110 protein-coding genes, 3 tRNA genes, 1 pseudogene and 1 riboswitch (1 of these 115 cut by a window edge) are annotated in these 111454 nt (G+C 66.9%); of the genes and pseudogenes, 70 read left to right on the plus strand and 44 right to left on the minus strand.

Annotated elements, in window-relative coordinates; genetic code table 11:
- Positions 1-81 precede the first annotated feature (81 nt).
- The gene (locus J2T23_RS11800; protein WP_307360166.1) at positions 82-1050 is read right to left on the minus strand and encodes a hypothetical protein; all 969 of its coding nucleotides are present in this window, start codon (positions 1048-1050) and stop codon (positions 82-84) included.
- Positions 1051-1234: 184 nt separating this feature from the next.
- Between J2T23_RS11800 and ccmD the strand changes: the two genes are divergently transcribed.
- Complete coding sequence (gene ccmD, locus J2T23_RS11805; RefSeq protein ID WP_307360168.1) at positions 1235-2089, plus strand: heme exporter protein CcmD; 855 nt, start codon at positions 1235-1237, stop codon at positions 2087-2089.
- Between the two features lie 107 nt (positions 2090-2196).
- Here the strand turns inward: ccmD and J2T23_RS11810 are convergent, their stop codons facing one another.
- A complete protein-coding gene (locus tag J2T23_RS11810; protein WP_307360171.1) occupies positions 2197-3237 on the minus strand; it encodes an NAD-dependent epimerase/dehydratase family protein in 1041 nt (346 codons plus the stop codon).
- Between the two features lie 147 nt (positions 3238-3384).
- Here J2T23_RS11810 and J2T23_RS11815 point away from each other — a divergent pair, with 147 nt between their 5' ends.
- The 10 genes from J2T23_RS11815 to rfaE2 all read left to right on the plus strand — a co-directional run bounded on the left by J2T23_RS11815 (position 3385) and on the right by rfaE2 (position 14390).
- Entirely contained in the window at positions 3385-4341 is a 957-nt protein-coding gene (locus J2T23_RS11815) for a sigma-70 family RNA polymerase sigma factor (RefSeq protein WP_307360173.1), read from the plus strand.
- Positions 4342-4564: 223 nt separating this feature from the next.
- On the plus strand, positions 4565-5101 hold the full coding sequence (locus J2T23_RS11820; protein WP_141158383.1) for a D-glycero-alpha-D-manno-heptose-1,7-bisphosphate 7-phosphatase: 537 nt from the start codon (positions 4565-4567) through the stop codon (positions 5099-5101).
- Entirely contained in the window at positions 5101-6189 is a 1089-nt protein-coding gene (locus tag J2T23_RS11825; RefSeq protein WP_141183152.1) for a glycosyltransferase family 9 protein, read from the plus strand. The genes J2T23_RS11820 and J2T23_RS11825 overlap by 1 nt, the downstream gene beginning before the upstream one ends.
- Positions 6186-7220 (plus strand): glycosyltransferase, encoded by a 1035-nt coding sequence (locus J2T23_RS11830; protein WP_141158381.1) that lies wholly within the window; start codon positions 6186-6188, stop codon positions 7218-7220. Before J2T23_RS11825 ends, J2T23_RS11830 begins: the two co-directional genes overlap by 4 nt.
- Positions 7217-8482, plus strand: coding sequence for a glycosyltransferase (locus J2T23_RS11835; RefSeq protein WP_307360176.1), 1266 nt, complete (start codon positions 7217-7219; stop codon positions 8480-8482). The genes J2T23_RS11830 and J2T23_RS11835 overlap by 4 nt, the downstream gene beginning before the upstream one ends.
- The gene (locus tag J2T23_RS11840; RefSeq protein ID WP_307360178.1) at positions 8479-9189 is read left to right on the plus strand and encodes a D-sedoheptulose-7-phosphate isomerase; all 711 of its coding nucleotides are present in this window, start codon (positions 8479-8481) and stop codon (positions 9187-9189) included. Before J2T23_RS11835 ends, J2T23_RS11840 begins: the two co-directional genes overlap by 4 nt.
- Complete coding sequence (locus tag J2T23_RS11845) at positions 9186-10577, plus strand: PfkB family carbohydrate kinase (protein WP_307360180.1); 1392 nt, start codon at positions 9186-9188, stop codon at positions 10575-10577. The genes J2T23_RS11840 and J2T23_RS11845 overlap by 4 nt, the downstream gene beginning before the upstream one ends.
- A gap of 44 nt (positions 10578-10621) precedes the next feature.
- Positions 10622-11338, plus strand: coding sequence for an SDR family oxidoreductase (locus J2T23_RS11850; RefSeq protein WP_141183156.1), 717 nt, complete (start codon positions 10622-10624; stop codon positions 11336-11338).
- An 86-nt stretch (positions 11339-11424) separates the two neighbouring features.
- Positions 11425-12864, plus strand: a complete 1440-nt coding sequence (locus J2T23_RS11855; RefSeq protein ID WP_141158376.1) for an aldehyde dehydrogenase family protein — start codon at positions 11425-11427, stop codon at positions 12862-12864.
- Entirely contained in the window at positions 12861-14390 is a 1530-nt protein-coding gene (gene rfaE2, locus J2T23_RS11860) for a D-glycero-beta-D-manno-heptose 1-phosphate adenylyltransferase (RefSeq protein WP_307360184.1), read from the plus strand. The genes J2T23_RS11855 and rfaE2 overlap by 4 nt, the downstream gene beginning before the upstream one ends.
- A 109-nt stretch (positions 14391-14499) precedes the next feature.
- Here rfaE2 and J2T23_RS11865 read toward each other — a convergent pair whose 3' ends face one another.
- The gene (locus tag J2T23_RS11865; protein WP_141158374.1) at positions 14500-14913 is read right to left on the minus strand and encodes a VOC family protein; all 414 of its coding nucleotides are present in this window, start codon (positions 14911-14913) and stop codon (positions 14500-14502) included.
- Positions 14914-15065: 152 nt separating this feature from the next.
- On the opposite strand from J2T23_RS11865, the gene J2T23_RS11870 reads away from it, so the two are divergent.
- Positions 15066-15965 (plus strand): spermidine synthase, encoded by a 900-nt coding sequence (locus tag J2T23_RS11870; protein WP_307360186.1) that lies wholly within the window; start codon positions 15066-15068, stop codon positions 15963-15965.
- Between the two features lie 54 nt (positions 15966-16019).
- Here the strand turns inward: J2T23_RS11870 and J2T23_RS11875 are convergent, their stop codons facing one another.
- Positions 16020-16913 carry a LysR family transcriptional regulator gene (locus tag J2T23_RS11875; protein ID WP_307360188.1) on the minus strand — a complete coding sequence of 298 codons (894 nt, stop codon included), beginning with the start codon at positions 16911-16913 and terminating at the stop codon, positions 16020-16022.
- A gap of 127 nt (positions 16914-17040) precedes the next feature.
- Here J2T23_RS11875 and J2T23_RS11880 point away from each other — a divergent pair, with 127 nt between their 5' ends.
- Positions 17041-18420, plus strand: a complete 1380-nt coding sequence (locus J2T23_RS11880; RefSeq protein WP_141183160.1) for an MFS transporter — start codon at positions 17041-17043, stop codon at positions 18418-18420.
- Between the two features lie 75 nt (positions 18421-18495).
- Positions 18496-19245, plus strand: a complete 750-nt coding sequence (locus tag J2T23_RS11885) for a 3-hydroxybutyrate dehydrogenase (RefSeq protein ID WP_307360191.1) — start codon at positions 18496-18498, stop codon at positions 19243-19245.
- A gap of 4 nt (positions 19246-19249) precedes the next feature.
- Here J2T23_RS11885 and J2T23_RS11890 read toward each other — a convergent pair whose 3' ends face one another.
- Entirely contained in the window at positions 19250-19513 is a 264-nt protein-coding gene (locus tag J2T23_RS11890; protein WP_307360194.1) for a hypothetical protein, read from the minus strand.
- 167 nt (positions 19514-19680) lie between these two features.
- Entirely contained in the window at positions 19681-20055 is a 375-nt protein-coding gene (locus J2T23_RS11895; protein WP_307360196.1) for a winged helix-turn-helix transcriptional regulator, read from the minus strand.
- A 119-nt stretch (positions 20056-20174) separates the two neighbouring features.
- Here J2T23_RS11895 and J2T23_RS11900 point away from each other — a divergent pair, with 119 nt between their 5' ends.
- A complete protein-coding gene (locus tag J2T23_RS11900; RefSeq protein ID WP_307360198.1) occupies positions 20175-21038 on the plus strand; it encodes an SDR family oxidoreductase in 864 nt (287 codons plus the stop codon).
- 110 nt (positions 21039-21148) lie between these two features.
- On the opposite strand, the gene J2T23_RS11905 is transcribed toward J2T23_RS11900, so the two are convergent.
- From J2T23_RS11905 to J2T23_RS11915, 3 genes are all read right to left on the minus strand, one after another.
- Positions 21149-22225 carry an ABC transporter substrate-binding protein gene (locus tag J2T23_RS11905; RefSeq protein WP_307360201.1) on the minus strand — a complete coding sequence of 359 codons (1077 nt, stop codon included), beginning with the start codon at positions 22223-22225 and terminating at the stop codon, positions 21149-21151.
- Between the two features lie 73 nt (positions 22226-22298).
- Entirely contained in the window at positions 22299-23165 is an 867-nt protein-coding gene (locus J2T23_RS11910) for an ABC transporter permease (RefSeq protein WP_307360204.1), read from the minus strand.
- Positions 23162-24001 (minus strand): ABC transporter ATP-binding protein, encoded by an 840-nt coding sequence (locus tag J2T23_RS11915; RefSeq protein WP_307360206.1) that lies wholly within the window; start codon positions 23999-24001, stop codon positions 23162-23164. Before J2T23_RS11915 ends, J2T23_RS11910 begins: the two co-directional genes overlap by 4 nt.
- A 229-nt stretch (positions 24002-24230) precedes the next feature.
- Between J2T23_RS11915 and J2T23_RS11920 the strand changes: the two genes are divergently transcribed.
- From J2T23_RS11920 to J2T23_RS11930, 3 genes are all read left to right on the plus strand, one after another.
- Positions 24231-25004: an IclR family transcriptional regulator gene (locus J2T23_RS11920; protein WP_307360209.1), complete on the plus strand. Its 774-nt coding sequence runs from the start codon at positions 24231-24233 to the stop codon at positions 25002-25004.
- Positions 25005-25145: 141 nt separating this feature from the next.
- A complete protein-coding gene (locus J2T23_RS11925; RefSeq protein ID WP_307360211.1) occupies positions 25146-26474 on the plus strand; it encodes a CaiB/BaiF CoA transferase family protein in 1329 nt (442 codons plus the stop codon).
- Complete coding sequence (locus J2T23_RS11930; RefSeq protein WP_307360213.1) at positions 26474-27403, plus strand: hydroxymethylglutaryl-CoA lyase; 930 nt, start codon at positions 26474-26476, stop codon at positions 27401-27403. Before J2T23_RS11925 ends, J2T23_RS11930 begins: the two co-directional genes overlap by 1 nt.
- Positions 27404-27461: 58 nt before the next feature.
- On the opposite strand, the gene J2T23_RS11935 is transcribed toward J2T23_RS11930, so the two are convergent.
- Positions 27462-28967: an amino acid permease gene (locus J2T23_RS11935; RefSeq protein ID WP_307360218.1), complete on the minus strand. Its 1506-nt coding sequence runs from the start codon at positions 28965-28967 to the stop codon at positions 27462-27464.
- Positions 28968-29406: 439 nt separating this feature from the next.
- Here J2T23_RS11935 and J2T23_RS11940 point away from each other — a divergent pair, with 439 nt between their 5' ends.
- The 5 genes from J2T23_RS11940 (at position 29407) to J2T23_RS11960 (ending at position 35761) form a co-directional block, all read left to right on the plus strand.
- The gene (locus J2T23_RS11940) at positions 29407-30897 is read left to right on the plus strand and encodes an HNH endonuclease signature motif containing protein (RefSeq protein WP_307360220.1); all 1491 of its coding nucleotides are present in this window, start codon (positions 29407-29409) and stop codon (positions 30895-30897) included.
- A gap of 184 nt (positions 30898-31081) precedes the next feature.
- Entirely contained in the window at positions 31082-31909 is an 828-nt protein-coding gene (locus tag J2T23_RS11945) for an IclR family transcriptional regulator (protein WP_307360221.1), read from the plus strand.
- A gap of 151 nt (positions 31910-32060) precedes the next feature.
- A complete protein-coding gene (gene hutU / locus J2T23_RS11950) occupies positions 32061-33758 on the plus strand; it encodes a urocanate hydratase (RefSeq protein WP_307360223.1) in 1698 nt (565 codons plus the stop codon).
- Between the two features lie 2 nt (positions 33759-33760).
- The gene (gene hutH / locus J2T23_RS11955) at positions 33761-35353 is read left to right on the plus strand and encodes a histidine ammonia-lyase (RefSeq protein WP_307360225.1); all 1593 of its coding nucleotides are present in this window, start codon (positions 33761-33763) and stop codon (positions 35351-35353) included.
- 162 nt (positions 35354-35515) lie between these two features.
- The gene (locus tag J2T23_RS11960; RefSeq protein WP_141158359.1) at positions 35516-35761 is read left to right on the plus strand and encodes a hypothetical protein; all 246 of its coding nucleotides are present in this window, start codon (positions 35516-35518) and stop codon (positions 35759-35761) included.
- Positions 35762-35840: 79 nt separating this feature from the next.
- Here the strand turns inward: J2T23_RS11960 and J2T23_RS11965 are convergent, their stop codons facing one another.
- Complete coding sequence (locus J2T23_RS11965) at positions 35841-36098, minus strand: hypothetical protein (RefSeq protein ID WP_307360228.1); 258 nt, start codon at positions 36096-36098, stop codon at positions 35841-35843.
- A 204-nt stretch (positions 36099-36302) separates the two neighbouring features.
- Here J2T23_RS11965 and J2T23_RS11970 point away from each other — a divergent pair, with 204 nt between their 5' ends.
- Positions 36303-37184 (plus strand): fumarylacetoacetate hydrolase family protein, encoded by an 882-nt coding sequence (locus J2T23_RS11970; protein WP_307360231.1) that lies wholly within the window; start codon positions 36303-36305, stop codon positions 37182-37184.
- On the opposite strand, the gene J2T23_RS11975 is transcribed toward J2T23_RS11970, so the two are convergent.
- The 4 genes from J2T23_RS11975 to J2T23_RS11990 are packed head-to-tail and all read right to left on the minus strand — an operon-like array spanning position 37181 to position 40674.
- Positions 37181-37573 carry a universal stress protein gene (locus tag J2T23_RS11975; protein WP_141183171.1) on the minus strand — a complete coding sequence of 131 codons (393 nt, stop codon included), beginning with the start codon at positions 37571-37573 and terminating at the stop codon, positions 37181-37183. The two genes, J2T23_RS11970 and J2T23_RS11975, sit on opposite strands and share 4 nt — an antisense overlap.
- A 51-nt stretch (positions 37574-37624) precedes the next feature.
- Positions 37625-39163: a tripartite tricarboxylate transporter permease gene (locus J2T23_RS11980; protein WP_141158355.1), complete on the minus strand. Its 1539-nt coding sequence runs from the start codon at positions 39161-39163 to the stop codon at positions 37625-37627.
- Positions 39164-39667, minus strand: a complete 504-nt coding sequence (locus tag J2T23_RS11985) for a tripartite tricarboxylate transporter TctB family protein (RefSeq protein WP_307360236.1) — start codon at positions 39665-39667, stop codon at positions 39164-39166.
- Entirely contained in the window at positions 39664-40674 is a 1011-nt protein-coding gene (locus J2T23_RS11990) for a Bug family tripartite tricarboxylate transporter substrate binding protein (protein WP_285247248.1), read from the minus strand. The genes J2T23_RS11985 and J2T23_RS11990 overlap by 4 nt, the downstream gene beginning before the upstream one ends.
- Before the next feature lie 308 nt (positions 40675-40982).
- Here J2T23_RS11990 and J2T23_RS11995 point away from each other — a divergent pair, with 308 nt between their 5' ends.
- Together J2T23_RS11995 and J2T23_RS12000 are read left to right on the plus strand one after the other, a co-directional pair.
- Positions 40983-42563: a sensor histidine kinase gene (locus J2T23_RS11995; protein ID WP_141183525.1), complete on the plus strand. Its 1581-nt coding sequence runs from the start codon at positions 40983-40985 to the stop codon at positions 42561-42563.
- A complete protein-coding gene (locus J2T23_RS12000) occupies positions 42560-43225 on the plus strand; it encodes a response regulator (RefSeq protein ID WP_141158352.1) in 666 nt (221 codons plus the stop codon). The genes J2T23_RS11995 and J2T23_RS12000 overlap by 4 nt, the downstream gene beginning before the upstream one ends.
- 36 nt (positions 43226-43261) lie before the next feature.
- On the opposite strand, the gene hutG is transcribed toward J2T23_RS12000, so the two are convergent.
- Positions 43262-44254, minus strand: a complete 993-nt coding sequence (gene hutG / locus J2T23_RS12005) for a formimidoylglutamase (RefSeq protein WP_307360239.1) — start codon at positions 44252-44254, stop codon at positions 43262-43264.
- Between the two features lie 199 nt (positions 44255-44453).
- On the opposite strand from hutG, the gene J2T23_RS12010 reads away from it, so the two are divergent.
- Positions 44454-45758: a cation:proton antiporter gene (locus tag J2T23_RS12010; protein WP_307360241.1), complete on the plus strand. Its 1305-nt coding sequence runs from the start codon at positions 44454-44456 to the stop codon at positions 45756-45758.
- 79 nt (positions 45759-45837) lie between these two features.
- On the opposite strand, the gene J2T23_RS12015 is transcribed toward J2T23_RS12010, so the two are convergent.
- Complete coding sequence (locus J2T23_RS12015; protein WP_307360244.1) at positions 45838-47280, minus strand: NCS2 family permease; 1443 nt, start codon at positions 47278-47280, stop codon at positions 45838-45840.
- A gap of 111 nt (positions 47281-47391) precedes the next feature.
- Here J2T23_RS12015 and J2T23_RS12020 point away from each other — a divergent pair, with 111 nt between their 5' ends.
- Positions 47392-48003: a copper resistance CopC family protein gene (locus J2T23_RS12020; RefSeq protein ID WP_141183176.1), complete on the plus strand. Its 612-nt coding sequence runs from the start codon at positions 47392-47394 to the stop codon at positions 48001-48003.
- Positions 48004-48067: 64 nt separating this feature from the next.
- Here the strand turns inward: J2T23_RS12020 and J2T23_RS12025 are convergent, their stop codons facing one another.
- The gene (locus J2T23_RS12025) at positions 48068-48727 is read right to left on the minus strand and encodes an FAD-dependent monooxygenase (RefSeq protein WP_307360247.1); all 660 of its coding nucleotides are present in this window, start codon (positions 48725-48727) and stop codon (positions 48068-48070) included.
- 418 nt (positions 48728-49145) lie between these two features.
- On the opposite strand from J2T23_RS12025, the gene J2T23_RS12030 reads away from it, so the two are divergent.
- Genes J2T23_RS12030 through J2T23_RS12050 form a run of 5 tightly spaced genes read left to right on the plus strand, consistent with a single transcriptional unit; the run spans position 49146 to position 56262 of the window.
- Entirely contained in the window at positions 49146-50186 is a 1041-nt protein-coding gene (locus J2T23_RS12030; protein WP_141158346.1) for a universal stress protein, read from the plus strand.
- Between the two features lie 39 nt (positions 50187-50225).
- A complete protein-coding gene (locus tag J2T23_RS12035; RefSeq protein ID WP_307360250.1) occupies positions 50226-53084 on the plus strand; it encodes a PEP/pyruvate-binding domain-containing protein in 2859 nt (952 codons plus the stop codon).
- A 57-nt stretch (positions 53085-53141) separates the two neighbouring features.
- Positions 53142-54320, plus strand: coding sequence for a LolA-like protein (locus tag J2T23_RS12040; RefSeq protein WP_307360252.1), 1179 nt, complete (start codon positions 53142-53144; stop codon positions 54318-54320).
- A gap of 45 nt (positions 54321-54365) precedes the next feature.
- On the plus strand, positions 54366-55388 hold the full coding sequence (locus J2T23_RS12045) for an ABC transporter ATP-binding protein (RefSeq protein ID WP_307360255.1): 1023 nt from the start codon (positions 54366-54368) through the stop codon (positions 55386-55388).
- Entirely contained in the window at positions 55378-56262 is an 885-nt protein-coding gene (locus J2T23_RS12050) for an ABC transporter permease (RefSeq protein ID WP_307360257.1), read from the plus strand. The genes J2T23_RS12045 and J2T23_RS12050 overlap by 11 nt, the downstream gene beginning before the upstream one ends.
- A 45-nt stretch (positions 56263-56307) precedes the next feature.
- Here J2T23_RS12050 and J2T23_RS12055 read toward each other — a convergent pair whose 3' ends face one another.
- The 5 genes from J2T23_RS12055 to J2T23_RS12075 all read right to left on the minus strand — a co-directional run bounded on the left by J2T23_RS12055 (position 56308) and on the right by J2T23_RS12075 (position 61480).
- The gene (locus J2T23_RS12055; RefSeq protein WP_307360259.1) at positions 56308-57798 is read right to left on the minus strand and encodes a C40 family peptidase; all 1491 of its coding nucleotides are present in this window, start codon (positions 57796-57798) and stop codon (positions 56308-56310) included.
- Positions 57799-57982: 184 nt separating this feature from the next.
- Positions 57983-58903 (minus strand): cation diffusion facilitator family transporter, encoded by a 921-nt coding sequence (locus J2T23_RS12060; protein WP_141158342.1) that lies wholly within the window; start codon positions 58901-58903, stop codon positions 57983-57985.
- A gap of 10 nt (positions 58904-58913) precedes the next feature.
- Positions 58914-59342: a metallopeptidase family protein gene (locus J2T23_RS12065; RefSeq protein WP_141158341.1), complete on the minus strand. Its 429-nt coding sequence runs from the start codon at positions 59340-59342 to the stop codon at positions 58914-58916.
- Positions 59343-59351: 9 nt separating this feature from the next.
- Positions 59352-60332 carry a DMT family transporter gene (locus J2T23_RS12070; RefSeq protein WP_307360262.1) on the minus strand — a complete coding sequence of 327 codons (981 nt, stop codon included), beginning with the start codon at positions 60330-60332 and terminating at the stop codon, positions 59352-59354.
- A gap of 131 nt (positions 60333-60463) precedes the next feature.
- Positions 60464-61480, minus strand: coding sequence for a PHP domain-containing protein (locus tag J2T23_RS12075; protein WP_307360264.1), 1017 nt, complete (start codon positions 61478-61480; stop codon positions 60464-60466).
- Between the two features lie 164 nt (positions 61481-61644).
- Between J2T23_RS12075 and J2T23_RS12080 the strand changes: the two genes are divergently transcribed.
- From J2T23_RS12080 to J2T23_RS12120, 9 genes are all read left to right on the plus strand, one after another.
- A tRNA-Glu gene (locus J2T23_RS12080) sits at positions 61645-61717 on the plus strand.
- A 90-nt stretch (positions 61718-61807) separates the two neighbouring features.
- Positions 61808-61881, plus strand: a tRNA-Asp gene (locus J2T23_RS12085).
- A 48-nt stretch (positions 61882-61929) separates the two neighbouring features.
- Positions 61930-62005, plus strand: a tRNA-Phe gene (locus J2T23_RS12090).
- Between the two features lie 585 nt (positions 62006-62590).
- A complete protein-coding gene (locus J2T23_RS12095) occupies positions 62591-64183 on the plus strand; it encodes a glycoside hydrolase family 68 protein (protein WP_307360266.1) in 1593 nt (530 codons plus the stop codon).
- 191 nt (positions 64184-64374) lie between these two features.
- Entirely contained in the window at positions 64375-64824 is a 450-nt protein-coding gene (locus J2T23_RS12100) for an Asp23/Gls24 family envelope stress response protein (protein WP_141158338.1), read from the plus strand.
- The gene (locus J2T23_RS12105; RefSeq protein WP_307360268.1) at positions 64821-65012 is read left to right on the plus strand and encodes a hypothetical protein; all 192 of its coding nucleotides are present in this window, start codon (positions 64821-64823) and stop codon (positions 65010-65012) included. Before J2T23_RS12100 ends, J2T23_RS12105 begins: the two co-directional genes overlap by 4 nt.
- Positions 65009-65389, plus strand: coding sequence for a hypothetical protein (locus J2T23_RS12110; protein ID WP_141158336.1), 381 nt, complete (start codon positions 65009-65011; stop codon positions 65387-65389). Before J2T23_RS12105 ends, J2T23_RS12110 begins: the two co-directional genes overlap by 4 nt.
- Entirely contained in the window at positions 65386-66024 is a 639-nt protein-coding gene (locus J2T23_RS12115; protein ID WP_307360271.1) for a hypothetical protein, read from the plus strand. Before J2T23_RS12110 ends, J2T23_RS12115 begins: the two co-directional genes overlap by 4 nt.
- Positions 66021-66632 (plus strand): hypothetical protein, encoded by a 612-nt coding sequence (locus tag J2T23_RS12120; protein WP_307360273.1) that lies wholly within the window; start codon positions 66021-66023, stop codon positions 66630-66632. Before J2T23_RS12115 ends, J2T23_RS12120 begins: the two co-directional genes overlap by 4 nt.
- A 33-nt stretch (positions 66633-66665) precedes the next feature.
- Here J2T23_RS12120 and J2T23_RS12125 read toward each other — a convergent pair whose 3' ends face one another.
- Positions 66666-68474, minus strand: coding sequence for a glycoside hydrolase family 13 protein (locus J2T23_RS12125; protein WP_307494194.1), 1809 nt, complete (start codon positions 68472-68474; stop codon positions 66666-66668).
- Positions 68475-68614: 140 nt separating this feature from the next.
- Between J2T23_RS12125 and J2T23_RS12130 the strand changes: the two genes are divergently transcribed.
- The 5 genes from J2T23_RS12130 to J2T23_RS12150 all read left to right on the plus strand — a co-directional run bounded on the left by J2T23_RS12130 (position 68615) and on the right by J2T23_RS12150 (position 73295).
- On the plus strand, positions 68615-69904 hold the full coding sequence (locus J2T23_RS12130; protein ID WP_307360278.1) for an ABC transporter substrate-binding protein: 1290 nt from the start codon (positions 68615-68617) through the stop codon (positions 69902-69904).
- 7 nt (positions 69905-69911) lie between these two features.
- Positions 69912-70949, plus strand: a complete 1038-nt coding sequence (locus tag J2T23_RS12135; RefSeq protein ID WP_307360280.1) for a carbohydrate ABC transporter permease — start codon at positions 69912-69914, stop codon at positions 70947-70949.
- Positions 70946-71845, plus strand: a complete 900-nt coding sequence (locus J2T23_RS12140) for a carbohydrate ABC transporter permease (protein WP_109045843.1) — start codon at positions 70946-70948, stop codon at positions 71843-71845. The genes J2T23_RS12135 and J2T23_RS12140 overlap by 4 nt, the downstream gene beginning before the upstream one ends.
- On the plus strand, positions 71845-72090 hold the full coding sequence (locus J2T23_RS12145) for a hypothetical protein (protein WP_210411307.1): 246 nt from the start codon (positions 71845-71847) through the stop codon (positions 72088-72090). The genes J2T23_RS12140 and J2T23_RS12145 overlap by 1 nt, the downstream gene beginning before the upstream one ends.
- A gap of 152 nt (positions 72091-72242) precedes the next feature.
- Positions 72243-73295, plus strand: a complete 1053-nt coding sequence (locus J2T23_RS12150; RefSeq protein WP_141158330.1) for a LacI family DNA-binding transcriptional regulator — start codon at positions 72243-72245, stop codon at positions 73293-73295.
- 7 nt (positions 73296-73302) lie between these two features.
- On the opposite strand, the gene J2T23_RS12155 is transcribed toward J2T23_RS12150, so the two are convergent.
- Together J2T23_RS12155 and J2T23_RS12160 are read right to left on the minus strand one after the other, a co-directional pair.
- The gene (locus J2T23_RS12155) at positions 73303-74187 is read right to left on the minus strand and encodes a DUF8083 family protein (protein ID WP_307360284.1); all 885 of its coding nucleotides are present in this window, start codon (positions 74185-74187) and stop codon (positions 73303-73305) included.
- Between the two features lie 34 nt (positions 74188-74221).
- Positions 74222-75028, minus strand: a complete 807-nt coding sequence (locus tag J2T23_RS12160) for an exodeoxyribonuclease III (RefSeq protein WP_307360286.1) — start codon at positions 75026-75028, stop codon at positions 74222-74224.
- Positions 75029-75187: 159 nt separating this feature from the next.
- On the opposite strand from J2T23_RS12160, the gene J2T23_RS12165 reads away from it, so the two are divergent.
- Genes J2T23_RS12165 through J2T23_RS12175 form a run of 3 tightly spaced genes read left to right on the plus strand, consistent with a single transcriptional unit; the run spans position 75188 to position 78100 of the window.
- Positions 75188-76312 (plus strand): enoyl-CoA hydratase/isomerase family protein, encoded by a 1125-nt coding sequence (locus J2T23_RS12165; RefSeq protein ID WP_307360288.1) that lies wholly within the window; start codon positions 75188-75190, stop codon positions 76310-76312.
- Entirely contained in the window at positions 76305-77327 is a 1023-nt protein-coding gene (gene mmsB / locus J2T23_RS12170; protein ID WP_307360289.1) for a 3-hydroxyisobutyrate dehydrogenase, read from the plus strand. Before J2T23_RS12165 ends, mmsB begins: the two co-directional genes overlap by 8 nt.
- A complete protein-coding gene (locus J2T23_RS12175) occupies positions 77324-78100 on the plus strand; it encodes an enoyl-CoA hydratase (RefSeq protein WP_141158325.1) in 777 nt (258 codons plus the stop codon). Before mmsB ends, J2T23_RS12175 begins: the two co-directional genes overlap by 4 nt.
- A gap of 36 nt (positions 78101-78136) precedes the next feature.
- Here the strand turns inward: J2T23_RS12175 and J2T23_RS12180 are convergent, their stop codons facing one another.
- From J2T23_RS12180 to J2T23_RS12210, 7 genes are all read right to left on the minus strand, one after another.
- Positions 78137-78922: a MerR family transcriptional regulator gene (locus J2T23_RS12180; RefSeq protein WP_141158324.1), complete on the minus strand. Its 786-nt coding sequence runs from the start codon at positions 78920-78922 to the stop codon at positions 78137-78139.
- 64 nt (positions 78923-78986) lie between these two features.
- Positions 78987-79322 carry a hypothetical protein gene (locus J2T23_RS12185; protein WP_307360293.1) on the minus strand — a complete coding sequence of 112 codons (336 nt, stop codon included), beginning with the start codon at positions 79320-79322 and terminating at the stop codon, positions 78987-78989.
- 120 nt (positions 79323-79442) lie between these two features.
- Entirely contained in the window at positions 79443-79646 is a 204-nt protein-coding gene (locus J2T23_RS12190; RefSeq protein ID WP_009357211.1) for a cold-shock protein, read from the minus strand.
- A 146-nt stretch (positions 79647-79792) separates the two neighbouring features.
- Positions 79793-80977: an acetyl-CoA acetyltransferase gene (locus J2T23_RS12195; protein WP_307360294.1), complete on the minus strand. Its 1185-nt coding sequence runs from the start codon at positions 80975-80977 to the stop codon at positions 79793-79795.
- Entirely contained in the window at positions 80974-81645 is a 672-nt protein-coding gene (locus J2T23_RS12200; RefSeq protein WP_307360297.1) for a CoA transferase subunit B, read from the minus strand. Before J2T23_RS12200 ends, J2T23_RS12195 begins: the two co-directional genes overlap by 4 nt.
- Positions 81646-81682: 37 nt before the next feature.
- Complete coding sequence (locus J2T23_RS12205; protein ID WP_307360299.1) at positions 81683-83122, minus strand: short-chain fatty acid transporter; 1440 nt, start codon at positions 83120-83122, stop codon at positions 81683-81685.
- 68 nt (positions 83123-83190) lie between these two features.
- Positions 83191-83907, minus strand: a complete 717-nt coding sequence (locus tag J2T23_RS12210; RefSeq protein WP_307360302.1) for a CoA transferase subunit A — start codon at positions 83905-83907, stop codon at positions 83191-83193.
- A gap of 160 nt (positions 83908-84067) precedes the next feature.
- Here J2T23_RS12210 and J2T23_RS12215 point away from each other — a divergent pair, with 160 nt between their 5' ends.
- Positions 84068-84865, plus strand: coding sequence for an IclR family transcriptional regulator (locus J2T23_RS12215; RefSeq protein ID WP_307360305.1), 798 nt, complete (start codon positions 84068-84070; stop codon positions 84863-84865).
- 103 nt (positions 84866-84968) lie between these two features.
- Here J2T23_RS12215 and nadE read toward each other — a convergent pair whose 3' ends face one another.
- Positions 84969-85823: an NAD(+) synthase gene (gene nadE, locus J2T23_RS12220; RefSeq protein ID WP_141183197.1), complete on the minus strand. Its 855-nt coding sequence runs from the start codon at positions 85821-85823 to the stop codon at positions 84969-84971.
- A gap of 75 nt (positions 85824-85898) precedes the next feature.
- Between nadE and J2T23_RS12225 the strand changes: the two are divergent.
- A pseudogene (locus J2T23_RS12225) lies at positions 85899-87158 on the plus strand (FAD-dependent oxidoreductase); the annotation flags it as partial.
- Positions 87159-87206: 48 nt separating this feature from the next.
- Positions 87207-87791, plus strand: coding sequence for an orotate phosphoribosyltransferase (gene pyrE, locus J2T23_RS12230; RefSeq protein WP_168223241.1), 585 nt, complete (start codon positions 87207-87209; stop codon positions 87789-87791).
- Here the strand turns inward: pyrE and J2T23_RS12235 are convergent.
- Positions 87788-88417, minus strand: coding sequence for a flavin reductase family protein (locus J2T23_RS12235; protein WP_307360308.1), 630 nt, complete (start codon positions 88415-88417; stop codon positions 87788-87790). The two genes, pyrE and J2T23_RS12235, sit on opposite strands and share 4 nt — an antisense overlap.
- A gap of 94 nt (positions 88418-88511) precedes the next feature.
- On the opposite strand from J2T23_RS12235, the gene J2T23_RS12240 reads away from it, so the two are divergent.
- The 4 genes from J2T23_RS12240 (at position 88512) to J2T23_RS12255 (ending at position 91817) form a co-directional block, all read left to right on the plus strand.
- The gene (locus J2T23_RS12240) at positions 88512-89195 is read left to right on the plus strand and encodes an ArsR/SmtB family transcription factor (RefSeq protein WP_307360311.1); all 684 of its coding nucleotides are present in this window, start codon (positions 88512-88514) and stop codon (positions 89193-89195) included.
- A gap of 61 nt (positions 89196-89256) precedes the next feature.
- A complete protein-coding gene (locus J2T23_RS12245; RefSeq protein WP_246839786.1) occupies positions 89257-90003 on the plus strand; it encodes a GAF and ANTAR domain-containing protein in 747 nt (248 codons plus the stop codon).
- Positions 90004-90086: 83 nt separating this feature from the next.
- The gene (locus J2T23_RS12250) at positions 90087-90707 is read left to right on the plus strand and encodes a hypothetical protein (protein WP_141158313.1); all 621 of its coding nucleotides are present in this window, start codon (positions 90087-90089) and stop codon (positions 90705-90707) included.
- Between the two features lie 69 nt (positions 90708-90776).
- Complete coding sequence (locus tag J2T23_RS12255) at positions 90777-91817, plus strand: alpha/beta fold hydrolase (protein WP_141158312.1); 1041 nt, start codon at positions 90777-90779, stop codon at positions 91815-91817.
- 2 nt (positions 91818-91819) lie between these two features.
- Here the strand turns inward: J2T23_RS12255 and J2T23_RS12260 are convergent, their stop codons facing one another.
- Positions 91820-92650 carry an HAD-IIA family hydrolase gene (locus tag J2T23_RS12260; protein WP_141183202.1) on the minus strand — a complete coding sequence of 277 codons (831 nt, stop codon included), beginning with the start codon at positions 92648-92650 and terminating at the stop codon, positions 91820-91822.
- Between the two features lie 70 nt (positions 92651-92720).
- Here J2T23_RS12260 and J2T23_RS12265 point away from each other — a divergent pair, with 70 nt between their 5' ends.
- The 3 genes from J2T23_RS12265 to J2T23_RS12275 all read left to right on the plus strand — a co-directional run bounded on the left by J2T23_RS12265 (position 92721) and on the right by J2T23_RS12275 (position 94942).
- On the plus strand, positions 92721-93377 hold the full coding sequence (locus J2T23_RS12265; protein ID WP_246857343.1) for a TrmH family RNA methyltransferase: 657 nt from the start codon (positions 92721-92723) through the stop codon (positions 93375-93377).
- A 122-nt stretch (positions 93378-93499) separates the two neighbouring features.
- Complete coding sequence (fbaA, locus tag J2T23_RS12270; RefSeq protein ID WP_141158310.1) at positions 93500-94519, plus strand: class II fructose-bisphosphate aldolase; 1020 nt, start codon at positions 93500-93502, stop codon at positions 94517-94519.
- Complete coding sequence (locus J2T23_RS12275; protein WP_141158309.1) at positions 94520-94942, plus strand: DUF3151 domain-containing protein; 423 nt, start codon at positions 94520-94522, stop codon at positions 94940-94942. It abuts the gene before it with no gap.
- Positions 94943-95016: 74 nt separating this feature from the next.
- On the opposite strand, the gene J2T23_RS12280 is transcribed toward J2T23_RS12275, so the two are convergent.
- Positions 95017-95646 carry a uracil-DNA glycosylase family protein gene (locus tag J2T23_RS12280; RefSeq protein ID WP_307360318.1) on the minus strand — a complete coding sequence of 210 codons (630 nt, stop codon included), beginning with the start codon at positions 95644-95646 and terminating at the stop codon, positions 95017-95019.
- Positions 95647-95846: 200 nt separating this feature from the next.
- Positions 95847-97055, minus strand: a complete 1209-nt coding sequence (locus J2T23_RS12285) for a cobalamin-independent methionine synthase II family protein (RefSeq protein ID WP_141158307.1) — start codon at positions 97053-97055, stop codon at positions 95847-95849.
- A gap of 13 nt (positions 97056-97068) precedes the next feature.
- Positions 97069-97174: riboswitch (SAM riboswitch) on the minus strand.
- 228 nt (positions 97175-97402) lie between these two features.
- Between J2T23_RS12285 and J2T23_RS12290 the strand changes: the two genes are divergently transcribed.
- The 5 genes from J2T23_RS12290 to J2T23_RS12310 all read left to right on the plus strand — a co-directional run bounded on the left by J2T23_RS12290 (position 97403) and on the right by J2T23_RS12310 (position 102343).
- Positions 97403-98467: a M14 family zinc carboxypeptidase gene (locus tag J2T23_RS12290; protein ID WP_307360321.1), complete on the plus strand. Its 1065-nt coding sequence runs from the start codon at positions 97403-97405 to the stop codon at positions 98465-98467.
- A 235-nt stretch (positions 98468-98702) separates the two neighbouring features.
- Complete coding sequence (locus J2T23_RS12295; RefSeq protein WP_141158305.1) at positions 98703-99992, plus strand: adenylosuccinate synthase; 1290 nt, start codon at positions 98703-98705, stop codon at positions 99990-99992.
- 220 nt (positions 99993-100212) lie between these two features.
- The gene (locus J2T23_RS12300; protein WP_307360323.1) at positions 100213-100584 is read left to right on the plus strand and encodes a YegP family protein; all 372 of its coding nucleotides are present in this window, start codon (positions 100213-100215) and stop codon (positions 100582-100584) included.
- A 275-nt stretch (positions 100585-100859) separates the two neighbouring features.
- A complete protein-coding gene (locus tag J2T23_RS12305) occupies positions 100860-101411 on the plus strand; it encodes an RNA polymerase sigma factor (protein WP_141183207.1) in 552 nt (183 codons plus the stop codon).
- Entirely contained in the window at positions 101408-102343 is a 936-nt protein-coding gene (locus J2T23_RS12310) for a hypothetical protein (RefSeq protein WP_307360326.1), read from the plus strand. Before J2T23_RS12305 ends, J2T23_RS12310 begins: the two co-directional genes overlap by 4 nt.
- 60 nt (positions 102344-102403) lie before the next feature.
- On the opposite strand, the gene J2T23_RS12315 is transcribed toward J2T23_RS12310, so the two are convergent.
- Genes J2T23_RS12315 through acs form a run of 4 tightly spaced genes read right to left on the minus strand, consistent with a single transcriptional unit; the run spans position 102404 to position 107395 of the window.
- On the minus strand, positions 102404-102898 hold the full coding sequence (locus J2T23_RS12315; RefSeq protein ID WP_307360328.1) for a CoA-binding protein: 495 nt from the start codon (positions 102896-102898) through the stop codon (positions 102404-102406).
- On the minus strand, positions 102895-104247 hold the full coding sequence (locus tag J2T23_RS12320; RefSeq protein WP_141158300.1) for an O-acetylhomoserine aminocarboxypropyltransferase/cysteine synthase family protein: 1353 nt from the start codon (positions 104245-104247) through the stop codon (positions 102895-102897). Before J2T23_RS12320 ends, J2T23_RS12315 begins: the two co-directional genes overlap by 4 nt.
- On the minus strand, positions 104247-105446 hold the full coding sequence (sfnG, locus tag J2T23_RS12325; RefSeq protein ID WP_307360332.1) for a dimethylsulfone monooxygenase SfnG: 1200 nt from the start codon (positions 105444-105446) through the stop codon (positions 104247-104249). Before sfnG ends, J2T23_RS12320 begins: the two co-directional genes overlap by 1 nt.
- On the minus strand, positions 105443-107395 hold the full coding sequence (acs, locus tag J2T23_RS12330; protein WP_307360334.1) for an acetate--CoA ligase: 1953 nt from the start codon (positions 107393-107395) through the stop codon (positions 105443-105445). The genes sfnG and acs overlap by 4 nt, the downstream gene beginning before the upstream one ends.
- Positions 107396-107712: 317 nt before the next feature.
- On the opposite strand from acs, the gene J2T23_RS12335 reads away from it, so the two are divergent.
- A complete protein-coding gene (locus tag J2T23_RS12335) occupies positions 107713-108138 on the plus strand; it encodes a CoA-binding protein (protein ID WP_141158297.1) in 426 nt (141 codons plus the stop codon).
- Here J2T23_RS12335 and J2T23_RS12340 read toward each other — a convergent pair.
- On the minus strand, positions 108135-109175 hold the full coding sequence (locus J2T23_RS12340) for an isopenicillin N synthase family dioxygenase (protein ID WP_307360337.1): 1041 nt from the start codon (positions 109173-109175) through the stop codon (positions 108135-108137). The genes J2T23_RS12335 and J2T23_RS12340 overlap by 4 nt on opposite strands.
- A 45-nt stretch (positions 109176-109220) precedes the next feature.
- Between J2T23_RS12340 and J2T23_RS12345 the strand changes: the two genes are divergently transcribed.
- Genes J2T23_RS12345 through J2T23_RS12360 form a run of 4 tightly spaced genes read left to right on the plus strand, consistent with a single transcriptional unit; the run spans position 109221 to position 110794 of the window.
- Complete coding sequence (locus J2T23_RS12345) at positions 109221-109634, plus strand: MmcQ/YjbR family DNA-binding protein (protein ID WP_307360340.1); 414 nt, start codon at positions 109221-109223, stop codon at positions 109632-109634.
- A complete protein-coding gene (locus tag J2T23_RS12350) occupies positions 109627-110175 on the plus strand; it encodes a DUF1990 domain-containing protein (RefSeq protein WP_307360343.1) in 549 nt (182 codons plus the stop codon). The genes J2T23_RS12345 and J2T23_RS12350 overlap by 8 nt, the downstream gene beginning before the upstream one ends.
- Positions 110172-110492: a putative quinol monooxygenase gene (locus J2T23_RS12355; RefSeq protein WP_141158236.1), complete on the plus strand. Its 321-nt coding sequence runs from the start codon at positions 110172-110174 to the stop codon at positions 110490-110492. Before J2T23_RS12350 ends, J2T23_RS12355 begins: the two co-directional genes overlap by 4 nt.
- Before the next feature lie 8 nt (positions 110493-110500).
- Positions 110501-110794, plus strand: a complete 294-nt coding sequence (locus tag J2T23_RS12360) for a DUF503 domain-containing protein (protein WP_307360347.1) — start codon at positions 110501-110503, stop codon at positions 110792-110794.
- 74 nt (positions 110795-110868) lie between these two features.
- On the opposite strand, the gene purL is transcribed toward J2T23_RS12360, so the two are convergent.
- Positions 110869-111454, minus strand: partial view of a phosphoribosylformylglycinamidine synthase subunit PurL gene (gene purL, locus J2T23_RS12365; RefSeq protein ID WP_307360350.1) — the 3' portion only. Its footprint extends 1724 nt past the window's final position; only the last 586 of its 2310 coding nucleotides appear in the window; the start codon falls outside the window, past its right edge; its stop codon occupies positions 110869-110871.

Consider the following 111454-nt stretch of genomic DNA (forward strand, 5'->3'; position numbering starts at 1 on the left):
CCCCGAGGAGTTCACCGATCGAGGCGTTATCCGCTTTCACATGCGCCGCGCTGGGCGGCGGCTCCGGTATCTGGCTGCTCATCACAGACCACCCGCCTGGCCGCCCCGGGTGCGGTCCTGGGTGAGGGGATCGTTGGCCATGGGATCGTCGGCGAGGGCGCGGCCACGGAGCGGATCGTCCGAGAGTTGGTTACCGGACCAAGGCTCTTCCACGAGTTGCGGACTGTCCAGCCCGCTGGCCGCCCCCGCTGACTCAGGGTAGCTGCTGCCGGGAGCGCCGCCGTCGTATCCTGCCGTGGTGGTGGCCGGGCCGGGAAGCTGGACCGGCGGAGGAGGAACTGTCCCGCCGGCTACCGGGTACGACTGGTTGTACTGGTCGCCGTAGGTGCTGCCCGCGTATTGGCCGCCAACACCGGTGCCGGCAGCAGTGGACGCCGATGCTTCGGGCGGGCCTGCGGTGAGGCCGCGGGTGAGGCGGCCGGCCAGGACGCCGGCGCCGGCGGCGAGGAGCAGGAAGGTCCCGGGCTTGTTCCGGGCGAAGCGCTGGACTTCGTTCAGGAGGTCACCCGGTTCCCGGTTTTCCAGCCAGGTGGCCATCGAGGAGGTGCGCTCCGCTGCCTGGCGGACCAGGTCACTGGCCATGCCCTGCTGGTCCGGGGCGCTTGCCATGCTGTGCAACTGGGTGGAGATGTTGCGGATGCCCTCGGCAGCCTTCTGCTGCTGCGTGCCTGCCTGGCTGGTCAGGCCTGACTTCGCCTGTCCCAGCAGGTCCTGCGCATTGGCCTTCGCCTCATGCGCAACGTTCGCAGCCTCGTCCTTCGCCGTCTGGGCCACATTCTGCGCGGACCCTGCTGCGGTACGGGCTACGTCGGCCGCTTCGTCCTTGGCTGCGTCCTTGCGGGAGGAGCCGTAGGTGTCACCGGCCTGGCTGTCGCCCTCAAGGGGAGCGGCGGTGGAGGGGAAGGTGGCGGGCGGCCGCTCGCCGGGAATTCCTGTATTGGCCGGCGGAGCCGTATAGGCGGGGTCCTGGGGCCATTGGTTCTCTGTCATCTTCGCTCTCTTTCCAAGAAGGCCGGTTGTTGATCAAGAACCAGCAATACTGGCCGTAAAATGATAAGCATGATTACTAATGAAAGGTAAGTACCCTTGCTAAACGAGTTATAGCCGTTCCAAAAATGTCAGCCGGAAGGCGAGGGCCTGCCCGGTCACAACGAAGTGGAAAGTGGTGGGAAACGTGGACACAGCTCCATGGGTATGGGTTGTAGTTGCCGTTGTTGTGGTGGCGCTGATCGTGCTGCTGCTCCTGGCCGGGGGCAGGCGCCGGAAGGCAATGCAGGAAAAGCGGGACCAGGAACACCGGGAGAAGGCGGCCGAGATCCGGCGCGAAGCCGAGAACATGGAAATCGACGCCCGCGAGCGTGAAGCGAAGGCCATCCGGGCCCGTGCGGATGCGGAGCAGGCCAAGGTAGATGCAGCGCGGCTGCAAAAAGAGGCTGAACAGCGCAGCCAGGAAGCCCAGTCCCTGCGGGGCGACGTTGCCAGCCGCGCCCGGAAGGCAGACGAGCTTGATCCCGACGTCGGCCCGGACGGCAGCCGGCAGGACCGCCGCGTGGTGCAGGACGCCCGGGAGGAGCGAGGCGGAGCGGATGCCGGGCACGATCGTCACGATGTCCACGACGCCGGGCAGGATCGACCCCAGGAGTATGGCGCCGGTTCGGACCGTCCGCAAACGCACGACGCCGGGATGGATCGTCGCGTAATACACGACGCCCGGCAGGACCGCACCGAAGCCTATGGCGCCAGGCATGATGCAAACGAAGAGCTGGGCCACACCGGACGCAGTGCCGCCCAATCAGGTTCCGCCGCAGATGTTGGGGCTGGTTCGCGGGGGGAGCCGGGCTATGTTGACGATGGGCGCGACGACGCTGGACGCGGCCTTGGCGGGGACCGCGAATTTCCCGCTGCCGGTGCAGGCGGCAGGACGCCGGAGGCCGAGCCGGGACGGAGGCGCCATGCAGAGACCAGGGATGCCGCCTCGGGCGATGACGTGCGAAACGACCGGGGCGGCGACCAGGGCGCCGGCATCTGATCGACGCTTCAATCAATGGCGCCGGCACAGATGCTCCCGGCATCCCCTGGTCCGGGTGCCAGGGCTGACGCATAGGCGCAGGAGCAGCCGGCCGGCCGCTCCTGCGCCTAGCGGGCGCGGGGCTTGAGGACGGGGGAAGGACTGACTCCTTCCCCCGTTCCCATGCCCACAAGCAGCTCCGTGACGGCATCGATCGATGCCACTTTCGGCTCCCAGGCCAGGATGCGTTCCGCGCGGCTGGTGTCCATGATCGGGGCGCCGGCAGCCATCTCCACCCATCCGGCGTCTGTGGGCTGCAGCCGGGCCCGCCACGTCAGGTCCACCAGTGCGTGGAGCAGCCGCATGGGGATGGGCAGGATCCTCTTCGCGCCGAAGATGCGGCCCAGTTCCTGGGGCGTGAGGACCGGCTCGGCGGCAATATTGAAGGCTCCGCTGGCGCGCTGGTCGACTGCCCGCCAATAGGCCTCTGCAACGTCGTCCGCATGGACTGCCTGGAAAACCAGGTTGTCAGGGACCGGCAGGATGGGCAGCCATGGCCTGGGTGGTACCAGCCGGGACAAGACGCGGCCAAGGAAGTACCTGCCAATTTCAGCCCCGGCCTGTCCTTGGAAGATCAGCGCAGGCCGCAGCCGCGCGACGGCGATGTCCGGGTGTGCGGCCATGAATCCGTCCAGGAGCTTCTCCTGCTCTGCCTTGTGCCGGCTGTAATGCGAGCCTGCCATGCCATCTGCCGGCCATGACTCGTCCCGCCGCTGGTCCTTGCCGGACGCCTTGTACGCGCCCACCGAGGAAGCGCAGACAACCTGCTTGACTCCCGCGCGTGCAGCCGCCTCCAGGACATTTCCGGTCCCCGTGACGTTGGTCCGGTGCAGAAGGTCCAGATCGCGGTTCGGCTGGATCTGCCATGCCAAATGGACCACTGCATCAACCCCGGCCAGCGCTTTTTCCAGCAGGGGCATGTCCCGCTCCAGGCCCACATCCAGGGTGTGCCACTGCACGCCGCTGTAGGGTTCCCCGGACGTATCGGGAAGCCTGCGGCTGATTCCCACCAGCTGCAGGCTGCCGGGCTTCCTGGCCAGCTGGCGCTGCAGGTTGCGCAGCAGTGCTGTCCCCGCGTTTCCGCTGGCTCCCGTAATGGCGATGCGCATACCTAAGACTCCTTGGCGGCTCGATCCAGTTCCCCCTACTTTCAGAGCTTATAGCGGAGGAGCATTGTTTTATAAGCAAGCTTATGATTTCCTACTTCTAAGTCTTGCCGCAGGCTTTCGGAACCAGACCGAGGGAAACCAACACTCATGCCCGAATCCTTTGCCGCATTTGCCGTCGACGCTGCGCCCGTCCACCGCCGGCAGCCGGTACCAGCACAAAACCACACTCCGCCCGCCACCTCCGGGCGGCTTCGCGAGACGTTCGAAAACGATTTGGTCCTCAAATACCTGGACCTTGCAGAAGCCCTGGCTGCGCGCTTCGAAGCCCGCGGCAGGGAGCGGGCAGACCTGAACCAGGTTGCCTATCTGGGCCTGGTCAAGGCAGCCCGTGGCTTCGACCAGGCCAAGGGGGAAAGTTTCCCCGCCTACGCTGCGCCCACCATCACCGGCGAACTCAAGCGGTACCTCCGCGACCGGACCTGGGTGGTCCGCCCGCCGCGCCACATCCAGGACCTGAGGACCCGGCTGTTCCGGGCAGAGCCGGAGTTGACCCAGTCGCTGGGAAGGAATCCCAGCGTGATGGAGCTGGCCAGCGAACTGGGGAGCGATCCGGCCGAGGTGCAGGAGGCCATGTCGGCGTCCAGCAGCATGCACCCCGATTCCCTGGACGCGGTCAACCCCAACTCGGATGCACCATCCATCGGCGAGGTGCTGGCGTGCCCCGAGACACCGCTGGAGCGCCTTGAAGAACTGTCCTGCCTGCGCGACGCCATGCAGGACCTGAACGACTCGGACCGCGAGCTCCTGTACCGCCGCTACTTCTGCGAGGAAACCCAGGTGCAGCTGGGGAAGCGGTTGGGCATGTCCCAGATGCAGGTTTCCCGCCGCCTGGCCAAGGTGCTGGTGGAACTGCATCGCAGGCTGGAGGAAGGCGCCCGTGCCGGAGTGGTGGACGGGGCCCTCGGCGATGAAACGCCGGGCGGCGCAGGCCGGCGGGGCCACCCTGCCAACACGGTTGCGCCCTTCCACCGGCCGCTGAGGGCTGGACACTCCACCGCAGCGAAGCGGGCGGACCAGCGCCACGGCGGCACGGGGACCAGGTAGCGGCCGCACTGCACGCTCCGGCGGCACGGCTGCGGGTACCGGTTCGCAGCAGAAGTGGCTGTTGCTGCGCAGAGCTGCATCGCCGGCATGGCGTAGCAGTCCCAACGCCTGCGCGGCGCACTCCTTATCTTGCCTGTTCAAGGTGGGTACCGGTACGCCGCGGATGCGGCCAAAAGGCACGGGGCCTTGTTTAGGAGCAACAGCAGAAGGGAACTGGTTGGCTATGGGAAGCTCTGAAATGTCCACGCTCCGGGCTGTCCTGTTCGACAGGGACGGAACCCTGGTTGTCGATGTGCCCTACAACGGGGATCCCGGCAAGGTACGGCCGATGGCCGGCGCGAAAGAGGTGCTGGATGGCCTGCGCGCGGCAGGAATTGCCACTGGGGTTGTCAGTAACCAGTCGGGCATCGCCCGCGGCCTGATCACGGCCGACGACGTGGCAAAAGTCAATGCCCGGGTGGAAGAACTCCTGGGGCCGTTCGATGTGTGGGAGGTCTGCCCCCACGAGGAACAGGACAGCTGTTCCTGCCGCAAGCCGGCTCCCGGCATGGTGCACAGCGCCTGCCGCAAACTTGGGATCCACGAATCGGAAGCCGCCCTTATCGGAGACATTGGCGCCGACGTGGGGGCCGCCGAAGCTGCCGGCGCCACCGGGGTCCTGGTCCCCACGCCCGTGACCCGCGCCGAGGAGGTGGCCGCGGCGCGGCTGGTCGCCTCCGACCTGTCCTCAGCCGTGGGCCTGCTGCAGGAGCTGCCCTGATGGGGCGCGTCCTGGTGGCCCGGCTGGACAGCATGGGCGATGTCCTCCTCTCCGGCCCGGCCGTCCGCGCGGTGGCCAACGGCCGCGCCCAGCACGGCGGCAGCACCAACCACGTGGTGATGCTGTGCGGCCGGCAGGGTGAAGCCGCCGCTGCCATGCTCCCGGGCGTCGATGACGTCTACAGCTGGGACAGCCCGTGGATCATGAACCCGGCGCCGCGGATGACGGGCCCGCATGCGGACCGCCTGATCGAATACGTGCGCAATTCCCGCATCACCGAAGCCGTCATCCTCACTTCCTTCCACCAATCGCCCCTGCCGCTGGCTCTCCTGCTGCGCCTGGCAGGCGTGGAGCGCATCACCGGTGCCTCCACGGATTACGCTGGCTCGCTGCTCGATGTCCGCCTGAAACCGGGGGAGGACTTCCCCGAGGACCAGCCCGAAGCGGAACGGGCGCTGGGCATCGCGGAAGCCGCCGGCTTCCGGCTCCCGGCGGGCGACGACGGAAAGCTGCGCATCAACTCCGTGGCCGAAGTGGCTGCCCTCGTAGGTACCGGACCCTACGTCGTGGTCCACCCCGGCGCGGCCGTCCCGGCAAGGGCGTGGCCTCCGCTGCACCATGCTGCCGCCGTCGAACTCCTCCAGGGGGCCGGGTACCGCGTGGTGGTGACCGGCGGTCCCGGCGAGACGTCGCTCACGGCCACGGTGGCAGGCCCCTCCGCCCTGGACCTGGGCGGCCGCACCGACCTTGCCACTATGGCGGGCGTCATGGCCGGGGCCGATGCGGTCATCAGCGGCAACACCGGCCCGGCCCACCTGGCGGCCGCGGTGGGCACGCCTGTCGCTTGCCTGTTTTCCCCCGTGGTCCCTGCGATCCGCTGGGCACCCTACGGCGTGCCGCTGGAACTCCTCGGAGACCAAAATGCGCCGTGCCGCATGACCCGGGCCCGGATTTGCCCGGTACCGGGCCACCCGTGCCTCGATTCGGTGTCGCCGGAGGAAGTGGTGGCAGCGGTGGAGCGCCTGGTAAGTGGAGTGAGCTCCTTCAGCACGCACGTCAGCACCCGTAGAAAGGCCCGCAACAGATGAGGATCCTGCTCTGGCATGTCCACGGTTCCTGGACGGATGCCTTTGTCCGCGGTCGCCACGAGTACCTGCTTCCCGTCCTGCCCGGAGGCGGCGCGTGGGGACTGGGCCGCGCCGGCAGGGACTGGCCGGAATCAGTGCGGGAGGTGGACCTGGCCACGCTCGACGCTGACGCCGTGGACGCCGTCGTCCTCCAACGCCCGGAAGAGATCGATGAAGTGGTACGAAACCTGGGACGGAAGCCCGGCGTCGACCTGCCGGCCGTGTTCGTGGAGCACAACACCCCCAAGGGAAATTTCCCGAACACCAGCCACCCCCTCGCTGGCCAGGACCGCATCCCGGTGGTCCACGTAACCCATTTCAACCGCCTGGCCTGGGACAACGGCTCCGCTCCCATCACCGTGATCGAGCACGGAATCCCGGACCCCGGACAGCTATACACCGGTGAGCTGCCGGAACTGGGGGTAGTGGTCAACGAACCTGTGCGGCGGGGCCGGGTCACAGGAACGGACTTGCTGCCGGCCTTCGCTTCGGTGGCTCCGCTGCAAGTGTTCGGCATGAAGACGGAAGGCCTGGCGGCAGCCACCGGAATCGAGGCTTCACGCGTGACGGCCCGGGGCGACCTGAAGACACGGGACCTGCACCGGGAACTTGCCCGCTGCCGCGTCTACGTCCATCCCATGCGCTGGACCTCGCTGGGGCTGTCCCTCCTGGAAGCCATGCACCTGGGCATGCCGGTGGTGGTGCTTGCCACCACTGAGGCCCCACGTGCCGTGCCGCAGGAAGCCGGCGTGGTCTCTGCCGACGTCGACGAGCTGCTCCGCTGTGCGGCGCGGCTGGTGGCCAATCCGGATGAAGCCCGACGGCGGGGACTCGCCGCCCGGGAGGCGGCGCTGGAGCGTTACGGCCTGGGCAAGTTCCAGGACCGCTGGGATGGGCTCCTGGCGGACCTGCGGAACCGGCCCCGGCACCCCGTTAACGAGCGGCCGGACGAGCGGATCCTCGTTCCGGCACGGGAGAGGAAGACACCATGAAGATCGCCATGATTTCCGAGCACGCCAGTCCGCTGGCGGCACTGGGCGGCGTGGACGCAGGCGGGCAGAACGTCCATGTTGCCGCGCTGTCCGAGGCCCTTGCCAAGCGCGGCCACCACGTCACCGTCTACACCCGCAGGGACGCAACGGAGCTTCCCGCACGGGTCCGGGTGGGGCGCCGGTTCGACGTGGTCCACGTGGACGCCGGGCCCGCCCGCCACGTGCCCAAGGACCAGCTGCTGCCCTACATGGGCGACCTCGCGGACGGCGTGGCCAGGGACTGGGGGCAGCGGCCGCCGGACGTGGTGCACGGCCACTTCTGGATGTCCGGCCTGGCAGCCTTGGAGGCGGCCAGGCGGCCCGACGCCGGGTACCGCGTGCCCATGCTGCAGACGTTCCATGCGCTGGGTACCGTCAAGCGGAGGCACCAGGGCGCGGAGGACACCAGCCCGGAGGCACGCCGCTGGCTGGAACCCGGCGTGGGACGCGCTGCCGACCGGATCATCGCCACCTGCTCAGACGAGGTCTTCGAGCTCAAGGCCATGGGCATCGCCACCGGCAAGATCTCCATTGCGCCCTGTGGGGTGGACCTGGGCTTCTTCTCGGCAAATGGGCCGGTGGCCGAAAGAAAGCGCCGCTACCGGATCCTGTCGGTGGGGCGGCTGGTGCCACGCAAGGGCGTTGACCTGGTGATCCGATCACTCCCGTACCTCAAGGCGGCGGGATTCGACGACGTCGAACTCCTGATCGTGGGCGGCGGGGGGGACACCAACGTCATGCACTCCGACCCCGAGATCCGGCGCCTGCTGGACCTTGCCGCCGGGCTGGGCGTGTCTGAACACGTGACCCTGCAGGGGCAGGTGGCCCGGACGGAGATGCCCGGCATCTTCCGCAGTGCCGATGCCGTGGTCTGCGCACCCTGGTACGAACCGTTCGGCATCGTCCCGCTCGAGGCCATGGCCTGCGGCGTCCCGGTAGTAGCAGCAGCCGTGGGCGGCCTTCGGGACACGGTGGTTGACCATGCCACGGGCCTGCACGTCCCGCCACGGGACCCCGAGGCCATCGCCTCGGCACTGTCACTGCTGCTGGAAAACCCCGCCCTCAGGACAAAACTCGGCCAGGCCGGGGAGCGGCGCGCACGCACCCGTTACTCCTGGGACCGGGTGGCAGCGGAAACCGAAAAGGCCTACCAGCTGGCCATGGCCGGTGCCCCGGCCAGCGTTTCGGCCGGGAACGTACCGATGGAAGGAGCCGCCCTGTGACTGCCGAATCGTCCCTGCGCGAAGCAGACCTCCGTACCCTCACCGGAGCACCGCCGCTGCCCGCGGTGCTCCCAGGCGCCACATTCGTGGACCCCGCCAGCGCCGAGGCCGTCCGCACCCACCTGGACAATGTCATTCCGGCCCTTGATTCGCTCCGCAGCCAGTCCGGCCGGCTGGCCGCCTGGGGCGTGGAGCTTGCCCAGCGCCTGCTGCGCGGGCAGCGGCTCCTGGCCGCGGGCAACGGCGGCTCAGCCGCGGAGGCGCAGCACCTCACCGCCGAACTGGTGGGCCGGTTCGACAGCGAACGGGTCCCGTTCTCCGCCATCTCCCTGCACGCGGAGTCGTCGGCGGTCACCGCCATCGCCAACGACTACGGGTACGACGAGGTCTTTTCCCGGCAGGTCCGCGCCCACGGCCGTTCCGGCGACGTGCTGATGCTGCTGTCCACCAGCGGCAAGAGCCCCAACCTGCTGCGCGCCGCAGAAGCGGCGGCCCGGCTCAACGTAACCACGTGGGCGCTCACCGGCTCCGGCCCCAATCCGCTGGCGGACGTCTGCGACCAGGCCGTCATGATCGACGCCCTGAACGCCAACGCCCAGGAAGGGCACCTGATCGCCCTGCATGCCATCTGCCGTGCCTTCGATCTTGAGGTTGCCCGGCACACCCCGTCCGTAGTGGCCGGGTTCCCGAGAGGGGGCCGGGCATGAGGATCGTCGTCGTGGGAGACGTGATGCTCGACGTCGACCTTTCAGGTGAGGCCACCAGGCTCAGCCCGGATGCCCCCGTTCCCGTGGTGGACATTTCGGGTGTCCGACGCCGCGCCGGCGGCGCAGGCCTGGTGGCGCGCATGCTGGCCCAGGACGGCTGGCCCGTCACCCTGGTGACGGTCCTTGGCAATGACGACGCCGGCAGCCAGTTGCGTGCGCACCTGGCCGGGGTGCAGCTCGTCGCGGGCACCAGTGGCTATCCCTCGCCCGTCAAAACCCGGGTCCGGGCGGGTTCGCATCCGGTGGTCCGCTTCGACCAGGGTTGTGAAAAATCGCCGGTTCCGGACGTGAGCCCGGCGATGCTCCGCGCCGTGGAACAGGCCGGCGTGGTCATCGTCGCCGACTACGGCAGGGGGCTGGCGGCCAACCCCCGGCTCCGCGCGCTGCTGGGCCGGCTGGCGGGTGAGGTCCCCATCGTGTGGGACCCGCACCCTTCAGGGCCGGAACCGGTGCCCGGGGTTGCCGTGGTGACACCGAACATTTCTGAAGCAACCAAAGCCGTCCAGGCTGGTTCCGGAAGCGCCGCAGGCTCGGCAGACACCGTGGCGGAAATTCTGCTCCAGCGGTGGCGCAGCCGGGCCGTGCTGGTGACCAGGGGCGAGGAAGGGGCGGTCCTGCTCCGGCAGGGTGATACCTCTGCCCGGGCCGTCCCCGCGCCAAGGGTGGAAGCCGGCGACCCCTGCGGGGCCGGCGACCGCCTGGCAGCCAGCCTCGCCGTGCACCTCCTGGCCGGCCGCGACCTTCCGGAAGCTGCCGAGCTGGCAGTCCACGATGCCGCCGACTTCCTGGCGGCCGGGGGCGTCTCGGCCCTGCCGGACACTGCAGGGGCCGACGCTGCCGCCGGACATCCGGCGCCGGCCGCCGGCCGGCGCACCACCGAACCCTTGCTCCTGGCCCGTTCCGTGCGCGAGCGCGGCGGGACGGTGGTGGCCACCGGCGGCTGCTTCGACCTGATCCACGCCGGCCACGTCCGGTCACTCACCGCAGCCCGCGGGTTGGGGGACTGCCTCATCGTTTGCCTGAACTCGGATGACTCGGTGCGGCGGCTCAAAGGCCCGCAGCGTCCCATCATCGGCCAGCACGACAGGGCCGAACTGCTCCTTGCGATGGAATGCGTGGACGCGGTGATGGTCTTCGATGAGGACACCCCGGAAGCCGCCCTGGACCGGCTCCGCCCCGATATCTGGGTCAAGGGCGGCGACTACAAGGGAGCCCGCCTGCCCGAGGCCGACCTGGTGGAAAGGTGGGGCGGCCGCTGCCTTACCGTTCCCTTCCACCCGGCCCGCTCCACCACCGGCCTGGCTGACGCGCTCGCCAAGGTCAGCTGAACCACTTCCCTTTTCTGTCTTGTTTTCCCACTGAAAGGAACACCATGACCGCAGAACCAACCGCAACTGCTGCCACCACGCCCGGACGCGTCCTGGTCACCGGAGGTGCCTCCGGACTGGGGGCCGCCGTCGTCGAAGCAGTCCTCCGCTCCGGTGGCACTCCGGTGGTCCTGGACCGCGACATCAGTACCGTCTCCGGCGTCAAGGCGTTCGAAGTGGACGTCGCTGACCGTGCTGCCGTGGAGCACGCAGTCCGGGAAGCCGCGGAAACCCTCGGCGGCCTCGACGCGGTGGTTACCGCGGCAGGGATCGACCGCTGCGGCAAGCTTGCCGACGTCGAAGCCACCGAGTGGGAAAAGGTCATCGGGGTCAATCTGATGGGCACCGTTTCCACCGTGCGCGCCGCCCTGCCGTACCTGAAGGAAAGCCACGGGCGCGTGGTCACCGTAGCTTCCACCCTGGGCAAACGCGCCGTGGCTGATGCCACCGCGTACTGCGCCTCCAAGTTCGGCGTGGTGGGATTCAGCCACGCGCTGGCTGCGGAAACCGGAGGGGAAATCGGCGTGACCACCATGATTCCGGGCGGCATGAAGACCCGGTTCTTCGATGACCGGACCGAGCAGTACAAACCGCAGGACGATTCCCGGCTCAACGATCCCGCCAACACCGCACAGGCCATCCTGTTCGCCTTGAACCAGCCCACCGGCTGCGAGGTCAGGGAAATGCTGATCTGCCACGAGGAAGAGGGCTCCTGGCCCTAAACCGGGCACAGGCCGCCACACCCTGGCGGCACAGCCGGACCACCAGCACACGACATACCAGCACCGAAAGGCGGGAGGAATACACCATGCCCACCACAGCCACTGAAACAACCGCAGGCAAGGAAACAGTCGAGGGCGCCGGCATCACCATCCAGGACCCGCGGACCGGTGAAGTGCTCTGGACGGTGCCCCAGGCGGGCCCGGACGCAGTGAATGATGCCGTGGACGTGGCCCGCAGAGCTGCGCCCGGCTGGGCGGCGACAGCTCCGGCCGAGCGCGGCGCGGCCCTTCGCGCCGCCGCCAAGGCGCTGGATGCTGCCGGCCGGGAGCTCGCCGGGCTGAATGCCAGCGAAACCGGGCGGCCCGAAGAAGAAGCGCTTGCCGGAATCGCCGCCGCCGTCTCCACCCTTGAGCAGTATGCCGAACTGGGCCCGGTGCACCGCGGCCACAGCCTCCGCGGGAGCCGGCTCGCCTCCGACTACACCATCGCCGAGCCGCGCGGCGTGGCCGTCCTGCTGACCCCCTGGAATGACCCGGTGGCAGTAGCCTGCGGCCTGATCGGGGCCGCGTTGGTGACGGGCAACGCGGTCATCCACAAGCCCAGCGAGCGCTGCCCCCGGCTGGGGGAGGCGCTGGGCGAAGTCCTGGCACCGGCCTTTCCCGCCGGCGTCTTCCTGACCCTCTCCGGCGGCGCAGGGGTGGGGGCAACCCTGTCCCGGGCGGACGTGGACGTGCTCGCCCACGTCGGTTCCAGCGCCTCAGGTGCCCGGATCGCGGAGGCAGGAGCCCGTACCGGTGCCCACGTCATCCGCGAAAACGGCGGCAACGATCCCTTGGTGGTGGACCGCGACGTGGACCCGGCGTGGGCTGCGGAACAGGCCGCCATCGGCGCCTTCAGCAACAGCGGCCAGATCTGCACCGCCGTGGAACGCATCTACGTCCATCAAGACATCGCCGAGGCGTTCTGCAGCGCACTCGAAGCCGAGGCTGCCCTCCGGAACAGCAACGGATCCGTGGCGCCGCTGGTTGACCTACGGATGCGCGACGCCGTCCACGGGCATGTTGCGGAGGCCCTGGACCGCGGCGCCCGCGCCGTGGAAGGCGGTGCACTGCCGGACGGGCCCGGATCCTTCTACCCCGCCACCGTCCTGGTCGGCTGCACCGAAGGAATGCAGGTCATGGCGGAGGAAACGTTCGGCCCGGTGGCCCCGGTCCAGGTGGTGGACACGTTCGACGACGGCCTGCGCCTGGCGTGCAGCGGCAGGTACGGCCTGGCCGCCACCGTCCTGAGCAGCAACCTTGCGCACATCCAGCAGGCCGTGGCCGCGCTGCCGGTGGGAACGGTCAAGGTCAACGCGGTCTTTGGCGGCGCTCCGGGCGGGGCAGCCCAGCCCCGCGGGGAGAGCGGCGCCGGGTTCGGCTACGGGCCCGAGCTGCTGGACGAATTCACGCAGGTCAAGGTGGTGCACATCGAAGCTCCGCCGGCCTATGCACGGGCCGGCCGTGCCGAAGTGGACCAGCCATGAATGCGTCCCCGGACTCCATCGACCTCTCAACCCAGCGGGCGCTGTCTGACTGGCTGCCGGGAAGGCTGGCCGCCGAAAACCCCTCCATCCTGGTGATCGGCGACGTGATGCTCGATGGCTGGTGGAGCGGCAGCATCGAACGGCTCTGCCGGGAAGCTCCCGCCCCCGTCGTGGACATCCAAACCCGCGAATCGGTTCCCGGTGGGGCGGCCAACACCGCCATGAACCTTGCGGCCCTGGGAGCGAAGGTGGCAGTGGCCGGCATCATCGGCACTGACGACGCCGGCGAGGACCTGCGCGGGCAGCTTGCCGCCGCCGGCATCGACGTCCGGCACCTCCACACCCACCCGGATATGGTCACCACCACCAAGATTCGGATCAGCAGCGGCGGCCAGGTGATGCTGCGCCTCGACGACTCGGCCGGCACTGTCCCGGCCGACGCCCTGGCCGCGCTCGCCGCCTCGGTGCGGGCCGCCGTCGAACGCCAGGACGCCGTGCTGGTCTGCGACTACGGGACCGGTGTGGTGGCAGGCCCCGTCTGCGCCGCACTGGCGGGAACCCTGGGGAACTGGACCGGGGAAGGCCGGCCACTGGTGGTGGTTGACGCCCACGACCCGCGGCCGTGGGCGGCCCTGCAGCCGGACCTGGTGACGCCGAATGCCCAGGAAACCGCACGGCTGCTCGACCGCAGGCTGCCGGAGGGGCAGGGCAGGGTGGACGCCGTAGGCGGTGCTGCTGCTGACCTGCTGGCCAGCACCGGCGCGCGTGCGGTGGTGGTCACCCTGGACCGGGACGGAACCGTCCTGCTGACGCCCGACGGCGTGCGGCACCGGACGTGGGCGCGGCCGGCCGCCGAAAAGCAGGCGTCCGGGGCAGGCGATACGTTCGTTGCGGCCCTGACGCTGGCCCGTGCCGCAGGCCTCCCGCTGACGGCCAGCCTGGACCTGGCACAGTCGGCCGCCGACGTGGTGGTCCACCAGCCCGGCACTTCGGTGTGCAGCACCGCCCAGCTCAGCCGGTACCTGGAGGCGTTCGCGGATACGGCCCTGAGCGAGGAGGAACTGGAGCGCCAACTGGAGCTGCACCGCGCCCAGGGGCAGCGGATCGTGCTGACCAACGGCTGCTTCGACGTCCTGCACAGTGGCCACACCCGGTACCTCAACCAGGCCAAGCAGCTGGGCGACATCCTGGTGGTGGCGCTGAACAGCGACGATTCCGTCCGCCGGCTCAAGGGATCCGGCCGGCCCATCAACACCATGGCGGACCGGGCAGCGGTGGTGGCGGCGCTGAGCTGCGTGGACTACGTGACAGTGTTCGACACCCCCACGGCCGCCCCGCTGATCCGCCTGCTCCGGCCCGAGGTGTACGCCAAGGGCGGGGACTACACGCCCGAAATGCTGGCCGAGACGCCCGCGGTGGAAGAATACGGCGGCCGCGTGGCCATCCTGGACTACGTGGCTGAACGGTCCACCACTGCCGTGGTGAATCGGATCCGCGACGGCGAGGGGGCTGCCACGGCACCGTAGCAGTGGGCCCGTCCCGGCGGCAGCCGAGGGACGAAGCCGAGGCGCGGCCCGACGTCGTCGCGCCCCCCGCTTTCGGCAACTGACCCTCCAGCCCCCTCGGGGACTCGCCTCAGCTGTACAGGTGGCTGTCCAGGACCGAACGGGGTTTTTCTGCCGGATCCGGGTGGGTGACGATGACGCGGATACCGTCGGGATCCCGGCCTTCGACGACGGTAACGCCGCCCTTTGCGCGGGTTTCCGTGTAGCGCCCCAGGTCTTTCAGCGCCCGCTCGAAGTACGCCAGGCCCTCAGCGGTGTCTGTCGCCCACATCAGCAGGTGCTGCCCCAGGCCACCCGAGTAGTGCTCCTCACGGGGGCCGCGTTCAATGAGGTAGAGCTCGAAGCCTCCGGGCGCCAGGAGGAGGGCCGCGTCGGCCGAGCGTATGGTTTCCACGCAGTTGAACAGGTCCCGGTAGAAGGTCACGGACCTGTCCAGCTCCGAGACGAACTGGACGGATGAAGCCACCCTCGCTGTGTATTCCATCCTGTCATTGTTGACCCCGCCGCCGCAGACCACCAGCCTTCCATCAGGCGGTGCGGGCTTCCGGGACCCTTGCCCCGCTTCAGCTCCAATGGCGGGCAGCAACTAGGGTTGACCCTGTACAACTCACACGGACTGAAGCGGGGCAACGGGCAATGGCGAAACGCGGACGGTCGGCGAACCGGGCCGGACGCCCGGCAGCCGGTGTGGTTGAGGTTCCCAAGGGGGCTGTGGTGAACGGTCCGGCAGAGGGCGTCTACTACATCGATACGGGCGACTGTGAACTCATCGCCGACCAGGACAACTCCACCGGCTGGCTCCTGAAGATCAACGGCGTCATGAGCTCGCACGTTGACCTGGCCGACCCGCTGTTCCTGGACTTTGAGTACATGCGGTGGATGGCGGCGCTCATTGAGTCGCGGTGGCCGCCGTCGGACGTTTCCTCGGCCAAGCTGCGCGGGCTGCACCTGGGCGGCGGTGCCTGCTCCCTGGCCCGCTACTTCTCCGCCGCCTACCCCGACGCGCGGCAGGTGGTGGTGGAGCTGGACGGGAAGCTCGCCGAGTACGTGCGCGGCTGGTTCGACCTTCCCAAGGCGCCCCTGCTGCGGATCCGCGTGGGTGAGGCCCGCGCCGTTACCGAAACCCTCACGGAGCACACCAGGGACTTCATTATCCGCGACGTCTTCGCGGGAGCATTCACCCCCCGGCCCCTCACCACCGCCGAATTCAACCAGCACGCCAAGCGGGTCCTGGCGCCGGGCGGCCTGTATGTTGCCAATTCCGGTGATGCCCCGGACCTGAAGAACGCCCGGGAGGACGCGGCCACCATTGCGGCCGCCTTCAAGCACACGGTGATCATTGCCGATCCCGCCATGCTGAAGGGCCGGCGGTACGGAAACATGGTGATGGCCGGCAGCGACGTGCCCTTCGGGGACGATCCGCAGCTTCGCCGCCGGCTCCTCGGCGGGGCCGTCCCGGCGCACCTGTGGGATGACGCCCAGGTGCGGGCATTCGCGGCGGGGGCTCCGGTCCGCCACGACCCACCCGCACCGTGACCCCGCAAGCCCGGCCAGGGAACCCGGGGGCGTGGGCCCACGCAGTTATCGTCTTCAGCGGCCCAGGAGTGCATCGCGGTGCTCGGACATCCGTTCCCTGAGGGCCTGCACGACGGCGGCCACCGCGGGGCGGCGGAGTGAGTCCGGACGCAGGACCATCCAGTAGGGGAGCAGTTCGCCGATCTTTTCGGGCAGCAGGCGGACCAGGTCGTCGTGGAGGTCGGCCATGAAGCACGGCAGGAAGCCGACGCCGGCGCCGGCACGGGTGGCCTCGACATGGACGAACACGTTGGTGGAGGTCAGGCCGTCCTTCATGGCGGGAACGAGCCGCCGCGGCGCATCGAGGTCGTCCACCTGGAGCATCGAGTCCACGAAGTAGACCAGCGGATGACCGTTGAGTTCGGCCACGGTGGCGGGTGTCCCATACTCCGCAAGGTAGGCGCGGGAGGCATACATGCCCAGCCGGTAATCGCCCAGGCGGATGGCCTCCGCGCGGTGCACCTGCGGCTCGCCCACCACCACTTCGATGTCCAGCCCTGACCGCTGCTGCAGCGCCCGGCGGGTCATGGTGACCACCTCCACGCTCAGGCCCGGATGGTCCCGGCGCAGCCGTGCCACGGCAGGAGCGGCAATGTAGGCGCTGAAGCCATCCGTCGCGGTCATGCGCACGACGCCGGCAATCGGGTCGGGTGCCTGGCCGCCCGGTCCCAGCGTGCCCAGCACCGCCTCCACCTGTTCGGCCGCCTGCACGGCGCGTTCGCCAAGCTCCGTGAGTTCCCAGCCGCCCGCGGCACGGGACAGGACCCGGCCGCCCAGGGACTTCTCGAGCGCGGCGATCCTGCGCGAGACGGTGGTGTGGTTCAGGCCCAAGGCTTGGGCCGCCGTCGTGAACCTGGCGGAGCGGGACACCGCCAGGAGCACCAGCAGGTCATCTGGGTTCGCGTTCATATCTGCAATTGTGCACACGTTGACTGCCTCTTTGGCCATTGAAGAGCCGGACCTGTGCAGCAATACTCATCTGAGTCGCTTGTGCTGGAGATCACAGCACGTGTCAATGTGGACACTGAGGAGAACCATGAGCATTGAGCAAGGCCTGGCGAACGACGCCGGGCATGCACCCAAGGGAACGGGCCTGAAGAAGATTGTTGCCGCCTCCATGGTGGGCACGGTGGTGGAATGGTACGAATTCTTCCTGTACGCCACCGCGGCCACCCTGGTCTTCGGCAAGTACTTCTTCCCCGCCACAGGCAACGACCTGGACGGGATCATCCAGGCGTTCCTGACCTATGCCGTGGGCTTCATCGCCCGCCCGCTGGGCGGCATCGTCTTTGGCCAGATCGGCGACAAGCTGGGCCGGAAGCCCACGCTGCAGCTCACCATCATCATCATCGGCGTTTCCACGTTCCTGATGGGGTGCCTGCCGGGCTTCGCCGACATCGGGTACCTGGCCCCCGCGCTGCTGGTGGCCCTGCGCTTCATCCAGGGCTTCGCGCTGGGCGGCGAATGGGGCGGTGCCGTGCTCCTGGTGGCCGAACACAGCCCCAACAAGACCCGCGCCTTCTGGTCCAGCTGGCCCCAGGCGGCCGTCCCGGTGGGCAACCTCCTGGCCACCCTGGTGCTGTACATCATGTCCACCACCCTGAGCAGCGAGGCCTTCCTCGGTTGGGGCTGGCGCGTGGCGTTCTGGCTCTCCGCAGTGATCGTCTTCGTGGGCTACTACATCCGCACCAACGTCAGCGAATCGCCCATCTTCCTCGAAGCCAAGGAACTGGTGGAGAAGGAACAGGCCGTCAGCTACGGCGTCTTCGAGGTCCTGCGCAAGTACCCCAAGGGCATCTTCCAGGCCATGGGCCTGCGGTTCGCGGAAAACATCATGTATTACCTGGTGGTCAGCTTCGCGATCGTGTACCTCAAGAGCGTGCACAAGTACGACACTTCCTCGCTCCTGCTGGCGCTGCTGATCGCGCACCTCATCCACTTCGCCATCATTCCGCAGTACGGCCGCCTCGCGGACCGGATTGGCCGCAAGCCCGTTTACCTGGCCGGCGCCATCCTGGGTGCCACCTGGCCGTTCTTCGCCTTCCCGATGTTCGATACCAGGAACGCCGTTGTCATCGTCCTGGCCGTGACCATCGGCCTGTGCCTGCACGGCCTGATGTATGCGGGCCAGCCCGCCATCATGGCCGAGATGTTCCCCACCCGCATGCGGTACTCCGGCGCATCCCTCGGCTCGCAGGTGACGTCCATCTTCGCCGGTTCGCTGGCGCCGCTGCTGGCCACCCAGTGGCTGAAGGACACGGGTTCGTGGCTGCCCACCGCCATCTACCTGGTGGTGGCCTGTGCCATCACCACGGTGGCCGTGCTAAGCCTGAAGGAGACCAAGGGCATTGCCCTGGAGGACGTGGACCAGGAAGACGCGGCCCGCGAGGGGCTGCTGACCGCTGGACGCCGCTGACCTGGCTGTTGGGTTGACCCGGCCGCTGGACCGTCCGGGCGCGCAAGTCGTTGGCTGTACACAAGGAGAACTGGAATGGACAACACGTTGAATGGACGCAAGGCGCTGGTCACCGGCGGTGCCAGCGGAATCGGGGCCGCCTGCGTGCGCGCACTGGCGGCGCGCGGAGCGAAAGTGGTGGTGGCCGACGTCGATGCCGCCGCCGCATCGTCCCTCGCCGATGAGGTGGGCGGCAGCGCCTGGGAAGTGGACCTGGTGGACGTCGACGCCCTGGCCGGGCTGAGCCTTGACTGCGACATCCTGGTCAACAACGCCGGCATCCAGCGCATCAACCCCATCGAGGAGTTCGATCCCGCAGACTTCCGCCGGCTTATCAGCCTGATGCTGGAGGCCCCGTTCCTGCTCATCCGGGCTGCCCTGCCGCACATGTACGCCAACAAGTTCGGCCGCGTCATCAACGTGTCCTCGGTTCATGGACTGCGCGCCTCTCCGTTCAAAAGCGCGTATGTCTCGGCCAAGCACGGCCTGGAAGGGCTCAGCAAGGTGACCGCGCTTGAAGGGGGACCGCACGGTGTTACGTCGAACTGCGTCAACCCCGGATACGTGCGCACGCCTTTGGTGGAGAAGCAGCTCGCGGACCAGGCCAAGATGCACGGCATCCCGGAGTCCGAGGTCCTGGCGAAGGTGATGCTCACCGAAGCCGCCATCAAGCGCCTGGTGGAGCCGGACGAGGTGGCGTCCCTGGTGGCCTGGCTGGCGTCCCCGGACGCCGGCATGGTCACCGGCGCCAGCTACACCATGGACGGTGGCTGGTCGGCCCGTTAGTACTTCAGTCCAGGGGTTTGACCAGCCGGTGGTCAAAGAAGAAGACGCCGTACGGGGTCTTCACTCCCACTGACCGGCGGTCCTGCCACACGACGACCCCTTCGCGCCTGCCACTGAAGGGGTCGTCGCCTATAACGGTGTCCCCTACCCGGTAAGGGCAGCGGGGGCCGAAAACCGTCAACGTGCGGCCCCATGCCCCGGAAAGGGCGGACCCCAGGCTGACGGGCCGGCCCATGCCGGAAAGATCCTGTGCGTAGTCCCTGGCCATGTGACCAACTCCTTCAAGCGGCAGCCTGCCGCCTGCTAACGGTGCTGGTTGGCCGAATGCTCCCAGCGGAGGATGGTCCTCCCATTCCGGCCGCCACCGTACGGCTACGCTAAGCGCTATTCACACCAGTAACACCAGTAACAGGTACTCATTTTCCGGTGCTGCGACTACTTGGCCGGGACGGCCCCGTTGATGATCTCTTCGGCGTGGTCAAAAGCCCAGGCCGCCAGAGGCACCAGCAGCGCACTCAGTTCGTAGCCCCGGTCGGTGAGGCTGTAGTCCACCCGGGGCGGAATGACAGGCTGGGCTTTCCTGCTGACCAGGCCGTCGCGCTCCAGGGTCTTCAGCGTCTGTGCCAGCATCTTCTCGCTGATGCCCTCGGCCCGCCGCCGCAGGTCGCTCCACCGCTGTTCGCCCTCCGACAGGGCAATGAGGAGCAGGACGCCCCACTTGCTGGTGACGTGGTCGAGCAGTGTCCGGCTGGGGCACCCAGCCGGGAACACGCCGTCGTCGAAGGCCATGGGCAGGAGAGCGGCTCGCATGCCACCAGCTTACTCCAGGGTCAGTACCTTACTTCAAAGTGCGTACTCCCTTTTGGGAAGTTATCCGCCGACGGGCCGGTTGTGCCCTTCGACAGAGCAAAATCCCGAAAGGAATCATCGTGAGCATTGTTGTTACAGGCGCCACTGGCCAGTTGGGCCGCCACGTTCTTGAAGCACTCCTGGAGCGTGGGGTGGCGGCCGGGAATATTGTCGCGGCCGGCCGGTCCGTGGAGAAGCTGGCGGACTTCGTGGAGCGCGGGGTACGCGTACAGCCGATGGACTACGCCGACGCCGGATCGGTTGCCGCTGCCTTGAAGGGCGCCAGGCGGGTGCTCCTGATCTCCGGCAGCGAAGTGGGACAGCGGGTTGACCAGCACCGCACCGTTATCGAAGCGGCCAAGGCCGAGGGCGTGGAGCTGCTGGCCTACACCAGCATCGCCAACGCGGACACCACGTCCATGTTGCTGGCCGACGAGCACAAAGCCACAGAGGCGCTGCTGCGTGAGTCAGGGGTTCCGTTCGTGCTGCTGCGCAACGGTTGGTACCTGGAAAACTACACGGAGCAGCTGCCCGGAACCCTTGCGCAGGGCGCTGTTGCGGGAAGCGCCGGTGACGGCAAGGTCAGCGGCGCTGCCCGGGCCGACTATGCCCAGGCGGCTGCCGCGGTTTTGGTGGCCGACGGCCAGTCCGGCAAGGTTTACGAGCTTGGCGGCGACGAGGCCTTCAGCATGGCGGACCTCGCTGCGGAGATCAGCGCGGCCACCGGGAAGGCCGTCAGCTACAACGACCTGCCCGCGGGGGACTATGCGGAACTGCTCGCGTCCGTGGGTGTGCCGGAAGCCTTTGCGGAGATCCTGGCGGATTCCGACATGGGCATTGCGCGCGGCGACCTCCTGGTCAGCACCGGCGACCTCCGGCGGCTGATCGGCCGCCCGACGACGTCCCTCGGCCAGGCGGTGCGGGCCGCCGCTGCTGCCGCGTAGGGCAGCCGAACTGAAAGGTGCCCGTCCCCATATAGGGGCCGGGCACCTTTTTCTCTGTCTCTTAGGCGGGCTGGGACGTTGTTCGCTGCGCCGGTTGTGCTTCGCTCGGACTACTTAACGAGGTCGTTGGTGTAGGTCTCGGAAAGCTTGATCTCCTTGTTTCCCACATCCGGATTGGCTACCTGCTGGGTCTTCAGGACTGCCTGGACCCCGTCGTCGGTAAAAGTGCCGTCCTTGCTCAAAGTTTTCTTGAGGTCATCGATGACTTTGGCGTAGAGATCCTTGTCGCCGCCGGCAAAGCTTTCCGGCATTTTGGCTGCGATTTCTGCCCCCGAATGCCCGTTGATGTACTCCAGGGTCCGCTTGATGGCCTTGGCCAGCTTGGCGGCGGTGTCCTTGTTCTGGTTGAGCCAGTCAGTCTTGGCGTACAGGCAGGCGGAAGGCCAGGAATCGGTGGCGAACACTTCCTTCAGGCCCTCGGAGCTGCGGACATCCTCCAGGACCACCGGATTGTGGCCGATGCGCTTGGTGAGCACCGAGACGTCCGGTTCGAGCATCACGGCGGCGTCGACCTGCCCCTGCTCAACAGCGGCAACTGCGGATGATCCGGCACCGATGGCGGAAACAGCGGCATCAGACTGCTGCATGTTGTTCTTCGCCAGCAGGAACTTCACGAACATGTCGGTGGAAGAACCCGGAGCTGTGACGCCCACGTTCCTGCCCTTCAGGTCCGCGATGGATTTGATCTGGCCTTCGTTCTTCGGGGACACCAACAGGGCCAGGCCGGATGACTGGCCCATGTCCACGAAAGCCTTGATCTGCTGGTTCTTGGCCTGCATCTGGATAGTGTGCTCGTAATACCCGCTGGTCACGTTGGTGCTGCCGCCGATCATGGCGGTCAGGGCCTTGGAGCCGCCTTGGAGGTCCTGAAGCTCAACGTCCACGCCCTCATCCTTGTAGTACCCAAGTTGCTGGGCCAGGGTGGTCGGGAGGTAAGTCAGGAGGGTCTGCCCGCCGACGCCAATGACCACCTTGCCGCCCCCGCCGCCGGCTGCGGCCGATCCGCTTTGGCCCGGGGGTGCGGCCGCGGGTGCGCCACAGGCGGAGAGCGCCAGGGCAACCGACGCAATCAGGGTCAGTGGCCGGAGGAGGACCCGGCCACGGTGCCGGGTTGCTTTCTGTGTCATGAGTCTCCCTTTCAGGCGGGTTGTTGAGTTTCAGCGCAGGTAAAGCAGCTCTTGGGCCGGTCGGGGTCAGGGGTCAGGAAGACCGGACCAGGCGCCACCTGAGCAGGTGCCGCTCCAGGCGGTTGACGAGGAGGTCGATGATCAGGACGACGATCATGAGGATGAACATCCCCGCAAACACGCCCTTGGTGTCGAACACGCCCTGGGCCTGGGCGATGGCATATCCGACGCCTCCCGACGCGCCAAGGTACTCGCCCACCACTGCGCCGGTGATGGCGAAGCCGACGCTGATATGCAGGCTGGAGAAGATCCAGGTCAGGGCGCTGGGGATGAAGACGTGGCGCAGGAGCTGCTTTTCGCTGGCCCCCAGCATCCTGGCGTTGTCCACCAGGACCCGGTCCACGCTCTTGACCCCTTCCAGGGTGTTGAAGAAGACGATGAAGAACACCAGGGTGAAGCCGAAGGCGACCTTGGACCAGATGCCAAGGCCGAACCACAGCAGGAAAATCGGAGCCAGGACCACGCGCGGGAGCGCATTGAACATCTGGAGGAAGGGGTCCAGCAGCCGCTCAAGGAAGCGGACGCGGGCGAGGATAAAGCCCAGGAGGAGTCCGACGGCGGCTCCCACCAGGAAGGCGAGGATGGCTTCCTGCATGGTCACCCAAAGGTGGGGGAACACGAACCCTGAGGACACCCAGAGCCATACGGTCTGGAAGATGTCCGATGGGAGGGGGAAGAAGAATTCGTCGATCACCCCGGCCCGTCCCATGACCTCCCACGCTCCCAGGACGAGAACCGTGAGGAGGAGCTGGATGCTCCGCATGGCCAAGGGTGACATTTCTCCCCGGCGGGCCGGCCGGCTGGCGGGCCTGCGGTCCTGGGTGCCGCCGGGAGAGCCGTTCCCGCGGGACCCGGGCCTCCGTGAACCGAGTATGGTCACGCCGCTTCACCTTCCTCCGCCATAGCGTTTTCGTAGGTCTTTGAAACTTCGACTTTCAGGCGGCCCCAGATCTCGCGGTGCAGCGCCACAAACCGGGGGTCGTCACGGATATCCAGCAGGTCGCGCGGGCGGGGGATGTCGATTTGGTAGCTTCCCACCACCGTGCTCCCGGGGCCCGCTCCCAGAATGACCACTTCATCGGACAATGCGATCGCTTCGTCGAGGTCGTGGGTAATGAATACCACTGCCTTGCCGGATTCCTGCCAAAGCTGCAGGAGTTCGTTTTCCATGATCTGGCGGGTCTGGACGTCGAGGGCTGAAAATGGCTCGTCCATGAGGAGAATGTCCGGGTTCACGATCCAGGCCTGTGCGATGGCCGTGCGCTTGCGCATGCCGCCGCTGAGCTGGTGCGGGTAGCGGTCCGCGAAGTTCTTGAGGCCCACCTTTTCGAGCCAGCGCCGCGATTCCGAGTGGGCCTCCGCCTTGGAGACGCCGGCCATGGTCAGGCCCAGGCTGACGTTGTCGATGACCGTTTTCCACGGCAGCAGGGCGTCCTGCTGGAACATGTAGGACGCCCGGCGGTTCACTCCCGCCACCGGCTCTCCGAAGCTCTTGACCTCTCCGAAGCTGGGAGTCAGAAGCCCTGCTGCCATGTTCAGGATGGTGGACTTGCCTGATCCCGTCGGGCCGACGATCGAGACGAAGCGGCCGGGTTCCACCTTCAGGTCAATGTCGCGGACTGCGAAGTAGGTCTCGCCCCCGGATGTTGGAAATTGTTTGGTGCACCCGGTGAGCTCCACGGCATATCCGGACGTGGCTGGCTGTGCAGCTGGCATCTTTGCCTCTTCCCGGCCAACTCCGGCCGTTTGTTTCCCCCTGTTGGTCCACGCTGTCGGAACGAAAGTGGTGCATCGGTCCGCGTCCGGAGACCTGCGTGCGGCCTCTGGTGGTGTTACTCGTGCAGGTCCTTCCTGCCACATCGTGGGTTCTCCATCATGATGTGGACCTGATGCTAACAGTTACTTCGGTCACACTCAACGACCCCTCGGCTCATACACTTTCCCCATGAGCTCCAGCGAAACGTCGGCCACGCCCCTGTTGGTCCTGCGGAAGATCACTGCCATCCTCGATGCTTTCTCCCTCGCGCAGCCCGAGCTGTCGCTGGCCGAGATCCGATCCAGCACCGGGGTACCGCACTCCACCGTCCAGCGCCTTGTGGCGAACATGGTGCAGGAAGGGATTCTGGACAGGCACGGAGACCGGTACCGGGTGGGGGTGCGGATGGCCCACTGGGCGGCACCGGCTACCCAGGGGCTGGATTTCCTGGAGCTGCTGACGCCCGTGCTGCGAAGGCTTCGTGACGAGCTGGGCGAGACTGCCTGCATCTTTCGTGAATCCCAAGGGAAACGTGTTTGCATCGCCCTTGCCGAGACCCGCCGCATGCTCCGGCGGGCGGTAAGTGTCGGTGAAATCATGCCGCTGCACGTGGGTGCGGCGGGGCGGGTCCTGCTGGCCTGGAATCCGGAAGTTGCCGAGCGGGTGTACCGGTCGGGCCTGGCATCACTGACCGACCAGACCATCACCGATGCCGCGAGCCTGGAAGAATCGGTCGCCAAAGCCCGCGCGGACGGCTTCGCCATCACCACCGGTGAGCGCGTGTCCGGCGCCAGCGGCATCTCGGCGCCGATTTTCGGCCCACAGGGCGAACTCTTCGGCGCTCTTACGGTGATGGGGCCGGCCCTGAGGATGCCCTTCGAAGTCTGCGCGTCCTGGGTGGAACAGGTGCTGGCGGCCGCGGAAGAGGGCACCAGGGTCATCGGCGGCACCATCCCGCAGTAGCGACAATTTCACCTCCCTCTATCCACATTGTGAATTTAGGTCCACAATATGAGTTGTCGTGCCAACGATGCTTTGCGATCCCACGGCAGGCCGGGCAACGCGGCCCGGGCACCGGTTGCCGTCAGAACAGGAGTCCAAAAGATGGTGGAAACTTCCCAGACCGCACCCCCTGACGGCATGCGCGCCGGGCAGAACGCAGACGCTGGACCTGGCGGACGGTCGTGGACAGGGCCCGGCGCTGCACCTGCCCCTGGCGCTGCCATGGAAAAGGCCGGCGGCCCGTTGACCGGCGTGCGTGTCCTGGAGCTCGGATCACTTATCGCAGGCCCGTTTGCAGGACGGCAGCTCGCAGACTTCGGCGCGGAGGTCATCAAGATCGAGTCTCCCGACCGTCCCGACCCCATGCGGGAATGGGGGCGCGCCCGGATGCATGGCCACACGCTCTGGTGGTCGGTCCAGTCCAGGGGGAAGAAATGCGTGACGCTGGACCTCAAGTCGCCCCGCGGACGTGAACTGTTCCTGGAACTCTGCAGGGAAGCCGACGTCATCCTCGAGAATTTCCGCCCTGGAACACTCGAAAAACTGGGGCTCGCCCCCGACGTGCTTTGGCAAGGCAACCCAGGCCTGGTCATCGCCAGGGTTTCCGGCTACGGCCAGACCGGACCTGATGCCAACAAACCGGGTTACGCGTCCGTGGCCGAGGCCCGCGGCGGCCTGCGCCACCTCAACGGCTACCCGGACCAGGCTCCGCCACGGACGGGCATTTCGCTGGGGGACAGCCTGGCGTCGCTCTATGCGCTGCAGGGAATCCTGCTGGCCTTGTATTGGCGGGATGCCAGGGGAGGGACGGGGCAGGTCGTGGACGTGTCCCTTGTTGAGGCATGCTTTTCCCTCCTGGAAAGCGCCGTTCCCGATTATGCGGCTCAAGGTATTGTGCCCGGCCCCAGCGGTTCCGGGCTGAAGGGCATAGCGCCGTCGAATATCTTCCGCTCCAGCGACGGAAAGTGGGTGGTGATCGCTGCCAACCAGGACTCTGTGTTCGTGCGGCTGGCTGCTGCAATGGGCACCCCGGAGCTGGCTTCCGACCCCCTCTACAGCAACCATGCTTCCCGGGGAGTCAACCAGGAGGCGTTGGAACAACTGATCGCCGAATGGGCGGCACGCTTCAACCACTCGGAACTGGTGGCGTGCCTTGACCGGCACGCTGTTCCCAACAGCACTGTGAGTACCATCGAGGACATCTTCGAAGACCCCCAGCTCCGGGCGCGCGGGATGCTGGTTGAAGTTCCCGATGAACAGTTGGGGGCGGTGGTCCAGCCGGGCGTCATCCCCAAGCTGTCCCGGACCAGCGGCGGCATCGCGTGGAACGGGCCGCTGTCACCTGGCTCCCACAACAGCGACGTCTACGGGGGTCTGCTCAAACTGAACGGCGAAGAACTGCAGCATGCCAAGGACGAAGGTGCCATCTGATGAACGGAATTGCGGGAACCGGTACTCGCGGAGATTCAGTCTCCATCGTTGACGTCAGTCCCCGGGATGGGCTGCAGAATGAAAAGATTCCGGTCAGCACCCACGACAAGCTGCGCCTAATCAACGATCTGATTGCCCTGGGCGCCAGGCGGATTGAAGCCGTGAGCTTCGTCAACCCCAAAAAAGTTCCGCAAATGGCGGATGCCGATGCCGTCATGGCCGGGGTGCCGCGGGATGCCGGCGCCAGCTACATCGGCCTGGTTCTGAACACCCGCGGTGCGCACAGGGCCGTTGACGCGGGCGTGGACGAGATCAACTACGTCCTGCCCGTGACCGATGCCTTTGCCGCAGCCAACCAGAACACGACTGTCGCCGCCGCCCTGGACGCGCTGGAAGAAGTATCCGGAATCGCCGCCGCTGCCGCCATTCCCGTCACGGTTACGGCCGCCGTAGCTTTCGGTTGTCCGTATCAGGGTGACGTGCCTGGAGCGCAAGCTCTTTCGGTGGTCCGCAGGGCACTGCAACGAGGTCAGCTGGCCGAGGTTGCCTTGGCGGACACCATCGGCTGCGCCGTCCCATGGCAGGTCAACGAGGTCTTTGCTGCCCTGGCATCCGAAACGGGTGTGCCGCTGAGGGCCCACCTGCACGAAACGCGACACACTGCACTGGCAAACACCTATGCGGCCATGGCAGCCGGCGTCAGGGTCTTTGACAGTGCCGTGGGAGGCCTGGGCGGATGCCCGTTCGCCCCCGGCGCGGCCGGCAATATCTCCACGGAAGACTTGGTGTGGATGTTGGAACGGGCAGGGTTTGCCACGTCGATGGATCCGCTGGCAGCCACCGAACTGGGGCGCTGGATCTGCGCCAAAGTAGAGACGGCCCCGCGCTCAGGGCTCGCCGGCGCAGGAGTGTTCCCCAAGGCTGCCTAGGCCCGGGGGAACACTCTGCGCCAAACGCCGCAACGGCGGAGTTGCAGTGACGCTTTCCTCAGCCCCGCCTGCTTCCGGCCGAAGCCTTTGTCCCTGCGGTCCCGACCACCTGCAGCGGCGAGGTCTCGTCCTCAAGGTGGGGCCGCCGTCGTCCGTCACCCTTGATCCAGAGGCGGTAGGCCAGGACCTGCAGCCCCAGCCACACGGCGCCCACGTACAGCGCGATCCGGGTGTCCTCGAAGGCGCCCAGGACGGCGATCACCAGCGCCATGAACGCGATGGTCAGGACTGACGCGGCCGGCCACCACGGCGAGGGGAATTCCGACGCCGGCAGTCCCTTCCTTGCGATTTCCCGCTTCATGGCCACGTGGGACGCCAGGATCATCACCCACACCCAGACGGTAGCGAAGGTGGCGATGGAGGCAATAACGAGGAACACGTCTTCGGGGATGACGGCGTTGAGGACCACGCCCACCAGCAGGATCCCGGCCATCATGACCACGGTCATCCAGGGGACACCTTGCCGCGAGACCTTCCCGAAGGCGGCGGGCGCGTGGCCCTGGTTGGAGAGTCCGAAGAGGATGCGGCCAGCGCCGAAGATGTCGCTGTTGATCGCCGACAGCGCTGCCGTGATGACCACGGCGTTGAGGATGTGCGGTGCTGCGGGAATGCCCAGGCTGCTGAAGATCTGCACGAAGGGGCTGCCGCTGGTGCCTACCTGGTCCCACGGGAAGAGGCTCATCAGGACGCCCAGGGTGAGGACGTAGAACAGCAGCACGCGCACCGGGACGGTATTGACGGCCTTTGGGATGACCTTCTTGGGGTCGGCTGCCTCGCCGGCCGTGATGCCCAGGGTCTCGATCCCGCCGAAGGCGAACATCACCACGGCGAAGGATGCCAGCAGCCCGTCGAAGCCGTTGGGGAACAGCCCGCCGTGCCCAGCCAGGTTGCCAAGGCCGGGCGCCACGGTGGAGTCCGCGGCCTGGAAACCGAACACGATGATTGCCGCGCCGCCGGCGATCATGGCGACGATGGCCGCTACCTTGACCAGCGAGAACCAGAACTCCAGCTCGCCGAAGACCTTGACGCTGAGCAGGTTTAGCGCGGCCAGGAAGCAGATGACGGCCAGGATCCAGATCCACCGGTCAACCTGCGGGAACCAGAATCCCATATAGATGCTGAACGCGGTGACGTCGGCAATGGCGACAATGGCCATCTCGAACACGTACGTCCAGCCGGTTACGAACCCGGCGAGGGGCCCAAGGTAGCGGCCTGCGTACTGGCTGAAGGAGCCGGACACCGGGTGCCGCACCGCCATCTCGCCCAGGGCCCGCATCACCATGAACACCGCGGCGCCGCCGATAATGTAGGTCAGCAGGACGGCCGGTCCTGCTTTCTGGATGGCGGAGGCGGAGCCGTAGAAGAGGCCCGTGCCGATGGCCGAGCCCAAGGCCATAAAGCGGATGTGCCGGACATTGAGCCCCCTGTTGAGGACTTGTCCGACGACGGCTGCCGGCTTTTGCGTTTCCACCGGACTTTGCATCCGGGTTGGAGTGGGTTGCATAGAGTTACCTTCTCGTCTTTGGGAGGGAGCCGCTAACCAGCAGACCATTTCCAGGCCCTTCGTGATGAGGCTCACGAAGGCTTGGTGTCTTCGGTTCCAGACTGTCCGCAGTGCAATTACGCGTCGGATAGGTTCTTGCGCTGCGCAGTTTCCTTTTCGCGCGGGGTATTAGGGGTGCGAAAAGTAGGTTGCGCAGCGTATATGCGTACGACGGCGGCACGCGGGCTTTTAAGGGTGGGCCACCGTGGCGCCGGGTGGCTTTGGCGGCTAATGGCTCCGGTTTCAATGTCAGTGGGTCGCGCGATGATGTCGGTATGGGAAACAGCGGTGGTGTTGGGGTGGCGTTGGAGGGTGTTCAAGCCGCCGTCGCTGCCTGGATGCACTGGACCGAGAGGACGCGTTCCTGGCCGCCGGGGTCGGCGTTAGTGCTGATGTTGACGTGTTGCAGCGGCGGTATGAGCTCCGGCTGGAACGGCTGGAGCTCGTTGCCCGGTTGGAGGCGCAGCTCGCCGCGGTGAAAGCACTGGATGCTGCTGAGGCAGTGGAGTTCCAGCAGGCGATGACCCCGCCGGACGCGTCCGTGGATGACCGCACCTACGCGGAAATGTCCGTGGTGGAGGAGATCGCCGGGGTCCTCACCATCAGTTCCGCGGCCGCGGGCGCCCTGGTGGAGCAGTCCCGCCGGATCTGCTCCCTGCCGCCGGTGTCCGAGGCCCTCTCCGCCGGAACCATGTCGTGGCAGCATGCCCGGATCGTCGCCGACGAAACCGAGAGCCTCACCGCTGAGGATGCGGCGTCTTTGGTGGCGCATTTCTTCGACCCTGCCGCGCCCAATGCTGCCCGCGGCGCGGCCCCCGGCGAGCTGGTCCCGTCCCGGTTCCGGGCCAAGGTCCGTGGGTGGCGGGAACGCCATCATCCGGAATCGATCGAGAAGCGCCATGTAAAGGGTGTGGCGGATCGGCGGATGGAATACACCCCGGACAAGGATGGCATGGCATGGGTCTCCCTCTACCTTCCCGGGGACACCGCGTGCGCGATCTGGAACCGGACCACCGCGACCGCCCGCGGCCTCCAGTGCCCCGGCGAAGAGCGCACGCTCACCCAGCTCCGCCCCGACATCGCCGCATCCCTGCTGCTCGGCGCCGGCAATGCTCTTGGCGGGGAGAGTGGCGCGGGACCCGCAGGAGTCACCGCCATCGGGAAAGTCCCCACGTCGAGGGCCGATGTCCTGGTCACCGTGCCGGTGTTCGCCCTCCTCGGGCTCACCGACGAACCCGCAACCCTGGACGGTCTCGGGCCGATTCCGACGTCCATGGCCCGCAAACTCGTCGCCGGTGGGGCGGAGTCGTTCTACCGGGTCCTGGTCGACCCGCGGGACGGTGCGCCGCTGGAGATCGGCAGGAAGAACTACCGGCTCACCCCGGCCATCAAACGCTGGATCAGGCTGCGCGATGCCCAATGCACGTTCCCCGGGTGCACCAACCGCACTCCCGACAACGAAACAGACCACCTCCAAGCGTGGGAACACGGCGGCACCACCAACGTCAGCAACCTGGCACAGCTCTGCCGTAAGCACCACCGGCTCAAACATCACAGCCAATGGATCCCCGACCCGGCCACCAAGGATGAGCCGCCAGGCTGGACCTCACCCACAGGGCGCCACTACAACCCCGAACAGCAGGACTCAGAACCAGCCCGCTGGCCGCAATGGCTCCCGACTTCGTTCCGCGGCGCCTCGGAACGCGAAACCTCAATAGGAGCAACCGAGGCGGCGGACGTGTGCGCGCTTGAAGACATCGGCTTTGTTGAGGAGCTTGGTGTCCCCGACGACCCCGGCCCACTGGAAGGTCAGCTTCCTGCCGACCCTTTTCCGGAGTGGAACCTGTTTTTGGACTTCGTAGAGCTGGAGGCGCCCGTTCTCTCGTGCTGAGGCGCGGAGGCGGGCTGCGGGACGACGCCTGGTGCCGGTGTTCGGCATTGCTGGCTCGCTGGAATGCGCCATGTCTGGTATTCGAGACACGACAAAGGACGATGGATCACGAACGGCGCCACCCAGGGCGCAAGCTTAAGTACGGGATACCGGACACAGCTATCGAGAAGGACCGTTCCTGCCCATGAGCACTGCACTAAGCACCCATTCGTCGGAACCCCGCGCCGCGGCCAAGGTGCCGTCAAAGGTCCCCGCCGCGGAAAACACCCTGCGCATTCTCAAGCTGCTGGCATCCAGGCGCGGGCCCATGGCGGCCTCCCAGATCGCCTCCAGCCTGGACCTGCCCCGCTCCAGTGTGTACCACCTGCTGGGGGTCATGGAGGCGAATGGCTTTGTCCTTCACCTCCACGAGGAGCAGCGCTATGGCCTGGGCATCAGCGCCTTCGAACTCAGTTCCGCCTACTCCCGCCAGGAACCGCTGTCCCGGCTGGGCCGCCCCCTGCTCGCGAGCCTGGTGGACGCCATCGGCGAAAGCGCGCACCTTGCCGTGCTCCATGGAAGGGACGTGTTGTACATCGTGGAGGAGCGGGCCAAGAACCGCCCCTCCTTGGTGACCGACGTCGGCGTCCGGCTTCCCAGCCATCTCACGGCCAGCGGCAGGGCCATCCTTGCAGCGCTGCCCAAGTCGCAGGTCCGTGCGCTCTACCCGAACGCCGCCGCCTTCAGTGCCCGGCATGAGGTGGAGGGCGCCATCATGAAGTACTCGTCGCTCTCCTCGCACCTGGACCGGGTGCGGCAGCGCGGATACGCCACCGAACACGGTGAGGTCACCCCCGGCTTCGGATCCATCGCCGCCGCCGTCACCGACCACACGGGCTGGCCCACCGCCGCTGTCGCGGTCACCTTCCTGGAAGACAAGCTGGCCCCGGAGGAATGGCCGGCGCTGGCAGCCCGGGTCCAGAAGGCGGCGGATGAACTTTCGGTCCGGATCCACGGACGCCCCACCAAGTAACGCCGTGAACCGCGATCCGGGCAACAGGCCCGGATCGCGTCTGGCATCCCGGACAGCTCCCCGCCAAAAGCCCTGTGAAGGGCGGTTCCAAAGGGCTTTAGTGGATACAGAACTTCTTTCCTCCAACAGACAACACAAGAAGGAGCCCACCATGGCACCCGCCGATTTCACCACCGGTGCCCGCCCGGTCAAAGCAGCCCGCGGCACCGAGCTCACCGCCAAGTCCTGGCAGACCGAAGCGCCCCTGCGCATGCTGATGAACAACCTGGACCCCGAGGTCGCCGAGCGTCCGGATGACCTGGTGGTCTACGGCGGCACGGGCCGGGCCGTCCGCTCCTGGGCCGCGTTCGACGCCATTACCCGCACGCTGGAATCCATGGAAAAGGACGAAACCCTGCTGGTCCAGTCCGGCAAGCCCGTGGGTGTTTTCCGGACCAACGAGTGGGCGCCCCGCGTGCTGCTGGCGAACTCCAACCTGGTGGGCGACTGGGCCACCTGGCCGGAATTCCGCCGGCTCGAGGCCGAGGGCTTGATGATGTACGGCCAGATGACCGCCGGTTCCTGGATCTACATCGGCACCCAGGGCATCCTGCAGGGCACGTTCGAAACCTTCGCCGCGATCGCCCGCAAACTCACCGGCGACGAGAACGGCACCCTCGCCGGCACCCTGACCCTGACCGGCGGCTGTGGCGGCATGGGCGGCGCGCAGCCGCTCGCCGTCACCCTCAACGACGGCGCCTGCCTGATCGTCGACGTCGATGAGTCCCGCCTGCGCCGCCGCGCCGGCAAGCGCTACCTGGACGAGGTGGAAACCGACCTCGACGCCGCCATCGCCAAGGTGCTCAAGGCCAAGGAGGAGCGCCGCGGCTGGTCCGTGGGCTACGTGGGCAACGCCGCCGAAGTCTTCCCCGAGATCCTGCGCCGCCACAAGGCCGGCGAGCTGACGGTGGACATCGTCACCGACCAGACCTCCGCCCACGATCCCCTGTCCTACCTGCCCGAAGGCATTTCCGTGGACGAGTGGCACCGCGAGGCAGAGGCTGATCCTGAAGGGTTCACCAAGAAGGCCCAGGCATCCATGGCCCGGCACGTCCAGGCCATGGTGGAATTCCAGGATGCCGGCGCCGAGGTGTTCGACTACGGCAACTCCATCCGCGACGAAGCCCGCAAGGGCGGCTACGCCCGGGCCTTCGAGTTCCCCGGCTTCGTCCCCGCCTACATCCGGCCCCTGTTCTGCGAAGGGCTTGGCCCGTTCCGCTGGGTTGCCCTGTCCGGTGACCCGGAGGACATCCGGGTGACGGATGAAGCCATCAAGGAGCTCTTCCCGGAGAACAAGCACCTGCACCGCTGGATTGACGCCGCCCAGGAACGGGTCGAGTTCGAGGGCCTGCCGGCGCGCATCTGCTGGCTCGGCTACGGTGAACGGGCCAAGGCCGGCCTGCTGTTCAACCAGCTGGTCAAGGAGGGCAAGGTCAAGGCGCCCATCGTGATCGGCCGCGACCACCTGGACTCCGGCTCCGTCGCCTCCCCGTACCGCGAGACCGAGGCCATGGCTGACGGCTCGGACGCGATCGCCGACTGGCCGCTGCTGAACGCGCTGCTCAACACCGCGTCCGGCGCCACCTGGGTCTCCCTCCACCACGGCGGCGGCGTCGGCATCGGCCGCTCCATCCACGCCGGCCAGGTCTCGGTCGCCGACGGCACAGACCTCGCAGCCGAAAAGCTCGAGCGCCTCCTCACCAACGACCCCGGCATGGGCGTCATCCGCCACGCCGACGCCGGCTACGACCGCGCCGTCGAAGTCGCCAAGGAACGCGGCGTCCGCATCCCCATGAACGAAGGCAACTAATCATGACCACGATTACCCACGAACCGCTCACTGTCACCCTCGGGTCGGCCGGCGTCACGCCCCAGGATGTTCTCGCCGTCGCGCGCCACGGCGCAAAGGTCACCATCGCCCCGGATGCACTCGAAACCGTGGCCAACGTCCGTGCCCACATCGACAGCCTGGCCTCCAGCGACACGCCTGCCTACGGCATCTCCACCGGCTTCGGCGCTTTGGCCAACCGCCACATCCCGGGCGGGCTGCGCACCCAGCTGCAGAAATCGCTGATCCGCAGCCACGCGGCAGGCATGGGCCCGGCAGTTGAACGGGAAGTGGTCCGCGGCATCATGTTCCTGCGCGCCAAGACCCTCGCCTCCGGCCGCACCGGCGTCCGCCCCGTGGTCCTGCAGACCATGGTGGACGTCCTCAACGCCGGCATCACCCCGGTGGTCCGCGAGTTCGGTTCGCTGGGCTGCTCAGGTGACCTGGCGCCGCTGTCGCACTGCGCCCTGGTCCTGATGGGTGAGGGTGAAGCGGCAGGGCCCGACGGCGTCACGTACGGCGGGCGCGGCGAGCGGCCCGTCGCCGAGCTGCTTGCAGAGCACGGCATAGAGCCGGTCACCCTGGCTGAGAAGGAAGGGCTGGCGCTGGTGAACGGCACCGAGGGCATGCTGGGGATGCTCCTCATGGCCATCGCGGACCTGCGCCAGCTGCTGGCGACGGCGGACATCACCGCCGCGCTGAGCGTGGAGGCACTGCTGGGCACCGACCAGGTGTTCCTGCCCGAGCTGCACGCCGCGCTGCGGCCGCACCCGGGCCAGGCGGCCAGTGCCGACAACATGCTGCGTGTGCTCTCGGATTCGCCCATTGTGGCCTCCCACAAAGTGGGGGATTCAAGGGTCCAGGACGCCTACTCCCTGCGCTGCGCCCCCCAGGTGGCCGGCGCCGTCCGCGACACCGTGGACCATGCCGAGCTGGTGGCCACCCGGGAACTGGCGGCAGCCATCGACAACCCGGTGGTGCTCCCGGACGGCCGCGTCAGCTCCAACGGCAACTTCCACGGCGCACCCGTGGCATACGTCCTGGACTACCTGGCCATCGCCGTGGCGGACCTCAGCTCCATGGCCGAACGCCGTACCGACCGGATGCTGGATCCTGCCCGCTCGCACGGCTTGCCGGCGTTCCTGGCTGCGGATCCCGGCGTGGACTCGGGCCTGATGATCGCCCAGTACACCCAGGCCGGGCTGGTCTCGGACAACAAGCGGCTGGCCGTTCCGGCATCCGTGGACTCCATTCCGAGCTCGGCCATGCAGGAGGACCACGTGTCCATGGGCTGGCACGCGGCGCGGAAGCTGCGCAAGGCCGTGGAGAACCTCCGGCGCGTCCTGGCCATCGAACTGGTGACCTCGGCCCGGGCCCTGGACATCCGCACCCAGCTCTCGGGCGGCGTGCTGACCCCAGGGCCGGCCGGAACCGCCGTGGTGGCAGCGCTCCGCGAGGTGGTGGAGGGGCCGGGCACGGACCGTTTCCTGTCCCCGGAACTGGAGGCGGCTGACCGGCTGGTCGCCTCAGGTGACGTTCGTGCGGCGGCCGAATCCGCCGTCGGGCCGCTTGCCTGAAACCGAAGGATCTTCAGGGCCTGCTGCGCCTGCGTCCGCAGTGCGGAATATCCGGCGCCACGGCACGCCTTGGCTCCGGGAGTGTAGTAGAACTGAAGATGTAGTGAAAGTCACATCAACGAGGCTGTGGCGGCAGAACGATACAAAGGGGTAGAAGTTCAAATGAAAGCACGTGGGGCAGTCCTGTCGAGGCGCAATGCCCATTCCGCCGCGGTTTCCAACTGGAGGGCCCTCCAGGCCGGGGACCGTGTCGAGATCATCAAGCATGCGCATGTGGTGGCTGCGGGGGAGGTGGAAGAGGTGTCGCAGAGCGGCAACGTCCTCTGGCTGGTGCCGGCGGGCCCGTCAGGTCCGGCGGAGAAGCAGCTTTTCCTGAAATCCGACGGCGTGCAGGTCCGCCGCGGCTGACGGTCCGGCCGGGAAGAACCCGAGCAACAAAAAATCCCCGCACTCCCAATGGGAGGGCGGGGATTTTTTGTGGTCTTGGTCAGGCGGCGATGGACTCGTAGGTTTCGCCGAAGGGGACCGATTCGTCCAGGGCCACCGTGTAGCGTCCCGGGTGCAGCCTGGTGACCAGGATTCCGCAAGCCGCGTCCTTGGCTGCAACTTCGATCAGTTCTGCCACCGCCTCTTCCAGTCCGGCGTGGACCTCGCCGGCGCTGGAAAACTCCAGGCTGATGGACCGCGGGGCAGGTCCTTCGGCGGTCTGGGCGGCGGGAACGCGCTCCAAGAGGGCTGTAGTCATGTACTGAACTTTCTGTGTTTCGTGCCAGTATGGCTTCACCATTCTACCGACTGAGGACGCTATACGTCAGATGACTGCCCTTTGGCTGGCTGCTGAAGCGGTCACAAAGCGTTCCGTTCCGGACGCCGGTCCTTATCGAGGACCATGGAAGTGGGCGTCCGGAGGGCCCGGAAATCCCATCGACACAGCTGAGGAGAACACGGTATGAAGATCATGCGCCTGGGTGAAAGCGGCCACGAGCAGCCCGCCGTGCTGGTCACCTCCCCGGAGGGCCCTGACCGGTACTTCAGCCTGCTGCCCCTCACTGCCGACGTGGACGGCGCCTTCCTTGCTGACGGCGGCCTGGAAAAGGCCCGGAAGGCGCTCGAAGCAGGGGAACTGCCGGTCCTGGACGGCGCTGCTGCGCTGCGGGTTGGTTCCCCTGTGGCCCGGCCCGGCTCAGTGGTTGGCATCGGGATGAACTACGCCGCCCACGCCGCGGAATCGGGAGCGGAGCCGCCCACCATTCCCGTGGTCTTCCTCAAGCCGAGCAACACCGTCACGGGCCCGTTCGACCCGGCCCCGCTTCCGCCCCGCTCCACGCAATACGACTGGGAGGTGGAGCTGGGGATCGTGATCGGCAAGGAGGCAAGCTACCTTGGCTCGCCGGACGAAGCTGCCGGCTGCGTAGCCGGCTACGTCACTGCCAATGACTTTTCCGAAAGGGAGTACCAGCTGCCGGGCGCTGCCGGCCAGTGGACCAAAGGCAAATCGCTGCCCGGATCCACGCCCCTGGGTCCGTGGCTGGTACCGGCGGACCAGATCGACGGCGGAAACCTGAGGCTGCGCAGTTGGGTGAACGGTGAGCCGCGGCAGGACTCAACGTCGGCGGAGCTCATTTTCGATGTGCCCACCCTGATCCACCACTGCAGCCAGTACATGCGGCTCGAACCGGGCGACGTGATCCTCACCGGAACTCCGCAGGGGGTGGCCTTAAGCGGCCGTTTCCCCTATCTCCAGCCCGGCGACGTGGTGGAGGTAGAGGTGGAGGGCCTGGGCCGCCAGCGCCAGGAGCTGTTCCGGACGCGGGCGGCCTCCACGGCTTAGTCCGCCTTTACGGCCAGGACAGGGCAGTCCGCTTCCAGCAGGATGCGCTGGGACGTGCTGCCCATGATCAGCTTCCCTACCGGGGTGCGGCGGCGCAGGCCGATCACAATCAGGTCGGCGTTGTGTTCCTCGGCGGCATCCAGCACCTCAGCTGCGGCGTCGTGGCCGCGGACCGGACGTTTGACCAGGTACTGGATCCCCTGGCTGGCCAGCCGCTGCTCGATGTCCTGGATGTCCCGGTCCTGGGCGAAGCGGGTGTCCACGGTGGTCTCGCCCTTGGAGGAGTTGATCAGCACCAGGGTGCTGTTGCTCTTCCGGGCTTCGGTGATGGCCTGGGTCAGGGCAGCTTCGCCCTCGGGGGTCGGGACGTATCCCACAACGACCGTCATGGTGTCTCCTTGCTTCTGCTCGATGTGCGTGGATGGCTTTGGTGCGGCTGCTTAGTCACTGTAATCCGCTGCACCCGAGTTGGCCGGGAGCAGCGGCCTGCGCTCCGGACGGTTGCGGCGGTACACCTTGTAGGCAAAGGGCCAGAGCAGGATGAGGCCAATAATGACATAGATGCCGACGGCGATCGGCTCACCCATGAGCCCTGCCGGGTCGCCTGCGCTCAGCTGCAGGGTCTTGCGGAGCTGCCCTTCGATCCGCGGGCCCAGGATCACGCCCAGGATCAGCGGCAGCACGGGAAGCCCGAAGCGCCGCATCATGAAGCCGAGTGCGCCCAGGACCAGCAGGATCACCAGGTCGAACGCCTGCAGGTTGACTGAGTAGGCGCCCAGCGTGGCGAAGAACAGGATGCCCGCGTACAGGTACGGGCGTGGCAGCTGCAGCAGCTTGGCCCACAGCGGTGCCAGCGGCAGGTTGATGATCAGGAGCAGCAGGTTGCCGATGAACAGGCTGGCGATCAAGGCCCACACCAGGGGCCCCTGGCTTTCGAAGAGCTGTGGACCCGGCTGGATCCCGTAGCTGGTGAAGGCGGCCAGCATCACGGCTGCGGTGGCATTCGTGGGCAGTCCCAGCGCCAGCATGGGGGTCAGCGTCCCGGCGGCCGCAGCGTTGTTGGCTGCTTCCGGACCGGCCACGCCTTCAATGGCGCCCTTGCCGAACTCTTCCGGGTGCTTGCTGAGGCGCTTTTCCGTCACGTAGGACAGGAACGTGGGGATCTCTGCGCCACCGGCTGGCAGGGCGCCGAACGGGAAGCCGAAGGCGGTGCCGCGCAGCCACGGCTTCCAGGACCGCTTCCAGTCGGACTTGCCCATCCAGGGCTGGCCCACCGGGATGGCGTGCAGGGGAGTGCGGCGCAGGTGTGCCGCCACCCAGAGGGCCTCGCCCACGGCGAAGATGGCCACGGCCACCACCACGATGTCCAGGCCGTCCGCAAGGAGCGGCTGGCCGAACGTCAGGCGGCGCTGGCCGGTGACGGAATCCATCCCTACCAGGCCGATGGCCAGGCCGAGGCCCAGGGAGGCGAATCCGCGCAGCCGGGACGAGCCGAGCACGGCGGTGACGGCCAGGAGGGCCAGGACCATGATGGCGAAGTAGCTGGGGGCGCCCAGGCTGACGGCGAACTTCACCACGACCGGTGCGCAGACGGCCAGCAGGGCCGTGCCAATGGTGCCGGCCACGAACGAGCCGATTGCCGCCGTCGCCAGTGCCTGCGCCGCCCGGCCCGCCTTGGCCATCTTGTTGCCTTCGATGGCCGTGACCACCGACGACGATTCACCAGGGGTGTTGAGCAGGATCGAGGTGGTGGAGCCGCCGTACATGCCGCCGTAGTAGATGCCGGCGAACATGATGAAGGCGCTGGTGGGTTCCAGGGCGTAGGTGACGGGGAGCAGCAGGGCCACGGTCATGGCCGGGCCCAGGCCCGGGAGGACGCCGACGGCGGTACCCAGGATGACGCCGATCACGGCGTACAGGAAGTTCATGGGGGTGAGGGCGGTGGCGAAACCGTCCATCAGGGAGGACCAGACGTCCATTTACAGGATTCCTTCCAGGAGGCCGGCCGGCAGTGCAATGCCCAGGCCGAGGTAGAAGCCGTAGAAGGTCAGCAGGGACAAGGCAACGGAGATCAGCCCGTCCCGGACGTAGCGGCGGCTGCCGAGGGCCAGGACGCTGCCCCAGAACAGGACCGTTCCGGAGATCACCCATCCGGCCCAGTCGATGAGCAGGATGTTCAGGATGAAGGCTCCTGCCAGCGGGAGGACGGTCTTCCAGTCGGCGGGGTGGGTGAGGTCGACGTCTTCGCCGGCTTCCGCCTCGCCCTTGCCGCCGCGCAGGACGTTGAGTGCCAGCAGCACGGCGCAGACCACCAGCATTCCGGCCACGATGAACGGAACCGTCTTGGGCCCTACCGGATCGGATTTCGAATACGGGGTTGCCAGGCCGTTGGCGTCCAGAAAGACCAGGAAGCCGGCCGCCCCGAGCAGGAGGGCAACTCCCAGCTCGGAGCGGCCTTTGAGGCCTGTTGCCAGGGACGTCACGCCAGCCCGAGCTTGGTGAGGACGTTGGCTACGCGCTTGTCCTGCTCGGTGAGGAAGGTGGTGAACTGGTCGCCGGTGATGAAGGCATCGGTCCAGCTGTGAGTCTTCAGCGCTTCCTTCCAGCCGTCGGTGCCGTGCATCTTCTCCAGGGCCGCGATCAGGGCGGCCTTGTCCTTGTCGCTGATGCCCGGAGGGGCCACCACGCCGCGCCAGTTGGTGAACACCAGGTCGATGTTGGACTCCTTCAGCGTGGGTGAGTCCACACCGTCCAGGCGCTTCTCACCGCTGGTGGCCAGGACGCGGACCTCGCCGGATTCGATCTGCTTGAGGTACTCGCCGGCACCGGAGGCAGCGAAGCCGAGCTTGTTGCCGAGGATTGCGGGCAAAAGGTCGCCGCCGCCGTCGTACGCCACGTAGTTGACCTTGGTGGCGTCGATGCCCACGGCGCCGGCCAGCTGCATCGGCAGGAGGTGGTCCGGGCCGCCGGGGGAGGACCCGCCGCCAACGGCGATGGAGCCGGGATCGGCTTTCCATGCCTTCACCAGGTCGTCGATGGTCTTGAAGGGCGAATTCTTGCCCACCATGATGGCACCTGGTTCTTCGATCAGCCGGGCCAGCGGGGTGGTGTCGGTCAGCTTCGACTCGGACTTGTTGGTGTAGCTGGCGCCCACCACACCCAGGCCCATGAGCATGGCGAGGTCGCCGTTGCCCTTCTCGTTGACGATCCGGGCCAGTCCCACGGTGCCGCCGGCACCGGCAAGGTTGAACACTTCGGTGTTTGTGGAGATCTTTGCGTCGTCGAGCACCTTCGCTGCGGCTCGTGCGGTGGTGTCGTAGCCGCCGCCCGGGGTGTTGGGGACCATGATCTGCAGGCCGGTGATGGGACCGGCGGCGGCGCCGGAACTTTCCGTGCCGGTGGAGCTCTTGCTGGTGGCACCGCAACCGGTGGCCATCAGGGCGATGCCGGCGGCAATGGCGGCGACTCGCAATGCGCGGATCTGGCGCATGTATTCCTCTTCTCATCAAAATCTGATCAGCATCGGCTGACTCGTGGTTCCGATGCCTTGTGGTTCCGATGCTAGGGGCGGCAGTGACGCCGATCACTCTTGTGTACGCAGAGAAAGTTGTGTTCATTGCGTTCACGTTTCCGGCATCCCACAGCCGCCCTGCCGCTGGCTTTGGGATATAGTTCCCGGTACACCACCCCAGGCCCTGCGCCCATATCCTGTGTGCGCTGCGGCCTGCCACTGGCGCCGGGCCTCCGGTTCCCCTGCCCGCACATACCAGGAAGACCATTGTGACTCGACGACGAGGAATGTCCCTTGCGGGGCAGTACCTGCTGCTGCAGTTGCTCATCGTCCTGGCCGTGCTGGTGGGCGTCGTGGCCATCTCCCTGGCGCAGTCCGCGGCGGCCTTCGAACGGATTGAGGGCCGGCGCGCCCTGTCCGCAGCGGAAGCCTTGGGCGGCAACCCCGTGGTGCGTGAGCTCCTGCCGGAGACGGAACCGCGCGGCGGGGCAGTACTGCCGGCGGTGGCGGAGTCCGTCAGGATCGTTTCCGGCTCATCCCGGGTGGCGCTGGCACGCATCGACCGCACGGTGGTGGCGTCCTCGGATCCCAGCCTGCTGGGCCTGCCGCTGGAGCTTGGTGCCAGCAGGGTCATGGAGGGCCGTGCCTGGACGGGAGTGGTGGGCGGGACCCCTGCGCCGTTGCTGTCCGCGCACGTCCCCGTCCTGGATGACACCGGGCGCATGATCGGGATTGCCTCCATCAGCCGCAACTATCCAACGGTGCTCGAACGCCTGGGCGACGCCGTGCCCAACCTCCTGACCTACCTGGGCGTGGCGAGTGTCCTGGGCATCGCCGGTTCCTTTTTGCTGTCGCGCCGGGTAAAGCGGCAAACCCTTGGCATGGAGCCCAGCGAGATCACCAGCCTGGTGGAAAACCGCGAGGCCATGCTGCACGGCCTCAAGGAGGGCGTCGTGGCGCTGGACCTGCATGAGCGGATCACCGTGGCCAACCACAGCGCGCGTGCCCTGCTGGGCCTCCCGCCTGACTGCGTGGGCAAGCGCGTGGCGGCGCTCGCCGTCGAACCCGCTCTCAAGGAAGTCCTCACCCGCGAGCAGCCCGGGCCCGACCAGTTGGTGCTGGTGGGGGACCGGCTGGTGGTGATGAACCGGGTACCGTTCCAGTCCCGCGGCCGGGTGATCGGCTCGGTGACAACCCTGCGCGACCGGACCGAGCTCTCGGAACTGGAGCATGAGCTTGGCACCACCCGCACCGCCACGGACACCCTCCGCGCCCAGGCGCACGAGTTCGCCAACCAGCTCCACGTCATCTCCGGCCTGATCCAGATCGGCGAGTACGATTCCGTGGTCCAGTTCGTCAACGGCGCCACCGTGGACCGGACCCGGCTCAACGACGAAGTGTCGGCCCGCATCAAGGACCCCGCGCTCGCCGCCCTGCTGATCGCGAAGTCGAGCCTCGCCACCGAACGGGGCGCGGCCCTGCAGCTGGACCCGGACTCCGTGCTGGACAGCGTCGATGACGGGCTGTCCCGGGACCTCACCACCGTGGTGGGGAACCTGGTGGACAATGCGTTCGACGCCGTCACCGGGCTTCCGCAGGCAGCCGTCAGGGTGCTGGTGGAGGGCAACGGGGCGGGAGACGTGGTGGTGACGGTCCGCGATAACGGTCCCGGTGTCCCCGGGGGTGCCACTGACCGGATCTTCCGCCAGGGCTTCACCACGAAGGACCCCGGCCCGGCCGGCAGCCGCGGCTTCGGATTGGCGTTGTCGCGGGCCGTGTGCCGCCGCAGCGGCGGGAACCTGACGGTGGCGAACGATAATGGTGCAGTCTTTACCGCTGTGCTGAAACGAGGGAGTAGCCGGCCGTGATCAAGGTTTTGATCGTCGATGACGATTTCATGGTTGCCAAGGTGCATGCCGGCTTCATCCAGCGCACGCCCGGCTTCACCGTGGTGGGGGCCGCCCATACCGGGGCGCAGGCCGTCGCGGAAACCGGGCGGCTCCAGCCGGACCTGGTGCTGCTGGACATCCACCTGCCGGACATCAACGGCCTGGACCTGATGCAACGCCTCCGCGCTGTCGCTCCGGAGCTGGACGTGCTGGTCATCAGTGCCGCGCGCGAGGTTGAGACCGTCCGTAAAGCGCTGCGCGGCGGCATTGTCCATTACCTGATCAAACCCTTTTCGCAAACGGACCTGCAGGAGCGGCTGGAGCACTACCGGAATGCGTACCAGGGCCTGGATGCGTCCAAGGACGTGGCCGAACAGTCGGATGTGAATCGGGTGTTCGGCCTGGACCGCGCCGAACGGCCGCTGCCAAAGGGTTGCAGCATAGAGACGCTGAAGCTGGTGGAGGCAGCGTTGAACGCCGCCACCGGCGACGTGTCGGCGGCGGAAGTGGCCGAGGAACTTGGAACCTCCCGTGTCAGCGCCCGCCGCTACCTTGAGTACCTGCACGATGAAGGAACGCTGGACGTGCGGCTCAAATACGGGGTGGGACGGCCCGAACGGCGGTACGTCCTGAAGGCCTGACGGGACCCCGCCGGGACGCCACCGGGGGACCTGCCCTCAGCGCAGCAGCGTGTCAATCAGCCGGGCGGCGGTCCTGGCCGTCCGGCCGTCAATGTCGAACGCGGGATTCAGCTCCGCCACGTCCAGGTGCAGCAGCTTCCCGCTCCGGGCCACCTGCCGGCAGACGGCCGAAATGACGGGTAGCTCGACACCGTAGGCTGCGGGCGCACTGACCCCGGGTGCCACCGCGGCGGGCAGCACGTCAAGGTCGATGGTCAGGTACAGCACGTCAATGTCGGCCAGGAAGCCCGCCACGAAGTCCCGGGTCCGGTCCGCGTCGCAGTCCTCGTCCAGCAGGTACCGGACCCCCAGCTTGTCCGCGGTGTCGAACAGGACCCGGGTGTTGTTCGGCTCCGAGATGCCGGCGACGGCGTAGCGGAATTCGCGTCCGGCGTCCGCTTCCGCGCGGGCCATCTGCAGGAACGGCGTGCCGGAGCTGGCCACCGGCTCCTCGCGGAGATCGAAGTGCGCATCCAGGTTCAGGACCCCGAGGCGCTGCCCGCTGTGGACCGCGGCTGATGCGCTGACGCCGAGGTAGCTGGCATAGGCGGTTTCGTGTCCGCCGCCCAGCACCACGGTTTGGTGGCCGGCATCCAGCAGTTCCGCCAGAACCTGGCCAAGCCGTTCCTGGCCCGCCTCGAGGTCTTCCCCGGACACCACCACATCGCCTGCGTCGGCCACGGTACGGTCCAGGTGGAAGGCCAGCGGACCCAGTGCTTTCCGCAGCGCCGCCGGCGCAGCCGCCGCGCCGGGCCTGCCCTTGTTGCGGCGCACCCCCTCATCGCTGGAAAAGCCCAGCAGGGCCACCGGCTGCCGGCTGGATAATGCCACCAACGGTTCTTCATCCTGTCCCGCTGCAGCCCCGCCGGCCGCCGACTGACTCTCGTGGTTCACCGCCTGCCACCAGCGGCGGTGGGCCGGCCCATCGCCGTCGAACCTGCCGGTCCAGGGCTGGGGCGGGGCGTCGACGGAGGGAAGCTGGAGGGACATGCTCCAAGCTCACCGCACGCCGGGCGCGAAAGCCAGCACGCCCGCCGTCGTACTGTCCGGAATCCGAGAATCCGGACGCCCTAGGCATCCGTGGAACGGTCCCGCCGTGGGTACGGGGGATAGGGTGGGACCGGGCCGCTCCGCAGGCGCAGGCAATGGCTGCGGGCGGGCAACGAAACACTTCCAGGCTGGAGAGCCCATGTTTGAAGCCCCCGACATCCTTTTTGCCGCGGCCGGCGTGGCCGTCTTCGTCGCGGCGGTCCTGCCCAAGCTGCTGCGCAACATGCCGCTGTCCATGCCCATGGTCTTCCTGGGCGCCGGGATGGCAGCCTTCGCGCTGATCCCCTCGCTGCCAAGTCCCAACCCGGTGGAGCACAGCGACTTTGTCATGCACCTTGCCGAGGTGTGCGTGATCATCTCGCTAATGGGCGCCGGGCTTGCCCTGGACCGCCCCGTTGGACGCCGGCGGTGGTCCACAACGTGGCGCCTCCTGGGTATTGCCATGCCGCTGTGCATCCTCGGGCTGACCCTGCTGGGGATGTGGCTCCTGGGCCTGGGTCTCGGTGCGGCCCTGCTGGTGGCCGCCAGCCTGGCCCCCACGGACCCTGTCCTGGCATCCGAGGTTCAGGTGGGAGAACCTGCCGACCAGGACGACCACACCGACAAAGAGGACGAGGTCCGGTTCGGCTTGACGTCGGAGGCCGGACTCAATGACGGGCTGGCGTTTCCGTTCGTCTACCTTGCCATTGCCATCAGCGTTGCCGGGGCGGACCCCGCAGGCTGGTTCGGCGAATGGTTCGGACTGGACGTGGTGTGGCGGCTGGCTGTCGGGCTGGTGGTGGGGTTCCTCACCGGAAAGCTGCTCGCGAGGCTGTTCTTCTCCGCCCGCGCGGAGAGCTTCAGGCTGTCCAACCACTCGGAGGGCTTTGTGGCCCTGGCCGCGACGTTCCTGGCCTACGGGCTGACGCAGATGGTGGAGGGCTACGGGTTCATTGCGGTGTTTGTGTGTGCCGTGACCATCCGCGCCGCAGAACGCACCAACGGCTACCACCGGGTGCTGCACTCCTACGTGGAACAGCTGGAGCGGCTCCTGACGGTGGTGATCCTGGTCCTGCTCGGCGGTGCCATCGCCCGGGGGCTGCTGGCAGGTATCGGGCTGCCGGAACTGCTGGTGGCCCTTGCCTTCCTGCTGGTGGTCCGGCCGCTGGCAGGCTGGCTGGGCCTGCTGGGAGGCAAGACCGGTCCGCGGGAACGCGTGGCACTGTCATTCTTCGGCATCCGCGGAATCGGCTCCCTGTACTACCTGGCCTTTGCGTTGGGGGAAGGACACTTCACCGGCCAGGGACGCTGGCTCTGGTCTTTTGTCGGGCTGGTGGTGGCCCTCTCCATCGTGATCCACGGAGCCACCACCTCGCCCCTGATGAACCGGCTGGACCGGCTGCGGCAGCGGAAGGCGCTGGCGGTGTCCGGCGACGAGGGGCTCGCCCCCAACACCCCGGTGTAGGCGCACGGCCCGGGAAACCCGGGTAAAGCGAAAGGGCTGGTGCGGCGGACGCCGCACCAGCCCTTTCCCGGGACAGAGGTTACTTCATCCCCAGGGCCGCCTCGATGGGGCCGATGGCGAAGAACAGCGCGAACGCTGCGGCCACGGCCCACATCAGCGGATGGATGTCCTTGATCCTGCCTTGGACGGTGCGGATCAGGACGTAGGCAATGAAACCTGCGCCCAGACCGTTGGCGATGGAGTAGGTGAAGGGCATCAGGGTGAAGGTGAGGAACGCGGGGATGGCGATGCCCCAGTCCTGCCAGTCGATCTTGCCCACCTGGGAGACCATCATGAAGCCCACCACCACCAGCGCCGGGGCCACGGCCTCGAACGGGACCAGGTTGATCAGCGGAGTGAAGAACATGGCCACCAGGAACAGCAGGCCGGTGACGATGGACGCCACGCCCGTGCGGGCGCCCTCGCCGATGCCTGCGCCAGCTTCCACGTAGATCTGGTTGGAGGAGACGGAGGCGCCGCCGCCGATGATGGCGCCGAGGGCGTCCACCTGGAGCACACGGTCGACGTCGGGAATGTTGCCGTGCTCGTCCACCGTGCCGGCTTCGTTGGCCAGGCCCACCATGGTGCCCATGGCGTCGAAGAAGATGCTGAGCAGGATGACGAAGGCCAGCAGGGTGGCTGCCACGAAGCCAAGGTGCTCGAAGGCGCCGAACGGGTTGGCCTTGCCGATCAGCGACAGGTCCGGGGCAGCCCAGCCGGAAAATGCCGGGGCAACCAGGGACCAGCCCTGCGGGTTGAAGTTCTTGCCGTCGAAGCTGGGGCCGATGTGCAGGGTCATCTCAAGGATGACGGACAGCACGGTGGAGGTGATGATGCCGATCAGGATGGCGCCCTTGACCTTGCGCACCACCAGGGCGATGGTCAGGATCAGGCCGAACACGAACACGGCGGTAGGCCAGCCCAGGAGCTTGCCTTCGAAGCCCAGGCCCACCGGGACGGTGGTTCCCGCAACGTCCGGGATGCGCCGCACAAACCCGGCGTTGACCAGGCCGATCAGGGCGATGAACAGGCCGATGCCCACCACGATGGCCGTTTTGAGTCCGTCCGGAACGGCTTTGAAAACGGCGGTGCGGAAGCCGGTCAGGACCAGGATCAGCATGGTCACGCCGGACAGGACCACCAGGCCCATCATGTCCGGCCAGGTGAGGCCGGGGTTGGTGGCCACGGTGACAGCCACGAAGGCGTTGACGCCAAGGCCGGTGGCCAGGGCGAAGGGATGCCGTCCCCAGGCCCCCATGAGGATGGTGAGGACGCCGGCCACCAGTGCGGTTACGGCGGCGACGGCGGTGAAGCCCAGGGTGGTGCCGTTGGAGTCCGCGCCGGACAGGATGAGGGGGTTCAGCACCACGATGTAGCTCATGGCGAAGAACGTGGCGAACCCGCCGCGGATCTCGCGGGAAAGGTTGGAGCCGCGCTCGGTGACCCTGAAATACCGGTCCAGGGCAGAGCCTTGCTTAAGCATTAGTCCTCCGGGGAAGTGTGTGGGGATACCTGCATCCTAAGGGAGCGGCGGGGAGTGGGCAGGCAATTTCGCCTAGTCTGTAAGGAAGCCAACACGAGGAGCAGCCCCACCATGCGCCAAGTCCCCCGCCAGTTGCTGAGCCTGGTGCTCGGTGTGTTTGTCCTGGCAGCCGCTGCACTGGGCCTGGCCGCCCCGGCCTCCGCCCATGATGCCGCTGAATCCACCAGCCCGGCGCAGGGGGCGGCACTGGCTGCTCCGCCCGCCGAGGTTTCGGTGACGTTCAGCAACAAGCCGCTGGGCATCGGGTCGTCCTTCTCCGTCAAGGATGCCGGCGGAACCGAATGGTCTGACGGCTCCGTGCAGATCGTGGACAACGTGGCCACCCAAAAGCTGCGCCCCGGCGGCCCGGCGGGAACGTACACGGTGGCGTGGCGCGTGGTCAGCTCGGACTCACACCCCATCGAGGGAACCTTCACTTTTTCTGCGGCGTCCGGCGCCGCAGCGCCAGGCGCGTCCACCGGTGGAAGTTCGACGGCGGCCGGTACGGTCCCCGGCATGGGCACCGCACAGCCGGGAACCACGGAAGAGCCGTCGGAGCCTGCGGCCGCGGGCGAGCCGTTCCAGTGGAGCATCGTGATTTTTGCGGTGGTAGCCGTCGGCCTGCTGGTAGCGCTCGGCGTCATGGCCAGGCGCAGGCTCACCGGTGACGGAGACGCCGAGTAGGACGGGAGCAGTCCCACCCGCCCAGGGCCGTTGGTTCCTGCCGCGCACCCGGCCCGGCGGACCCTCAGCAGGTGAGTACCGCAAAGCCGCCGGCGGCCGGTAAGGCACCCCGGGAGGGCTGCCCGCCGCCCGCCAGTCCGCTGCCCGGGTTGACCTTCGCGGAGATGGCCTGGCCCACGGTTTTAGCCTGGCGCAGCACTTCCTTGGGTGATGGCGTGATGAGTTCGCCCACCCCCACCAGGTAGATGCCAATGGCCCGCATGGCGGCTGCCACGTTGCGGCCCACGGCAATGCCGAAATCGCTGAGCATGCGCCGCAACTGGCTGTGTGCGCAGCGGGTGAGCACAATATGGTCAGCCACCAGGATGCCCGTGGGGGTGTGTACCTGCCACCGGGGCGCCACCTGGTCCGGAGTTTCCAGCATGGTCAGCTGGACCGCCCGCGTGGTGTTCCGGACATCCACACTGTGGCTCGCGGCGTAGTTGCGCAGGTGGCGCAGGATCTCGTTGCGTTCCCGGAGGGTATCGCTGTCCGCCGCGTCGCACCGTTGCAGTGAAGTAGTGTTTGCAGGCTGCGCCTGGCCCAGGATATCGAGGCCGTCCACCACGATGGAGTCCACCCCATGGCGGCGCAGTTCGGCGGCCACGGCCAGCCCGGACAGGCCAGTGCCAATGACGACAGTGGTGGTCTGTTCGGTCCCGGCGTTCCCAGGCGTGCTTGACACTACAGTTTCCCTCCTTTGGAGCTTCGGCAGGTGCCGGCGTCCTCGCCGGCGCGCGTTCCGTTACCCCCAAGTACGGCCGCAGCGCATGGTCCGGGACCGTCCTGGCAGGAAAATGCGGTTGGCGTCCCGGACCAACAATGTCCTGAAGACTACAGAACAAACGCGGCCGTGGATAGCCCAGTGGAGAAAACATTTTCCGCCCTGTGAAGGCGCTTTCCGGAAGCCATCCGAAACCCTGTGGATAACTTCGCCCACATGCCCCTGAACAGGCTTGCTAAGCACTGGGGGACGGAGAATAGTGGGGAGCAGGAGCGGTCCTGTTACTGCCTGCGCCGGTGTTGTGCCGGGTGCGCAGGAAGCGGCCCGTTTTCTGGCAGAATAGCCGCAACATCAGGCGTATCGCGAGGAGGCGGCCCCCATGGGCTCACGAGAGTTGCATCCGGACCCGGCCCGGGACGGTGGCGGTACACCTTCCGCCCCGCGGGGCATCGTGGTCGGCGTCGACGGATCGGACCATGGCCAGTGCGCCCTGGTGTGGGCCGCGCGCGAAGCCCAGCGCCGCCGGCGCCCCCTCCATATCGTCACCGCCTACTCCGTACCGATCTTCGCCGCGTCCGGCCTGGACGGGGGTTACGCCACCGTGGACGACTCCGTGATCCGCGAGGGTGCCGAGGCGATTCTCCGGCAGGCACTGGAAAAGGTTGCCGCGTACGACGTCGATGTCACGTCCTCGGTGGAGAACGGCGACGCCGCAGGCGTCCTGCTGGAGATCTCCGAAACCGCTGAACTCCTGGTGGTGGGAACCCGCGGCCGCGGCGGCTTCGTAGGGCGGCTCCTTGGTTCCGTCAGCAGTGCCCTGCCCGCCCACGCGAAGTGCCCTACCGTGACGGTCCCCTTGTTCTGCTCGGACCGGCTGGGGGAGTCCACGGAGGACCGCCGCGTCAAGGCTGAACAGGCCAAGTCCGGCCACCGCACGGTTGAGAATGTGGTGGTGGTTGGTGTGGACGGCTCCGAGCAGGCCCGCGTCGCCGTCCTTGAAGCAGCCGACCAGGCCGAGCGGCTCGGGGCCTCCCTCCGCGTGGTCTGCGCCGTTCCCCAGTACAGCGGCTCGCTGGCCTGGGTTCCCGCACCCATGGACCGCAAGGCCCTCTTTGACGATATCCGCGTCACCCTGGAAGCCGGCATGGCGTGGCTCCGCAGCCACTACCCAAGGCTGCAGGCAGAGTACGAATTGAAGGACGGCTCGCCGGTGGACGTGCTCGTTGAGGAAAGCCGGCACGTTGAACTGGTGGTGGTGGGTACCCGCGGCCACGGCGGCTTCACCGGAATGCTGCTGGGCTCGACGTCGGACGGCGTGCTCCACCATGCGAAGGGCCCAGTCATGGCTGTCCCGGACCGGGAGGACCCGCGCCTGGCGGACCGTGGACGGTTCGGCCCCATCCTGGGCGACGCCGCGTAGACCGCGACTTTACCGGGCAGCCAGCGGAAGACCACGGACATGACGCAGCGCACCCCAACCGATGACGGGTCCGGCGGGCTGGTGCTGGACCTGGCCCAGCTCAACGCCGGAATGCTGGCGCTGGTGGGTGGCAAGGCTGCGAACCTTGGAGAGCTGTTGTCTGCCGGGCTGCCGGTTCCGGAGGGGTTTTGCCTCACCACCGCTGCATACCGGCAGGCTATAGGCGCCACCGATGCATTGCTTCCGCCGCTGGCCGGGGTGTACGCCGCGCTTGGGGATGGGGATGGGGATGGGGCGGGGGCCGGCGGGGCGTCACCCGATGTGGCAGAACTCGCCGGAACCGCCCGCGCAGCAATCCTGGCGGCTCCCATTCCCGCAGGAGTTGCCCAGGCGGTGGAGCAGGCCTACACCGCCTTGGGTCCCGACGTCCCGGTGGCAGTAAGGTCTTCCGCCACGGCGGAAGACCTGCCTTTCGCCAGCTTTGCCGGCCAGCAGGACACCTACCTGAACGTGGTGGGCACCGCCGCGGTGCTGGATGCCGTCCGGCGGTGCTGGGCATCGCTGTGGACCGACCGTGCAACCGCCTACCGGGCAAGCCTCGGGATCGACCCGGCCACCGTGGCGCTCGCGGTAGTGGTCCAGCGGATGGTGGGTGCGGAGACTGCGGGCGTGATGTTTACGGCGAACCCGGTCACCGGCAGCCGCCGGCAGGTGGTGATCGACGCCAGCCCGGGCCTCGGCGAGGCTGTGGTCTCCGGCGCGGTCAACCCGGACCACTTCGTGGTGGACGCCCTGACCGGGAGGGTGCTGGAAAGCAAACCCGGCGACAAGACCGTTGAGATACGTCCGGCCGCCGGCGGCGGGACTGAGCTGCGAGAGGTGCCGGGCCGCCGGGGTGCCGCCTGCCTGACGGACCGGGAAGTGGCCGGCCTGGTGCGGTTGGGGTTGCGGGCCGGGGAACATTTTGGTGCCCCGCAGGACACCGAATGGGCCGTGGACGGCGGGGGCGCCCAATGGCTGACCCAATCGAGGCCCATCACCACGCTCTATCCCGTCCCCCGGAGTAATGGTGCCGCCGGCCGGGTTCCGCCGGGTTCCACCGCCGGCGGGACCAGGGCGTACCTCTGCTTCAGCCTCGCGCAGGGACTCACCCGGCCTCTTACTCCGATGGGCCTTGCGGCCGTCCGGCTGATCGCCTCATCGGTGGCCACCGTTGCCGGGTTCCCCGTTCCCGACCCCCGGGGAGGACCGTCCCCGTACGCCGAGGCGGGGCAGCGGATCTACATCGACTTCACCACGCCCATCCGCAGCAGCGTGGGCCGCCGCCTCGTTCCCCGCGTCTTCGACATCATGGAAGCCCGGACGGCAACGGTCATGCGGCAACTGTTCGCAGACCCCGCCTTTTCGGTGACCACCAGGACGCCTTTCGGGCTGCTGCGGCACGTCGTGCCCGCGGCCGTCCGGGCAGAGGTTCCCGCCAACTTCCTCCGTGCGTTGTTCCGTCCCAGCGCGGCCTTCCGCCGGTTGGACCGTTTTATCCAGGAGTTCGACGCTTCCCTGGCTCCCGCTGAGGACGCGGCCGCACTGGCACGCCTTGACCATGCCGAGGAGCTGGTGGGCTCACGCCTGTTCCGGATCGTTCCGGCGATCCTTCCCCTTCCCGCCCTTGGCTTTGCGATGCTGGGTGTTGCCGGCAAGCTGCTGGGCGGGGATTCCTGGGCCGAGCTGCAGCCCGTGATCCGCGGCCTGCCCAACAACGTCACCACGGAAATGGACCTGGAGCTGTGGCACCTGGCACAGGCAATCCAGGAGGACGCCGAATCACGCACCGCCCTGATGGACGGCGACCCCGCAGCCCTGGCTGCAGCCTTCCAGGCCGGCCGACTGCCGGCGCGCCTGGACAACGGCCTGGCAAGGTTCCTGGACAGGTACGGCCACCGGGCCGTGGGCGAAATCGACGTCGGACTCCCGCGGTGGTCGGAGGAGCCGGCACACATCCTGGGAATCCTTGCCAACTACCTGCGGCTGGACAACCCGGCCCTGGCACCAGACGCCCAGTTCAGCAAGGCCGCCGAGGACGCCGAGGCGCAGGTGGCCCGGCTTGTGGCCAGGGCATCCGCACGCGGCAAGATCCGGGGACGGCTGGTGCGTGCCGCGCTCCGCAGGGCACGGCTGTTCGCCGGCCTGCGCGAGCTGCCAAAGTACCAGCTGGTGCTGGCCCTCGGGGAAGTCCGCCGCCAACTGCTCCTGGTGGGCAACGAACTGGCGCAGGCGGGAACGGTGGAAAGGCCCGACGACGTATTCTTCCTGGACTTCGCCGAGACCCGGCAGGCCTTGGCCGGAACAGCCGGGAACAACGGGGCTGCCGTCCGGGACATGCAGACCCTCGTGGCGGCGCGGCGCCAGGACTATGCCGTGGAGCTCAGGCGCCGGCACATCCCCCGGGTCCTGCTCTCGGACGGCACGGAACCCGAAGCGGTTCGTACCGCCGTCGGACCCGCAGGAAACGGAGCCGTGCCAAACGGAACCCTGGCCGGCAGCCCGGCCTCGGCCGGGACGGTGACCGCTGCGGCACGGGTCATCCTGGATCCTGTCGGGGCGCGCCTGGAACCCGGCGAGATCCTGGTTGCCCCGTCCACGGACCCGGGCTGGACACCGCTGTTCCTGACGGCGGGAGGACTGGTGATGGAGATGGGCGGGGCCAACTCCCACGGCGCCGTCGTTGCGAGGGAATACGGTATTCCCGCGGTGGTCGGAGTGCCGGACGCCACCGGCCTGATCAGCACGGGCCAAAGAATAACGGTCGACGGCGCCGCAGGAACCATCGTGCCGGAACACCCCGGCAACCCCCGGAATGGACCCGTCCCCAGGGGCACAGACCCCCCTGCGCGGGCGTAGTCTTGGTTTATGGGCTCCAACAGGCTGGATTCCAGCGGACAGTCTCAACACATCAACGTGCAACGAAGCAGCACCAGGGGCCGCAAGGCGTGGCTGCGATGGCTTCCGGCCGTCGTGGCTCCGGCGGCCATCGCCTCCGCAGCCCTGGTCGGGTCCCTTCCGGCCGGTGCCAGCAACCCTCTCCCCGCCAAGACGCCCGCCCAGGTCCTCGAGCTGGCCGCCAGCCACCGAGGGGGCACATTCTCGGGCACGCTGGAACAGTCGGCCGACCTGGGGCTGCCGGAACTTCCGGCCGCCGGGAAACCATCCGGGTCCGCGTCCGGTCCTGCGTCCGCCGGCAGTGTCGCTTCGGTGATTGAGCTCCTGACGGGCAACCACACCGCGCATATCTACGTGGACGGCAAAGACAACGCCCGTGTACAGGTGATGGACCAACTGGCCGAACGGGACGTGGTTCGCCACGGAAACGATGTCTGGTTCTACTCCTCAAAGGACAACACGGCAGCCCATCTGGCCCTGCCCCAGCGCGCCCGGGGCCCTGCCCCCACAACGGACCCCGCGCCTCCAAACGACCCGCACGGGTCACCCGGCATGCACACTCCCGCTGAACTGGCCCAGCAGTTCCTGTCGAAGGTGGACCCGAGTACTGCCGTTTCCGTTGGCCCCGATGTATCCGTTGCGGGGCGTGCCGCCTACAACCTGCTGCTCGAGCCCCGCACGGACGGGACCTTGGTGGGCAAGGTGGCCATCGCCGTCGACGGTGAGAGCGGGATGCCTTTGTCCGTCCAGGTGACCGCTCGCGGCGCCGACAAGCCTGCGTTCGCTTCCGGGTTCACCAGCCTCTCGCTCGACGCGCCGGACCCGTCAGTCTTCAGCTTCAGCCCGCCCCCGGGCAGCACGGTGAAGGAGATCCCGGTCCCGGAGAATCCCCATGATCCCGCAAAGTCCCATGATCCTGCCGATGCCCATGGCCCGGGTGCCATGCACGGCGGTGCCAAGGGGAATGTTGCCGTCACCGGTACCGGCTGGGAGACGGTGGTGGGAACGGCGGCTGGCTCGGCTGCGGCGGCCGAACCACTGCTCCAGGACCCGTTGCTGTCCCAGGCCGCCATCGCCGTACCCGGCGGCCGGCTGCTCTCCACCGCGCTGCTGAACATCCTGGTGACCGACGACGGCCGGATATTCGCTGGAATGGTGCCGCCCGAGGGGCTGCAGGCCGCAGCAGCAGCGCGGTAGGCATTGGCCGGGCGGGGGAGTGGCGGCCGGGCCGGAGCAGGCCAGGTGACTTCGGGGCTGGCGATTGAGACCCGGGGCCTCAGCAAGCACTTTGGCCAGCAGGCCGCCGTCGACCACGTGGACCTGGCCGTCCCGCACGGGACGGTCTTCGGATTCCTCGGGCCCAATGGGTCCGGGAAGACCACCACCATCCGGATGCTGCTGGGACTGGCTGCCGCGTCTGCAGGCACCGTGACGCTGCTGGGCCAGGAGATGCCGGACAAACTCCATGCGGTGTTGCCGCGCGTCGGCGCCCTGGTGGAGGGCCCCGCGTTCTACCCCTTTTTGTCCGGCGCCGCCAACCTCCACCGGCTCGATTCCGCCAGCCCGCACACTGTGCCTGCCACGCGCAGGGCCCGCGTGCAGCAGGCCCTGCAGCGTGTAGGCCTGGAACACGCCGCAGGGAAGCGCGTGCATGCGTACTCCCTGGGCATGAAGCAGCGGCTGGGCATCGCCAACGCACTGCTCTCGCCCCGGGACCTCCTGGTCCTGGACGAGCCCACCAACGGCCTGGATCCGCAGGGGACCCGCGAAGTCCGCAACCTGGTGCGCTCGCTGGCGCACCAGGGCACCACTGTCTTTGTCTCCAGCCATCTTCTGGCCGAGGTGGACCAGATGTGCACCCACGCTGCGGTCATGAGCGCCGGCAAGCTCGTGGCGCAGGGGCCGCTGGCCGAGTTGCGCCAGGCCGGAAGCACGCGCCTGCGGCTGGTAACACCCGACGGCGGTGCGGCGCGGCAGATCCTGGCGGGGCTGGGGCTGGTGCCCGGGCTGGGGGACGCCGAGGGGGAGCCTGCACGTTCGGGCCGTCCAGGCCCGCAGGCGCCGGAACCACGGCGCCCCCAGCCGGACGGGGAGACCATCGTTGCGGCGTTGGATGCGAGCCTGCAACCAGCCGTGCTGCCGGAGGACGTCGTGGCGCGCCTGGTCCAGGCGGGGGTCCGTGTCCGGGGCTTCGCCGTCGAACGTGAAAGCCTTGAGGACCGCTTTGTTGCCCTGACCGGGGAAGGATTCGACGTTGCCCAGTAGTGTTCCCGCGGATCTTCCGGAGGCTGCCGGAACAGCCCGGCCAGCCGCAGTGCCGCGCAGTTCCGGGCTGTCCCTGTTGGGGTCGGAGTTCAAGGTCCTTTTCGGGCGGCGGCGGACCTGGGCCCTGCTCCTGGCGCTCGCCGCCATCCCCGTACTCATTGCCGTGGCCGTGAAGGTTTCCTCCAGGGTCCCGCCGGGGCGGGGCCCTGCATTCCTCGACCGGATCACCCAGAACGGCCTGTTTGTGGCTTTCACCGCCATGCTGGTCTCGGTCCCGCTGTTCATGCCGCTCGCGGTGGGGGTGGTGGCCGGCGATACGATCGCCGGAGAGGCCAACCTGGGCACCCTCCGGTACCTGCTGGTGGCGCCGGCCGGGCGGGTGAGGCTCCTCCTGGTGAAGTACGCGGGGGCACTGGCCTTCTGCATCGCGGCTCCGTTGACCGTTGGCCTGGCAGGTGCGGCCATTGGGGCTGCGTTGTTCCCCGTAGGCCCGGTGACACTGCTCTCCGGAGGGGTAGTCCAGCCTGGCGAAGCTTTCCTGCGGATACTGCTGATCGCCGCCTACCTGGCCCTGTCCCTCGCCGGGCTCTCGGCAATCGGGCTGTTCCTGTCCACGCTGACCGTTTTTCCGGTGGGGGCCATGGCCGCCACCGTGGTGGTGTCTGTGGTGTCCGAGGTCCTGGACCAGCTTCCCCAGCTGGAGTGGCTGCACCCGTGGCTCTTCAGCCATTACTGGCTGGGTTTCGCCGACATGCTGCGCCAGCCACTGGTGTGGGACTCGTTCGGCAGCAACGCCCTGCTCCAGGCCGGCTACGTGGCGGTGTTCGGGGCGCTCGCGTATGGCCGGTTCGTCACCAAGGACATTCTGAGCTGACGACGGCGGCCGGAGCCTTCAAGAGATGCAGCCCCAGGTAGCAGCTCAGTAGCGGGCCGCGTACGGATACAGGTCCATGCCCACCATCGAACTGATCGTGGAAACGGTGATGCCCTCCTGGGGGTTCAGCGCCTGGACCACTTGGCCATTCCCCAGGTAGATGGCCACGTGGTAGAAGTTCGGGGCGGAACCCCAGACCAGCAGGTCACCCCGGCGGGCCTGCGAAATCGGAACGTGGACGGGGGCTGCCGCGTACTGCTGGGACGCGGTGCGCGGAAGGTACGTACCGGCCGCGGCGAAGGCATTCTGCACCAGGCCCGAGCAGTCGAAACCATACGGCCCCGTGCCACCCCATTGATAGAAGTAGGGTGCGCCCACCTTGCCCAAGGCGACGGAGATCGCTGCCTCGTACGTGCCCGAGCCGGCGGGAGGCGCCGGCGCAGGCGCAGGCGCCGGGGCGGGGGCAGGTGCGGGTGCCGGGGCAACCGGAGCAGGGGCCGGAGCAGCGGGTGCCGGGGCGGCCGGGGCAGGTGCCGGGGCGGCAGGGGCAGGTGCTGCTGCAACGGGGGCCGGTGCCGCCGGCGCGGGGGCTGCCGGGGCTGGCGCGGCGGGAGCGGGAGCCGCAGGGGCAGCCACCTGTCCGCCGCCGTTCTGTCCTGCACCGTCCTGGCGGCCGGCTTGGTCGTTGGCTGCCTTGTCCTGTGCTGCTTTATCGGCCACTGCTTTGTCGGCGGCAGCGGACAAAGCAGCAAGGCGTGCCTCTTCGCGCTGCCGGTCAAGGGCATCCACCCGCGCGGATTCGAGCGCCACGGTGGTGTTGCGGAGCTGGGCCAGCTGGTCCACCAGGACGGTCCGCTGTGCCTTGGCATCGGCGACTGCCTTTGCCTGCGCGGCGTTGGCCTGCTCCGCCTGGGACTTCCGTTGCTCGGCGGTCTTGGCGGCGTCGTCAGCAGCCTTGGTGGCATCATCCGCAGCTGCGGTCAGGGACTGGTAGGCGGTGGCTGCGCTGTCCGCGGCTTCGAACGCGCGGCTGCGGCTGGCGGATAGGGCCTCAAGGGTGGCGGCCTGCTGGAGGCTGTCGCTGCCGCTGGCCAGGGTTCCGAGGGTGGGGTTCAAGCCGCCGTTGCGGTACAGGTCGCCGGCGAGCTGCCCCACCTGCTTCCGGGTCCTGTCCTGCTGGTCGCGGGCGGACGATGCTTTGGCGGCGGCAACGGAAGCCGCTTCAGTCCGCTGCTGCAGTTCCACGAGCGCTTCACTGTAGGAATTGTTGGCCTGCATGGCCACCGCGAACGCCGCCTGCTGGGCAGTTGACGCATCCGCCAGAATCCGCTCGATTGCCGTGACCTGGTCTGCCGTCGCGGACTCACTTGCCTTCGCGGCGGCGATGTCCTCCGGGGACGGGATCTCCGGTGATGCGGGACGGACCATGGGTGCGGATGGTGCCGGCGCCGCCAGCGCGGGCGGGGCCACAGATGCAAAGAGTACGACGGCGGCGCACAGCGCAGCGGTCCTGCGGCCGGATCCGGGTATAGCCATCTGCAGAGACCTCGCAACGGTAAGGCTGGGAGTGAGGTTCTGGATGCGGCACGACGGTGCCCCTCAGCTGCTCGCCAGCAGTCCGAGGTTACGTGACGATATGCACATTGGCAACAGCAGTCACATGAATAACATAAACCACAAAGATGTCATTCTCCACGGAAATCACCACGGTGTGTCGGGGTCAGGCGTGCTGGTGTTCCTCGTGTTCTGAGTGGCTGGCGGGCTCCAGCTGGAAGGTGCAGTGGTCGGTATCGAAGTGGGAGCCCAGGCAGGTGATGAGCTTGTCCAGCAACTGGTCGGCGCCCCGGGCGTTCAGCACCCCATCCTCCACCACCACGTGCGCTGAGAAGACGGGGACGCCGGAGGTGATGGTCCAGATGTGGATGTCGTGGACGTCGGTCACACCGGCTACCGACAGGATGTGCTCGCGGATCATCTGGACTTCCACTCCCTTCGGGCTGGCCTCCAGCAGGACGTCCACCACGTCGCGCAGCAGGCTCCAGGCGCGGGGGAGGATCATCAGCGCGATAAGGACGGATGCGATGGTGTCTGCTGCCTGGAAGCCGGTGGCCAGGATCACTATGGCGGCGATGATGACGGCCACCGAGCCCAGGAGGTCGCCCAGCACCTCCAAGTAGGCGCCGCGGATGTTCAGGCTCTCCTCCTGCCCCCCACGCAGGACCAGCAGCGATACCAGGTTTGCCACGGCGCCGAGGATTGCGGCGAACAGCATGATGTCCGTCTGCACCTCGGGGGGTGCGCCAAACCGGCGAATGGCCTCCGTGAAAATCACTACGGAGATCACGATCAGGATCAGCGCATTCGCCAACGCCGCGAGCACCTCTGCCCGCTGGTAGCCGTAAGTCCGCTGGTCGCTCGCCGGGCGGCCGGCGATCCAGGCGGCAAGCAGGGCGATGGTGACACCGGCCGCGTCGGAGAGCATATGCCCTGCGTCCGCCAGCAGGGACAGCGACCCGGACAGGGCCGCGCCGACGATCTGGATGACCACAACGCCGAGCGTGATCCCCAGGACCGCCACCAGCCGTTTCCGGTTCCGCCCGGTGGCAGTGATCCCGTGGCCGTGGTTGTGGTCGTGTCCCATGCCTACAAGGCTAGCCCCAGCCCAGCTCGTGCAGCCGGTCATCGGAAATCCCGAAGTGGTGGGCGATCTCATGGACCACGGTGACGGCCACTTCGTGGATCACCTCGTCCCGGGAGGCGCAGATTTCCAGGATGGGTTCGCGGAAGATGGTAATCCGGTCCGGGAGCGAGCCGGCGTCCCACCATGAATCGCGTTCGGTCAGGGGGACGCCTTCGTACAGCCCCAGCAGCACGGTGTCCGGGTCTTCCCCTGGGCCCGGCACGTAATCGTCGTCGATGAAGACTGCCACGTTATCCATGGCCCGGGCCAGTCGGTCCGGAATGCTGTCCAGGGCATCCTGGACGGCTGCTTCGAATTCGTCAGGAGACATGGTGAAACCTGACGGTTCATGCGGCCCTTCGGGAATGATGGGCAGTCCCGGCGGAAGGCTGGCTGGCATACCCCGACTCTAGCCCGCCGCCCGGCCCGTCCCGATGCGGGAGGGGCGCGTCCTGCGCCGGGTCAGTCCCACTCCCACCAGGCAGGCCAGCCCGCCCACCAGTCCCCAGGCTGTGGGGATCTCCCCGAGCAGCAGCCAGGAGATGAGCACCGTGGTCCCGGGCACCAGGTAGGTCGTGGCAGCCAGTTTCCCGGCTTCCACCAGCGAGAGCGCGTATGCCCAGGTTGTGAAGGCGATTGCAGTGGGAAACACGCCAAGGTACACCAGCGCCCAGGTGGCCTCCGGAGGGGCGGCCCGGACTTCGGACGCCAGTTGCCCGGCGAAAGGCAGGCAGCACACCGCGCCAACGATGATGCCGAACCAGGTTGCCTGCGCCGCCGGGAACTTCCGCACCACCGGCTTCTGGATGATGACGCTGACTGCGGCGAGCACCGCTGCAAGGAGGCAAAGCGCCACGCCCGCCAGGTCCGTCGTCGAACTTTCCCCGGCGCTGCGCGGCTGTCCGGAACCCAGGGCGATCAGTGCAACTCCCGTGAACGCCACCGTGCTGCCGATGAGCAGCCAGCGGGGAAAACCCTCTTTGAGGAAGATGCCGGCCATGATGGCCACCAGGATCGGGTTGACGTTGATCAGCAGGGCGCTGGTGCCGGCGTCAAGGATGTGTTCGGCGGCGTTCAGGGCTACGTTGTAGCCGCCGAACCACATTACGCCATAGGCGAGGATGGGCAGCCATTCGCGCCCCCTGGGCAGCATCCGGCTCCTGAGCAGTTGCGGCACCACCAGGAAAGCGAGGACGACGGCGGCGACCGCCAGCCTGCCGAGCGTCAGGGATCCGGGGGAGAAGTGCGGCCCGATGGCGCGGATGCCGACGAACGCGGAGGCCCACAGCATCACGGTAACCACCATGGCCGCCACGCCGAGAGCCTTCACTGGCGTGGGCGCTGCAGCGGGGGAAACCAGGGGCTGGCGGGCGGGACTGGTGGAAGGCATGAATCAAATGTACGGCTGCTGCAGGCACCGGACTGGCGGAAATCGGCCGTGTGGGTGACCCCGGGCCAGGCAGAAGCTGGCAGACGCCGTCGAGTAGCGGGGTTCAGCTTCGCTGACGGTCCGAGGAGGGCCTAGCTCCGCGAAGCCCAGGCGAGCAGCTTGTCCACCGGCCACGTGGTAATGATCCGGTCTGCCGGAACGTTGTTGCGGGCCGCCCGTTCGGCACCGTACTGCAGGAAATCCAGCTGGCCGGGGGCGTGGGCATCGCTGTCAATCGAGAACAGGCAACCGGCTTCCAGGGCCAGCTGGATCAGGGCATCCGGCGGGTCCTGCCGCTCCGGACGGGAATTGATCTCCACGGCGACGCTGTGCTCTGCGCAGGCGGCAAACACTTCCTTGGCATCGAATTCCGACGGCGGCCTGGTCCCGCGCGAGCCTTCCACCAGCCGGCCGGTGCAGTGGCCCAGGACGTTGGTTTGCGGGGCCGTAACGCCCCCGAGCATCCTCGCCGTCATGGTCTTCCGGTCTGCCCGGAGTTTTGAATGGACGCTGGCCACCACGATGTCCAGCCTGTCCAGCAGTTCAGGTTCCTGGTCCAGCTCGCCCGATTCCAGGATGTCCACCTCGATGCCGGCCAGGAGCCGGGTGGGTCCGCCCTTGCCGTTGATGCCCGCCACCACGTCCAGCTGGTCCCGCAGGCGTTCAGGCGACAGGCCGTTGGCGATGGTGAGGTTGGGGGAGTGGTCTGTCAGGGCCACATACTCCCTGCCCAGCACCTCCGCGGCCGCCACCATCAGCTCGATGGGGGAGCCGCCGTCGGACCATTCACTGTGGCTGTGAAGGTCCCCGCGCAGGGCCCCGCCGATCTCTGCACCGCCGGATGCAAGCGGCACGGCGCCCTTCTCCCGAAGGTCTGCCAGATACTCGGGGACCTGGCCGTCCACCGCCTGCCAGATCACCGTGAAGGTCCGGTCCCCGATCCCCTTCATGGATTTGAGCCGCCCGTTCCTGGCCCGCGCGGCCACTTCCTCCGGTCCGAGCGCGCTGATGGCGGCGGCTGCCTTCCGGAAGGCCTGGACCTTGAACGTGGCCGCGCGTCCGCGCTCCAGCCAAAAAGCGATCTCGTTGAGCGCATCGACGGCATCCATCCGTCCATCTTGACCCGTCCAGGGCCCAAACGGCGGGGTTTTCCGCCGATTTTGGAATATTCCGGGTTAGCCCCTATAGTTTTAGAGTCCAGTTCGGAGAAACGCAGAGGACAAAGACGGAAAGCCCCGCTTGACGCCTTTTGTTTTGTTCCGAACGGGTTCTGGCCCCCATCGTCTAGCGGCCTAGGACACCGCCCTTTCACGGCGGCGGCACGGGTTCGAATCCCGTTGGGGGTACGCAAGGAACTGGTCAAGCAGGCTAAAAAAGTCTGGTAGGCTGGAAGCCTTGAAAAAAGCGGTAGAGATACTGCAAAGCAAGAAACGCAAGGCCCTGTAGCGCAGTTGGTTAGCGCGCCGCCCTGTCACGGCGGAGGTCGCGGGTTCAAGTCCCGTCAGGGTCGCTCTGATTGTTGGAAGAAATTCCGGCTGTCATGGTGACTAGTCACCTAGGCTCTGTAGCTCAGTTGGTAGAGCGTTCGACTGAAAATCGAAAGGTCACCGGATCGACGCCGGTCGGAGCCACCACTGGGAAGCATCAGTTCTTCGGAACTGGTGCTTTTCTGCTTTAAGGCTCACCCGGTTTCCGGGCCCCATAACCCTCCAGCTTGGTCGCATAACCCTCTACCTTGTTCGCGGATCGCGACGCTGAGGGTCGTGGTACGCGCACAAGCTTCGGAGCTGGTGCGGGTATATGCGTTGGTCCCGTAAACGGGACAGCGGCGGGTCCCGCACTGTGTGGCGCAGGCAACATTCCGTCCGGCCTGGGAAAATTGTTTGTCTGACTTGTGAAACATTTGACCTGCGCCAAACGGATATGGCACGCGCGCGCATTGGTTGATGTAAGCGCTTGCACTCTACTCGCCGGTAACCCGTTTTGGTGTGTGAAACAGGGTTTGAACTGTCCGTTCCACCCCGTCTACGGTGGAGCGCGGCCGGAGGACAGCTTGCTTTCCATCGGCCGGCCAGGCCCTACCCAGGCCTGCCTCCACCCGCAGCACAACGGCGTCCCCGATGACGCCTGAGGTGTCGCCGGGGCCGCGGTTTGTTTCGGGATCATGGGCATACGCCCGCCTTCCACGAAATGTCACAACTCCGCGAGAAGAGCAAGAAATGCACAAGCACCCCCAACCCCGGCTGCTGCGGTGGCGCACTGCGGCCGCAGCGCTGGCGGCGACCCTGGCCGCCTCGGCCTTCCTGGCCGTCCCCGCGGCCCAGGCCAATGAGCCCTCAGATCCGCCCGCCGTCCAGCAGATGCCTGCCCCCACGCCAGGCTTCCCCTTGCCGACGCAGCACACGCAGCAGGCCTTTGACCCGGCGTCGGACTTCACCTCCAAGTGGACCCGCGCAGACGCCAAGCAGATCATGGCGCAGAGCGACTCCACCGTCTCCCCGGGCGCAAACTCCATGAGCCCTGACGTCACCATGCCGGAGATCCCGCAGGACTTCCCCACCATGAATGACGACGTCTGGGTCTGGGACACCTGGTCCCTGACAGACGAAAACGCGAACCAGATCAGCTACAAGGGGTGGGACGTCATCTTCTCCCTGGTCGCCGACCGGCACGCCGGATACGGCTTTGACCAGCGCCACTGGAACGCCCGGATCGGGTACTTCTTCCGCAAGACCAACGCTGATCCCGCCAAGGACAAGTGGAACTACGGCGGGCACCTGTTCCTGGACAACACGTCCATCGGAAACACCGAGTGGTCCGGTTCCACCCGCCTGATGCAGGGCAACCACGTGAACGTCTTCTATACCGCCACCACCTTCTACGATGTGGCCGAGCGGAACGCCGGCGGCGGCGGCATCGCCCCCGACGCCGTCATCGCCAAGGCGTTGGGAAACATCCACGCCGACCAGAACGGCGTTACCTTTGACGGGTTCGAGCACACCAAGCTGCTGGAACCGGACGGAAAGATGTACCAGACCAAGGCGCAGAACGCCGGCTTTGCGTTCCGCGACCCGTACACCTTCCAGGACCCGGCCCATCCCGGCAAGACCTACATGGTGTTCGAAGGCAACACCGCGGAAAACCGCGGCGACTACCAGTGCAAGGCCGAGGACCTGGGCTACCGCCCCGGGGACCCGCACGCAGAAAGCGTCACGGACGTCCAGAACAGCGGCGCGTTCTACCAGACGGCCAACGTTGGGCTGGCGGTCGCGGACAACAAGGATTTGACCAAGTGGTCCTTCCTCCCGCCCATCCTTTCCGGGAACTGCGTGAACGACCAGACCGAGCGCCCGCAGATCTTCATCCAGAATGAAAACGGCAAGAACAAGTACTACCTGTTCACCATCAGCCACCAGTTCACCTACGCGGCAGGGATGCGCGGTCCCGACGGCGTGTACGGGTTCGTGGGCAACGGCATCCGTTCGGACTACCAGCCCATGAACAACAGTGGCCTGGCCCTCGGCTCGCCCACGGACCTGAACCTTCCGTCCGAGTCCCCGGAGGCGCCCACGCCGAACCAGAACGGGCGGCAGTTCCAGGCATACTCGCACTACGTGCAGCCCGGCGGCCTGGTGCAGTCCTTCATCGACAACGTCAACGGGGTCCGTGGCGGTTCCCTCTCGCCGACGGTAAAGATCAACTTCCGCGACGGCGTGTCCCAGGTGGACAGGACGTTCGGCCGGAACGGGCTGGGTCCGTTCGGCTACCTGCCCACCAACGTCAGGGTCGGCGGCGAAGGCCTTTACAAGTAGGCCTGCCCACCGCGGCAGCTTCAAGCAGTACGTGAACCAGGCGGGGAGTCCCACGGCTCCCCGCCTGGTTCCTTTAACCGCTTTCCTTCAACCACTCCTGGACCCGGTCCTGTGCGGTGGCGCCGACGGGTTTCCAGCCCATCTGTCGCAGCCTGGGGATAGGGTGGAACCAACAGAAGGGGGAGTGCCTGATGGAATACCAGAACCCACAACCCGTGGTGCCCAACCGTCCTGCCGCCAGCCCGGCTCCCGGCCCGGGCCGGACAGTTATTTCCGAGACCGCCGTGGCAAAGGTCGCGGGGATCGCCGCACGCGCGGTTCCCGGCGTCTACTCCCTGGGGTCGGGCCCGTCCCGTGCCCTGGGCGCCATCCGCGACGCCGTGGGAAGCTCCGACCACGCCGCGGGTGTCCACGCGGAAGTAGGCGAAACGCAGGTAGCCGTCGATATCACCCTGGTGGCCAGCTACGGAACGCCCCTGCATGCGCTGGCCAACAGCGTCCGTGCCGCCGTTTACCGGGCGGTCGAAGAACTGGTGGGTCTGCAGGTGATCGAGGTGAACGTCGAGATCACCGACGTCTATGTCCCACCCCCGGTCAAGACCGCAGCCCCGGCCGCTTCCGAACGGGAGGCGCTGCTGTGAACCTCACCGTGGCAGGCACGGCCATAGGCGCATTCGTGGCGTTCATGTCGCTGCAGTTCGGTCTTTGGGGCTTCCTGGTTTCCCTTCTCTTCATGGCCATCGGGGCCCTCCTGGGCCGCTCCGCCGAAGGAAAGCTGGACCTGCGCGGCATTTTCGATGCCATCATCGGCCGGCGCTCGTCCTCATGAGTTCGCCCGCGCCCGTTGTGCGTGCGCAGGCGCTCAGCGGCCATAACCGGATTAGTACCCAGGCCTTGACCAGCCTTGCCAAAGCGGCCGCTGCGCAGGCGCTGGGCGTCGACGCCCAGGACATCCGTGCGGACTGGACGGACGACGACGGCCTGCTGGCCTTGTCCCTCGTCGCCCCCATCAGCATCCCGCCGTTACAGGCCGTGGCAGCGGACCGGGCGCGAATCGGCATCGTTGGAGGTTCCATCCGGGACCGCACCGTGAAGGCCAAGGAAAGCATCCTGGCGAAGGTGTCGGAACTCAGCGGTTCACAGGTGAGCCGGGTGGACATCCGCATCAGCGGGGCAAGGATCAGTACAGAAGGGCGGGTACGGTGAGCAGCAGCGTGGAGAGCCGCCGGGCCGGCAGCGGGACCCGGAGACGCAGCGGCCCGGACATGGACAGGGTGGTCTACCGCGAGACACATTCCGGCAGGGCCGTGGTTTCGGTTGTGGCTGCCGTCCTGGTGTTGGTGCTGGCCGGTTACGGCGTCCTCGAATCCGGGGTGCACGCAGTGGGGCAGCCGGCGTGGCTGGTGGAGCCGCAAGTCGCTGCCCAGCGCATCGTGGACCTTCCCGCCGGGATACCCCCGCTGCTGTTGGCGGCAATCGGCGCCGTGCTCGCGATGCTGGGATTGATCTTCCTGCTTAGTGGGATCCTCCCAGGGAAACGTGCGCGCCACGTGCTGGCTGGCGCATCCGGAGAAGGGCTCCCTGCCGTGGTGGTGGACGACGAGGTCATCGCATCCTCATTGGCCCGCCGCGCGCGCCTCGCCGCCAATGTCACCCCGGACCAGGTCATGGTGGTCGTCTCCCAGCGGCAGGTGCTGGTGAATGTCCGCCCTACCTCCGGCGTCCCGGTAAACCCGGAAAGGGTACTTGAGGCCGTCCGGGATGAGCTGGACCGGATGTTGCTGGAACCGGCACCCATTCCTCGCGTCAATGTGGCGCCATCGGGGGTGATCGGGGCATGAACGGCACCCCGGCACTGCTCAACCGTATTTTGCTTACCGTGCTGGGCCTGCTGCTGCTCGGGGCCGGACTCCTCCTGGTGCTGCTGGCCACCGTTCCCTCCGTGGGCGCCTGGTGGCACTCTTGGTCTTCCGGTGCCTGGGGCGGCATCAACCAGTTGTTCGATTCCACCCGGTTCCCGGGCCGCCCGGAAAGCTGGTTGTGGATCGTGGTGGCGCTGGCGCTGCTGGCACTGATGGGGCTCATGGTGGCGTGGATCGCGCAGCAGGGAAAGGGCAAGTCAAACCTCCTGGCACTTGACTACGATCCCGGCGAGACCCCCGGCGACGTACGCATCGGTGGCGGGGTGGCAGAACAGGCCCTCCGGCATGCCCTTGAAGGGCGCCCCGACCTCGCCGGTGCAACCGTCACCACCTACGAGGTCCAGGGAACGCCGGCCTTGAAGGTCCGGCTCCTGCCGCGCCAGGGCGTGGCCCCGCACCTGCTGGCCGCCGAGGTCACCGGCCTCGTGGACGCCCTGGAGGCCGTGGTGGGCAAGAAGATTCCCGTCCTCATCCACATCGGCGCCGGGGCGCGGACACGCTTCAGCAGGGCTGAACGCGTCCGCTGACATGCCGCCGGCGGGCGTCCAGGCGCGCTGCGGTTACCTGCCGCCCATGAGGTACACGGTGGTGTCCACGGGAACCTCCCGCATGCCGGTCCATTCTTCGGCCGGCTCGGGACCGCTGGACAGCACCACGGCCAACCCCTCGGGTACGGGGGCGGAAGCGAATCCCATGTTGGACAGGACCGTGACGCCTCCATTCCGGAACGCCAGCAGGCCGCTGTCCGGCGCATGTTCATCCGTCCACTCCACACTGCCGCGGCCCAGCTGTTGTGCCGCACGAAGGGACAGGGCTGCCCGGTACAGCTCAAGGGTTGAGCCTTCCTCGCCGTCCTGAAGGTCGGCGGCCAAGGGCCCGAAGCTTTCCGGTTGGGGGAGCCATGGTTCGCGTGCCTCGCCGGACAACTCACCGGAGAACCCGTACCCGGGTTGGTCCGCAGTCCATGGCAGCGGGACCCGGCAGCCGTCGCGCCCGATTTCGGCACCATGGGTCCGGAAGAATGTGGGGTCCTGCCTCGCCTCATCGGGAAGGGTGGTGTGCTCAGGCAGGCCCAGCTCCTCGCCCTGGTAAAGGTAGGCGGAACCCGGCAGCGCCAGCGCAACCAGCGTGGCCGCGCGGGCCCGCGCCAGGCCCAGCGCCGGGTCGGGCTGCTCGTCGGCGGCCCCGATGCCCTTCGGGAACGTGGTGGGATCCTTGAGGCCGAACCGGGTGGTGTGCCGCACCGTGTCGTGGTTGCTGAGCACCCAGGTGGACGGAGCCCCCACGGATGCTGCCGCCGCCAGGGAGGCGTCGATGGCGTCAGCCATGCGTTCGGCATCCCAGCCTGCCAGGAGGAAGTCGAAGTTGAAGGCCTGCTGCATTTCATCCGGCCGGACATAGCGGGCCAGTCGCTCGGCCGGCTCCACCCATGCTTCAGCCACCATCATGCGGTCCCCGCCGTACTCCGCCAGGACTCGGTGCCAGTCCCGGTAGATGGCGTGGACGCCGTCCTGGTCGAAGAAAGGAGATGGCGGATACATGGGGGACACGGACCGGTGGGGTTCTTCGGCGTCGGTGTGGGCGTGGGGAGCGTCCCCGGGCAGATGGCTCTCCAGGCGGGGAGTGGAGGTTCCCTCCACCATGGCGGCAACACCGTCCCAGTCCGGAAGTCCCGCTTCCTTTACCAGGCCGTGGGCAACGTCCACCCGGAAGCCGTCGGCCCCGCGGTCCAGCCAGAAGCGCAGTACCGAACGCATCTCCTCCTGGACCTCCGGGTTGTCCCAGTTCAGGTCCGGTTGCTTGGTATCGAACAGATGGAGGTACCACTGGCCCGGCGACCCGTCGGCCTCCTGCACCCGGCTCCAGGCCGGCCCGCCGAACACGGATTTCCAGTTGTTGGGGGCCCGGCCACCGTCGCCGGATCCCGGGACCTCGTCCTTGCCGTCCCTGAACATGTACCGGTCCCGCGCAGGGCTCCCCGGGGGTACCGCCAACGCCTCCTGAAACCAGGCATGCTCGTCAGAGGTGTGGTTCGGAACCAGGTCCACGATGACTTTCAGGCCGCGCCGGTGAGCTTCCTGCAACATGGCGTCGAAATCTTCGAGGGAGCCGAAGAGCGGGTCTACCTGGCGGTAGTCGGCCACGTCGTATCCGCCGTCTGCCTGCGGCGACTTGTAGAACGGAGAGAGCCAGATGGCATCCACTCCAAGGGACTCCAGGTAGGAAAGACGGCCCGTGACGCCGCGGAGATCGCCCATGCCATCACCGTTACCATCCGCAAACGACCGGGGATAAATCTGGTAAACCACGGCGTCCGCCCACCATGCAGAAGGGGTTGGGCCCGGCACCGGAACGGCTGGATCGGTCATTTGGTTCCCCTCTGATAACTTTTTGATGTAAACGCTTGCATTGCAGACAGCAACCTTACTAGTGTGATGGTCACCACATCAACCTCACCTAGCAAGCGCACTGTCGACTTACTTGTCACTCAGCGAGGAGCTTCAAGCTAATGAAAACCCCGAGATTCCTGCTTCCGGCTGCCACAGCCGGCATTCTGGCCCTGACGTTGTCCGCCTGCGGCGGCGGAGGTGGAGGCGGCACCACAGGCGGTGGCGGCAGCGATGCTGACGCCAACCTTGACTCCCGCGGCCCTATCACTTTCGTGCAGGGCAAGGACAACAACAACGTGATCCGTCCGCTGATCGATAAGTGGAATGCATCCCACAAGGATGAGCAGGTCACCTTCAAGGAGCAGACCGACCAAGCGGACCAGCAGCATGACGACCTGGTCCAGCACTTCCAGGCCAAGCAGTCGGACTACGATGTGACCGACGTGGATGTGGTCTGGACGGCTGAGTTTGCTGCCAAGGGCTGGCTGCAGCCGCTGAAGGACAAGATGGCGATCGACACGAGTGCCATGCTCCCGGCAACGGTCAACAGCGCCACGTACAAGGGCACCCTGTATGCTGCTCCGCGCACGTCCGATGGCGGTATCCTCTTCTACCGCAAGGACCTGGTTCCCAACCCGCCCAAGACCTGGGACGAGATGATGGGCATGTGCTCCATCGCCCAGCAGAACAACATCGGCTGCTACGCCGGACAGTTCAGCAAGTACGAGGGCCTCACCGTCAATGCCTCCGAGGCCATTAACTCCGCAGGCGGTTCGGTTCTGGACAAGGACGGCAAGCCGAGCTTGAACACTGCCGAGGCAAAGGCCGGCCTGGGGAACCTGGCCAAGGCCTACGCCGACGGCAACATCCCGAAGGAAGCCATCACCTACAAGGAAGAGGACAGCCGGCAGGCCTTCCAGAGCGGCAAGCTCCTGTTCCTGCGTAACTGGCCTTACGTCTACAGCCTGATGAGCACTGAAGGGTCGTCGGCGGTCAAGGACAAGTTCGGCATGACGGCCCTTCCCGGCAAGGACGGCCCGGGTGCATCCTCGCTGGGCGGCCACAACACCGCGGTCAGCGTGTACTCCAAGCACAAGGCCACCGCCCTGGACTTCGTAAAGTTCCTGACGTCTGCCGAGAGTGAGAAGTTCTACGCGACGCAGGGCTCCCTCGCCCCGGTCCTCGGGTCGCTGTACTCGGATCAGGAGCTGGTTGCCAAGCTGCCTTACCTGCCGGTCCTGAAGACGTCGATCGACAAAGCCGTGCCGCGTCCTGTGACGCCGTTCTACCCGGCTGTTACCAAGGCAATCCAAGATAATGCCTACTCCGCAATTAAGGGAGAAAAGTCAGTGGAAACAGCACTTTCTGACATGCAGAAGTCCATCGAATCCGCCGGTGCGGGATCGTAGTTCTGCCATGGCAACCGAATTAGGCCCGACGCCGGTCAAGGCACCGGCGTCGGGCGGTACCCCCGTCCATCACGCACCCAAGGGTGTGGGGGAGGACAACAGGATCGCCAGCCAGGGGCGCTGGGCGTCCTGGCTGCTCGCTCCCACCATCATCGCCCTTGGCATTGTGATTGTTTACCCGATCATCAGTGCCATCGTCATGTCCTTCCAGAAGGACGCCGGCCTGGACCCTGCCACAGGGCTGTTCACCGCAGGTGGCCCGGCCGGCATCCAGAACTATGTGAACTGGCTGGCGCAGCAGTGTTCGGCCCCTGCCGGCGGAACTGTTGCCTGCCCGCCCGGCACCCTGGGCGGCCAGTTCTGGTCCGCCACCGCTACGACATTCTTCTTCACCGTCGTAACGGTGGCATTCGAAACCGTTCTGGGTTTCTGGATGGCCATGATCATGGCCCGTGAATTCCGCGGCCGCAGCCTGGTCCGTGCAGCTGTCCTGGTGCCGTGGGCCATCCCCACCGCCGTGACGGCCAAGCTCTGGTTCTTCATCTTCGCCTTCGAGGGCATTGCCAACAAGCTGTTCAACACCACCATCCTGTGGACGGGCAGCGAATGGCCGGCCAAGTGGGCCGTTGTCATCGCGGACGTTTGGAAGACCACGCCCTTCATGGCGCTGCTGATCCTGGCGGGCCTGCAGATGATTCCGGCGGAAGTCTATGAAGCCGCCAAGGTGGACGGCGCCACTGCCTGGCAGCGGTTCCGCCTGATTACCCTGCCCTTGGTCAAGCCCGCGCTGATGGTGGCAGTCCTGTTCCGTACCCTGGATGCGCTTCGCATGTTCGACCTGCCGTACATCCTCACCGGCGGTGCCAACAACACCACCACCTTGTCCATCCTGGTGATCAACCAGATCAGGCAAGGCTTCAACGCGGCAGCTGCCCTGTCCACCATCACGTTCATCATCATCTTCCTGGTCGCCTTCATCTTTGTCCGCTTCCTCGGGGCAAACGTGGTTGAGCAGAGCGGCGCCACAGGAAAGGGGAAGAAATGACCACGGCAACAGCAGACGCCTCGGCGTTGCGGGCCCGGCAGGACAAGGGCCGCAAGGCAGCCCAGAACCGGGAAAAGTGGGCACAGGGCAGGACCTACATCAGTGCGGTCATCGTGCTGCTTTGGTGTCTTGCCCCGGCCTACTGGATGGTGGTCACGGCGTTCCGTGAGGTGGGCTTCACCTACGACACCTCGATCCTCCCCACCCATGTCACCCTGGACAACTTCAAGACTGCCTTCGATACGTCCTTTGGCAACAGGTTTGGGCAGGCGCTGCTGAACAGTGTGTTCATCGGCGGCGTCGTGACGGTGGTGTCCCTGCTGATTGGTGTCTTCGCCGCGTACGCCCTGGCCCGCCTGAACTTCAAGGGCAAGTTCCTGGTCCTCGGCTTCATCCTGGGTGCCTCCATGTTCCCCGGCGTTGCCCTGATCACCCCGCTGTTCCAGCTGTTCACCAACATCGGCTGGATGGGTACGTACCAGGCGCTGATTATCCCGAACATCTCCTTCGTGCTCCCGTTGACGGTCTACACCATGACCTCGTTCTTCCGGGAAATGCCGTGGGAGCTCGAGGAATCAGCCCGCGTGGACGGCTGCACCCAGGGGCAGGCGTTCCGCAAGGTCATCATGCCGCTCGCTGCTCCGGCAATCTTCACCACCGCAATCCTGGCCTTCATTTCCTCGTGGAATGAGTTCCTGATTGCCAGCCAGCTGTCCAGCGACGCAACGCAGCCGGTGACGGTGGCCATCGCCAACTTCGCCGGTGCACAGCCCAACCAGATCCCGTACACGGCCATCATGGCCGCGGGCACCATCGTCACCATCCCGCTGGTGATCCTGGTGCTGGTCTTCCAGCGCAAGATCGTGGCCGGCCTGACGGCAGGTGCTGTTAAGTGATGGGCGCCAGTTCCCGCCCCCGGACCCCGGGGGCGGGAACCCGCAGCCGGTTGGTCCGCTCGGGTGAGGACTTCGACATCATCATTGGTTTCCTCGCATTCTGGGCGCTGGTCCTCCTGGTAGTCACTGTGTGGATGGAAGTCACAGCCCAACCTGCCCTTGGATGGGCGCTGGGCCTCCTGGCCAGCCTGCTGGCCCTGTACGGGATGGTACGGCTGCGCCGGAAACTTCCAGCCCGACGATAGTGAAGAAGGCACCGGTTACCGGTGGCTGTGACTTTGCACGCAGCCGCCGGTCCGGTTATCACTGCCCGTACCCGGAATGGAAAAATACAAGGCCGGGGGTAAACGCAGGGCCAGCCGGCCCTACGCCGAAAAGGAGTTAAAAGGGGGACGCGGTGGCACGGACAACGGAAAGGTCCCAGCGGGGCGGCCATAACGGCGTCAGCATCGAAGACGTGGCCGCCGCCGCCGGAGTCTCCACAGCGACCGTCTCCCGCGCGGTCCGCGGACTGCCCCGGGTTTCCCCAGCCACCCGGGAGAAGATCCTGGAAGTGGCCGGAAACCTGGGCTACGTGGCCTCGTCCTCCGCTTCCGGACTGGCCACGGGTCGCACCAAAACCATTGGCGTCCTGGCCCCGTTCGTCAGCCGCTGGTTCTTTTCAAAAGCAATCGAGGGCGCGGACCGCGAACTGCACGCCCGGCACTACAACCTCTCGCTCTTCAACCTTGGGGGCCACGGAAGCAACCGCGAGCGGCTCTTCAGCAAGACCATGGTGTACAAGCAGATCGATGCCCTGCTGGTGCTCTGCATGGCCCTCAGCCATGACGAGATCGAACACCTCCAGAAGATCGACATTCCCCTGGTAGTGGTGGGAGGGCACGTCGAGGAGTGCCCCTACATTGGCATCGACGATTACGCCGCCGCTTCCACCGCGGTCCGGCACCTGATCGACCTGGGGCACCGCGACATCGCCTTGCTGCACGGCGACGACGAGACAGACCTGAACTTCGACGTTCCCCGCGTCCGCATCCTGGCATTCAAGGACGTCATGGCCGCAGCCGGTCTGCCCACCCGGCCGGAATGGGACGAATGGGGCGATTTCACCGTGCGCAGTGGCCAGGAGGCTTTCCGCCGGCTGTGGTCGGGTCCGGGACAGAAGCCGACGGCTATCTTTTGCGCCTCGGACGAAATGGCCATGGGCGTCATTTTCGAAGCCAACCGCATAGGTGTCAGTGTCCCCGGCGACTTGTCCGTGGTGGGCATCGACAACCACGACTTCGCTGCCGCCATGGGCTTGACCACTGTGGGGCAGCGCCCGGACGAACAAGCCGAACTGGCGACGAAGATGCTGCTGGATGAACTGGACGGCGAGGTCGGGGCTGTCCGCTCCGCAGTGGCGCCCCATGAACTCATCATCCGGCGCACCACGGCGCCTCCCAAGGGCTGAAACCGCCTCAGGAAGCGCGGGCCAGTTGGCGGATGGGAATCCAACGCGAGGCCAGCCGGCGGTAGGCTGCCGCGGCACCGGTCATATCTCCCTCCGCCAGGCATTCGATGCCCAGCCTGATATCCATGGGGGATTCGTCCGGGTACACCTTGTCCGCCACGGCCCCGTAGTCCAGTTCCACCATGGAGCTCACGTGGAACAGCTCGAGCCATTCCGTCAGCTGGGCCAGGTCATCGAGCATGTCCAGGTCCGGGGCGGCGAGGGCCAGGTTGGCCACTGCGTAGCGGGCCCGCTCCAGGGCATCGGTGATGGGCGCCCAGACGCGTACGGTGAGGATCCGCCCGGCTGCCTCCACCACGTCCTTGCGGTCGGACTCCATGAACAGAGAGAACCAGCTGAACGGGATACCCCAGGTGGATGCACGGGTGTGGACACGGACGGACCCGTCGCGCGCCTTCACCAGGTCGATCCGCTCCTGGTGCCGGTCGCGCTGTTCCTCAGGGATCAGCAGTTCGGCCAGCGGGCCGTGAATCCCCTCCACCAGGGCGTTGGCGGCCAGTCCGGCGCGGAGGACCAGTTGGCTGGGGCAATACAGGAGGACTGGCTCATTGCCGGCGTCAGCACCGTCGTCGGCCGTTCCACCGCCCGGTGCCGTGGTGACGCGCACCAGGTCAGTGCGTCCGGTGGGAAAAGGGTCCCCGCCGGAGCGGGTAATCCGTCCCAGCGAGGCGAGCAGTTCAGCGTTTTCGACGGCGGCGCGTGACACGGCCTGCGCGCCCGCCGCCGCGATGGCCGGACGCTGTTCTTCCGGGAAGGCCTCCAAGGGCTCGTAGACGCGCAGCGTGGAGGAGAAAGGCAGGCCGGCCTGGCCCCGGTAGAGGTTCCCCGTCACGACGGTCTCCTTGCATGGGTCCAGGGCGCGGTCATCAGTCGGCCAATTCCACCAGCACGGGGGCGTGGTCAGAGGCACCCTTGCCCTTGCGTTCCTCGCGGTCGATCGAGGCGCTGGTGACACGGGCGGCCAGGGCGGGGGAAGCGAGGATGAAGTCGATCCGCATGCCTTCCTTCTTGGGGAACCGCAGCTGGGTGTAGTCCCAGTAGGTGTAGACGCCGGGGCCGGGGGTGTAGGGGCGCACCACATCGGTGTAGCCGGCCGACTCGAAGGCGTGGAACGCTTCCCGCTCCGGCGGGCTGACGTGCGTTGCCCGGTTGGCGATGAACAGGTCGATGTCCCAGACGTCATCGTCGAAGGGCGCGATGTTCCAATCCCCCATCAAGGCCACCTGCGCCTGCGGGTTCTCCGTAACCAGCGCCTGGGCGTGCGTCTTGAGGCTTTCGAGCCACTTGAGCTTGTACGGCATGTGTTCGTCGTCCAGGGAGCGGCCGTTGGGGACGTAGAGGCTCCAGACCCGGACGCCGCCGCAGGTGGCAGCCATGGCGCGGGCTTCCTGCACCGGGTCCTTTCCGGCTTTGCCGAACGAGGGCTGGTCCAGGAACGTCCGTTCCACGTCCTCAAGCCCCACCCGGGAGGCGATGGCAACGCCGTTCCACTGGTTCACCCCGAAATGGGCCACCTCGTAACCCATCCGTTCAAAGAGTTCCCACGGAAAGTTCTCGTCCTTGCATTTGGTCTCCTGGATGGCCAGGACGTCGCAGTCGCTGCGCTGGAGCCAGGCTTCAACGCGGTCGGCGCGGGCACGGAGCGAGTTCACATTCCAGGTAGCTATCTTCACGGTTCCTAACTTACCTTGGCGGCCGCGCGCCCGGTAAAGCCCTCGCGGGCCCGGTCCCGCCGTCCGGCCGCGGTTGGTCCCGGGCAGCAGGCGGCGGGTATATTCGCACCAGAATGGCCTGGATCACATGCCGGCCACCATGCGAAGGAGCACCAGCCGATGACCGCAGCCACGGGCACCACAACGGACAGCAGTGCAGGAAACGGCGGCGCGGAGGTGCTCTTTGGCCACCGCGGCCGGCTCGGTGTGGTCACCCTCAACCGGCCCCGGGCGGTCAATGCGCTCACCGAGGGGATGGTGGACCTGCTCCTGCGGCAGCTCACCGCGTGGGTCAAGGACGACGACGTAGCCGCCGTCCTGGTACAGGGCGCTGGGGAGCGTGGCCTGTGCGCGGGCGGTGACATCGTGGCCATCTACCGGGACATCCTTCACGGCGGAACCCGGACTGCTGACTTCTGGCAGACCGAGTACCGGGTGAACTCGCTCATCGCCCGGTACCCCAAGCCGTACGTCGCCCTTATGGACGGGTTGGTCCTTGGCGGTGGGGTGGGTATCTCGGCGCACGGGAACGTCCGCGTGGTCACCGAACGGACCAGGATGGGGATGCCTGAAACCACCATCGGGTTCGCGCCGGACGTCGGCGGCACCTTCCTGCTGTCCCGCGCACCGGGCGAGACGGGAACCCATGCGGCGCTGACCGGCGCCCACCTGGCAGCGGGGGACGCCTTGTTCCTGGGCCTTGCCGACCACTACGTCCCGTCCCAGTCGCTGCCCCGCCTGGTGGCGGAACTGGAATCTGAAACCCCGGAAGCCGTCGTCGCCCGTTATGCTGAGCAGTCCCCGCCTTCTGCCCTGGCCGGGCAGCGGGACTGGATCGATGCCTGCTACGCCACCGACGATGCCGGGGACATCGTTGCCCGGCTCCGGGCATGGACCGGCCCCGGCCGGGAAGACGCCACGGCGGCGGCGGACACCATCGAAGCCAAGTCACCCACGTCGGTCAAAGTCACCCTGGCATCACTGCGCCGGGCCGCGAAGCTGACCCTTGACGAGGCCCTTGCCCAGGAGTACCGGGCCGGGCTGCGGTTCCTTGCCGGCCCTGATTTCCGCGAAGGTATCCGTGCCCAGGTGGTGGACAAGGACAGGAACCCGCAGTGGAAGCCGGCCACGCTGGCAGAGGTGCTGCCGGGCCAGGTGGACAGGTTCTTCCAGCCGCTGGACGGCCGGGAACTGGACCTGCAACCCGGAACGGACCTGGAAGTGACGGAGGCGGACCATGCCTGAGAACGGCAGCGTGGCGTTCCTTGGCCTTGGGCACATGGGCGGTCCCATGGCCTTGAACCTGGTCCGCGCCGGTTACCGGGTGACCGGGTTCGACGTGGTGCCCGCAGCCATGGAAGCGGCCCGGGTGCAGGGTGTGCCAGTGGCGGCCACCGCCGTCGAAGCACTTGCCGGCGCCGACGTGGTACTGACCATGTTCCCCAGCGGCCGGCATGTCCTGGACGCTTACCGGGGCAACCCCGGACATCCCGGGCAGCCGGGGGAGCCCGGACTCCTGGCCGCCGCGCCACCGGGAACCATGTTCCTTGACTGCTCCACCATCAACGTCGACGAAGCACGGGAAGCTGCCCGGCTGGCCATTGAAGCGGGCCACCGTTCCGTTGACGCCCCCGTTTCCGGCGGCGTGGTGGGAGCCGAGGCAGGCACTCTGACCTTCATGGCCGGCGGCGACGCGGCGGGCTTCGAGGAAGTGCTGCCGCTCCTGGAAGTGATGGGCAGGCGGGTGGTGCACTGCGGCGCCCACGGAGCCGGACAAGCCGCCAAAATCTGCAACAACATGATCCTGGGCGTCTCGATGATCGCGGTCAGCGAAGCGTTCGTGCTGGGGGAGAAGCTGGGGCTGACGCACCAGGCCCTGTTCGACGTCGCTTCCGCCGCGTCAGGCCAGTGCTGGGCGCTGACCACCAATTGCCCCGTGCCCGGACCGGTGCCCTCCAGCCCGGCCAACAGGGACTACCAGCCGGGTTTTGCCTCCGCCCTCATGGCCAAGGACCTCAACCTTGCCGTCAACGCCCTGGACAGCACCGGGGTGGCGGGACAGATGGGAGCGCTCGCTGCGCGTATTTACGATAGGTTTGCCGCGGAGGGCGGAGCGGGCCGCGACTTCTCCGCCATCATCACGGACATCCGCGGCGCATCGGAGCCGCAGGCCGGGGACGGGCCCGCAGGGGCCGGTGGCACGGAGGTGCCGGGCCGGCGTCCGGCCATAACAGCATACGACGACGGGAGTCCGGAATGACGGAGTACGCCAACATCCTGGTGGAGCAGCAGGGCAGGGTCGGACTGGTGACGCTGAACAGGCCCGCGGCACTGAATGCGCTGAACAAGGCCACCATGGAGGAGGTGGTGGCCGCCGTGACGGCCATGGATTCCGATCCCGGCGTGGGCGCGGTGGTGATCACGGGCTCCGGAAAGGCCTTCGCCGCGGGAGCCGACATCAAAGAGATGGCGGACCAGGGCTACATGGACATGTACGTCGCGGACTGGTTCCGGGGCTGGGAGGAGCTCACCCGGCTGCGTATCCCCACCATCGCGGCGGTGTCCGGCTTCGCCCTGGGCGGCGGCTGCGAACTGGCCATGATGTGCGACCTGATCATCGCCGGGGACAACGCAAAGTTCGGGCAGCCGGAAATCAACCTTGCCGTACTCCCCGGCATGGGCGGCTCGCAGCGCCTGACCAGGGCTGTGGGCAAGGCCAAGGCCATGGACATGATCCTCACCGGACGGTTCATCGACGCGGAGGAAGCGGACCGGTGCGGGCTGGTGTCCCGGGTGGTTCCGGCGGCAGAGGTGGTGTCCGAAGCACTCAAGGTGGCCGGCGTCATCGCCGAAAAGTCAAAGCCCGCGGCGATGGCGGCAAAGGAAGCCGTGAACGCCGCTTTCGAAACCGGGCTGGCCCAGGGAGTGGTGTTCGAACGGCGGCTCTTCCACTCCCTGTTCGCCACGGAGGACCAGAAGGAAGGCATGGCGGCGTTCACCGAAAAGCGCCAGCCGGAATTCAAGCACCGGTAGACCCGGCAGCTGATTCGCCCTGCCGGCAGGCGCCGCCTAGAGGTACTGTGCGGCGAAGCTGTGCAGGGCCTCCCGGACGAAGCGGGCCCCCTCAGCCCCACCGTAATTGGCGGCGAAACGGGGGTCCTCCACGTACATGTCGGCCAGCCCGGTGACGTATCCCCGGACATCGCCGCCGCTCCCAGCGGCAGGTGTTCCCGGGATGGACTTCAGCCACGCAACATGCCGCCCTGCCAGTTCGCGCGCTTCCGGGCCGTCCGCAGGAACGCCCGCAGCCGCAGCAGCCTTCCAGTCCCGGCCAAGCTCCTCCGCGTGGGACTTCCACTCCTGTTTCTGGGCAGCCCCCATGCCGCGCCACCACTTATCGGATGCCGCGTAGGCGTCCTTGCCCCACCGTTCTTCAACTTCATCCTTGTACTGCGTGTGGTCGAAGCCCTTGAACATGTCCTCAGCCATCAGCTGGCCTCCTGCCTTTACTGTTTCGATTGTTTGCCGCACGGACTCCGCCTGCCGGGCCAGCCGCTGTTGCTCTTGGCCCAGCCATTCCAAGTGCCGGCCCAGCGCTGCCACCGGATCCGCCTCGCGGTGGAAGACTTCCGCGATGGCCGGCAAACCCAGGCCCAGTTCGCGCAGCAACAGGATCCGCTGCAACTGGAGGAGGGTGGCGCCGTCGTAATAGCGGTAGCCGTTGTGGCCTACCCGGCTGGGCTTCAGCAGGCCGATGTCGTCATAGTGACGGAGCGTGCGGCTGGTGGTGCCGGCGATCCTGGCTACGTCCTGGATGGACCAGTCACTGCCGCCGGTGTTGGAAGAATCCTGCATGCTGCGAGCCTAAGGGTTGACGCTGCGTCAAGGTCAACAACAATGTCAAAACGGCGCGTGGTGTTCAGCCGGTCCGGCGGACCCGTGGGGCCCGGTGCCTGGCCTGGGCCACAAGCCGGGTGAACGAAAAAACAAAGATGGCCTCAATGAGCACCATGAGGCCCAGCAGGAGCCACTGCTGGCGGCTGATGAAGACGATGCATCCCGTCAGGGCCAGGACGGTTCCCAGGGCAAGCGCATAGATGGCGAAGCCTACGGCCACGCGGGCGCTGCGGACCCCGGTCCGGAACCCAAAGCCGTGCGGCTCCCCGCCGGGCTGCCCGGGGATGAGGTCCGGCGCTGCTGGGCCGAGGGAGTCGAACTCCTCCCACGGGTCCCTGTCCTGGTCCTGTCGAGTCATGAATCAATTATCCCAAATGTGGGAAGCCGAAGAGTGGCGGCACAAGAAAGCGGCTCCCCCAACTGACGTTGGGGGAGCCGCTGAATGGGGTCCCGGCCTGTGCCGGTGGCCGCCGAAGACTTAGAGCGGGCGGATGTTCTCTGCCTGCGGGCCCTTGGGGCCCTGGGTCACATCGAATTCGACCTTCTGGTTCTCGTCCAGTGAGCGGTAGCCGCTGGTGGCGATTGCCGAGTAGTGGGCGAATACGTCAGCGGACCCGTCATCGGGGGCAATGAAGCCAAAACCCTTTTCGGCGTTGAACCATTTAACTGTGCCTGTTGCCATGGCTGCATTCCTTCATGTGACTCTGATTCTCTCCCCGGAATCGTCCCGGGGTGCGCGGGAGTTAGTCCCCCACAGTCCCCAACGTACGGGGCGCAGGCCCCGGGTGCAAGGGTAGGCGCGATAAAAAGCGCCATTAGCCTGCGCGTTTACACCGATTCCAGGACGCTGACGTAGTTGGCAATGCCCACTCCGCCCATGTTCTGCACAGCGGCCCGGCGCGCCCCCGCGATCTGCATGTCCCCGGCTGTACCGGTGAGTTGCATGGCCGCAATGACGTGCTGGGAGACTCCAGTTGCCCCCACGGGGTGGCCCTTGGCCTTCAGGCCGCCGGAGACGTTGATGGGAAGCTTGCCGTCCTTGAATACCCAGCCTTCCTCGATAGCGCGGGCGCCCTGGCCGGGCTCTGCCAGGCCGATGGCCTCGTACATGAGCAGTTCGGCGATGGTGAAGCAGTCGTGCACCTCGGCAAAATCGAGGTCCGCCAGGCCCACGCCGGCCATCGCCATCGCCCGCTGCCAGGAGGTGCGGGTTGCGGCGAACGCGGTGGGGTCCCTGCGCTCGGCGGGGAAAAAGTCATTGGCCTGGCCGAAGCCCGCGAGCCGGACCGGGGCGGTGGCGCCCCCGGTGGGGGAAACGGACAGCACGACGGCGGCCGCACCGTCGGAGACGGGCGAACAGTCGGTGCGGCGCAGGGGATCGGCCACCATGGGGTTCTTGTCCGAGACGGTCCGGCAGAACTCCTCGCCGAGGTCCTTGCGGAGCTGGGCGTAGGGGTTGTCCACGCCGTTGCGGTGGTTCTTGGCCGCGATGGTGCCCAGGACGTCGGAGACCGGCCCGTACCGCTTCTCGTAGTGCTTCGCGACCTCGGCGAAGAGCCCGGTGAAACCGGTGGTGGAGGGCTTGCCGGCCATGTCATAGTCAGCGCCGAGCAGCGCCGCGCCCACCACGTCTGCACCGGCGTGGGTCATCTTCTCGGCGCCGATCACCAGGACGGTCCGGGCAGTGCCGGCCAGCAGCGACTTGGTGCCCTGCTGGAAGGCGGCAGAGCCGGAGGCGCAGGCGTTTTCGACCCGGGTGGAGGGTACGTTAGCCAGGGCCGGAGAGACCTGCAGGCCCAGCGAAGACGGGAACGCCAGCGGCATCATGCCCGAAGTGAACTGGCCGATGTAGATCTCGTCGATCTGCCCGGGTTCGATTCCGGCGTTGCCGATCGCTTCGGTGGCCACCTGGACGATCAGGGACTCGAGGGTCTCCTCCGCCAGCTTGCCAAACCGGCTGTGGCCCCAGCCGGTGAGCAGGACGTCCTTGCCAAACTGTTCCTTCAGGCTCATGCTGCCACGTCCTCGTTATCAAGGCGGACCTCGAAGTCCGCTTCCGTCTTCGTACGGATCTCCTCTTCGGTGACCCCCGGTGCCAGGCGCGTCAGCGTCAGCTGCCGCCCGCCGTCGTCCGTTTTGTACAGGTCGAACACGGCGAGGTCGCTCACGATCCGGTCCACGCAGCTGAGCCCGGTCAGCGGCAGCGTGCACTCGCGGACGATCTTCGCGGTGCCGTCCTTGGTGTTGTGCTCGGTGAGGACCACCACGCGCGGGGTTCCTGCCACCAGGTCCATGGCACCGCCCATGCCCTTGACCATCTTGCCGGGGATGGTCCAGTTGGCCAGGTCCCCGTTGCCGGAGACCTGCATGGCGCCGAGGATGGCTACCTTCACGTGCCCGCCGCGGATCATGCCGAACGAGGTGGCCGAGTCGAAGATGCTGCCGCCCGGCAATACCGTGACAGTCTGCTTGCCGGCATTGATCAGGTCCGCGTCCTCTTCGCCCTCGTAGGGGAACGGGCCCATGCCCAGCAGGCCGTTCTCGCTCTGCAGGACCACCCGCACCCCCTCGGGCAGGTTGTTGGCCACCAGCGTGGGAATGCCGATCCCCAGGTTCACGTAGTCGCCGTCGTTCAGTTCCGCGGCCGCGATTGCAGCCATTTCATCCCTGGTCCATCCCATGGGGTTTCTCCTTGGTCTTCTAGCTGTTCTCGTTGGATTAGTTGGGTATTACCGGCGGCACGAACTCGAACGTCATGCCCAGCAGCCACGCGAGCAGCAGCACCACCGGCAGGTGGAACAGGAATTGCTGGAACGTGAAGCCCACCAGGTCCCGGGCGCGCAGGCCCAGCACGGCAAGCAGCGGGAGCATGAAGAACGGGTTGACCAGGTTGGGCAGGGCCTCGGCCATGTTGTAGATCTGCACGGTCCAGCCAAGATTCATGTTCACGTCCGTGGCGGACTGCATGACGTACGGTGCCTCCACCAGCCACTTTCCACCGCCGGACGGGACGAACATGCCCAGGATGGCCGTGTAGATGGCGATGATGACGGCGAACGCCCCGTTGCCGCCGATGCTGGTGAAGAAGTGGGCCAGGTGCTCGGATACCGACAGGCCCCCGGCGCCGGTGGCTTTGGTCAGGATGGCGGCCATCGCGGCATACAGCGGAAACTGCACCAGGATTCCCGCCGTGGCCGGGACCGCCTTGGTGACAGACTGCAGGAATTTCCGCGGGGTTCCGTGCAGGACCAGCCCCAGCATCAGGAAGACCAGGAGGTAGCCGTTGAGTGAGCTGACCACGCTGAGGATGGGCAGGGTCAGCAGATGGGACACCAGCCAGCCCAGGGTGAGCACGCCGGCCAGGATGGGCAGGACCCTGCTGTATTCCAGCCATTCGCCGGGCCGGGACTTTTCGGCCGGCGGTTCGGGCTGGTCATCGAGGTCCACGCCGAGATCGGCCGCCGTCTTCACGGCGCTTCCCGTCGGTGCGGAAAAGTGTGCGATCACCGTGGTGAGGACCATGAGGATGAGCAGGGTCAGCAGGGACTGCCAGGTGAAAATGGTGGTGCCGAAATCCAGGACGCCTGTGACCTTGAGCAGCGCCGGGGGAATAGAGGCCTTGGTGGCCTGCAGCTGTGCCGCGGAGGAGGACATGCCTAGGGCCCACACGGCGCCCAAACCCATGAAGGCTGCGGCGCCGAGGGCCCGGTAGTCCACATGCAGGTCTGCCCGCCGGGCCACCGCCCGCGCCAGGAGGCCGCCGAAGATCAGGCTCAGGCCCCAGTTCACGAATGACACGGACATGGACAGGACAGCCACGAAGCTGACGGCGGTGCGCGCGGAGTTGGGCACCTGCGCCAGCCGGTCAATCAGCCTGGCCACGGGCGGCGACGTGGCCACCACATAGCCGGTCAATACCACCATGGCCATTTGGAGGGTGAACGCCGTCAGGTCCCAAAACCCGTTGCCGAAGGAATCAACGACGGCCTTGGGCGAGGCGCCGATGGCCAGCGCCGCGATGGCCACCAGCACGACGCCGGCGAGGGCGAAGATGTACGCGTCAGGGAACCACTTCTGCGTCCAGCCGGCCAGCGTTTCAGCCATCCGGGCCAAACCCTTCTGGCGGACGTCCGGGTGGTCGGTTTGCGTGGTGGTCATGAGGGTTGTTTCTCCATTGAGTGCTGTGGATCAGGGGCAGGCGTGGGCCCGGTCGGGCGTGGGCCCGGTCAGGCGGAGACGAGGCCGGTTCGCTGCCGGACCGTGCGCTGCTCGATGTCCTTGATCCGCTCCGTGGCCTGCACCAGCCGCTGGACAAAGACGCCGGGCGTGGCGATGTGGTTCGGGTCCAGTTCGCCGGGCGCCACGATCACCTCGGCCTCGGCGACGGTCAGGATCCCGGCCGTGGCCACTATTGGATTGAAGTTCCGGGCCGTGTAGCGGTAGGTCAGGTTGCCGTCCGTGTCCGCGGTGTGGGCGTGGACCAGGGCGACGTCGGCAACGATGGCGCGCTCGCGGACGTACGTTTCGCCGTCGAACACCTCGTGCGGCTTGCCCTCGGCCACCAGGGTGCCGACACCTGTTTTGGTGTAGAAGGCCGGGATTCCGGCGCCGCCGGCGCGGAGGCGCTCGGCCAGGGTGCCCTGCGGGGTGAACTCGACCTCCAGCTTGCCTGCGAGGTACTGCTCGGCGAACAGCTTGTTCTCGCCCACGTAGGAGGCGACCACCTTGCGGACCTGGCCCGCTTCGATAAGGATGCCGAGTCCTTTGCCGTCCACGCCCATGTTGTTGGAGACCACCGTGAGGTCACGGACGCCGGAGTCGCGGACGGCCTCGATCAGGTCGGCCGGGATGCCGCTCAAGCCAAACCCGCCGACGGCGAGGGTGATGCCGTCCTGCAGTGCCCCCTCCAGGGCGGTGGCGGCAGAAGCCTGGAGTTTCTTCATGTCGTCTCCTCGTTGAGCGCAGTAGTCCACTTTGTGGACGGTTGGGATCTGAGTTTGGAGACTACGGCCGTCGCGGAGAACGTGTCAAGAATCACTGGAAAATGCCATACAGTATGGACAGCAGAGCTAAAACAATCCATATTGTGGACAAGGGGACGTGATGGCATCAACGCCGGTGCAGGGCGCGCAGGTGGTGGCACGGATCGCGGGACTGCTGCGGCTGGTGGGCTGCAGCGCCGAGGGGATGCCGCTCGCGGTCCTCGTCCGGGAATCAGGCCTTACCCGGCCAACCGTCCACCGGCTCCTGGCGTCGCTCGCCGCGGAAGGCCTGCTGGACCACGATCCCGTCACTGGCAACTGGGTCCTGGGCCCGGAAATCCTGCTCATGGGATCGGTGGCATCGGCCCGGTTCCCCATGGAGGACATCGCCCGGCCCAGCCTGCGCAGGCTTGCCCAGGCCACGGGGGAGAGTGCCTTCTTCTCCATCCGCCGCGGTAATGAGACGGTGTGCCTGCTGCGTGAGGAGGGTACCTTCCCCGTCAGGTCCTTTGTCCTGCACGAAGGAGTTCGTTTCCCGTTGGGCGTCGCGTCGGCCGGGACAGCCATCCTGTCCTTCCTGCCCACGGATGAGCAGGAGGAGCTGCTGGGCCGGTGGCCGGAGCACGCCGGCGCCTTCGCGGCGAACCATACGGTCGATCTTGTCCGGAAGAACCTGGCCCGGACCAGGCTGGCCGGCTACTCGGTGAACCCGGGGCTGGTCCTGGAAGGTAGCTGGGGGATGGGCGCTGCGGTCTTCGACAGGTCAGGGCGCCCCGCCTGGGCGTTGTCGCTGACGGGCATCGAACCACGGTTCAAGCCTGAACGGCAGGAGGAGCTGGGCGGACTGCTGATGGCGGAGGCCCACCGGATCACGCAGCAGCTGGGCGGGTCAGCGGACGGCGGACGGCGCACCCGCTGAGTCTCCCCGGCTTTGTCCGTGCACGACGACGGCGGGCTGGGCTTTTTGGCGCGGCCCGCCGTCGTACTCCCCGAAGGTGGGGAAAATCAGCAGGGGGCGGGGGCTACAGCCCGGCGCGGGGCTCCACGGGACCTTCGCCCTTCCACCATGTGTCAAAGATGGTCACCGGCACGGTGCGCTTGTGGCGGGTCCGGAGGTACTTCTGCTCGATGGATTCGGCCACCGCGTCCGGGACCTGGCGGCCTTCGAGGTAGTCATCAATCTGGTCGTAGCTGATGCCCAGCTCGTCCTCATCCGTGCGGCCCGGCCGGTCATCCAGCAGGTCTGCGGTGGGCACCTTCTCCCACACGCGTGCCGGTGCACCCAGTTCAGCCAGGAGGGCCCGGTTCTGCCGCTTGTTCAGGCCGAACAGGGGCAGGATGTCCGCACCGCCGTCGCCGTACTTGGTGAAGAAGCCCGTGACCGACTCCGCGCCGTGGTCGGTGCCAATCACCAGGTAGTTGAACTCCCCGGCCAGCGCATATTGGGCGATCATCCGGGTGCGTGCCTTGGTGTTTCCCTTGTGGAAGTCGGAGATTTCCGAGCCCACGGTCTTCTCGAACTCGTCCTCAAAGCCGTCCACCGCTGCCGAAATGTTGAACGTCCATTCCGTCTTGGCCTTGATGAAGTCCAGGGCTGCCTGGGCGTCCTCCTCATCGTGCTGCACGCCGTAGGGGAGGCGGACCGCAACGAAGTTGGCTTCCACGCCTTCGGCTCCAAGCTCATCAACCGCCAGCTGGGCAAGCCTTCCGGCGAGCGAGGAATCGAGGCCGCCGGAGATGCCCAGGACAAAGCCCTTGGTGTGGGTGGCCTTCAAGTATTCCTTGAGGAAAGTGACGCGTTTGCGCACCTCCCCTGCGGGATCGATCCGGGGCTGAACGCCCATTTCTTCAATGATCTTGGCCTGGAGTTCGCGCATGATGTCCAGCCTAGCCAGCGCTGTCAACAACCCTCAACTGTTCCGGCCGGCCCCTGCGCGGCGTAGCTTTATGGCATGGAGCGCACGGGATGTGCCGTGGTGGGCGGTGGCCCGGCAGGAATGATGCTTGGCCTGCTGCTGGCACGGGCAGGAGTGCACGTGGCGGTCCTGGAAAAGCACCGGGATTTCCTGCGCGACTTCCGCGGCGACACCGTGCACGCGTCCACCATCCGGCTGATCGACGAACTGGGCCTGGGCGCCGGATTCCGGGCACTGCCGCAAAGCCGGCTGAACAATGTCGCCGTCCCGGTTCCCGGTGCCGGGATGGTCACGCTGGCGGCTTTCGACTCCTTGAAACCCCCGTACAACTACGTGGCCATGATGCCCCAATGGGACTTCCTGGATTTCCTCGCCTCGGCCGCCGCCGCCGAACCGACGTTCACCCTGCTCATGGAGACAGAAGCCACCGGCCTGGAGTTCGACGGCGGGCGCGTCACCGGGGTGCGCTACCGCTCCACCGGAGACGCCGCCGATGACGTTGAACGCGTGCTGCCTGCCGACGTTGTGGTGGCCGCCGACGGCCGGCATTCGGTGTTGCGCCAGGCTGCCGGAATGAGGGCCAAGGAGTACCCGGTGCCCTTCGATACCTGGTGGTTCAAAATTCCCCGCCACCCCGCGGAAAAGGGCGACGTTGCGGGCGTGGTGCCCTCGCTGGGAAACCGGGACGCCATGATTGCGCTCAACCGCACCGACTACTACCAAATGGGCTACCTTGCGCCCAAGGGCTCGGACGCCAGGATCCGGGAAGGCGGCGTGGAACGGTTCCGCCAACGGGTGGCAGCACTCCGTCCCGACCTCGCCGACCGTGTTGATTCGATCCGCAGCGTGGCGGACCTGCATTGGCTGGACGTCAGGCTGAACCGGCTGCGGCGCTGGTACAGGGACGGGTTCCTGTGCATTGGCGATGCTGCGCACGCGATGTCGCCCGCGGGCGGTGTGGGCATCAACCTGGCGATCCAGGACGCCGTTGCGGCCGCGGAACGCCTGGCCCCGGACCTGCGCCAGGGGCACGTTCGGACCAGGACCCTTGCTGCGATCCAGCGCCGGCGCCGCATGCCCACGGTGGTGGTCCAAACCGTGCAGCGGATCATGCACCGTGTGGTGTTCGTTCCACTTTTCGCGGGGACCCTGTCCGGAGACATGCTGGCCGGCAGGGATGCCCGAACCCTGTTTCCCGTCCAGCGCATCCTCTTGTTCATCCTGCGCCACAATCCTGTGGTGAAGCGCGTCCTGCCGAGGATGGTTGCCATCGGTCCCCGCCCGGAGCACGCCCCTGGCTTCGCCCGCCCGCTCACCGTCCCGCCACCCACTAAACTTGGGGCCATGACTTCGCCCACTGACACTGCGGTAGACACCGCGGCTGCCCGCGCCCGACTGCTCGAACTGATCAAGGAACTCGCCGTGGTCCGCGGCAAGGTGATCCTCTCCAGCGGAGCCGAGGCCGATTACTACATCGACCTGCGCCGCATCACCCTGCACCATGAAGCGTCCAAGCTGGTGGGGCAGGTCATGCTGGCCCTGGCAGACGACGCCGGCATCGACTTCGAGTGCGCCGGAGGCCTCACCATGGGCGCCGACCCCGTGGGCACCGCGGTCATGCACGCGGCCGTCGACGCCGGCCGGACCGTGGACGCGTTCGTGGTCCGGAAGGCCCAGAAGTCCTACGGCATGGGCCGCCAGGTGGAGGGCCCCTCCGTTGAAGGCCGCAAAGTGCTGGTCCTGGAGGACACGTCTACCACTGGAGGTTCCGCACTGACCGCGGTGGAAGGCGTCCGGAAAGCGGGCGGCAACGTCGTGGCGGTGGCCGTGATCGTGGACCGCGACACCGGCGCCAAGGAGAAGATCGAAGCCGAAACCGGCGTCCCCTACCTGTTCGCGTTCGGCAAGGACGAACTGGGGCTGGCTTAGCCCCGGCGGCCGGACGGGCCGCTGGTTTGGGCAGTGAGCTTCTGCTCCGCCCTCACGTTTTGGCCGAGATGGCTTCCTTTTCCAAAATAGTGGCGGAACGTATAGAACATGGGCTGCCAGGTTCGCACGTCCACCCGGGATGGATCGAGCGCCAGGTCATCGCGGACATGCACCTGCTGGACGCGCACCTGGACTGCGTGGAGGTCGTCCTCCAAGCACCACGAGTTGACCAGGGCCGCCTCGATGTGGACCGGGCATTGCGCAATGCGGTTGGGAGCGACCTCCACGCCAGGCATCGGGTCCCATCCTGCCAAGGCCCACTTGTCGTGCGCCGTGCGGTAGTCGCCGGCCTTCACTGCCGGGACCGGTTCGCTGCCGGTGGTCATGGAAATCCGTTCAATTGCGGGTGCCATGGAGTCCTCCGGCAAATTGAGCACCACTTCCTTGGTGCGGATCAGGTTGCGGTAGCCCTGATGATGGGAGCTGAGGCCCAGGACGTAGTGGTCCCCCAGCGACCAGGCAGAGGATATGGGCGTGATGTTGGTGGTGCCATCCGGGTTGCCGGTTGTCAGCAGGGCCACCAGGGAGCCGAAGTAGTGGACGCTGGGGGAGATGGTTGTGAACATGGGTCCATCGTTCCTGCCGGAAAGTTTGAGGACGGACAAACGATTCCCCGGGCAGGATGGATACATGACAGCGTATTGGGCGGAGGACCTTGCCATGATGGCCAAGGCCATGGGGGAACCGTCGCGGGCCCGGATCCTGGTCGCCCTCATGGATGCCCGCGCCTGGACAGCGACGGAACTTGCGGGCTGCGCGGGGATCAGCAAAGGCACAGCCACCACGCATTTGAACCACCTCGTTGATGTAGGCCTGCTGGACGAAGTGCGCCAGGGCCGGCACCGGTATGTGCGGCTGAAGAACCAAGGTGTTGCGGATGCAGTGGAAGCACTGGTCCGTCTCAGTCCTTCGTCGGGGCCGGAGTTTCCCTCGACGTACCGCGGGCGCAGGCATCAGCATGAACTGCAGCGCGCCCGAACCTGCTACCAGCATCTGGCCGGGGTATTGGGTGTCAACCTGTGTGTCCTGTGGCAGAGTGAGGGATTCATCTCCTCCGGCTGGGAACTAACCGCGCAGGGTTTTGCCTGGGCGGAATCGATTGGCTTGCGCCTGCCGACCAAGCCGCCACGCCCGCTCGTGCGGCCCTGCCTTGACTGGACCGAGCGCTTAGACCATGCGGCCGGCTTGCTGCCGGATCTTTTCACCGGGCACGCACTGTCGTCCGGGTGGCTCAAGCGCGGATCGCATCCCCGCTCCGTTGTCCTGACCGAACTGGGAGCCGGGCAGCTTGCCGGCTTTGGACTGGCCGATGCGCTTGGAGCGGGCATCGGCGCTGATTTATGATGTGCGTTAACACTTTTCAGTTGCTTGGAGACCATGCATCTTGCTCCCCCCACAACAGCCTTTGAGCGCAACCGACCAGGTCCAGAACCTCATCCTGGAAAGCGCTGATTTCGAGGACTTCCTTAATGAACTGGCTCGCTTCTCCGCGCACCAGATGGCAGGCGACGGCGACGATGCCCTGTGCGGCATCACACTGCTCCGCGACCGCAAGGCAGCCACCATTGGCTGGAGCAGCGAGACTGCGCGGGAAGTGGATGAAATCCAGTACTCCCTGGCCCAGGGTCCCTGCCTGACCGCGGCAAAGGAAGAGCGCGAAGTCCACGTCCCCGACCTTTTGCAGGAGGACCGCTGGGGTCCGGACTACGCGTCTGCGGTTGCCTCCCACGGATTGCGCTCGGTGCTTTCCCTGCCGTTCAACCTGCAGGGGGAGGCCAAGGCCGCACTGAACCTCTACTCCGACGCCCCGCACAAGTTTGACGGCCCCGCCGCGGACAGGGCACGGGACTTCACCCGGGAGATCTCCGAAGCCCTGCGGCTCGCTGTCAGGTTCTCGCTGCACGCCGACAGTGCATCCAATCTCCGGGCCACGCTGGAATCGCGGACCATCATCGACATCGCCATCGGCATCGTCATGGCGCAGAACCGGTGCAGCCAGGAAGCCGCCGTCGAAATCCTTACCGAGGCGTCCAGCAACAGCAATACCAAACTTCGGGACATCGCCAAGTCGCTGGTGGATTCGGTGGGCGGCTCCGGTGCGCGTACCCACTACCAGGAGCCCGGCAAAGTCAGCCAGGGTCCGCGGGCCTGAGCGGCAGGTTGTGCCGTGGCCCCGGGGAGGGTTAGGCTTGCGGAGGTTGAGCCGTCGGCCATAGAACCTCTTTTGGAGTACCTATGGACCGCGCGCTAGACGCACTCGTTAACCTCGATGTCCCGGCGGACATCGTCCGGATTGAAGTCCGGGGAGCCCTTCACCACGAATCCCGTGCTGAACTGGTCCACATCATCCGCCGTGTCCGGAGGATGGGCATCCGCTGCCGCATCTGCGTCGACCTCTCACAGGCGGAACTTGTCGAATCCTCCGCCCTGGCCGGGCTGCGCTGTGACCTGAACGCCATGGACACCAAGCTCCTGCTGGGCGTCCCGTCCGCCGGGGTGTCCCTTCAGCTCACGCCGGCGGCCCACGACTGGGCGCCAGGTGAAGCGTCCAGCCGGCGCCCGCTCCTCATGGACGACGACGTCAGGGAGCTTTTTCCCGGCGGCGACTTCGCAGGCGAATTCCCCCAACTGCCGGTGATGTGGATCGAAGAGCTGTACGGGCGTCCGCTGACCGAATACACAGACCAGGAACTCCTGCTCGCCAGCGACTCCGCCTTTGCCCTGCTGGACAACCCGGAGGCACCCGACGGCGCCGACCTGCTGGGCCGCTACAACGACATCGGGCTGGAAATCCTTCGCCGCCAGCAGGAACCGCGGGCACCCTTCCCGGCTACCGAAGGCCAGGCCGCCAGCTGACCCCGGCGTCACCGAACGTTTACACGCGTTCATTGCGGTGCCGCGTTTCGCTGGGCTTACGGTAGGACTGTGCCGTATGAGGGGGAGGTCCATCCGCAGAGCCGGCGTGGGGTCTCCGACGCCCGGCTGCTGGCCGAAGCCGCTGCCCTAAAACGCTTCTCACGGCGTTCATTCCTTGCCGGGGCCGGCGCGTCCGGACTGCTGGCCGCCGACATGCTGGTGACCCGTGAGGTGCAGTCTCAGCGCCGGACCACCCGGATCCTGTCCGTTGCCGATGACTTCGCCGACGCCTATTACCCGGACGCCTGCTGGTTCCTGTTCCCCGGGTACAAAACCAGCTGGGAAGAGGCGCAATGGATCCTGAACGCGCTCCGGGGGGCCCTGAACAAGCGTGCCCGGCTCGCCGCCGTCGGATATTCCAACCTGGGCCTCGACGTCACCGAAGTCGTCCGCGCGATCGCTGAGTACGTCGCGGTGGAAAAGATCACCAAGCTGTTCTTCTACGGCCACAGCTTCGGCGGCATGCTGGCCACCCAGGTGGCCGCCCGGCTCCTTGCCGTGGCAGGCATCCAGGTGCAGTTCATCCTCCTGGACTCCAGCCCGTACAGCGCCCACGACGTCCTGGACCAAAGCTGGTTCGACGGCGTGGTGTTCCTCTACGAGAGCGGCGTCAGGTTTCCCTCGACCCTCCGCGGCGGGTATGAACTGGGGGAGCGGATCATCCACAAGGACGAACGGAGCTGGCGGCAGATCCTTAACCAGACACTGGAGCAGCTCTCACCGATCGCCCCGTCCAACGTGCTGGTCCAGACGGAGTCCGCCTACATCTACCACTTCGAGGGAAGGCAGTTCGCCGGGCAGCTCGGCACCGCCAAAATGGCCTACCTGGGCAACCCGAAGGACGCCACCGTGGACTACGAGACGGCGTCCGAAACCTGGGCCGTGGTGTACAAGGACAACATGGTCTCAAGCAACCTCCAGACCACCGGGGCGGTACCCGCCCACGCCAGCCCGGGCTGGAACCCGCAGGTCTACCGGCCCCTGGTCACGGGACTCCTGGACGAGTACTTCCCGCTGCCCCGGGGCGGATCCAGGGTCAGCATCTTCTAGTCCTAGATCTGGTTCTTCAGGTCCGCCACGGAGTTGAGCACCTGGTTGGGCCGGAACGGGTACGCGGCGATGTCGTCCTTGTGCGTGATGCCGCTGAGGACAAGGACGGTGTGCAGGCCGGCCTCCATGCCGGCAATGATGTCCGTGTCCATCCGGTCACCGATCATGGCGGTGGTCTCTGAGTGTGCGTCGATCTGGTTCATCGCAGACCGGAACATCATGGGGTTCGGCTTGCCCACAATGTACGGTTCGCGGCCGGTGGCCTTGGTAATCAGGGCCGCGATGGCACCCGTCGCCGGCATGGGACCGTCCTTGGAAGGGCCGGTTGCGTCCGGGTTGGTGGCAATGAACCGGGCACCGGCGAGGATCAGGCGGATGGCCATGGTGATGGCCTCGAAGGAGTACGTGCGCGTCTCGCCAAGCACCACGAAGTCCGGGTTCTGGTCGGTGAGGATGAAGCCGGCCTCATGCAGCGCCGTCGTGAGCCCCGCCTCACCGATCGTGTAGGCGCGGTTGCCGGACTCTGAGCCCCGCACCTGGTCCTTGAGGAACTGCGCCGTGGCCAGCGCCGAAGTCCAGATGTTTTCCTCCGGAATTTCCAGGCCGGAGGAACGCAGGCGGGCGGCAAGGTCGCGCGGGGTGAAGATGGAGTTGTTGGTCAGCACCAGGAACCGCTTGGACGTATCCACCCAGCGCTGGATCAGCTCGGCCGCGCCGGGAATGGGCTGGTTTTCGTGCACCAGGACGCCATCCATGTCCGTCAGCCAGCACTCGATCTCCTGGCCGCTGCGGTACACCGAAGGGTTGCCTGTTACCTCGTCTGCTTCTGCCATGCCTGCCTCCGCCTGTGATAGTTGCCCGAAGAGTCCAGTCTAGTGTTGAAGGGTGAACCAAATGCCCGGCATGACAGACGAACCCGACCACCAGCCCGGGGAGGCCGAACCCGCAAAGGCGGAGGTCGGCGTCGGGCCCTGGGAGGGGGAACTGCCCGAAGGCGACCATTGGGACCCCGACCTCCTGGCCGACGGTGACAGGCGCAATGTGCTGGACAAATACCGCTACTGGAAGCATGAGGCGATCGTGGCGGAGCTGGATTCGCGGCGGCACAACTTCCACGTGGCCATCGAAAACTGGCAGCACGACCTCAACATCGGAACAGTGGTGCGCACCGCCAACGCCTTCCTCGCCAAAGAGGTGCACATCATCGGACGACGGCGGTGGAACCGGCGCGGAGCCATGGTCACCGACCGCTACCAGCACGTCCGCCACCACCCCACGGTGGAGGATTTCGTCCAGTGGGCGCAGGGGGAGGGGCTCGCGATCATCGGCATCGACATTTTCCCGGACTCTGTGCCCCTGGAGACCTACGAGCTGCCGCGCGACTGCGTGCTGGTGTTCGGGCAGGAGGGCCCGGGCCTGACCCCGGAAGTCCATCAGGCCGCTGCCGCCACCCTTTCCATCGAGCAGTTCGGCTCCACCCGTTCGATCAACGCCGCATCCGCCGCGGCCATCGCCATGCACGCCTGGATCCGCCGGCACGTCTTCAACCAGCGCGTGTGAGTATTACCAACCCGTGACCCGAAACACCCGGGCCGCCGGGGAATGGCTAGGATGGTGCCAAGCCGTAAGCGGTCTACTTGAGGGTCATCCACCCACAGACGAAACTCAGCAGAGGAGCCAGCATGCCCATTGCAACCCCAGAGATCTACGCCGAGATGATCGACCGCGCGAAGGCGGGCGGATTTGCCTTCCCCGCCGTCAACGTCACGTCCTCGCAGACGCTGAACGCAGCGCTCCGCGGCTTCGCCGAGGCAGAGTCCGACGGCATCGTGCAGGTTTCCACCGGCGGTGCCGCCTACTGGTCCGGCGCCTCCACCAAGGACATGGTTGCCGGTTCCCTGGGCTTCGCTGCCTTCGCCCGCGAAGTGGCCAAGAACTACGGTGTGAACATCGCCCTGCACACGGACCACTGCCCCAAGGACAAGCTGGACGGCTTTGTCCTGCCGCTGCTGGAAGCCTCCGAGGCCGAGGTCAAGGCCGGCCGGAACCCGCTCTTCAACTCGCACATGTGGGACGGTTCCGCCGAGACCCTGCAGGAGAACCTGAAGATCGCCCGCGACCTGCTGGCCCGCACCGCCGCCGCCAAGATGATCCTCGAGGTGGAGATCGGCACTGTCGGCGGCGAGGAAGACGGCGTCGAGAACGCCATCAACGACAAGCTCTACACCACGGTCGAGGACGCCCTCGCCACCATCGACGCCCTGGGCGCCGGCGAAAACGGCCGCTACATCACCGCCCTGACCTTCGGCAACGTCCACGGCGTCTACAAGCCCGGCGGCGTCAAGCTGCGCCCGGAGATCCTCAAGGACATCCAGGCCCAGGTGGGTGCCAAGATCGGCAAGGACAACCCGTTCGACCTCGTGTTCCACGGCGGCTCCGGCTCCTCCGACCAGGAAATCGCCGACGCCGTTTCCTACGGCGTGATCAAGATGAACATCGACACCGACACCCAGTACGCCTACACCCGTCCGGTCGCGGACCACATGTTCAAGAACTACGACGGTGTCCTGAAGGTCGACGGCGAAGTGGGCAACAAGAAGACCTACGACCCCCGCGTCTGGGGCGCCTCCGCCGAAGCCGGCCTGGCAGCCCGCGTGGTGGAAGCCACCAAGCAGCTCGGTTCGGCCGGAAAGACCTTCTAGATGTCGGACGAGTTCCGCCGCAACCTGATGGGGCCGGAGCCCACGCTCCTGCCTGCCGAAACCGAGGTGAACGGGCAGCTGGAGGCCGGGCACGAGGCCCTGGACCTGGTGGAAAGGCACCCCACGTCCTCACTGTTGTGGGCGATCCTGGCCGAGGAAGCGTGGGCCGAGGGGCGCACCATCGACTCCTACGCCTACGCCCGGGTGGGCTACCACCGCGGACTGGACGCGCTTCGCCGCAACGGGTGGCGCGGCGTAGGCCCCATCCCGTGGGAGCACGAGCCGAACCGTGGATTCCTGCGTGCCCTCTACTCCCTGGGCCGGGCGTCCTCCGCCATCGGCGAGGCCGACGAGCCGGAGCGGATCGAAAAGTTCCTCAACGACTCGGACCCCACAGCGAAGGCAGCCATCGAGGCGAAGTAGCAAGCTTGGATTAAAGCGCGACGACGGGTGGTTACCTTTCCTGGAAAGGTAACCACCCGTCGTCGTTCGTTCGTTTATGGCTTGGCGATGCCTGTGCGGGCCATGGCATCGGCGTAGGCCGCGCGCATGTCCTCGAGGTATTCCTCCTGGCGCGCCGGGGAACCGGCGAAGGCGCGGCCGCTCAGCGACCGGACCTTGTAGGTCTTCAGGCCGCGGCGCCAGAGCAGGGGCACCTCCGTCTTCAGCAGGAGGTTGGCCAGGCGGTTGGCTTCAGTGCCGTGCGCCACGATCACGGAGGCGCGGGGGACCAGGGCGAGGAACTTCAGCAGCGGCTTCAGGCCAGCCTGGATCTGGTCCGGAGTGAACTTGCCGTTGACTTCGCCGGGGATGTGCCAGGGGTGGACGTTCCACGGCATCACGAACTCGGGGCGCAGCCCCAGCTTCCACTGGAGCCCCAGCATTCGGGTCGCGGCGTCCTGGTCCCCGGCAGTGATGAAGCCGGACGGGTCCGCCTCGCCGATGTTGGAGAACAGACTGATGATGCGGCATTCCTCAACGTCGTGCATCGGGTCCACATAGGGCACCACGGTTCCGGGCTTGGCCTCCTGCAGGGAATCACACAGTTCATTGACGGCGGCAACGCTGGGTTCGTAGCGGCGGCTCATGAGCTGTTCGTGGAATGTTTCTGGGGCCAGGGCTGTCATGAAGTGCTGGTTCTCCTGCGGGGATTGATATTGCTTCCACCGGTGAAAATGGGCGCGCGGCGGCGCGGATCATCAACGGCGGTTAGTTGGGGTGGGCCGATTCCTGGTCGGCCTCTGCCAGTTTACCAAGCCCGGGGAAACGAAACGCCGGCCGCCCCTTCCGGTGATGGAAGGCACAGCCGGCGCAGCGGTACGACGGACTACCAGAGGCGGCTGGTGGCGCGGCGAGCACCCTCGCCGAGGGCCTCCAGCTTGGCGAAGGCGATCTGTGGGTGCACCCTGCCGCCCAGGCCGCAGTCGGTGGAGGCAATGACATTTTCGCGGCCCACGACGTCGGCAAAGCGGACAATGCGGTCAGCCACCAGGTCGGGGTGTTCCACCACGTTGGTGGCATGCGACACGACGCCCGGGATGATGACCTTGCCCTCGGGGAGCTTGGTGTCCTCCCATACACGCCATTCGTGTTCGTGGCGGACGTTGGCTGCCTCGAAGGAGTATGCGCCCGCGTTGACCTGCAGCACCGAGCCGATGATGTCGGCGAAAGGGATGTCCGTGGTGTGCGGGCCGTGCCAGGAACCCCAGCAGACATGCAGCCGGATCTGTTCCTGGGGCAGGTCCCGGAGGGCCCAGTTGGTGGCCTCGACGCGCAGCTGGATGAACTTCAGGTAGTCCTCCAGGCTGGGCTCGGGATTGATCTGGTCCCAGCTCTCGGCCAGGGACGGATCGTCGAGCTGCACGGTGAGGCCGGCGTCGACGATGGCCTTGTATTCCTCCCGCATGGCATCGGCACAGGCGTAGACAAGTTCCTCATCGGACTTGTAGTACTCGTTGGCCACGCGGGCACACGAGCCGGGAGAGAGGGATGCCACGAAGCCGTCCGACAACCCGGCGGCGGCGAGGCCGGTCTTCAGGTTCTTGATGTCCGATGCCACCAGGTCCTGGCCCGTGTAGGTCAGGGGTCCGGCGATCTTGGGCTGGGTCACGCTCTTGCGGTGGGACAGGATGCCCGAGGACGGGTCGTTGTAGGCCTCGTTGAACGCCTGCCGGTCGCGCCTGTCGGGGAAGGAGGTCAGGACAATGTTGCCGGGGGAGGAGCGGTGCACCTGGGCATCGGCCCAGCGGTCCACATTGGTTGGCTCCAGGCCGCCCAGCCGTGCGAAGGAGTAGTTCCACCAGGCGCCATAGTCCACGGAGTTGGCCATCGTGTGCCCGTATTCGCCGTCGTTGGGAATGTCGATCCCGAGGTCCTTCTGGCGCCGGACCACGTCCACCACGGAGGTTTCCAGGAGGTCCAGGAATTCAGGGGTGACGCCGTCGGTTTCCTTGGCGGCATTGGCCGCGATGAGTTCCGGGGTGCGGGGCAACGATCCGGCGTGGGTGACGCGGATGTGGTCGGTGTTCAGGGGCATGCTGGAATCTTCCTTTCCATCGGTCCTGGCAGTAGCACCTTCGGTCCGGCAGGAATCCTGCTGGACCGTGGTTGCTGCGGCGTCATCGAGCCAGGTCTCTCGGCCGCTCCGGATGGTTCACTCTCACTAAATCGGGAGACCCACCTTGGGGCAAGTCCGTGCCGCTTTATGTCGCGGCCCGCTGCCCGGCTGCTTCCCTGCCCTTGCCCGGCGGGCAGCAGCATACTTACAGACTTTGTCCAGCTTGTTGACAGGTTTCGTTAAGCTTGGTTGGGTGAGGTCACATGCCACCGCCGCAACGGAGCTGGCCGGTGGCGCCCCGATGCACTCGAAAGAGGTAACGCACTGTGAAGAAATCCCTGGCAAATTTCAGGACCCTCGCCGCCTCCGGAGCCCTGGCGCTGGCCGTCGTCGCAGGTCCCGCCCCGCTGGCACACGCTGTGGGCGAAGGCCCCAATTACGACGGCAACGGCCAGATCACCACCTCCAAGCTCGCCACGTACGAACAGATGGTCTCGTTCCTGAAGGACCAGGACGCCCGCCAGCCGGCAATGGAGCTGGAGGTCATCGGGCAAACGGTCAAGGGGCGCGACATCCACCTGGTCAAGTACATTTCGGACCCCGCCAAGCCCACCATTCTGTACCTGACCCAGCAGCACGGCAACGAGCAGCTCACCACCGAGGGCGCCATGGAGTTCATCAAGCACCTGGGGGCCGGTAAATCCGCTGACATCCTCAAAGGCGTGAACATCCTGGTGGTGCCCATGCTCAATGCGGACGGGGCCATGGGGGACGTGAACTTCTCCCTGGAAAACTACCTTGCCAAGGGGGACCGCAACCTCACCCGCTACAACGCCGAGGGCGTGGACCTGAACCGCGACCATGTGGCCAAGGTCCAGCCGGAGACCCAGGCGCTGCACAACAAGGTCATGCGCAAGTACCGGATCGACTACATGATCGACCTGCACCACCAGGGCACCCGGGCCGAGCGTGACGGCAAGCTGGTATCCGGCTCCATCCTGTACCCCACCACCCCCAACGCCGACCCCGCCGTCGTCGAAAAATCAAAGCAGCTTGGCGCCGTGGTCTTCAACAACGTCGACTCCACCGGCTGGGGACACCTGGGCAAGTACCAGGGCGGCAGCGCCGAAACCATCAGCCGAAACGGCATCTCCGTGGAGTACGGCATCGCCACCCTGCTCTTCGAGATGCGCGGCATGTCGGACCACTACCTGGACGGCTATGCTCTCGGGCAGCGCAGCAACGGCTACCTGATCAAGCAGACTGTCACCACGCTGACCTCCACGGCCGCAGCCATCGCGGACGGGTCCATTGCCGACGCCGACACCTCCTTCTGGAACACACTCGCCGAACAGACGTCCCGCCCCGCCGGGGAGGCTGAGGACGAATAGGCGGCACCGCCCGCCGCGGCCTTTTGGCAGAAACGGCCGCGGCGGGCCACAACAGTGGACGAAGTGCCCTATCGGCTAAACTTGGGTGGTAAGAGCCCCGGAACTCTTGCTTCGCTGCGCCGTGCTGCGGCTGTGCGAAGGCCGGTCTGTTCGGGGCATTCTCATGAACGGCGCTGCATCGGCCTGCCACCTGGTGGCCGGGCCCGGGCAGCCCGAACGAATGGGGGAGGATCCCATGCCAGCAATTGTGATCGTAGGAGCCCAGTGGGGCGACGAAGGAAAAGGCAAGGCCACCGACCTGCTGGGCGGCCGTGTTGACTACGTCGTCAAGCCCAACGGCGGCAACAACGCCGGGCACACCGTCGTCGTAGGCGGTGAAAAGTACGAACTCAAGCTTCTGCCGGCCGGCATTCTCAGCCCCAACGCCGTTCCCATCATCGGCAACGGCTGCGTGGTGAACCTGGAGGCCCTCTTCCAGGAAATCGACGGACTCCAGGCGCGTGGCGCCGACACCTCAAAGCTGCGGGTCTCCGCCAACGCCCACCTGGTGGCGCCGTACCACCAGGTGCTGGACAAGGTAACTGAACGCTTCCTGGGCAGCCGGGCCATTGGCACCACCGGCCGCGGCATCGGCCCTGCCTACATGGACAAGGTTGCCCGGCTGGGCATCCGCGTCCAGGATGTCTTTGACGAATCGATCCTCCGCCAGAAGGTGGAAGGCTCGCTGCGGCAGAAGAACGAACTCCTGGTCAAGGTCTACAACCGCCGCGGTGTGGTGGTGGACGAGATCGTGGAGTACTTCCTGTCCTTCGCCGAGCGGCTCCGCCCGCTGGTCATCGACAGCACCCTGGTCCTGAACTCCGCGCTGGATGAGGGCAAGGTAGTCCTGATGGAGGGCGGCCAGGCAACCTTCCTGGACGTGGACCACGGCACCTACCCGTTCGTGACCTCCTCCAACCCCACCGCCGGCGGTGCCTCCGTGGGCTCCGGCATCGGCCCTACCCGGATCTCCCGCTCCATCGGCATCATCAAGGCCTACACCACCCGCGTTGGTGCCGGCCCATTCCCCACGGAACTCTTCGATGAGATGGGCATGTACCTGCAGAAGACCGGCGGCGAATTTGGCGTCAACACCGGACGCCCGCGCCGCTGTGGCTGGTACGATGCGGTCCTGGCGCGGCACGCCTCCCGCGTAAACGGCTTCACTGACTACTTCGTCACCAAGCTGGACGTGCTCACCGGCATCGAGCAGATTCCGGTATGTGTCGCCTACGACGTGGACGGTGTCCGGCACGACGAAATGCCCATGACGCAGACCGAGTTCCACCACGCGAAGCCCATCTTCGAGTACTTCGACGGCTGGACCGAGGACATCACCGGAGCCCGGACGCTGGCAGACCTGCCGGAGAACGCGCGCAACTACGTGCTGGCCCTGGAAAAGCTTTCCGGAACCCGGTTCTCCGCCATCGGCGTTGGCCCGGACCGGGACCAGACCATCGTGGTGAACGACCTCATCAAGGACTAGATTTTGTGGGCCCACGCCCGCGGGTTCCCTGGCCGCGTTTGCGGGGCTGGGGAGCGGGTGGGGACTACGACGGCGGCAGGCCACCTTCGCAGGTGGCCTGCCGCTTGTTTTTGGCAGCCGGAAAGCGAATTTACACAGGCTTAACGCGCACGGTCTTGTGAGGCTTCCGGTGCCGCCGCCAGACTCGTCTGTACCACCTGGTGCCCAAGGAAGGATCGTCATGGCCGGAAAATTTGAAGCATTCATCGACGCTGATTCGTTCTTCAGGTTCCGGCTCCTGGCTCCGGACGGGGCCGTGATCGCCGTCTCGGGCCCGTTCGAGGACAAAGCCGCCGTGGTGGCCGGGATAGCCGCGGTTCGCGAATGTGCCGGAACCGGCCTGGTCACCGATCTCTGTCCCGCGGGGGCCGTCTCCCGTTCCGCGCCTGTACCCGCTGCAGCTGCTGCCGCCATCCCGGTGGAGCTGCCCGCCGCCGTCGTACCTGTATGCAGCGAGGAGCGCACGCCCGCCCTGGCGCACGCCTTCGTGCCGGCAGTGGCACCCCGCCGGCACGCCATTGTGCCCCGGTGGACCAGGACAGCTACCCGCTGAAAATGATTTCCAACTTTTTTTGAAGAAGGCGTAACCCTCCGGGCGGCCGGAGCGATTACCTCTATGAAGCGCCGGTCTGGAACCTGTCCCCCATCACGTTCCAGACCGGCTCTTTTGTCTTTCCGCAAGGGTGGCTGCCAGGCTGCGCCCGTCGCTGGCCGCGGGCCGTGGCGCTTCTGGCTGCGCGGTTACTGGAGGGTAGACTAGGCGCAGCGTTCCGGATGTACTGAACGCTTGCCTTGCCACCGCCCTTCTTGACGGAAAGCACCACGTCAGTGACCGATGCACAGACAGACGAGGCTCCGGACCGGCCAGAGTCCGGGACCGCTGCCTTCAGCCTGGTCTATAAGGCGTATGCATCACAGGTTCTGGGCTATCTCACGGCCCGGGGAGTCGAGGATCCGGAGGCCGCCATGCAGGAAGTGTTCCTGTCCGTGTTGCCACGGCTCGGTACCGTGCGCGGAGGGGAGTCCGGGCTGCGGACCTTCATCTTCTCTGTTGCCCACGCCCGGATGGTGGATGACCACCGCCGCCAGAGCCGTACTCCGGCCAAGCTGCCCTTCGAGCCCGAGCTGGACCGGCGCGAGGACATGTCGGCGGAGAAGGAAGCACTGCAGCGCATCGCACCCCGGGAAGTCCTCAGGATGTTGGACGGGCTGCCCCGGGACCAGCGGGACGTCCTGTCGCTGCGCCTGGTGGGTGGCCTCACGGTGGAACAGACGGCGGAGACCATGGAAAAGAGCGCTGGTTCGGTCAAGCAGCTTCAGCGGCGCGCATTGCTGAAACTCCGGGAACTTGCCGCAGTGAAGGAGTACCTCGCGCCATGACGCCTGCCCCGGATGACCTTGCCGCCCTCGTCGATGACATGCTGCTGGATGTCGGCTTCGAACAGGACGCGGACCTTCGCGGCGCCCTCCATTCGCTGGGTGCCCTCGCGTCCCTTCCCACGCCCGAGCCCACCGGGGAGCTCGCTGCACTGCTCACGGCTGCCGGGCCCGCCCGGGGGGAGGACCCCGTACCTGCCGGCGCACTCGATGCCGCAGGCAGGCAGCCTGGAGAACGCGAAGCTGACCAGGACGATGGACCGCCCGCCGATGAGCTGGCGCGCCGCCGCCGTCGCAGGCACCGCCCCACCACGCTGGGGCTGGTGCTGGTGGCCGGCATGGGGCTGGGAGTTGGCGGGGTAGCCGCCAGCTCGGCACCTCCCGGGAACAGCCCCGTGGAGCAGCTGCTGGCGGATTTGTCGCCCTGGAACAGTTCGGTGGGCGAGCCGTCGGCCGCCGGCTACGGCTACCGTGCTCCCAGGGTGGCTTCCGATGGGGAACTTGCCGCCGCCGGCCCGGAGGCGGCGGCGGGCGGGGCCACCGACGCGGCCAACCTCGCCTCCCGCCTCCTGCCCGACCAGGCCGGAGCTTCCCGGCACACAGGGCATGCGCACACTGGCACGCCGCTCTGCGCCGGTCCCGTCAAGCACGAAGCAGCCGGCGGGATGTGTCTGCCTGCGGGGGCAGGGCCTGCCACGCAGGGCAACGGAGCTGGCCGCGGCACGGAGAACCAAGGAACTGCGGCGGAAGAGCCGGCAGGACCGGCCGCCGCGAACCAGGGGAAGGCGGGCACACCCGCGCCGGATAATGCGCCCGCAGCGGCGGGTGCGGCTGGCGGGCCAGCGAAACCCACTGCCGGAGTGGTCCAGGGCCAGGCAGGTTCCCAGGGCACGGGGCAGGGAAACGGCCCCCGGCCCACGTCTCCGGCGAAATAGCCAAAACACGGCAACAGCGGGCCCGTTAAACGGACCCGCTGTTGTTTTCTTCAGCGGCGGTCAGGCGATGACCTGGCGTTTGGAGGAAATCACGCCGGTATCGAAACCGGCCAGATGGAGGCCGCCGTGGAAGCGCGCGTGCTCGATCTTCACGCAGCGGTCCATCACCACGTTGAGCCCTGCGGCTTCCGCGCCTGCCGCGACGCCTTCATGCCAGGAGCCCAGCTGCAGCCAGAGTGTTTTGGCGCCGGCGGCCACTGCCTCGTCAAGGACGCCGGGAAGGTCGTCGTGCTTGCGGAACACGTCAACGATGTCCGGGCTTTCCGGCAGGTCCGCCAGGGATGCATACGTGGGCTGGCCCAGGATCTCCTTCACCACCGGGTTCACGAAGTACACCTTGTAGCGGGTGGAGGAGAGCAGGTACGTGGCCACGAAGTAGCTGGCCCGGGACGGTTTGTCGGAAGCCCCGACAATGGCGATGGATTTCGCCTGCCGGAGCAACGCCAGCCGCTCCGGTGCTGACGGGCCGGACCAGGTGCGTTCGGCGGTGCTCATGCGTTTGCTCCGATCGTGCAGGCGTCTGCGGGTTCTTCGACCACAATGGCGTCCCGGGCCGCGGCGTTGGAGGCTTCGGCGAGTGCCTGGTCCAGGTCCCACAGAATGTCCTCGATGTCCTCAAGGCCCACCGAGATGCGGACCAGGTCCTCCGGCACGCCCGCGGATTCCAGCTGTGCCGCACTGAGCTGCTGGTGGGTGGTGGAGCCGGGGTGGATCACCAGGGTGCGGGAGTCACCCACGTTGGCCAGGTGGGAAGCCAGCTGCAGGGATTCGATGAACTTCTGCCCCGCGGCGCGCCCACCCTTCACCCCGAAGGAGAAGACTGATCCGGGGCCCAGCGGCAGGTACTTCTTGGCCCGCTCGAAGTGCGGGTGGGAGGGCAGGCCGGAGTAGTTGACATAGGCCACCCGGTCATCGTTTGCCAGCCACTCGGCCACGGCCCGCGCGTTCTTCAGGTGCTCGTCGAGCCGCTGCGGCAGTGTCTCAACGCCTTGGAGCAGCTGGAACGCGGACTGCGGCGACAGCGCCGGGCCGATGTCGCGCAGCTGCTCGCTGCGCAGCTTGGTGAGGAAGCCGTACTCGCCGAAGTTGCCCCACCAGGAGACGTTGCCGTAGGAAGCCACGGGCTCGGTCATGGTGGGGAACTTGCCGTTGCCCCAGTTGAACCGGCCGCTTTCCACCACCACGCCGCCCAGGGTGGTGCCGTGGCCGCCCAGGAACTTCGTGGCGGAGTGGATCACGATGTCGGCGCCGTGCTCGATGGGCCGCACCAGGTACGGCGTGCTCAAGGTGGCGTCGACCACCAGGGGGATGCCGGCGTCGCGTGCCACCTTGGCCAGCCCCGCCAGGTCCTGGACCTCCGACGACGGGTTGGCCACCACCTCCACGAAGATGGCCTTGGTGTTGTCGCGGACTGCAGCGGCGTAGTCTGCAGGGTCGGTCCCGGTGACGAAGGTGGTGTCGACGCCGAACCGGCGAAGGGTTACATCGAGCTGGGTCACGGTGCCGCCATACAGCTGGGAGGCTGCCACGATGTGGTCGCCGGCCTGGGTGAGGGCGGCGAACGTGATGAACTCAGCGGCCATGCCCGAGGACGTGGCCACTGCGCCGATGCCGCCTTCGAGGGATGCGATGCGCTCCTCGAACGCCGCGACCGTGGGGTTGCCGATGCGGGAGTAGATGTTGCCGTACTTCTGGAGGGCGAACAGGTTGGCGGCGTCGTTGGTGTCCTTGAAGACGAAGGACGTGGTCTGGTAGATGGGTACGGCGCGGGCGCCGTGCTCGGCGTCGGGGGTGCCCCCGGCGTGCAGGGCGCGGGTGCGGAAACCGAAGGCGCGTTCAGCCATTACGCGTTCACCAAACCGGTGGTTGGGCTTGCCGGAACTCCTGAGAGGTCCAGTTCCGTGCCGTTCTTGCGGGCCAGGTCGGCCTCGAGCTCGCGGACGATCGGCAGGATGTCCCGTCCGAACGCCGCCACCTCCTCCTGGAAGTGCAGGTAGCCGGTGAGGAACAGGTTCACGCCGATCTTCTTGTACTCCACGATTCGCCCGGCAATCTGCTCGGGGGTGCCGATGAGCTGGGTCTTGAACCCGTCGTTGTACTGGACCAGGTCCTCGAAGGTGGAGTCAGCCCACATGCCCTTGCCGTCCTTGGTGGAGGCGCCGGCTTCCTGCACGGCGTCGCGGAAGCCCTGGACGGCGGGTTTGTGCGCTTTTTCCACGATCTCGCGCAGGGTGTCCCGGGCTTCCTTTTCGGAGTCGCGGGCGATGACGAACCCGTTGAGGCCGAACCGGGGAGCGGCCAGCGGGCCTCCGGCGCCGCGGCCGGTTTCGCCGGCAGCGGCCACCACTCCGGCGATGTTGTCCTTGAAACCCTCAAGGTCTTTGCCGTTGGAGAAGTACCAGTCCGCCACGCGGCCCGCGGTGGCCTGGGCCGCCGTCGAGTTTCCGCCGAAGAAGATCTCCGGGTGGGCGCGGCCCGGGACGTCCACAGGGGCCGGGTTCAGGGTGAAATCGGTGATGTTGTAGTACTTGCCGGACTGGCTGTACTCCTTTTCGGTCCACAGCCCGCGCAGGACGTTGATGAATTCCTCGGTGCGGACGTAGCGCTCGTCGTGCTCCAGCCACTCCAGGCCGAAGTTGGTGAACTCGCTCTTCAGCCAGCCGGAGACGATGTTCACGGCGGCGCGGCCGTTGGAGATGTGGTCGGCTGTGATGATGTACTTCGCCAGCACGCCGGGGTGCCACATTCCCGGGTGGACTGCGGCGATGACCTTCAGGCGCTCCGTGGCGGCCAGCAGTGCAAGGCTGAACGAGGTGGCCTCGTGCTGCTTGTCCGCGCCGTAGGAGGCGGCGTACCGGGTTTGGGTCAGGGCGTATTCGAAGCCGGATTCCTCGGCGATGCGCGCCAGCTTCTTGTTGTAGTCGAAGTCCCAGCCGGTGCGCTGCACGATGGTGGATACCACCAGGCCGCCGGAAACGTTGGGCACCCAGTAGGCGAACTTGAGGGGCTCGGAGAGACGTGCGACGTTGCTGATGTCTGTCATGATTCTTCCTTCGTTAGGGCCCGCTGGCGCAGGACGTCCTGGATGCCGGCGATGGCCGGTTCGTTCTGGAGTGAGGTGGTGTCGCCCAGGGTTGTTCCTTCGAACAGTTGGGTGAGCAGCCGGCGCATGATTTTGCCGCTGCGGGTCTTGGGAACGTCGGGAACCACGACGACGTCGCGCGGCTTGGCGATGGGGCCGATCTCCTTGGCGACGTGGTTCCGGAGCTCGTCGAGGCAGTCGGCCGGGGCCCCGGCCTTCAGGACGACGAAGGCAACCACGGCATGGCCGGTCTTCGGATCCGCTACCGGGCAGACTCCGGCCTCCACGACGTCCGGGTGCGACACCAGGGCGGATTCGATCTCGATGGTGGAGAGCAGGTGTCCGGAGACGTTCAGGGTGTCATCCACGCGGCCCAGGATCCAAATGTCACCGTCGGCATCGTACTTGGCGCCGTCGCCGGCCAGGAACCAGCCCCGGTCCGCGTACTTGCTCCAGTAGGAATCGAAGTAGCGCCGTGGGTTTCCCCAGACGGTGCGGGCAATGGCGGGCCCGGGGGAGTCAACCACGATGTTTCCCTGGACGCCCGGGGCCACGTTATTGCCGCCGTCGTCCACGATCCTGGTGCTGACCCCCGGCAGCGGCCGTGCGGCGCAGCCGGGCTTGAAACTTGTGTCCGTAGGCGCGGGGGAGAGGATGGTGGCGCCGGTTTCGGACTGCCACCACGTGTCCACCACGGGTGCGGTGCCGGCGCCCACGTTCTCCCGCAGCCAGCGCCAGGCCTCCGGGTTGACCGCTTCGCCCACGGTGCCGAGCAGGCGGATGGAGGACAGGTCATAGGTGTCCGGCACGCCGTCCGGGAACCAGCCCATAAGGGACCTGACCAGGGTGGGCGCGGTGTAGTACTGCGTCACGCCGTAGCGTTCGATAATTTCGAAATGCCGGCCCGGGTGGGGCGTGTTCGGGGTGCCCTCGAAGATGACCTGCGTGGCGCCGTTGGACAGCGGCCCGTAGATCTCGTAAGTGTGCGCCGTAACCCAGGCGAGATCGGCCGTGCACCAGTGCACATCGCGGTCCCGGAGCGCGGGGTCCGGGTTGCTGAACAGGTGCTCGAAACTCCACGACGCCTGCGTCAGGTAGCCGCCGGAGGTGTGCACCAGCCCCTTGGGCTTCCCGGTGGTCCCGGACGTGTACATGATGAACAGCGGCGTCTCGGCGTCGAACGCCTCCGGTTCGTGGACGTCCGCGGAGCTCCCGACGGCGTCATGCCACCAGACGTCGCGGCCGTCCGTCATGGGCACGGACGCGAGCTGGTCGGCAGGGGTGGTGCGGTTGACCACCAGGACGTGCTCGATGGCGTTGTCACCGGATACGGCCGCGTCGGCGTTGTCCTTGACGGGAACGGCGACGCCGCGGCGGAACTGGCCGTCCGTAGTGACCAGGAGCTTGGCACCCGTGTCCTCCACCCGGAACTTCAGCGCTTCGGCGGAAAAACCACCAAACACCAGGGAGTGGATGGCGCCGATCCGGGCCACGGCGAGCGTGATGATGATGGTCTCGGGGATGACCGGGAGGTAAATGACCACGCGGTCGCCCTTGGTGATGCCCAGGGCCAGGAGGGCATTGGCGGCCTTGGCCACCTCTCGTTGGAGTTCGGCGTACGTGATGGATCTGCGGTCGCCCGGCTCGCCTTCGAAGTGGAGGGCCACCTTGTTTCCGCGGCCGGCCGCGACGTGGCGGTCCACGCAGTTGGCCGCCACGTTGAGCCGGCCGCCTTCAAACCAGGTGATTTCCGGTCCCCGGCCGGCTCCAGGGTCCGACGGATTCCAGCGGTGCGCCGCGTGCCACGGGGTATCCCAGTCCAGGCGCAGCGCCTGCTGTTCCCAGAAGGCAACGTTGTCCGGGTGCACACCCGCGTTCAGGTACATCGTTTCGGTGGTGCTCACGCCCATCGTTTCACTCCATCGGTCCTGGCGGTAGCACCCTGTGGAGGCAGCCCTCCGGAACGGTCAGTTCCGGATAACAGTGGCTGCGGTCCTTGCTATCGCCGGGGCGTTGGGGGCCGTCCGGCGACCAGGGTTGCTGCGGCGTCATCGATCCAGGTCTCTCGGCCGCTCGGGATGGTCAAAGACCACTACACCCCAGTGAATCGGCAAGAGCAAACCCTTGAGTCTGCCGCGTAATATTCGTTCATGACGCCCATTAGTGCCGTGAATCATTCTTTTATTCGACGCGCTGTGAGTTCAGGTAGGGAGCGTAGTCTGAACCCATGGGCCACACTAACGATCCTGCAGTCATTGAACGGCTTATGCGAACCAAGGGCCGATGGGCCATTGTGGGCCTGACCACCAATGAGTGGCGCTCAGCCTATGATGTTTCGCTGTTGATCCGCGACCGGCTGGGCATGGACATCATCCCCGTCAACCTGCCAGGGGATCCGGTCCACGGCGAACCGGGGTACCGCACCCTGGCGGACATTCCGGCGGAAAAGCGGCCCATCGACGTCGTGGATTGCTTTGTGAATTCACAGAAGGTGGGCAGCGTGGTTGACCAGGCCATTGCTGTGGGTGCCAAGGCTGTGTGGCTGCAACTGGGCGTTATTGACGAAGCGGCGGCGGAGCGCGCCAAGGCGGCCGGCCTCGATGTGGTGATGAACGCCTGCCCCGCCCAGGTTGCTTGGAAATATGGGCTTTAGGGCTCCCCCGGCTGCTTCAGCAATTCCGGATAGTGCCGTTCGGTGACGTCCGGGTGCGCGCGCATGCGCCCTTTAAGCATGTTCAGGCCGAAGGATGCCAGCAGCGGGTTGGCGGGATCGTCCGTTATCCCGCGGGCCGCCGCTTTCAGTTCAGGCGCAAGGGGAACGGGCTCGATGACAGCGTCCAGCCGTGGTGACCAGAAGAACGGCACCGAGTAGCGGTCCACGCCCGGTGGTGGGGCCTGGACACGGTGGATGGTGGCCGCCAGGTAACCCTCGGTGGCCACTTCCAGCATCTCACCCAGGTTCACCACCAGCGCACCCGGCAGGGGCTCCACCGGCAGCCATTCGCTGGTACCCGGCGGCAGGACCTCAAGGCCGCCTACGCCGTCCTGCAGCAGGAGCGTCACGAACCCGTAATCGGCGTGGGAGCCGACGCCCTGGTCGCCGGCTTCTTCCACGACACCACCCACGTAGTGCACCAGCTTGCCCATCCACGCCGGGGTGTCCCGGAAGGGTTCATCAAAGTAGTCCTCCGGCAACTGGAGCGAAACCGCGATGGCCCGCAGCAGTTCCATCCCTACCTCTGACATGAGGTCAGCCCACTCCATGGCGGCGGGCTTGAGTGGGGGGAACGCTTCGTCGGGCCAGAGGTTTGGCCCCTGCAGCAGCCAGTAGGGCTGGTCCTCCGGGAAGTCCGGCACCGGTTCGCGCTCGGGGGAGTAGTCGATCTGCTCCCGCGCGTCCGCCCGGCCCTGGGTCACTTCGGTGCCCATGCGGGTGTAGCCGCGGAAGTGCGGGGACAGGCGGTTGTCCAGCTTCATCCGCTCGGCAAGGGGAAGGTTGAAGAACTGCCGCACAAGGTCCAGCAACTCTTCAGCCTGGCCGGGTCGCCCGCCGTAGCCGGTGATTTGGAAGAAGCCCACGTCATGGGTGGCATGCCGCAGCTGCTCGATGAATTCCGGGCTGAAGGATCCGTAGGGCTGCCGTGCGGAACTCAGATCCAGAACAGGAATGGCTCCCTGGTCGCGTGACATCCTCGCAGACTAGCACCGTACCCGCCTGCTTTATAGGCTTCCTTCATGGACCCCAACGAGCTGCGGACAATCTGCCTTTCGTTTCCCGGCGCCTACGAGGATTTTCCGTTCGGACCGGAAACGTCGGTCTTCAAAGTGCGGTCCCGCATCGCCGGGGGCGCCCGCCACGAGGCGAAGCTGTTTGCCCTGTCATCCATGGACGAGGACGACTTCTACGTGAACCTGAAGTGCGAACCGGCCCTTGCCGTGCAGCTGCGGGCAGTGCATCCGGCGATTACCGGCGCGTGGCACATGAACAAGACCCACTGGAACGGTGTCCGCCTTGACGGATCGCTGCCGGACGGGATGGTCCGGGACATGGTGGAGGACTCGTACGACCTGGTGGTGGCAGGCTTGAGCCGGAAGCAGCAGGAGCAACTGGGGTGGGCACGCCTCGGGAAGGCAGGCAGCAGTGACTGACAAGGCAACTGCCCGGCTCGAATACCCGGGAGTGGGAAGCACCGAAGAAGGGAGTGCCCCCGAAGGATACGACCGTGTCCTGCAGGAGGTCCGCCTGGGCACCGGGCTGGATACCTACCGGCGCGTGGCGGACGGCATCCTCGCCTGGGAACTGCAGCGGCGGGCGGGGCTCCGGGTCCGGGCCGACTCGCCCCGGGCTGTGCCGGGGGCACACGTGGTGAGCGGATTCGGCGTCGGGCCCTTCCGCCTGCCGGCACCCTGCCAGGTCGTGTGGGTCCATGATCCGGTGCCAGGCGGCATCCCGCAGTCCGCCGGTTTCGGCTATGGCACTTTGCCCGGCCACCCTGCCCGCGGGGAGGAATCCTTTGAAGTGGAGATCGACGGCCAGGCGGAGGTGTGGCTGCGGATCCAGGCCTTCAGCAGGCCCGCCAACTGGTTCTACGCCGCCGGCGGACTGGTGACCCGCGCGGCGCAGCGCTACGTTACTTCCCGGTACATTGAAGGGGCACGCAGTCTCGCCGCGGAAGGAAAATCCCAGTGATCTTTATTGTCGTCAAGTTCAAGGTCAAGCCCGAGTGGTCCGAGCGCTGGCCGGAGCTCGTGGCAGACTTCACCGAAGCCACCCGCAAGGAACCGGGCAATCTCTGGTTCGACTGGTCCCGCAGCCTGGACGACCCCAACGAATACGTCCTGGTGGAAGCTTTCCAGGATGACGCCGCCGGCGACCACGTGAACAGCGACCACTTCAAGAAAGCCATGGCGGACATGCCCCAGGCCCTCGTTGAGACGCCGAAGATCATCAGCCGGCAGCTCGACGGCGAAGGCTGGGACCTCATGGGCGAACTCACCATCGGCTAGGGACTGCCATGTGGATCGGCTGGACCGAGTTCGACATCCTCCTTGGCGACGTGCACAGCCTTAAGGAGAAACGTTCCGTGGTCCGGCCGCTCCTGGCCGAACTCAAGCGCCGGTTCGAGGTGTCCGTAGCGGAGGTGGGGGACCACAGCCACTACCGGCGCACCCGGCTTGGCGTTGGCCTGGTGGCAGCGGACCGGGCGCACATCGTAGAGGTGCTCGCCGCCGTCGAACGCTTCGTGGCCGGCCGCCCGGAGATCGAGCTGCTCAGTGCCCGCCAGCGCGAGCTCCACAGCGAGGACTGAACCGGTCCTTAAATGCGGACGGACACCCAAAGCCCTCTCTCTGGGCTCGAGTGTCCGTCCGCGTTCCGTGGGGCCTAGCCGAAGTACTTCGGCAGCGTCCCCTCGTGGGCTTCGCGGAGGGCGTCCAGGGACAGGCTCTCCACGCCATTGATGTCCAGGGTGCCGCTCGCCGCGTCCACCACACCAATGCGGGTGTGCGCGAAGCCGCGGGCGGTGCACATGTCCGTGAAGCGGATCTCCTCCGACCTCGGGACACCCACGATGGCGCGGCCCTGGGACTCGGAGAAGAGCGCCGTGAACAGGTCCACGCCGTCCCGGTCAACAACATCCTGAAGGGCAATCCGGGCACCCACGCCGTAGCGCAGCGAGGACTCCACCAGCGCAGCCGCCAGGCCGCCCTCGGAGAGGTCGTGCGCAGCGTCGATCATGCCGTCGCGGGAAGCGTTGATCAGGATCTCGCCCAGGGCGCGTTCTGCCTCGAGGTCCACCTTCGGCGGCTGGCCGCCCAAGTGGCCGCGCATGTTGGCCCATTCGGAACCGTCCAGCTCGGCGCCCGTGGTGCCCAGCAGGTAGATGGCCTGGCCGTCCTCGCGCCAGCCCGACGGCGTGCGCCGCGCGACGTCGTCGAGCTTACCCAGCACCGCCACCACGGGGGAGGGG

It is taken from the genome of Pseudarthrobacter niigatensis (assembly GCF_030812615.1).
In the GTDB taxonomy this organism is placed as follows: Bacteria; Actinomycetota; Actinomycetes; order Actinomycetales; family Micrococcaceae; genus Arthrobacter; species Arthrobacter niigatensis.

Coding starts and splice junctions, on each gene's coding strand:
- J2T23_RS11800 (WP_307360166.1), bottom strand. CDS start 1,050: ATGACAGAGAACCAATGGCCCCAGGACCCCGCCTATACGGCTCCGCCG.
- J2T23_RS11810 (WP_307360171.1), bottom strand. CDS start 3,237: ATGCGCATCGCCATTACGGGAGCCAGCGGAAACGCGGGGACAGCACTG.
- J2T23_RS11815 (WP_307360173.1), top strand. CDS start 3,385: ATGCCCGAATCCTTTGCCGCATTTGCCGTCGACGCTGCGCCCGTCCAC.
- J2T23_RS11820 (WP_141158383.1), top strand. CDS start 4,565: ATGGGAAGCTCTGAAATGTCCACGCTCCGGGCTGTCCTGTTCGACAGG.
- J2T23_RS11825 (WP_141183152.1), top strand. CDS start 5,101: ATGGGGCGCGTCCTGGTGGCCCGGCTGGACAGCATGGGCGATGTCCTC.
- J2T23_RS11830 (WP_141158381.1), top strand. CDS start 6,186: ATGAGGATCCTGCTCTGGCATGTCCACGGTTCCTGGACGGATGCCTTT.
- J2T23_RS11835 (WP_307360176.1), top strand. CDS start 7,217: ATGAAGATCGCCATGATTTCCGAGCACGCCAGTCCGCTGGCGGCACTG.
- J2T23_RS11845 (WP_307360180.1), top strand. CDS start 9,186: ATGAGGATCGTCGTCGTGGGAGACGTGATGCTCGACGTCGACCTTTCA.
- J2T23_RS11850 (WP_141183156.1), top strand. CDS start 10,622: ATGACCGCAGAACCAACCGCAACTGCTGCCACCACGCCCGGACGCGTC.
- J2T23_RS11855 (WP_141158376.1), top strand. CDS start 11,425: ATGCCCACCACAGCCACTGAAACAACCGCAGGCAAGGAAACAGTCGAG.
- rfaE2 (WP_307360184.1), top strand. CDS start 12,861: ATGAATGCGTCCCCGGACTCCATCGACCTCTCAACCCAGCGGGCGCTG.
- J2T23_RS11865 (WP_141158374.1), bottom strand. CDS start 14,913: ATGGAATACACAGCGAGGGTGGCTTCATCCGTCCAGTTCGTCTCGGAG.
- J2T23_RS11870 (WP_307360186.1), top strand. CDS start 15,066: ATGGCGAAACGCGGACGGTCGGCGAACCGGGCCGGACGCCCGGCAGCC.
- J2T23_RS11875 (WP_307360188.1), bottom strand. CDS start 16,913: ATGAACGCGAACCCAGATGACCTGCTGGTGCTCCTGGCGGTGTCCCGC.
- J2T23_RS11880 (WP_141183160.1), top strand. CDS start 17,041: ATGAGCATTGAGCAAGGCCTGGCGAACGACGCCGGGCATGCACCCAAG.
- J2T23_RS11885 (WP_307360191.1), top strand. CDS start 18,496: ATGGACAACACGTTGAATGGACGCAAGGCGCTGGTCACCGGCGGTGCC.
- J2T23_RS11890 (WP_307360194.1), bottom strand. CDS start 19,513: ATGGCCAGGGACTACGCACAGGATCTTTCCGGCATGGGCCGGCCCGTC.
- J2T23_RS11895 (WP_307360196.1), bottom strand. CDS start 20,055: ATGCGAGCCGCTCTCCTGCCCATGGCCTTCGACGACGGCGTGTTCCCG.
- J2T23_RS11905 (WP_307360201.1), bottom strand. CDS start 22,225: ATGACACAGAAAGCAACCCGGCACCGTGGCCGGGTCCTCCTCCGGCCA.
- J2T23_RS11915 (WP_307360206.1), bottom strand. CDS start 24,001: ATGCCAGCTGCACAGCCAGCCACGTCCGGATATGCCGTGGAGCTCACC.
- J2T23_RS11920 (WP_307360209.1), top strand. CDS start 24,231: ATGAGCTCCAGCGAAACGTCGGCCACGCCCCTGTTGGTCCTGCGGAAG.
- J2T23_RS11925 (WP_307360211.1), top strand. CDS start 25,146: ATGGTGGAAACTTCCCAGACCGCACCCCCTGACGGCATGCGCGCCGGG.
- J2T23_RS11930 (WP_307360213.1), top strand. CDS start 26,474: ATGAACGGAATTGCGGGAACCGGTACTCGCGGAGATTCAGTCTCCATC.
- J2T23_RS11935 (WP_307360218.1), bottom strand. CDS start 28,967: ATGCAACCCACTCCAACCCGGATGCAAAGTCCGGTGGAAACGCAAAAG.
- J2T23_RS11945 (WP_307360221.1), top strand. CDS start 31,082: ATGAGCACTGCACTAAGCACCCATTCGTCGGAACCCCGCGCCGCGGCC.
- hutU (WP_307360223.1), top strand. CDS start 32,061: ATGGCACCCGCCGATTTCACCACCGGTGCCCGCCCGGTCAAAGCAGCC.
- hutH (WP_307360225.1), top strand. CDS start 33,761: ATGACCACGATTACCCACGAACCGCTCACTGTCACCCTCGGGTCGGCC.
- J2T23_RS11960 (WP_141158359.1), top strand. CDS start 35,516: ATGAAAGCACGTGGGGCAGTCCTGTCGAGGCGCAATGCCCATTCCGCC.
- J2T23_RS11965 (WP_307360228.1), bottom strand. CDS start 36,098: ATGACTACAGCCCTCTTGGAGCGCGTTCCCGCCGCCCAGACCGCCGAA.
- J2T23_RS11970 (WP_307360231.1), top strand. CDS start 36,303: ATGAAGATCATGCGCCTGGGTGAAAGCGGCCACGAGCAGCCCGCCGTG.
- J2T23_RS11975 (WP_141183171.1), bottom strand. CDS start 37,573: ATGACGGTCGTTGTGGGATACGTCCCGACCCCCGAGGGCGAAGCTGCC.
- J2T23_RS11980 (WP_141158355.1), bottom strand. CDS start 39,163: ATGGACGTCTGGTCCTCCCTGATGGACGGTTTCGCCACCGCCCTCACC.
- J2T23_RS11990 (WP_285247248.1), bottom strand. CDS start 40,674: ATGCGCCAGATCCGCGCATTGCGAGTCGCCGCCATTGCCGCCGGCATC.
- J2T23_RS11995 (WP_141183525.1), top strand. CDS start 40,983: ATGTCCCTTGCGGGGCAGTACCTGCTGCTGCAGTTGCTCATCGTCCTG.
- hutG (WP_307360239.1), bottom strand. CDS start 44,254: ATGTCCCTCCAGCTTCCCTCCGTCGACGCCCCGCCCCAGCCCTGGACC.
- J2T23_RS12010 (WP_307360241.1), top strand. CDS start 44,454: ATGTTTGAAGCCCCCGACATCCTTTTTGCCGCGGCCGGCGTGGCCGTC.
- J2T23_RS12015 (WP_307360244.1), bottom strand. CDS start 47,280: ATGCTTAAGCAAGGCTCTGCCCTGGACCGGTATTTCAGGGTCACCGAG.
- J2T23_RS12020 (WP_141183176.1), top strand. CDS start 47,392: ATGCGCCAAGTCCCCCGCCAGTTGCTGAGCCTGGTGCTCGGTGTGTTT.
- J2T23_RS12030 (WP_141158346.1), top strand. CDS start 49,146: ATGGGCTCACGAGAGTTGCATCCGGACCCGGCCCGGGACGGTGGCGGT.
- J2T23_RS12035 (WP_307360250.1), top strand. CDS start 50,226: ATGACGCAGCGCACCCCAACCGATGACGGGTCCGGCGGGCTGGTGCTG.
- J2T23_RS12055 (WP_307360259.1), bottom strand. CDS start 57,798: ATGGCTATACCCGGATCCGGCCGCAGGACCGCTGCGCTGTGCGCCGCC.
- J2T23_RS12060 (WP_141158342.1), bottom strand. CDS start 58,903: ATGGGACACGACCACAACCACGGCCACGGGATCACTGCCACCGGGCGG.
- J2T23_RS12065 (WP_141158341.1), bottom strand. CDS start 59,342: ATGCCAGCCAGCCTTCCGCCGGGACTGCCCATCATTCCCGAAGGGCCG.
- J2T23_RS12070 (WP_307360262.1), bottom strand. CDS start 60,332: ATGCCTTCCACCAGTCCCGCCCGCCAGCCCCTGGTTTCCCCCGCTGCA.
- J2T23_RS12075 (WP_307360264.1), bottom strand. CDS start 61,480: ATGGATGCCGTCGATGCGCTCAACGAGATCGCTTTTTGGCTGGAGCGC.
- J2T23_RS12095 (WP_307360266.1), top strand. CDS start 62,591: ATGCACAAGCACCCCCAACCCCGGCTGCTGCGGTGGCGCACTGCGGCC.
- J2T23_RS12100 (WP_141158338.1), top strand. CDS start 64,375: ATGGAATACCAGAACCCACAACCCGTGGTGCCCAACCGTCCTGCCGCC.
- J2T23_RS12110 (WP_141158336.1), top strand. CDS start 65,009: ATGAGTTCGCCCGCGCCCGTTGTGCGTGCGCAGGCGCTCAGCGGCCAT.
- J2T23_RS12120 (WP_307360273.1), top strand. CDS start 66,021: ATGAACGGCACCCCGGCACTGCTCAACCGTATTTTGCTTACCGTGCTG.
- J2T23_RS12125 (WP_307494194.1), bottom strand. CDS start 68,474: ATGACCGATCCAGCCGTTCCGGTGCCGGGCCCAACCCCTTCTGCATGG.
- J2T23_RS12130 (WP_307360278.1), top strand. CDS start 68,615: ATGAAAACCCCGAGATTCCTGCTTCCGGCTGCCACAGCCGGCATTCTG.
- J2T23_RS12135 (WP_307360280.1), top strand. CDS start 69,912: ATGGCAACCGAATTAGGCCCGACGCCGGTCAAGGCACCGGCGTCGGGC.
- J2T23_RS12140 (WP_109045843.1), top strand. CDS start 70,946: ATGACCACGGCAACAGCAGACGCCTCGGCGTTGCGGGCCCGGCAGGAC.
- J2T23_RS12145 (WP_210411307.1), top strand. CDS start 71,845: ATGGGCGCCAGTTCCCGCCCCCGGACCCCGGGGGCGGGAACCCGCAGC.
- J2T23_RS12165 (WP_307360288.1), top strand. CDS start 75,188: ATGACCGCAGCCACGGGCACCACAACGGACAGCAGTGCAGGAAACGGC.
- mmsB (WP_307360289.1), top strand. CDS start 76,305: ATGCCTGAGAACGGCAGCGTGGCGTTCCTTGGCCTTGGGCACATGGGC.
- J2T23_RS12175 (WP_141158325.1), top strand. CDS start 77,324: ATGACGGAGTACGCCAACATCCTGGTGGAGCAGCAGGGCAGGGTCGGA.
- J2T23_RS12180 (WP_141158324.1), bottom strand. CDS start 78,922: ATGCAGGATTCTTCCAACACCGGCGGCAGTGACTGGTCCATCCAGGAC.
- J2T23_RS12185 (WP_307360293.1), bottom strand. CDS start 79,322: ATGACTCGACAGGACCAGGACAGGGACCCGTGGGAGGAGTTCGACTCC.
- J2T23_RS12190 (WP_009357211.1), bottom strand. CDS start 79,646: ATGGCAACAGGCACAGTTAAATGGTTCAACGCCGAAAAGGGTTTTGGC.
- J2T23_RS12195 (WP_307360294.1), bottom strand. CDS start 80,977: ATGAGCCTGAAGGAACAGTTTGGCAAGGACGTCCTGCTCACCGGCTGG.
- J2T23_RS12200 (WP_307360297.1), bottom strand. CDS start 81,645: ATGGGATGGACCAGGGATGAAATGGCTGCAATCGCGGCCGCGGAACTG.
- J2T23_RS12205 (WP_307360299.1), bottom strand. CDS start 83,122: ATGACCACCACGCAAACCGACCACCCGGACGTCCGCCAGAAGGGTTTG.
- J2T23_RS12210 (WP_307360302.1), bottom strand. CDS start 83,907: ATGAAGAAACTCCAGGCTTCTGCCGCCACCGCCCTGGAGGGGGCACTG.
- J2T23_RS12215 (WP_307360305.1), top strand. CDS start 84,068: ATGGCATCAACGCCGGTGCAGGGCGCGCAGGTGGTGGCACGGATCGCG.
- nadE (WP_141183197.1), bottom strand. CDS start 85,823: ATGCGCGAACTCCAGGCCAAGATCATTGAAGAAATGGGCGTTCAGCCC.
- pyrE (WP_168223241.1), top strand. CDS start 87,207: ATGACTTCGCCCACTGACACTGCGGTAGACACCGCGGCTGCCCGCGCC.
- J2T23_RS12235 (WP_307360308.1), bottom strand. CDS start 88,417: ATGTTCACAACCATCTCCCCCAGCGTCCACTACTTCGGCTCCCTGGTG.
- J2T23_RS12240 (WP_307360311.1), top strand. CDS start 88,512: ATGATGGCCAAGGCCATGGGGGAACCGTCGCGGGCCCGGATCCTGGTC.
- J2T23_RS12250 (WP_141158313.1), top strand. CDS start 90,087: ATGGACCGCGCGCTAGACGCACTCGTTAACCTCGATGTCCCGGCGGAC.
- J2T23_RS12260 (WP_141183202.1), bottom strand. CDS start 92,650: ATGGCAGAAGCAGACGAGGTAACAGGCAACCCTTCGGTGTACCGCAGC.
- J2T23_RS12265 (WP_246857343.1), top strand. CDS start 92,721: ATGACAGACGAACCCGACCACCAGCCCGGGGAGGCCGAACCCGCAAAG.
- fbaA (WP_141158310.1), top strand. CDS start 93,500: ATGCCCATTGCAACCCCAGAGATCTACGCCGAGATGATCGACCGCGCG.
- J2T23_RS12275 (WP_141158309.1), top strand. CDS start 94,520: ATGTCGGACGAGTTCCGCCGCAACCTGATGGGGCCGGAGCCCACGCTC.
- J2T23_RS12280 (WP_307360318.1), bottom strand. CDS start 95,646: ATGACAGCCCTGGCCCCAGAAACATTCCACGAACAGCTCATGAGCCGC.
- J2T23_RS12285 (WP_141158307.1), bottom strand. CDS start 97,055: ATGCCCCTGAACACCGACCACATCCGCGTCACCCACGCCGGATCGTTG.
- J2T23_RS12295 (WP_141158305.1), top strand. CDS start 98,703: ATGCCAGCAATTGTGATCGTAGGAGCCCAGTGGGGCGACGAAGGAAAA.
- J2T23_RS12300 (WP_307360323.1), top strand. CDS start 100,213: ATGGCCGGAAAATTTGAAGCATTCATCGACGCTGATTCGTTCTTCAGG.
- J2T23_RS12310 (WP_307360326.1), top strand. CDS start 101,408: ATGACGCCTGCCCCGGATGACCTTGCCGCCCTCGTCGATGACATGCTG.
- J2T23_RS12315 (WP_307360328.1), bottom strand. CDS start 102,898: ATGAGCACCGCCGAACGCACCTGGTCCGGCCCGTCAGCACCGGAGCGG.
- J2T23_RS12320 (WP_141158300.1), bottom strand. CDS start 104,247: ATGGCTGAACGCGCCTTCGGTTTCCGCACCCGCGCCCTGCACGCCGGG.
- sfnG (WP_307360332.1), bottom strand. CDS start 105,446: ATGACAGACATCAGCAACGTCGCACGTCTCTCCGAGCCCCTCAAGTTC.
- acs (WP_307360334.1), bottom strand. CDS start 107,395: ATGGGCGTGAGCACCACCGAAACGATGTACCTGAACGCGGGTGTGCAC.
- J2T23_RS12335 (WP_141158297.1), top strand. CDS start 107,713: ATGGGCCACACTAACGATCCTGCAGTCATTGAACGGCTTATGCGAACC.
- J2T23_RS12340 (WP_307360337.1), bottom strand. CDS start 109,175: ATGTCACGCGACCAGGGAGCCATTCCTGTTCTGGATCTGAGTTCCGCA.
- J2T23_RS12345 (WP_307360340.1), top strand. CDS start 109,221: ATGGACCCCAACGAGCTGCGGACAATCTGCCTTTCGTTTCCCGGCGCC.
- J2T23_RS12360 (WP_307360347.1), top strand. CDS start 110,501: ATGTGGATCGGCTGGACCGAGTTCGACATCCTCCTTGGCGACGTGCAC.